This is a genomic window from Croceicoccus marinus (assembly GCF_001661675.2).
In the GTDB taxonomy this organism is placed as follows: domain Bacteria; phylum Pseudomonadota; class Alphaproteobacteria; order Sphingomonadales; family Sphingomonadaceae; genus Croceicoccus; species Croceicoccus marinus.
Window position 1 is genome coordinate 818,658 of the sequence record NZ_CP019602.1, and the last position, 110,837, is coordinate 929,494.

Annotated in this window: 117 protein-coding genes, 3 tRNA genes, 1 pseudogene and 1 riboswitch (1 of these 122 only partly in view); of the genes and pseudogenes, 75 read left to right on the forward strand and 46 right to left on the reverse strand. The window is 64.5% G+C overall.

All coding sequences use genetic code 11. The annotated features are described in order from the left end of the window. Positions 1-16: 16 nt before the first annotated feature. The 14 genes from A9D14_RS03930 to A9D14_RS03995 all read left to right on the forward strand — a co-directional run bounded on the left by A9D14_RS03930 (position 17) and on the right by A9D14_RS03995 (position 11,442). The gene (locus A9D14_RS03930; protein ID WP_087910454.1) at positions 17-202 is read left to right on the forward strand and encodes a hypothetical protein; all 186 of its coding nucleotides are present in this window, start codon (positions 17-19) and stop codon (positions 200-202) included. 195 nt (positions 203-397) lie between these two features. Then, complete coding sequence (locus A9D14_RS03935) at positions 398-925, forward strand: hypothetical protein (protein WP_066843102.1); 528 nt, start codon at positions 398-400, stop codon at positions 923-925. A gap of 23 nt (positions 926-948) precedes the next feature. Next, entirely contained in the window at positions 949-1,242 is a 294-nt protein-coding gene (locus A9D14_RS03940) for a PRC-barrel domain-containing protein (RefSeq protein WP_066843104.1), read from the forward strand. A gap of 268 nt (positions 1,243-1,510) precedes the next feature. Then, the gene (gene katG / locus A9D14_RS03945) at positions 1,511-3,745 is read left to right on the forward strand and encodes a catalase/peroxidase HPI (protein ID WP_066843107.1); all 2,235 of its coding nucleotides are present in this window, start codon (positions 1,511-1,513) and stop codon (positions 3,743-3,745) included. An 88-nt stretch (positions 3,746-3,833) separates the two neighbouring features. Next, positions 3,834-4,148 (forward strand): accessory factor UbiK family protein, encoded by a 315-nt coding sequence (locus A9D14_RS03950; protein WP_066843109.1) that lies wholly within the window; start codon positions 3,834-3,836, stop codon positions 4,146-4,148. Between the two features lie 112 nt (positions 4,149-4,260). Further along, entirely contained in the window at positions 4,261-4,566 is a 306-nt protein-coding gene (locus tag A9D14_RS19975; RefSeq protein WP_083987617.1) for a hypothetical protein, read from the forward strand. 107 nt (positions 4,567-4,673) lie between these two features. Beyond that, positions 4,674-5,288 carry a DNA repair protein RecO gene (gene recO, locus A9D14_RS03960; RefSeq protein ID WP_066843114.1) on the forward strand — a complete coding sequence of 205 codons (615 nt, stop codon included), beginning with the start codon at positions 4,674-4,676 and terminating at the stop codon, positions 5,286-5,288. A 27-nt stretch (positions 5,289-5,315) separates the two neighbouring features. Next, a complete protein-coding gene (gene leuB / locus A9D14_RS03965) occupies positions 5,316-6,371 on the forward strand; it encodes a 3-isopropylmalate dehydrogenase (protein WP_066843116.1) in 1,056 nt (351 codons plus the stop codon). An 11-nt stretch (positions 6,372-6,382) separates the two neighbouring features. Then, a complete protein-coding gene (locus A9D14_RS03970) occupies positions 6,383-6,769 on the forward strand; it encodes a hypothetical protein (RefSeq protein ID WP_066843118.1) in 387 nt (128 codons plus the stop codon). Positions 6,770-6,805: 36 nt separating this feature from the next. Continuing rightward, entirely contained in the window at positions 6,806-7,192 is a 387-nt protein-coding gene (locus A9D14_RS03975; RefSeq protein WP_066843120.1) for a hypothetical protein, read from the forward strand. Positions 7,193-7,261: 69 nt separating this feature from the next. Then, entirely contained in the window at positions 7,262-8,470 is a 1,209-nt protein-coding gene (locus A9D14_RS03980; RefSeq protein WP_066843123.1) for a trans-sulfuration enzyme family protein, read from the forward strand. Then, positions 8,467-10,014 (forward strand): PAS domain S-box protein, encoded by a 1,548-nt coding sequence (locus A9D14_RS03985; RefSeq protein ID WP_066843125.1) that lies wholly within the window; start codon positions 8,467-8,469, stop codon positions 10,012-10,014. The genes A9D14_RS03980 and A9D14_RS03985 overlap by 4 nt, the downstream gene beginning before the upstream one ends. Before the next feature lie 77 nt (positions 10,015-10,091). Further along, positions 10,092-10,493, forward strand: a complete 402-nt coding sequence (gene apaG, locus A9D14_RS03990) for a Co2+/Mg2+ efflux protein ApaG (RefSeq protein ID WP_066848207.1) — start codon at positions 10,092-10,094, stop codon at positions 10,491-10,493. A 130-nt stretch (positions 10,494-10,623) separates the two neighbouring features. Beyond that, complete coding sequence (locus tag A9D14_RS03995) at positions 10,624-11,442, forward strand: LysR family transcriptional regulator (protein WP_066848209.1); 819 nt, start codon at positions 10,624-10,626, stop codon at positions 11,440-11,442. Positions 11,443-11,518: 76 nt separating this feature from the next. Here the strand turns inward: A9D14_RS03995 and A9D14_RS04000 are convergent, their stop codons facing one another. After that, a complete protein-coding gene (locus A9D14_RS04000) occupies positions 11,519-12,568 on the reverse strand; it encodes a hypothetical protein (protein WP_157668128.1) in 1,050 nt (349 codons plus the stop codon). A 106-nt stretch (positions 12,569-12,674) separates the two neighbouring features. On the opposite strand from A9D14_RS04000, the gene A9D14_RS19320 reads away from it, so the two are divergent. The 39 genes and pseudogenes from A9D14_RS19320 to A9D14_RS04185 all read left to right on the forward strand — a co-directional run bounded on the left by A9D14_RS19320 (position 12,675) and on the right by A9D14_RS04185 (position 40,449). Continuing rightward, on the forward strand, positions 12,675-13,955 hold the full coding sequence (locus A9D14_RS19320; RefSeq protein ID WP_157668129.1) for a hypothetical protein: 1,281 nt from the start codon (positions 12,675-12,677) through the stop codon (positions 13,953-13,955). A gap of 81 nt (positions 13,956-14,036) precedes the next feature. After that, positions 14,037-14,794: pseudogene (locus A9D14_RS04005) on the forward strand (IS5 family transposase). 24 nt (positions 14,795-14,818) lie between these two features. Further along, the gene (locus A9D14_RS04010) at positions 14,819-15,070 is read left to right on the forward strand and encodes a hypothetical protein (RefSeq protein WP_066843133.1); all 252 of its coding nucleotides are present in this window, start codon (positions 14,819-14,821) and stop codon (positions 15,068-15,070) included. A gap of 72 nt (positions 15,071-15,142) precedes the next feature. Beyond that, the gene (locus A9D14_RS19325) at positions 15,143-15,355 is read left to right on the forward strand and encodes a hypothetical protein (protein ID WP_157668130.1); all 213 of its coding nucleotides are present in this window, start codon (positions 15,143-15,145) and stop codon (positions 15,353-15,355) included. 491 nt (positions 15,356-15,846) lie between these two features. Then, positions 15,847-16,218 carry a 30S ribosomal protein S12 gene (rpsL, locus tag A9D14_RS04015; protein ID WP_066775147.1) on the forward strand — a complete coding sequence of 124 codons (372 nt, stop codon included), beginning with the start codon at positions 15,847-15,849 and terminating at the stop codon, positions 16,216-16,218. Positions 16,219-16,353: 135 nt separating this feature from the next. After that, positions 16,354-16,824 (forward strand): 30S ribosomal protein S7, encoded by a 471-nt coding sequence (rpsG, locus tag A9D14_RS04020; protein WP_066843134.1) that lies wholly within the window; start codon positions 16,354-16,356, stop codon positions 16,822-16,824. A gap of 167 nt (positions 16,825-16,991) precedes the next feature. Beyond that, complete coding sequence (gene fusA, locus A9D14_RS04025) at positions 16,992-19,085, forward strand: elongation factor G (RefSeq protein WP_066843136.1); 2,094 nt, start codon at positions 16,992-16,994, stop codon at positions 19,083-19,085. A 108-nt stretch (positions 19,086-19,193) separates the two neighbouring features. Continuing rightward, on the forward strand, positions 19,194-20,384 hold the full coding sequence (gene tuf / locus A9D14_RS04030) for an elongation factor Tu (protein ID WP_066843138.1): 1,191 nt from the start codon (positions 19,194-19,196) through the stop codon (positions 20,382-20,384). Between the two features lie 153 nt (positions 20,385-20,537). After that, complete coding sequence (rpsJ, locus tag A9D14_RS04035) at positions 20,538-20,849, forward strand: 30S ribosomal protein S10 (RefSeq protein WP_066843139.1); 312 nt, start codon at positions 20,538-20,540, stop codon at positions 20,847-20,849. A gap of 294 nt (positions 20,850-21,143) precedes the next feature. Next, positions 21,144-22,031, forward strand: coding sequence for a 50S ribosomal protein L3 (rplC, locus tag A9D14_RS04040; protein WP_066843141.1), 888 nt, complete (start codon positions 21,144-21,146; stop codon positions 22,029-22,031). Between the two features lie 3 nt (positions 22,032-22,034). Further along, positions 22,035-22,661 (forward strand): 50S ribosomal protein L4, encoded by a 627-nt coding sequence (gene rplD, locus A9D14_RS04045; protein ID WP_066843142.1) that lies wholly within the window; start codon positions 22,035-22,037, stop codon positions 22,659-22,661. Then, positions 22,654-22,965 carry a 50S ribosomal protein L23 gene (locus A9D14_RS04050; protein ID WP_066843144.1) on the forward strand — a complete coding sequence of 104 codons (312 nt, stop codon included), beginning with the start codon at positions 22,654-22,656 and terminating at the stop codon, positions 22,963-22,965. Before rplD ends, A9D14_RS04050 begins: the two co-directional genes overlap by 8 nt. A 2-nt stretch (positions 22,966-22,967) precedes the next feature. Beyond that, on the forward strand, positions 22,968-23,804 hold the full coding sequence (rplB, locus tag A9D14_RS04055) for a 50S ribosomal protein L2 (protein WP_066843145.1): 837 nt from the start codon (positions 22,968-22,970) through the stop codon (positions 23,802-23,804). A 5-nt stretch (positions 23,805-23,809) separates the two neighbouring features. Continuing rightward, the gene (gene rpsS, locus A9D14_RS04060) at positions 23,810-24,085 is read left to right on the forward strand and encodes a 30S ribosomal protein S19 (protein ID WP_066843146.1); all 276 of its coding nucleotides are present in this window, start codon (positions 23,810-23,812) and stop codon (positions 24,083-24,085) included. Then, positions 24,085-24,462 carry a 50S ribosomal protein L22 gene (gene rplV / locus A9D14_RS04065; protein ID WP_066843147.1) on the forward strand — a complete coding sequence of 126 codons (378 nt, stop codon included), beginning with the start codon at positions 24,085-24,087 and terminating at the stop codon, positions 24,460-24,462. Before rpsS ends, rplV begins: the two co-directional genes overlap by 1 nt. Positions 24,463-24,464: 2 nt before the next feature. Beyond that, complete coding sequence (gene rpsC / locus A9D14_RS04070) at positions 24,465-25,160, forward strand: 30S ribosomal protein S3 (RefSeq protein WP_066843148.1); 696 nt, start codon at positions 24,465-24,467, stop codon at positions 25,158-25,160. A 21-nt stretch (positions 25,161-25,181) separates the two neighbouring features. Beyond that, the gene (gene rplP, locus A9D14_RS04075) at positions 25,182-25,616 is read left to right on the forward strand and encodes a 50S ribosomal protein L16 (RefSeq protein WP_066843149.1); all 435 of its coding nucleotides are present in this window, start codon (positions 25,182-25,184) and stop codon (positions 25,614-25,616) included. Beyond that, positions 25,616-25,819: a 50S ribosomal protein L29 gene (gene rpmC, locus A9D14_RS04080; protein WP_083987984.1), complete on the forward strand. Its 204-nt coding sequence runs from the start codon at positions 25,616-25,618 to the stop codon at positions 25,817-25,819. Before rplP ends, rpmC begins: the two co-directional genes overlap by 1 nt. 11 nt (positions 25,820-25,830) lie before the next feature. After that, positions 25,831-26,121 carry a 30S ribosomal protein S17 gene (rpsQ, locus tag A9D14_RS04085; protein ID WP_066843155.1) on the forward strand — a complete coding sequence of 97 codons (291 nt, stop codon included), beginning with the start codon at positions 25,831-25,833 and terminating at the stop codon, positions 26,119-26,121. A 68-nt stretch (positions 26,122-26,189) separates the two neighbouring features. Continuing rightward, a complete protein-coding gene (gene rplN, locus A9D14_RS04090; RefSeq protein WP_066843161.1) occupies positions 26,190-26,558 on the forward strand; it encodes a 50S ribosomal protein L14 in 369 nt (122 codons plus the stop codon). Further along, a complete protein-coding gene (gene rplX, locus A9D14_RS04095; protein WP_066843163.1) occupies positions 26,558-26,878 on the forward strand; it encodes a 50S ribosomal protein L24 in 321 nt (106 codons plus the stop codon). The genes rplN and rplX overlap by 1 nt, the downstream gene beginning before the upstream one ends. Beyond that, the gene (rplE, locus tag A9D14_RS04100; RefSeq protein ID WP_066843164.1) at positions 26,871-27,452 is read left to right on the forward strand and encodes a 50S ribosomal protein L5; all 582 of its coding nucleotides are present in this window, start codon (positions 26,871-26,873) and stop codon (positions 27,450-27,452) included. Before rplX ends, rplE begins: the two co-directional genes overlap by 8 nt. Before the next feature lie 27 nt (positions 27,453-27,479). After that, a complete protein-coding gene (gene rpsN, locus A9D14_RS04105) occupies positions 27,480-27,785 on the forward strand; it encodes a 30S ribosomal protein S14 (RefSeq protein ID WP_066843165.1) in 306 nt (101 codons plus the stop codon). An 11-nt stretch (positions 27,786-27,796) separates the two neighbouring features. Next, complete coding sequence (rpsH, locus tag A9D14_RS04110) at positions 27,797-28,192, forward strand: 30S ribosomal protein S8 (protein WP_066843170.1); 396 nt, start codon at positions 27,797-27,799, stop codon at positions 28,190-28,192. Further along, entirely contained in the window at positions 28,192-28,725 is a 534-nt protein-coding gene (gene rplF / locus A9D14_RS04115) for a 50S ribosomal protein L6 (protein ID WP_066843172.1), read from the forward strand. Before rpsH ends, rplF begins: the two co-directional genes overlap by 1 nt. Position 28,726: 1 nt before the next feature. Continuing rightward, positions 28,727-29,071 carry a 50S ribosomal protein L18 gene (gene rplR / locus A9D14_RS04120; protein WP_066843174.1) on the forward strand — a complete coding sequence of 115 codons (345 nt, stop codon included), beginning with the start codon at positions 28,727-28,729 and terminating at the stop codon, positions 29,069-29,071. 2 nt (positions 29,072-29,073) lie between these two features. After that, positions 29,074-29,844 carry a 30S ribosomal protein S5 gene (gene rpsE, locus A9D14_RS04125; RefSeq protein WP_083987985.1) on the forward strand — a complete coding sequence of 257 codons (771 nt, stop codon included), beginning with the start codon at positions 29,074-29,076 and terminating at the stop codon, positions 29,842-29,844. Positions 29,845-29,850: 6 nt separating this feature from the next. Further along, on the forward strand, positions 29,851-30,030 hold the full coding sequence (rpmD, locus tag A9D14_RS04130) for a 50S ribosomal protein L30 (protein WP_066843175.1): 180 nt from the start codon (positions 29,851-29,853) through the stop codon (positions 30,028-30,030). 131 nt (positions 30,031-30,161) lie between these two features. Beyond that, positions 30,162-30,641, forward strand: a complete 480-nt coding sequence (rplO, locus tag A9D14_RS04135) for a 50S ribosomal protein L15 (protein ID WP_066843176.1) — start codon at positions 30,162-30,164, stop codon at positions 30,639-30,641. A gap of 170 nt (positions 30,642-30,811) precedes the next feature. Further along, positions 30,812-32,176, forward strand: a complete 1,365-nt coding sequence (gene secY, locus A9D14_RS04140; RefSeq protein ID WP_066843177.1) for a preprotein translocase subunit SecY — start codon at positions 30,812-30,814, stop codon at positions 32,174-32,176. A 46-nt stretch (positions 32,177-32,222) separates the two neighbouring features. After that, the gene (locus A9D14_RS04145) at positions 32,223-32,867 is read left to right on the forward strand and encodes an adenylate kinase (RefSeq protein ID WP_066843178.1); all 645 of its coding nucleotides are present in this window, start codon (positions 32,223-32,225) and stop codon (positions 32,865-32,867) included. Positions 32,868-32,961: 94 nt separating this feature from the next. After that, positions 32,962-33,705: an SRPBCC family protein gene (locus A9D14_RS04150; protein WP_066843180.1), complete on the forward strand. Its 744-nt coding sequence runs from the start codon at positions 32,962-32,964 to the stop codon at positions 33,703-33,705. Between the two features lie 318 nt (positions 33,706-34,023). Next, a complete protein-coding gene (gene rpsM, locus A9D14_RS04155) occupies positions 34,024-34,392 on the forward strand; it encodes a 30S ribosomal protein S13 (protein WP_066843182.1) in 369 nt (122 codons plus the stop codon). Positions 34,393-34,442: 50 nt separating this feature from the next. Beyond that, positions 34,443-34,832 (forward strand): 30S ribosomal protein S11, encoded by a 390-nt coding sequence (gene rpsK / locus A9D14_RS04160; protein WP_057884041.1) that lies wholly within the window; start codon positions 34,443-34,445, stop codon positions 34,830-34,832. Between the two features lie 111 nt (positions 34,833-34,943). Continuing rightward, a complete protein-coding gene (locus A9D14_RS04165) occupies positions 34,944-36,002 on the forward strand; it encodes a DNA-directed RNA polymerase subunit alpha (RefSeq protein ID WP_066843184.1) in 1,059 nt (352 codons plus the stop codon). A 117-nt stretch (positions 36,003-36,119) separates the two neighbouring features. Then, positions 36,120-36,542, forward strand: coding sequence for a 50S ribosomal protein L17 (rplQ, locus tag A9D14_RS04170; protein ID WP_066843186.1), 423 nt, complete (start codon positions 36,120-36,122; stop codon positions 36,540-36,542). 142 nt (positions 36,543-36,684) lie between these two features. Then, entirely contained in the window at positions 36,685-38,859 is a 2,175-nt protein-coding gene (locus A9D14_RS04175) for a prolyl oligopeptidase family serine peptidase (RefSeq protein WP_083987619.1), read from the forward strand. A gap of 132 nt (positions 38,860-38,991) precedes the next feature. Beyond that, a complete protein-coding gene (locus A9D14_RS04180) occupies positions 38,992-39,549 on the forward strand; it encodes a hypothetical protein (protein WP_066843188.1) in 558 nt (185 codons plus the stop codon). Positions 39,550-39,639: 90 nt separating this feature from the next. Further along, positions 39,640-40,449, forward strand: coding sequence for a hypothetical protein (locus A9D14_RS04185; protein ID WP_198302044.1), 810 nt, complete (start codon positions 39,640-39,642; stop codon positions 40,447-40,449). On the opposite strand, the gene A9D14_RS04190 is transcribed toward A9D14_RS04185, so the two are convergent. From A9D14_RS04190 to mdh, 6 genes are all read right to left on the reverse strand, one after another. Then, on the reverse strand, positions 40,450-41,073 hold the full coding sequence (locus A9D14_RS04190) for a trimeric intracellular cation channel family protein (RefSeq protein WP_066843192.1): 624 nt from the start codon (positions 41,071-41,073) through the stop codon (positions 40,450-40,452). A gap of 155 nt (positions 41,074-41,228) precedes the next feature. Next, the gene (lpdA, locus tag A9D14_RS04195) at positions 41,229-42,632 is read right to left on the reverse strand and encodes a dihydrolipoyl dehydrogenase (RefSeq protein WP_066843194.1); all 1,404 of its coding nucleotides are present in this window, start codon (positions 42,630-42,632) and stop codon (positions 41,229-41,231) included. Between the two features lie 28 nt (positions 42,633-42,660). Then, positions 42,661-43,914 carry a 2-oxoglutarate dehydrogenase complex dihydrolipoyllysine-residue succinyltransferase gene (odhB, locus tag A9D14_RS04200; protein ID WP_066843196.1) on the reverse strand — a complete coding sequence of 418 codons (1,254 nt, stop codon included), beginning with the start codon at positions 43,912-43,914 and terminating at the stop codon, positions 42,661-42,663. A gap of 39 nt (positions 43,915-43,953) precedes the next feature. After that, positions 43,954-46,788: a 2-oxoglutarate dehydrogenase E1 component gene (locus A9D14_RS04205; protein WP_066843198.1), complete on the reverse strand. Its 2,835-nt coding sequence runs from the start codon at positions 46,786-46,788 to the stop codon at positions 43,954-43,956. A gap of 95 nt (positions 46,789-46,883) precedes the next feature. Continuing rightward, positions 46,884-47,774, reverse strand: coding sequence for a succinate--CoA ligase subunit alpha (gene sucD, locus A9D14_RS04210; RefSeq protein WP_066843200.1), 891 nt, complete (start codon positions 47,772-47,774; stop codon positions 46,884-46,886). A gap of 55 nt (positions 47,775-47,829) precedes the next feature. Then, positions 47,830-48,792 carry a malate dehydrogenase gene (gene mdh, locus A9D14_RS04215; protein WP_066843202.1) on the reverse strand — a complete coding sequence of 321 codons (963 nt, stop codon included), beginning with the start codon at positions 48,790-48,792 and terminating at the stop codon, positions 47,830-47,832. Positions 48,793-49,019: 227 nt separating this feature from the next. Further along, positions 49,020-49,257, forward strand: a riboswitch (cobalamin riboswitch). Positions 49,258-49,363: 106 nt separating this feature from the next. Between mdh and A9D14_RS04220 the strand changes: the two genes are divergently transcribed. From A9D14_RS04220 to A9D14_RS04235, 4 genes are read left to right on the forward strand one after another with little or no spacing between them, the layout of a single operon-like run. Further along, positions 49,364-51,181, forward strand: coding sequence for a TonB-dependent receptor plug domain-containing protein (locus A9D14_RS04220; RefSeq protein WP_232468759.1), 1,818 nt, complete (start codon positions 49,364-49,366; stop codon positions 51,179-51,181). Next, complete coding sequence (locus A9D14_RS04225) at positions 51,181-52,068, forward strand: ABC transporter substrate-binding protein (RefSeq protein WP_066843206.1); 888 nt, start codon at positions 51,181-51,183, stop codon at positions 52,066-52,068. Before A9D14_RS04220 ends, A9D14_RS04225 begins: the two co-directional genes overlap by 1 nt. Next, the gene (locus tag A9D14_RS04230; protein WP_066843207.1) at positions 52,065-53,024 is read left to right on the forward strand and encodes a FecCD family ABC transporter permease; all 960 of its coding nucleotides are present in this window, start codon (positions 52,065-52,067) and stop codon (positions 53,022-53,024) included. The genes A9D14_RS04225 and A9D14_RS04230 overlap by 4 nt, the downstream gene beginning before the upstream one ends. Beyond that, positions 53,024-53,791: an ABC transporter ATP-binding protein gene (locus A9D14_RS04235; RefSeq protein WP_083987621.1), complete on the forward strand. Its 768-nt coding sequence runs from the start codon at positions 53,024-53,026 to the stop codon at positions 53,789-53,791. Before A9D14_RS04230 ends, A9D14_RS04235 begins: the two co-directional genes overlap by 1 nt. On the opposite strand, the gene thpR is transcribed toward A9D14_RS04235, so the two are convergent. The 3 genes from thpR to panB all read right to left on the reverse strand — a co-directional run bounded on the left by thpR (position 53,788) and on the right by panB (position 56,023). Further along, on the reverse strand, positions 53,788-54,324 hold the full coding sequence (gene thpR, locus A9D14_RS04240) for an RNA 2',3'-cyclic phosphodiesterase (RefSeq protein WP_066843209.1): 537 nt from the start codon (positions 54,322-54,324) through the stop codon (positions 53,788-53,790). The two genes, A9D14_RS04235 and thpR, sit on opposite strands and share 4 nt — an antisense overlap. A 54-nt stretch (positions 54,325-54,378) precedes the next feature. Beyond that, positions 54,379-55,023, reverse strand: a complete 645-nt coding sequence (locus A9D14_RS04245; protein WP_066843211.1) for a hypothetical protein — start codon at positions 55,021-55,023, stop codon at positions 54,379-54,381. Positions 55,024-55,153: 130 nt separating this feature from the next. Further along, the gene (gene panB / locus A9D14_RS04250; RefSeq protein WP_066843212.1) at positions 55,154-56,023 is read right to left on the reverse strand and encodes a 3-methyl-2-oxobutanoate hydroxymethyltransferase; all 870 of its coding nucleotides are present in this window, start codon (positions 56,021-56,023) and stop codon (positions 55,154-55,156) included. Positions 56,024-56,161: 138 nt separating this feature from the next. On the opposite strand from panB, the gene A9D14_RS04255 reads away from it, so the two are divergent. Beyond that, complete coding sequence (locus A9D14_RS04255) at positions 56,162-57,598, forward strand: sodium-dependent transporter (protein WP_066843214.1); 1,437 nt, start codon at positions 56,162-56,164, stop codon at positions 57,596-57,598. A 53-nt stretch (positions 57,599-57,651) separates the two neighbouring features. Here the strand turns inward: A9D14_RS04255 and A9D14_RS04260 are convergent, their stop codons facing one another. Beyond that, a complete protein-coding gene (locus A9D14_RS04260) occupies positions 57,652-58,134 on the reverse strand; it encodes a pyridoxamine 5'-phosphate oxidase family protein (protein WP_066843216.1) in 483 nt (160 codons plus the stop codon). 282 nt (positions 58,135-58,416) lie between these two features. On the opposite strand from A9D14_RS04260, the gene A9D14_RS19775 reads away from it, so the two are divergent. The 6 genes from A9D14_RS19775 to A9D14_RS04290 all read left to right on the forward strand — a co-directional run bounded on the left by A9D14_RS19775 (position 58,417) and on the right by A9D14_RS04290 (position 68,127). Continuing rightward, positions 58,417-59,175, forward strand: a complete 759-nt coding sequence (locus A9D14_RS19775) for a hypothetical protein (RefSeq protein ID WP_083987623.1) — start codon at positions 58,417-58,419, stop codon at positions 59,173-59,175. After that, entirely contained in the window at positions 59,087-60,670 is a 1,584-nt protein-coding gene (locus A9D14_RS04270) for a Y-family DNA polymerase (RefSeq protein ID WP_066843218.1), read from the forward strand. Before A9D14_RS19775 ends, A9D14_RS04270 begins: the two co-directional genes overlap by 89 nt. 336 nt (positions 60,671-61,006) lie before the next feature. Further along, the gene (locus A9D14_RS04275; RefSeq protein ID WP_066843220.1) at positions 61,007-62,254 is read left to right on the forward strand and encodes a putative DNA modification/repair radical SAM protein; all 1,248 of its coding nucleotides are present in this window, start codon (positions 61,007-61,009) and stop codon (positions 62,252-62,254) included. Then, a complete protein-coding gene (locus A9D14_RS04280; protein WP_066843223.1) occupies positions 62,251-63,681 on the forward strand; it encodes a UdgX family uracil-DNA binding protein in 1,431 nt (476 codons plus the stop codon). The genes A9D14_RS04275 and A9D14_RS04280 overlap by 4 nt, the downstream gene beginning before the upstream one ends. A 137-nt stretch (positions 63,682-63,818) precedes the next feature. Next, complete coding sequence (locus A9D14_RS04285; RefSeq protein WP_066843225.1) at positions 63,819-67,373, forward strand: error-prone DNA polymerase; 3,555 nt, start codon at positions 63,819-63,821, stop codon at positions 67,371-67,373. A gap of 1 nt (position 67,374) precedes the next feature. After that, the gene (locus tag A9D14_RS04290) at positions 67,375-68,127 is read left to right on the forward strand and encodes an extensin-like domain-containing protein (RefSeq protein ID WP_232468761.1); all 753 of its coding nucleotides are present in this window, start codon (positions 67,375-67,377) and stop codon (positions 68,125-68,127) included. 45 nt (positions 68,128-68,172) lie between these two features. On the opposite strand, the gene A9D14_RS04295 is transcribed toward A9D14_RS04290, so the two are convergent. From A9D14_RS04295 to A9D14_RS19780, 13 genes are all read right to left on the reverse strand, one after another. Next, positions 68,173-68,625: a hypothetical protein gene (locus A9D14_RS04295; protein WP_066843227.1), complete on the reverse strand. Its 453-nt coding sequence runs from the start codon at positions 68,623-68,625 to the stop codon at positions 68,173-68,175. A gap of 149 nt (positions 68,626-68,774) precedes the next feature. Continuing rightward, on the reverse strand, positions 68,775-69,464 hold the full coding sequence (gene phoB / locus A9D14_RS04300) for a phosphate regulon transcriptional regulator PhoB (protein ID WP_066843228.1): 690 nt from the start codon (positions 69,462-69,464) through the stop codon (positions 68,775-68,777). A gap of 101 nt (positions 69,465-69,565) precedes the next feature. Beyond that, positions 69,566-70,246, reverse strand: coding sequence for a phosphate signaling complex protein PhoU (gene phoU / locus A9D14_RS04305; protein WP_066843233.1), 681 nt, complete (start codon positions 70,244-70,246; stop codon positions 69,566-69,568). Then, complete coding sequence (gene pstB, locus A9D14_RS04310; protein ID WP_198302045.1) at positions 70,243-71,049, reverse strand: phosphate ABC transporter ATP-binding protein PstB; 807 nt, start codon at positions 71,047-71,049, stop codon at positions 70,243-70,245. The genes phoU and pstB overlap by 4 nt, the downstream gene beginning before the upstream one ends. A gap of 28 nt (positions 71,050-71,077) precedes the next feature. Further along, positions 71,078-72,373: a phosphate ABC transporter permease PstA gene (gene pstA, locus A9D14_RS04315; RefSeq protein ID WP_066843237.1), complete on the reverse strand. Its 1,296-nt coding sequence runs from the start codon at positions 72,371-72,373 to the stop codon at positions 71,078-71,080. Beyond that, entirely contained in the window at positions 72,366-73,748 is a 1,383-nt protein-coding gene (gene pstC / locus A9D14_RS04320; protein ID WP_066843239.1) for a phosphate ABC transporter permease subunit PstC, read from the reverse strand. The genes pstA and pstC overlap by 8 nt, the downstream gene beginning before the upstream one ends. A 21-nt stretch (positions 73,749-73,769) precedes the next feature. Further along, complete coding sequence (locus A9D14_RS04325; protein WP_066843241.1) at positions 73,770-74,810, reverse strand: substrate-binding domain-containing protein; 1,041 nt, start codon at positions 74,808-74,810, stop codon at positions 73,770-73,772. Between the two features lie 122 nt (positions 74,811-74,932). Further along, positions 74,933-76,339 (reverse strand): OprO/OprP family phosphate-selective porin, encoded by a 1,407-nt coding sequence (locus A9D14_RS04330; protein ID WP_066843244.1) that lies wholly within the window; start codon positions 76,337-76,339, stop codon positions 74,933-74,935. Between the two features lie 167 nt (positions 76,340-76,506). Continuing rightward, positions 76,507-77,727: a sensor histidine kinase gene (locus A9D14_RS04335; RefSeq protein WP_066843246.1), complete on the reverse strand. Its 1,221-nt coding sequence runs from the start codon at positions 77,725-77,727 to the stop codon at positions 76,507-76,509. A gap of 120 nt (positions 77,728-77,847) precedes the next feature. Next, the gene (locus A9D14_RS04340) at positions 77,848-78,099 is read right to left on the reverse strand and encodes a hypothetical protein (RefSeq protein ID WP_157668131.1); all 252 of its coding nucleotides are present in this window, start codon (positions 78,097-78,099) and stop codon (positions 77,848-77,850) included. Positions 78,100-78,601: 502 nt separating this feature from the next. Further along, a tRNA-Glu gene (locus A9D14_RS04345) sits at positions 78,602-78,676 on the reverse strand. A gap of 24 nt (positions 78,677-78,700) precedes the next feature. Further along, positions 78,701-78,775 (reverse strand) — tRNA-Glu (locus A9D14_RS04350). An 84-nt stretch (positions 78,776-78,859) separates the two neighbouring features. Next, positions 78,860-79,123, reverse strand: a complete 264-nt coding sequence (locus A9D14_RS19780; RefSeq protein ID WP_198302088.1) for a hypothetical protein — start codon at positions 79,121-79,123, stop codon at positions 78,860-78,862. On the opposite strand from A9D14_RS19780, the gene paoA reads away from it, so the two are divergent. From paoA to paoC, 3 genes are read left to right on the forward strand one after another with little or no spacing between them, the layout of a single operon-like run. Then, complete coding sequence (gene paoA, locus A9D14_RS04355; protein ID WP_415877352.1) at positions 79,122-79,721, forward strand: aldehyde dehydrogenase iron-sulfur subunit PaoA; 600 nt, start codon at positions 79,122-79,124, stop codon at positions 79,719-79,721. The genes A9D14_RS19780 and paoA overlap by 2 nt on opposite strands. Then, positions 79,718-80,683 carry an FAD binding domain-containing protein gene (locus tag A9D14_RS04360; RefSeq protein ID WP_066843250.1) on the forward strand — a complete coding sequence of 322 codons (966 nt, stop codon included), beginning with the start codon at positions 79,718-79,720 and terminating at the stop codon, positions 80,681-80,683. The genes paoA and A9D14_RS04360 overlap by 4 nt, the downstream gene beginning before the upstream one ends. Continuing rightward, positions 80,680-82,881 carry an aldehyde oxidoreductase molybdenum-binding subunit PaoC gene (paoC, locus tag A9D14_RS04365; protein WP_066843252.1) on the forward strand — a complete coding sequence of 734 codons (2,202 nt, stop codon included), beginning with the start codon at positions 80,680-80,682 and terminating at the stop codon, positions 82,879-82,881. Before A9D14_RS04360 ends, paoC begins: the two co-directional genes overlap by 4 nt. A 12-nt stretch (positions 82,882-82,893) precedes the next feature. On the opposite strand, the gene A9D14_RS04370 is transcribed toward paoC, so the two are convergent. Beyond that, entirely contained in the window at positions 82,894-83,307 is a 414-nt protein-coding gene (locus A9D14_RS04370) for a hypothetical protein (RefSeq protein ID WP_066843253.1), read from the reverse strand. A gap of 612 nt (positions 83,308-83,919) precedes the next feature. Here A9D14_RS04370 and A9D14_RS04375 point away from each other — a divergent pair. After that, positions 83,920-84,198 (forward strand): hypothetical protein, encoded by a 279-nt coding sequence (locus A9D14_RS04375; RefSeq protein WP_066843255.1) that lies wholly within the window; start codon positions 83,920-83,922, stop codon positions 84,196-84,198. Here the strand turns inward: A9D14_RS04375 and A9D14_RS04380 are convergent. Together A9D14_RS04380 and A9D14_RS04385 are read right to left on the reverse strand one after the other, a co-directional pair. After that, positions 84,195-85,820: a bifunctional GNAT family N-acetyltransferase/carbon-nitrogen hydrolase family protein gene (locus A9D14_RS04380; protein WP_066843257.1), complete on the reverse strand. Its 1,626-nt coding sequence runs from the start codon at positions 85,818-85,820 to the stop codon at positions 84,195-84,197. The two genes, A9D14_RS04375 and A9D14_RS04380, sit on opposite strands and share 4 nt — an antisense overlap. A gap of 95 nt (positions 85,821-85,915) precedes the next feature. Then, on the reverse strand, positions 85,916-87,142 hold the full coding sequence (locus tag A9D14_RS04385) for an NADP-dependent isocitrate dehydrogenase (protein WP_066843258.1): 1,227 nt from the start codon (positions 87,140-87,142) through the stop codon (positions 85,916-85,918). A 194-nt stretch (positions 87,143-87,336) separates the two neighbouring features. Between A9D14_RS04385 and A9D14_RS04390 the strand changes: the two genes are divergently transcribed. After that, positions 87,337-88,314, forward strand: coding sequence for a quinone oxidoreductase family protein (locus A9D14_RS04390; protein ID WP_066843260.1), 978 nt, complete (start codon positions 87,337-87,339; stop codon positions 88,312-88,314). Between the two features lie 108 nt (positions 88,315-88,422). Here A9D14_RS04390 and A9D14_RS04395 read toward each other — a convergent pair. Together A9D14_RS04395 and cpdR are read right to left on the reverse strand one after the other, a co-directional pair. Next, positions 88,423-88,497 (reverse strand) — tRNA-Val (locus A9D14_RS04395). A 129-nt stretch (positions 88,498-88,626) separates the two neighbouring features. Then, a complete protein-coding gene (cpdR, locus tag A9D14_RS04400) occupies positions 88,627-89,004 on the reverse strand; it encodes a cell cycle two-component system response regulator CpdR (protein ID WP_066843267.1) in 378 nt (125 codons plus the stop codon). A 194-nt stretch (positions 89,005-89,198) separates the two neighbouring features. Here cpdR and A9D14_RS04405 point away from each other — a divergent pair, with 194 nt between their 5' ends. Then, positions 89,199-90,173, forward strand: a complete 975-nt coding sequence (locus tag A9D14_RS04405; RefSeq protein WP_066848234.1) for an N-formylglutamate amidohydrolase — start codon at positions 89,199-89,201, stop codon at positions 90,171-90,173. A gap of 250 nt (positions 90,174-90,423) precedes the next feature. Here the strand turns inward: A9D14_RS04405 and A9D14_RS04410 are convergent, their stop codons facing one another. Together A9D14_RS04410 and A9D14_RS04415 are read right to left on the reverse strand one after the other, a co-directional pair. After that, entirely contained in the window at positions 90,424-91,200 is a 777-nt protein-coding gene (locus A9D14_RS04410; protein WP_066843269.1) for a SapC family protein, read from the reverse strand. A 176-nt stretch (positions 91,201-91,376) separates the two neighbouring features. Then, positions 91,377-92,819: an FAD-binding oxidoreductase gene (locus A9D14_RS04415; protein WP_066843271.1), complete on the reverse strand. Its 1,443-nt coding sequence runs from the start codon at positions 92,817-92,819 to the stop codon at positions 91,377-91,379. A 143-nt stretch (positions 92,820-92,962) separates the two neighbouring features. On the opposite strand from A9D14_RS04415, the gene A9D14_RS04420 reads away from it, so the two are divergent. Beyond that, a complete protein-coding gene (locus A9D14_RS04420) occupies positions 92,963-93,490 on the forward strand; it encodes a hypothetical protein (protein ID WP_066843273.1) in 528 nt (175 codons plus the stop codon). 190 nt (positions 93,491-93,680) lie between these two features. Next, complete coding sequence (locus tag A9D14_RS04425; protein ID WP_066843275.1) at positions 93,681-95,102, forward strand: DEAD/DEAH box helicase; 1,422 nt, start codon at positions 93,681-93,683, stop codon at positions 95,100-95,102. Positions 95,103-95,125: 23 nt separating this feature from the next. On the opposite strand, the gene A9D14_RS04430 is transcribed toward A9D14_RS04425, so the two are convergent. Beyond that, positions 95,126-97,450, reverse strand: a complete 2,325-nt coding sequence (locus A9D14_RS04430; protein WP_066843276.1) for an ATP-dependent helicase — start codon at positions 97,448-97,450, stop codon at positions 95,126-95,128. Positions 97,451-97,585: 135 nt separating this feature from the next. Between A9D14_RS04430 and A9D14_RS04435 the strand changes: the two genes are divergently transcribed. Continuing rightward, a complete protein-coding gene (locus A9D14_RS04435; protein ID WP_157668132.1) occupies positions 97,586-98,158 on the forward strand; it encodes a hypothetical protein in 573 nt (190 codons plus the stop codon). 87 nt (positions 98,159-98,245) lie between these two features. Here the strand turns inward: A9D14_RS04435 and rsmD are convergent, their stop codons facing one another. Further along, on the reverse strand, positions 98,246-98,791 hold the full coding sequence (rsmD, locus tag A9D14_RS04440) for a 16S rRNA (guanine(966)-N(2))-methyltransferase RsmD (protein ID WP_066848236.1): 546 nt from the start codon (positions 98,789-98,791) through the stop codon (positions 98,246-98,248). A 20-nt stretch (positions 98,792-98,811) separates the two neighbouring features. Further along, positions 98,812-99,633: a pseudouridine synthase gene (locus A9D14_RS04445; protein WP_232468763.1), complete on the reverse strand. Its 822-nt coding sequence runs from the start codon at positions 99,631-99,633 to the stop codon at positions 98,812-98,814. A 126-nt stretch (positions 99,634-99,759) separates the two neighbouring features. Between A9D14_RS04445 and A9D14_RS20255 the strand changes: the two genes are divergently transcribed. Continuing rightward, a complete protein-coding gene (locus A9D14_RS20255; RefSeq protein ID WP_269769215.1) occupies positions 99,760-99,888 on the forward strand; it encodes a hypothetical protein in 129 nt (42 codons plus the stop codon). Then, the gene (locus A9D14_RS04450; RefSeq protein WP_083987629.1) at positions 99,885-101,639 is read left to right on the forward strand and encodes an AmpG family muropeptide MFS transporter; all 1,755 of its coding nucleotides are present in this window, start codon (positions 99,885-99,887) and stop codon (positions 101,637-101,639) included. Before A9D14_RS20255 ends, A9D14_RS04450 begins: the two co-directional genes overlap by 4 nt. Here A9D14_RS04450 and A9D14_RS04455 read toward each other — a convergent pair. From A9D14_RS04455 to A9D14_RS04510, 12 genes are all read right to left on the reverse strand, one after another. Next, positions 101,636-102,958, reverse strand: a complete 1,323-nt coding sequence (locus A9D14_RS04455) for a bifunctional folylpolyglutamate synthase/dihydrofolate synthase (RefSeq protein WP_066843280.1) — start codon at positions 102,956-102,958, stop codon at positions 101,636-101,638. The genes A9D14_RS04450 and A9D14_RS04455 overlap by 4 nt on opposite strands. Before the next feature lie 23 nt (positions 102,959-102,981). Continuing rightward, positions 102,982-103,833, reverse strand: a complete 852-nt coding sequence (accD, locus tag A9D14_RS04460) for an acetyl-CoA carboxylase, carboxyltransferase subunit beta (protein WP_066843282.1) — start codon at positions 103,831-103,833, stop codon at positions 102,982-102,984. Further along, on the reverse strand, positions 103,833-104,621 hold the full coding sequence (gene trpA, locus A9D14_RS04465) for a tryptophan synthase subunit alpha (RefSeq protein WP_066843284.1): 789 nt from the start codon (positions 104,619-104,621) through the stop codon (positions 103,833-103,835). Before trpA ends, accD begins: the two co-directional genes overlap by 1 nt. Next, positions 104,621-104,803 (reverse strand): hypothetical protein, encoded by a 183-nt coding sequence (locus A9D14_RS04470; RefSeq protein ID WP_066843286.1) that lies wholly within the window; start codon positions 104,801-104,803, stop codon positions 104,621-104,623. Before A9D14_RS04470 ends, trpA begins: the two co-directional genes overlap by 1 nt. Beyond that, positions 104,800-106,062, reverse strand: a complete 1,263-nt coding sequence (trpB, locus tag A9D14_RS04475; protein ID WP_066843288.1) for a tryptophan synthase subunit beta — start codon at positions 106,060-106,062, stop codon at positions 104,800-104,802. Before trpB ends, A9D14_RS04470 begins: the two co-directional genes overlap by 4 nt. A gap of 54 nt (positions 106,063-106,116) precedes the next feature. Beyond that, positions 106,117-106,758 (reverse strand): phosphoribosylanthranilate isomerase, encoded by a 642-nt coding sequence (locus A9D14_RS04480; protein WP_066843290.1) that lies wholly within the window; start codon positions 106,756-106,758, stop codon positions 106,117-106,119. A gap of 10 nt (positions 106,759-106,768) precedes the next feature. After that, positions 106,769-107,287 (reverse strand): GNAT family N-acetyltransferase, encoded by a 519-nt coding sequence (locus tag A9D14_RS04485; protein WP_066843292.1) that lies wholly within the window; start codon positions 107,285-107,287, stop codon positions 106,769-106,771. Continuing rightward, positions 107,284-107,772, reverse strand: a complete 489-nt coding sequence (locus A9D14_RS04490; RefSeq protein ID WP_066843294.1) for a hypothetical protein — start codon at positions 107,770-107,772, stop codon at positions 107,284-107,286. Before A9D14_RS04490 ends, A9D14_RS04485 begins: the two co-directional genes overlap by 4 nt. Before the next feature lie 17 nt (positions 107,773-107,789). Continuing rightward, positions 107,790-108,464: an orotidine-5'-phosphate decarboxylase gene (gene pyrF / locus A9D14_RS04495; protein ID WP_066843296.1), complete on the reverse strand. Its 675-nt coding sequence runs from the start codon at positions 108,462-108,464 to the stop codon at positions 107,790-107,792. Beyond that, positions 108,461-108,823 (reverse strand): LapA family protein, encoded by a 363-nt coding sequence (locus A9D14_RS04500; protein ID WP_066843298.1) that lies wholly within the window; start codon positions 108,821-108,823, stop codon positions 108,461-108,463. Before A9D14_RS04500 ends, pyrF begins: the two co-directional genes overlap by 4 nt. Before the next feature lie 109 nt (positions 108,824-108,932). Continuing rightward, positions 108,933-110,243, reverse strand: a complete 1,311-nt coding sequence (gene purB / locus A9D14_RS04505; protein ID WP_066843299.1) for an adenylosuccinate lyase — start codon at positions 110,241-110,243, stop codon at positions 108,933-108,935. A gap of 166 nt (positions 110,244-110,409) precedes the next feature. Next, positions 110,410-110,837, reverse strand: partial view of an Hsp20 family protein gene (locus A9D14_RS04510; protein WP_066843302.1) — the 3' portion only. 55 nt of this gene lie beyond the right edge of the window; only the last 428 of its 483 coding nucleotides appear in the window; the start codon falls outside the window, past its right edge; its stop codon occupies positions 110,410-110,412.

Here is a 110,837-nt window from a genome sequence, read left to right on the forward strand (position 1 = left end):
AGCGAAGGAGGAGATCATGCGTCTCCCTCATGCACCGTTCGGCCACCGGATCGGATCGACCATCCACGCTGCCGACAATTCCGCCGACCACCACGCCCACTGGCATGTCCCTGCACCCCATATAGATTGGGGCCATGTCGCCGCGGGCATGGCGGCATTGATGCTGGCCGCGGTGGTGATGTGGTTCTTCTACCAGCCCTGAGGGGCCACCCGGCATTGCAGGAGGCATTTCCCGCCCCGCCCCCTGGGGGGTTCCCTGACGCCGCGTCGAGCTTGCGGCGCCTGCAAGGGGGCGGGCGGGTCCGAAACAGTTTCCGGCGATAAGGCAGGAAGTTTGGAACAATAGTCTTTCCCGCGCGCTAATCGAATAATCATCGCGATCAGGAGGAGAGAAGGCATGGCCGAAATACCGGTAGAAAAGAAATCATCGTCGAAGACATGGCTATGGCTGCTGCTGGCAGCGCTGCTGGTCGTCCTGATCATCTGGTGGCTCTCTGCAGCCGACGATGATGTCGAACCGGTCGTCGTCGACACCGCTCCGGTCGAATCGGTCGAGGCTGTCGAACCCGCCCCGATGGCGGGCGAAATGACGCTTGCCGCGATCCTTGCGCAGCCGCAGGCCTATATCGGACAGGAATTCAGCGGCGAAGTTGGCGTCAGCGGTCCGCTGACCGACCGCGGCTTCTGGGTAGAGAATGACGGCGCCCGCATGTTCGCGATCATCATCGACGAACCGCGCGAAGTGCCGCTCGATATCAATGCGGGCCAGCGCCTGCAGATCAACGGCGGCATGATCCGTGAAGGCGGCGACGTCGGCGACGTGGAAGGCGTTCCGCTCGATGACGACACGCGTGCGGTCCTTCAGGACCAGGCCGCGTTCATCATGGTCGACGAAAGCAATATCGAAATACTCGAGAGCGCCTGAGCGCCTCAGGAAGGAACACAGACATGACCGACACCCACGATCGTTTCGACGAACTGGAAGACCTGGGTCACTGGCAGCTGGTGAATCACGAACAGGACATTCGGGGCTTCCCGGTGATGGACCAGACGGGCAAGTCCTATGGCACCATCAAGGACCTGCTGGTCGACAAGACCAAGGAGCACGTCGCCGCCGTCAGGCTCGACGACGGGCGCATGGTCGCTGCCAGCAACCTGGAAATACGCAACCGCGAAGTGATCTATCACAACGACGGCGCGGCGTCGCGGATGGACTACGCCCGCGTCAGGCGCCCGGACTGAACCTTGCGCAAGATCGCCTGAAGGCTTGACGAACGGCCGGGAACCGCATCGCGCGTTTCCCGGCCTTTTTCATGGCGATCGTTCGGTTTCGTCATACAGCTTCACCGATTGACAGCGCCCGCGAATAAGCGGTCAACCGCGTCAAGATGAACCTTATCATCGATTTAGTCGATCAATCCAAGCGAGGTTTCGCGCTTGGGCGCACCCCCCTCCGGTTGTATGCTCCTTTCCATTCAAGGACAGGACGATCCAGCAGGAGACGGATGAAATGGACGCCAAGACCACAGACCCCCTGAAGGGCGGCTGCCCGGTGCAGCACCAAGCGCGCAAGTCGCTGACCGGCAGGACGAACCGCGACTGGTGGCCCAACCACCTCTCGCTCGACATCCTGCACCAGGGCTACACCAATCCCAGCCCCTTCGACCCCGATTTCGACTATGCCGAGGCGTTCAACGCGCTCGATTACGACGCGGTGAAGCGCGACCTGCATGCGCTGATGACCGACAGCCAGCCGTGGTGGCCCGCCGACTATGGCCATTACGGTCCGTTCTTCATCCGCATGGCATGGCACAGCGCGGGCACCTATCGCATCCAGGACGGCCGCGGCGGCGCAGGCTCCGGCCAGCAGCGCTTTGCCCCGCTCAACTCGTGGCCCGACAACGCCAATCTCGACAAGGCGCGCCGCCTGTTGTGGCCGATCAAGCAGAAATACGGCAAGAACCTCAGCTGGGCCGACCTGATGATCATGGCGGGCAATGTCGCGTTCGAATCCATGGGCGCGCCCGTGTTCGGCTTTGGCGGAGGCCGCGCCGACACGTTCGAGCCCGAGACCGACGTCTATTGGGGGACCGAGGAATACTGGGTCGGGCACGAGAACAACGAGACCCGCATCCAGCCCGACAAGGAGCTGGATCTGGAAGACCCGCTCGCCGCGATCCAGATGGGGCTGATCTATGTGAACCCCGAAGGTCCCGGCGGCGATCCAGACCCGATGGGCAGCGCGCGCGACATCCGCAAGACCTTCGGCAACATGGGGATGAACGATGTTGAGACTGCGGCGCTGACCGTGGGCGGCCACACCTTCGGCAAGTGCCACGGCGCGGGCGATGCCAGCCTCGTGGGCGCAGAGCCTGAGGGCGCGGATATCGCGATGCAGGGCCTTGGCTGGACGTCGGGCCATGAAAGCGGCGTGGGCGACCACACCATCACCAGCGGTCTGGAAGGCGCATGGACCCCCACTCCGACGCAGTGGGACATGAGCTATTTCGACATGCTGCTCGACCATGAATACGAACTGGTCCGCAGCCCCGCCGGTGCCAAGCAATGGACCCCCGTGGGCGCTCCGCCCGAGACTTTGGCCCCGCAGGCGCATGATCCGTCGAAGAAGCAGCCCACGATCATGACCACCGCCGACATGGCGATGAAGGTCGACCCCGAATATCGCAGGATCATGGAGAAGTTCCGCGCCGATCCGGACTATTTCGCCGACCAGTTCGCCCGCGCCTGGTTCAAATTGTGCCACCGCGACATGGGCCCCCGGTCGCGCTATCACGGACCCGAGGTGCCCGAGGAAGACCTGATCTGGCAGGATCCCCTGCCCAGGCTGGACCACCCGCTCGTCGATGCAAGCGACATCGGCTCGCTGAAGGAAAAGATCCTCGATAGCGGCCTGTCGGTCAGCGAACTCGTCTCCACCGCATGGGCGGCGGCCAGCACCTATCGCGGGTCGGACCATCGCGGCGGTGCGAATGGCGGGCGCATCCGGCTCGCTCCGCAAAAGGACTGGGAAGTCAACGAACCGCAGAAGCTGGCCAGGGTGATCGAAAAGCTCGAGTCCATCCGGTCGGACTTCAACGGCTCGGCCAGCGGCGGGAAAAAGATCTCCTTCGCCGACCTCGTCGTCCTTGCGGGCGGCGCGGCCATCGAAAAGGCGGCGAAAGACGGCGGCCAGCAGGTCGAGGTGCCGTTCACCCCGGGCCGCGTCGATGCCACGCAGGACCAGACCGATGTGGAGAATTTCGGCTGGCTCGAACCGCGCGCCGACGGTTTCCGCAACTACCTCAAGACACGCCACAGCGTCCCGACCGAGGAATTGCTGGTCGACCGCGCGCAATTGCTGCGGCTGACCGGGCCGGAAATGACCGTGCTGGTCGGCGGGCTGCGCGTGCTGGGCGCCAATTATGGCGGCAGCAGGGAAGGCGTGCTCACCGACCGGCCGGGCGTGCTGTCGAACGACTTCTTCGTGAACCTGCTCGACATGCGTACCGCGTGGAAACAGGTCGAGGAGGACAGCGACGAGAAGTTCATCGGCACCGACCGCGACACGGATGAGGAGATGTGGTCCGCGACCCGTACCGACCTCGCCTTCGGCGCAAACTCGCAATTGCGCGCCCTGTCCGAGGTCTATGCCGAGAACGGGATGGAATCGAAATTCATCGCTGATTTCGTCAAGGCCTGGGTCAAGGTGATGGAACTCGACCGCTTCGACCTGAAGCGCAAGTAGGTCCCGACCCTATCGAGAGCCCCGCCGTGCCGCGCGCATGGCGGGGTTTTCTCTTGAACTGTGGCCGCGCGCATCGCATCTAATATCCATGCAAAGCGACAATCCCCGTATCTCGGACCTCACCCGCCTGTTCACCGCCGCTGCCGGCACCTTCGCCGGCATGGGCCGCGAAGCGAGCGAGGCCGCGCGCGAACGCTTCCGCGAAGCGCTGGGCGGGCTCGACTTCGTCAGCCGCGAGGAATTCGACGCGGTCAAGGCGATGGCCGCCAAGGCGCGCGAAGAGAACGAGGCGCTCTCGGCCCGCATCGCCGCGCTGGAAGCCAGGCACGCAGGTGCCGCCGCCGCTACCACCTCGCCCGAACCGCTCAAGAAGGGCCCGACCGAGAAGCCCGCCGACGGATAGAAAGGGCGGGGCGCTATTTGCCCGCCTTTCTTAACTTGCGGCAAGTCGCCGGGAACAGGTTCTTCGATCCGTTCATTGCCAGTGAAACCCCTTATTTCGGGATTTCACGCCAATGTTCACTCAGCTCAATCCGACGATTCCCGTCCATGTGCTCGGCAAGGGGCACGGTTATGCGTTTGGCATGATCGATTACGGCCAGGAACATAATCTCATCTGGGTCACCGCCATCGACGACACGGGCGAGATCTGGTGCGCCCCCAACCCCCAGGTCCGCATGGACAAGAACTGGACGATGGGCCGCGAGCGCAACCCGGCGATCGCCGCCGACAAGGCTGCCGCAAAGCCAAATTTCGCGCTGAAGAACCAGCCCGAACCCTGCGCCTGCGCCGAGGATCAGGTCGCAGCCGAACACAGCTAGGGACCGGTCCCGCCGCCGCTGCCCCAACCCCCAGCCCAGCCCCATGGGGCAGGCGGCGGCGCTGCCGCTTGCGCCGCGCCCCCGCGCGCGCCAATGCTTGCACCGCCATGCACATCCGCGCCCCCGCCATCGTCTGCTCCGCCCGCCCGCATGGCGAGAATGCCGCCATCGCGCGGCTGATGACGGCGGATCACGGCCTGGTCGCGGGCTATGTCGCGGGCGGGCGGGGCAGGCGGATGCGCCCCGTGCTGATCCCCGGCAACCGGGTAGAGGCAGACATCGCCTCTCGCTCGGCCAGCCAGCTGCCGTTCCTGAAAGCCGAACTCGTCACCAGCCGCGCGCCGTTCCTGTCCGAACCGCTGCCCGCCGCAGCGATCGTGTGGATCACCGCGCTCACCGCCGCCGTCCTGCCTGAACGCAGTCCCTTTCCCGCGCTCTACCAGGCGCTCGACGCGGTGCTCGACGCGATCTGCCACGCACCCTCGGCGCGGGGCTGGGTCCCGGCGCTGATCGCGTGCGAGGCGCTGTTCCTGCGCGAGCTGGGCTTCGGCGGCGCCCGCCCCGACCTGGCCGGGGCCGACTGGGCGCGCACCATGGAAGTTTTCGACATCAGCGGCCGCCATGTGGAAAAGCGCCTGCTTGCAGACCGCGCCGGTCCTGTTATGGGCGAGCTCGTTTCCGCGCGCGCAATATTGCGCGATCGGCTCTCTCGCATTGCATAGATTACAACAAGGTTCAGGGATTAGCACATGAAGATCGCGGTATTCGCCGGCGACGGCATCGGCATGGAAGTCACGCAGCAGGCGCTGCGCGTACTCGAACGCCTGCCGCTGCCGCTGTCCTTCTTGGCATCCGACGTGGGCGGCACCGCCTATAAGAACCACGGCCACCCGCTACCCCAGGAAACGCTGGTCTGCGCGCGCGAGGCGGATGCCATCCTGTTCGGCGCGGTCGGCGATCCCGCCTGCGACAATCTGGAACGCCATCTCCGCCCCGAACAGGCGATCCTGGGCCTGCGCCGCGAGCTTGGCCTGTTTGCCAACCTGCGCCCCGCCAAGGTCTTTCCCGGCCTCGAAACCGCATCCGCCCTCCGGCCCGAGGTTGCGTCCACCATCGACCTGCTCATCGTGCGCGAACTGAACGGCGACGTCTATTTCGGCGAGAAGGGCATGCGCACCACGCCGCAAGGCCTGCGCCAGGGCTATGACGTGATGAGCTATGACGAAAGCGAGGTTCGCCGCATCGCCGTCGCCGGGTTCGAAGCGGCCCGCAAGCGCCGCGGCCTGCTGTGCTCGGTCGACAAGGCGAACGTGCTCGAAACCTCGCAGCTGTGGCGCGACGTGGTGATCGAGGTCGCCGCCGACTATCCCGACGTCACCCTGTCGCACATGTATGTCGACAATGCGGCGATGCAGCTGGTGCGGGGTCCCGGACAGTTCGACGTGATCGTCACCGGCAACCTGTTCGGCGACATATTGTCGGACCAGGCCTCGATGTGCGTCGGCTCGATCGGCCTACTCGCATCCGCCTCGCTGGGCGAGCGCAGGACCGCGCATGGCACGTTCGGACTTTATGAACCTATCCATGGTAGTGCTCCCGACATCGCCGGCAAGGGCATCGCCAATCCGCTGGCCACGATCCTGTCCGCAGCCGAACTGCTTCGCCATTCGCTGGGTCAGGAAGAGCAGGCACGACGGGTCGAAACCGCCGTCGCCCGCACGCTGGCCGATGGGATCCTGGGCGCCGATCTTGGCGGCGATGCCGACACGAAGGCCATTGGCGACGCGGTGCTGGACCGCCTCTAGGATTTGCGCTGTTGCAGTTTCTGATCGAACGCCTGCGTTACCGCGCCCTGCCGTGGACCGTCCGCCTGTTCCTGTGCGCGGCGCTGCTGGTGGCCGCCTGCGCGCTGGCTGTCAGCCAGCAGCAATATCTGGTCCATGCGGCCCTGTTCGGCCTGGTCTATGTCGGCACCGCGCTGCTGTTCGCGCTCACCCACAACGACTGGATCCGCTTCGGCTTCAGCGCGGCCCATTTCATCGTATCGGGGCTGGTGGTCTATGGGCTGGTGTTCCTGCTGCCGGGGCGCACCACCGACGCGCTCTTCCCGCTGCGCGTGGTGCTGATCTTCGGTGCGACTTTGGTAACCACCGCCCTGTTATGGCACCCCGATACCGGGCGCTGGGTCCTGCGCCGCGATTGAGGCGGATCTTGCGATGGACGGGGGAACAGTCCGGTAATGGCCGTCTGCATCCACGCCCTGCGTGAACGCCCCGCGGCGCCGTGGACGGTTCAGGCGCATGCGCTGCTCGCGGTCGCCGCGGCCCTCGCGCTCTGGCTGCTCCACTTCCATCCTCCCAGCGCCAGGCTGGCGGTATTCCTCTTCTGCTATCTGGCGGTGACCGCCGCCTATGTGTTCATGCAAAGCGCCATGCTGCGCTTCCTGATGACCGGCTTCCACCTTGCCTGCGTCGGGGTCGGCATCGCCGCCCTGTTGCTGGTGCCCGGCGACCTGCGCGGCGATCCGTGGATTCCGGTGCGCGGCACGGTGGTCATCGCGGTCAGCACCGCGGCGACGGTGCTGCAATGGCTGCCCGCCACGCGGCGCTGGATCTACCGCCCCTGATCGCATGCCGCCCGCCCGCTGGCCGAACACGGATTGTCAGGCGCCCGCGCCGCCGCTAACCGCATCGGCATGAAACGCACTACCGGAACCGACCGCTCGATCACCCGCAACTGGCGCCCCGCGACGCAGGCCGTCCGCGCCGGCACCTGGCGCAGCGAGATGGGCGAGACGAGCGAGGCGATGTTCCTCAGCTCGGGCTACAGCTACGACGATGCCGCCACGCCCGCCGCGCGCTTCGCGGGGGATCAGGCGGGGATGACCTATTCGCGGCTGCAGAACCCCACGGTCGCGATGCTGGAAGAACGCATCGCGGTGATGGAAGGGGCAGAGGCCTGCCGCACTCAGGCATCGGGCATGGCGGCGATGACCGCGGCGCTATTGTGCCAGCTGTCGGCGGGCGATCATGTCGTCGCCGCGCGCGCCGCCTTCGGATCGTGCCGCTGGCTGGTCGACGAACTGCTGCCGCGCTTCGGGATCGAGGGGACGACCATCGATTCGACCGACAATGCCGCGTGGGAGGCCGCGATCCGGCCCAATACGAAGGTGTTCTTCTTCGAAACCCCCGCCAATCCCACGCTCGACATCGTCGACCTGGCTCATGTCTGCGGCCTGGCGCGCTCGCATGGCATCACCACCGTGGTCGACAATGCCTTCTGCACGCCTGTGATGCAGCGCCCGATGGAATTCGGCGCGGACGTCATCGCCTATTCGGCGACCAAGCTGATGGACGGGCAGGGCCGCGTGCTGGCGGGCGCGGTCTGCGGGACCGAGGAATTCATCAACGACAAGCTCCTGCCGTTCCAGCGCAACACCGGGCCGAACCTGTCGCCCTTCAACGCCTGGGTGGTGCTGAAAGGGCTGGAGACGCTGGAACTGCGCGCCCGCCGCCAGTGCGACAATGCGCTGAAGATCGGGCGGTTCATGGAAGGCCGCGTGCCGGTCATCAAGCATCCGGGGCTTGCCAGCCACCCGCGGCACGACATGGCGATGCGCCAGATGACAATGCCCGGCTGCATCTTTTCCTTCGTGCTCGACGGCGGGCGGCAGCAGGCGCACGCGCTGCTCGACCAGTTGCAGCTGATCGACATCTCGAACAATATCGGCGACGCGCGTTCCCTGATGTGCCACCCGGCATCGACCACCCACCATTCTGTCGGGGCCGAGAAACGCGCCGAGATGGGCGTCGACGAAGGCATGCTGCGCTTCAATGTCGGGCTGGAGGACGCGGACGACCTGATCGAGGATCTCGACCGCGCGCTGGCCGCCATCGGCCTGTGAGAGAGGGCGATCCCACGCCGGAGGAGGAACGCTCCCCCGCCGCCGGGCACGTCGGCCCGCTCAAGGGCACGCCCGCCGAGGGGCTGCTCGCCGCCATTTTCGAAAGCTGCGAGGATGCGATCGTCTCCAAGCGGCTCGACGGCGCGATCACCAGCTGGAACCCGGCGGCGGAGCGTCTGTTCGGCTATCCGGCCGAGGAGATCCTGGGCCGCTCGATCCGCGTGCTGATCCCGGACGACCGCCAGCACGAGGAGGATTCGATCATTTCCCGCATCCAGCGGGGCGAACGGGTGATGCCGTTCCACACCATGCGCCGCCGCAAGGACGGGCATGAGATCGAGGTGTCGGTCACGGTCTCGCCGGTGCATGACGCCAGCGGCAGGATCGTGGGCGCCAGCAAGATCGCTCGCGAACTGGGCGACCTCGACCTTGCCCGCAAGGCGCTGGCCGAAAGCGAAGCCCGCTTCGAGATGATGGCCGACAATATCTCGCAGCTCGCTTGGATCGCGGACGCGGACGGGTCGATCATCTGGTACAACAAGCGCTGGTTCGAATATACCGGCACCACGCTGGACGAGATGAAGGGCTGGGGCTGGCAAGCGGTTCACCACGAGGATCACCTCGAGCGCGTGACCGAGCGTTTCGTGTCCGCGATCAACAGCGGCGAGCCTTGGGAAGACACGTTTCCGCTGCGCGGCGCCGATGGCCGCTATCGCTGGTTCCTGTCGCGCGCCCGTCCGATCCGCGACGACACCGATCGGGTCGCGTTCTGGTTCGGCACCAATACCGATGTCACCGAACAGCGCGAGCAGAGCGAGGCGATCGAGAACCTGCTGCGCGAGGTGAACCATCGCGCCAAGAACATGCTGACGCTGATCATGGCGCTGGCGCGGCGTTCGGCACCCGGCAACGATGCGTTCCTCAAGCGCTTCACCCGCCGCATCCAGGCATTGGCCGCGAATCAGGACCTGCTGGTCAAGCGCGCCTGGGGCAGCGTCGAGATGGCCGACCTCGTCAAGGCGCAGCTGGCATTCGCCATCGACCTTGCCGGTTCGGGGCTGACCCACAGCGGCCCGCCGGTCGCGATCACCGCCCGCGCCGCCGAGACCCTGGGCCTCGCGCTGCACGAGCTGGCGACCAATGCGCTGAAATACGGCGCCCTGTCGCGCGGCGGCGACGACCGCGGGGAAGGCGGGGGGCCAGATGAGGGCGGGGATGAGGGCGAAGATGGGGGCGAAGATGGGGGCGAGGGCGGCATCGGCAGCGTGGCGATCGCCTGGACTGTCGAGGACGGCCGCTTCCGCCTCAGCTGGACCGAAAGCGGCGGCCCGCCCGTCACCCCGCCCGAGCGCGAGGGTTTCGGCAGCTCGGTCATCCGCGACATTCCCGCCGCCTCGCTGGGCGCGGACGTACAGCTCGACTACCGGGCCGAGGGGCTGCGCTGGTCGCTCGACGCGCCGGTCGAAAGCGTGGTCGCGGACGGCGTGGGAGCGGGCGCGGCCGAGGACGGGAACGAGGACGGGGACGGGGACGGGCACGCCTAGCTTTCCACCACGATTGTTCACATCCGCCGCGCCGGATTTGCAACTTGCGGTGCTTCCGTCCTAGAATGCTGCTTATGATAGAGCAGCTATTCGATCATGCCGCGATATCGCACGGCATCACTGTCCGGGTCAGCGCAAGCTTCCTGCCGGAACAGTCGCAGGTGTCGGAAGGACACTGGTTCTGGGCCTATCACATCCGGATCGAGAACGGCGGCGACCAGCCCGCCCGCCTGCTGACCCGCCACTGGCGCATCACCGATGCCGCTGGCCGCATCAGCCTGATCGACGGCGACGGCGTGGTGGGCGAACAGCCCCTGCTGCATCCCGGCGAAAGCCACGACTATGTCTCGGGCTGCCCGCTGGAAACGCCGCACGGCTCGATGGAAGGCTACTATGGCTTCCGCCGCGAGGACGGCACCGTGTTCGAAGCCGCGATCCCCTTCTTCCCGCTGTCGGCACCTGCCACCGCGCAGCGGTAAACCCGCGCCACCGCGCAGCGGTAAACCCGCGCCACCGCGCAGCGCTGGTCGTGCTGCCACCCACCTTCGGACCGCCCCCTACCGCAACGCGTTGCCCAATCGCCCGCCGCGCATTATCAGCGTGCGCACGATGAAGCGTACCCATCTCCCCCTGAACGGCCTGCGCGTGCTCGATGCCGCCGCCCGGCACCTGTCCTTCACCCGCGCCGCGGACGAGCTTGCGGTCACCCCCGCCGCCGTCGGCCAGCAGATCCGCGCGCTTGAGGATCTGCTGGGCGTCGTCCTGTTCCGCCGCACGCCCAAGGGCCTGGAACTGACGGACGAGGCCAGCGCCGGCCTCGATTCGCTGCGCAGCGGCTTCCTGCGGTTCGAGGAAGCGGTCCACGCGATTCAGGCCGGCCAGTCCAGCCAGAAATACACCTTCGCGGCCCCGCGCGACTTCTTCGGCGCCTGGTTCGCCCGCCGCCTCGCCGCCTTCCGCGACGCGCATCCCGACACGCGCTTCCACATGGCGGGCGGCCACGACACCGACTTTACCGAGGCGAACCTGGATTTCGCCGTCCGCCTCGTCGACAGCCCGGGCGAGCTCGAGGGCGTCCCCCTGTCCCCCGGCCGCAGCGTCGAGGTGGCCGCCCCCGGCGCGCCCGACAGCTGGATCAGCTGGCCCGGCGGCCCGCGCAGCGATCCGGCCCCCGACGATGCCGAACCGGGCCTGCGCGTCGGCGCGACGGGGCAGGCGCTTTCTGCGGTGCTGGGCGGCATGGGCCGCGCCGTGCTGCCGCTGCAACTGGTGGAGCACGAGATCGAGACCGGCCAGCTTGTCGCCCTGTCCGGGATCGAGGATACGCGCGCTACCTATTGGCTCGTCGCCCCGCGCCCGCAATGGCGGCAGAAGAAGGTGAAGGCGCTGGTCGATTTCCTCACCGCCGCGCAAAAGGCGCAGGACTGACCCTTCGCCCGCCAGCCCGCCAGCTTTCCCGCCCGCCGCACCCCGCCAAAACACCCCCTCGCGCCGCGAACCCGCCTCAATCCACGCGCCGGGCCTCGCGCAGCCGCATCTGGTCGCGCGCGCGGTCCAGCTTGGCATTGATGCTGTCGATGATCTCGCGCTCGCTGCGTTCGGGCGGAGCAGCGCGCTCGGCAGGCGGGCCGTATCGCGCGGCGCGGCGATGGCGCAGCAGGAACATCACCAGCGCCTCGTTGTGCACCCGGTATTCGCCGATGATCTCGCCGCGCGCGACGATCGGGCGCAGCTCGCCCTCGATCGCGCGGGCCAGCGCCGTGTCCTCCAGCCTCGCGATGCCCAGGTCGATGGCCTTCTCCCAAGCGGCGGCGAATTCCTCCGCCCCGCCGCGCGCGCGCAAATTGTACAGCGCCTCCATGCTGGCCCCGATGGCACGCGCCGCCTGCCGCACCGATCCGCTGGCGGCCAGCGCCGCGATGAACGCGCGCTGCCGGTCGGGCGTGATCGAGTTCCGCCGCGGGCAGGGGTGGAGGAACGGCCTGAACCCCAGCAGCGGATCGTCGGGCGAAGGCTCCGGCCCGGTAAAGGCGGCACGGCTGGTCCGCTGCGAAGGATTGGCGGAGCCGCACGACAGCCGGAACGCCCCCGGCCCAACATGCGAGGCCCCATGCGAGGTCCCATGCGCAGGCCCGCCAGAACCGGCACGCATATCGTCCCTTGAACCGGCCCGCTCATCCCCCGCCATCCGCCGCGCGGCATCTCGCCCCGCCAGCCCCAGCCCCGCCAGCCCGAGCCCCCCACGCCTGCGCTCCGCCCGGGCTTTCCGAGCCGCCTCGCACCCCCGCGCCGCATCCCACGCCGCGCGAAAGCTCAGCCCCCGCACCGCCCTCTGCCCGGCCTCGGAATAACGCAGCTTCTCCAGCGCCGCGACGCTGACCCCCACTTCCTCCGCCGCCTCCGAAACAAGCCCCGTCCGCGCCAGCGCCTCGATGAACTGCCGCTGCCGCCGCGCAGTCAGCTTCCGCCGCCGCGCGAGAGGCACGGGCGTAAAGCGGATTTCAGGCAGGGCCGATTGGGTGGGGGCTAAGGGGGTTGGTCGTGTGCCGGACATGGACGCGCTCCTGCTGGGTGAGGGGCGCTTGGGGATATTGGGGCGAGGGAGTGTAGGAAAATAAAAACATATCCTGCAAGCAGATCAAAACTTATCGGGGGCTTCGATGACTTCAGGACATGGTGCTTATGACAAGTGGCTTGCAAAGATAAATCTTGACGAGGCCAATTGGTCCCATCGCGCAAAGTGCCTAAGCAAGAATGGACAAATAGAAGAGGGTTGGTTTTGGCGTTTTCGAGGTATGCTGAGCGATAGCGAACTTATCGAGAAAAGCTTCCTACAAAATATCGAAGGAAAGGGTCTTTACCATATAGTACACATTCCTTGGATATTTCCCGATGGAACAGCCGGAAAGAGCGATTGGAGCCAGGATGAATGGGATTTCCTTAATGAAGCTCTCTCTGAGACATTCAATTATTCTGGAGGATTTTCTTCAGAATACGAATTTAAGTACTTATGTATTGATCGGCCGTCTCTATCGCATTTCCAAAGTAAAAATATTTCTCATAGTTATTTTAAAGATGGTTTGACGTCCCACGACCTAAATAATTCGCAAGTTTCGAAATGTTTTATCAATAACTATGCTACCGGATTTAAATTTATTTTAGACTGTGTTGTTGATGGCGATGCTAAGGTTGAAGATGCGGACGTTAGAATAGACGAATGCTACATCAGAAATTTCGTTTTTAGTGGTCACAAGGACGCAAGGAGGCCCCTGCTCGAAATTAGCGAAAGCGAAATCACGACCATTTACATATCAGGGAAATTTTCCGACTTATTTATTGACGACTTGATTTGCGAGAGTTTTGATATTTCAAACTCGTCTTTCAAGCATGGTACTTTCACGGGCGAAAAATCATCGATAATTTTGAACGCCGAAAACTGCTATTTCGAAAATAGGGTGATTTTTACCGATATCAGTCTTGGGATCGATATAACCAGAAACTCATCATTTCGGCATGCTGTATTTGCAGATAAACTGATATTTGATAACGTTGAAGTCTTCTTTTCCTGTCTATCTGACATCCAGCTCGGCGGACCGATTGATCTTGATCTACGTGACCGTTCGCTTGAGGCTGGCTTTGCAAGGGAGTTGTCCCAGCTCCAGAGCCTGAAGGAGCCAGCTTATTCAGAATCTCTTCGGAATTCGTTGGAAAGAGCCTGTCAAATAATATGCGAAAGAAATCGTCAAGATGGGCGAAAAGATTTAGAAAAGCGTTTTCGAAGAATGGAATTGATGGCGCGTACCGCTTCTGAACACACTGAGCCGTCTACAAAGTTTATTAATTGGTTTTATCGTGAATTTTCCGATTTTGGATTTAGCTGGTGGCGCCCGCTTCTTGGATTGGTTTTGAGCTGGTTTTTTTTGGAGCCCTCTATCTGTTAGGGCCAAAACCCAATCAGCCTCTTGAAAGAGCGCGTTTAGGTTGATTCAAGGGGGCTTTAAGCTGGATGGAGGCTCCGCTTGATGTCGCGCTCGTTGTTCTGGTTATCGGATGCTGCTTGGCAGGCGATCGAACCACACTTGCCAAAGAACCAGCCTGGTGCTCGGCGCGTCGATGATCGGCGGGTAATCTCGGGCATCCTGCATGTCCTGAAGTCCGGCTGCCGATGGTGCGACTGTCCTGCGGACTACGGGCCGTCCACGACGATCTACAACCGTTTCAATCGCTGGTCACGGCGGGGCTTCTGGACGAAGTTGCTCGATGCCTTGGCCGAGGCGGGTGCGGTCACGAAGAGCACCGCGATCGATAGCACCTACATCAAAGCCCAGCGCTCGGCGTTTGGCGGAAAAGGGGGCGCCAGAAGCAGGCCATCGGCCGTTCTCGTGGTGGCTGGACAACCAAGGTCCACGCCCTGACCGACGTGCTGGGCCGACCCTATGCCCTGATGCTGACCGCCGGCAATGTCAGCGACGTGAAGGCTGCGCCGGCGCTGCTCGAACGCGCCGGCCGTATGCGCTACCTGCTTGGCGACAAAGGATACGATGCCAATAGCCTGCGCAAGACACTGCGCGAGAACGGCACCAGTCCTGTCATCCCCGGAAGGCGCAATCGCAAGCACACCATTCGCTATGATCAGCGGCGTTACAGAGGGCGCCACCTCATCGAGAACGCCTTCTGTCGCATGAAGGACTTCCGCCGGATCGCCACTCGCTACGACAAGCTCGCCGCCAACTTCCTGTCTGCCATGGCGCTGGCTACTGCTGTCGCGTTCTGGTTATGACGGAATGAGAGGAAAGAGCAGTTCATGAACGACGACCAAAACACATCTGGCCCATACCTGCCACCCGGCACGGCGGTCCGTTACGACGGCCTTGAGGAAGGTGGCCCCGAGTTTGGGACCATCGTCCACTGCTGGTTCGACGACGAGATCGGCGCTCACGACTGCTATGTAGCCTTCTTCGGCGACAAGCAGCCGATAGGGAAACCAACCGAGAAACCGTATATCCTGCGTTATGCGTCCACATCGCTGACGGTCATCGATACAGCCGCTGATTGAGTCCGAACCCTAATAGCTGCCTTGAAGTTTGATGCTCTTGGCCCTGTGGGTGGATCCGTGAATTGGGTCATCTTGAACGACGTGGCGTTGCTTACAGTGGATAAGAGCTTTCCTGTTGGCGTCTCAATCGACGAAGCTAAGCTATTTGGTGGCGAATTGGTTGGTGAAAGAGGTGGATTGAGTGCTGTAGCCGTCGGAGTGGTCGGGGCTGCTCAAACCGTTTTATCAGGTATTTTATTTTTTTTGGCTGGCATGGCCATTCGGAACAAACTTCTAATAGGTTGATCCCCTTGACCCCACCCCCGAATCCCCTTAAGGGCCGCGCCAAGCGCCAGCAGGGCTAACCCTTTGCCGGTGGACAGAGCTGAACATTGCCGGTGAGTGGGGCCCGTCCGAACAGGGCAGCGCCGTTATCCGTCAAAGTAACCCGGCTGGATCCGGGTGGAGCGTTTCGGTTCGTGCGGCGATCGCCGGGGCAGGGCCTTACTTAAGGGCCGCATGCCCTTTTCGCGTTTCCCCGCACGGTCCTTCCTCCATCGCTGATCCGTCAGGCGGCTCGCAAGACGAGTTTTCGCCGCTTTACCTCATCCACACGGTGCGGGGCAGAGCGGAACCTCATCAGTAAAAGTGGGGACCACTTTTACGTGCCGATGAGGTGACCCCCGAACGGGACACTCTCCCGTCCGGAAAACAAGTTTCGGCCCGAACCCATCCGCATTTGCGCGGGGGAGGGCGCAACCCGGCGAGGACACTCTCCGGTCAAGAAGGGAAATACAATGCCTACGATCAACCAGCTGGTCCGCAAGGGTCGCGAGCCGCAGAAGGCCAAGTCCAAGGTTCCCGCGATGGAGCAGAACCCGCAGAAGCGCGGCGTCTGCACCCGCGTGTACACCACCACCCCGAAGAAGCCGAACTCGGCGCTTCGCAAGGTGGCCAAGGTTCGCCTGACCAACGGCCGCGAAGTCATCAGCTACATCCCCGGCGAAGGCCACAACCTTCAGGAGCACTCGGTCGTGCTGATCCGCGGCGGCCGTGTGCGCGACCTTCCCGGCGTGCGCTACCACGTGCTGCGCGGCGTTCTCGACACGCAGGGCGTGAAGGACCGCAAGCAGTCCCGTTCGAAGTACGGCGCCAAGCGTCCGAAGTAAGATCAACGCGGGGACGGCCCGCTCCCCCTCCCGACCACCCAACGGGGTAAACTCTGGGTGGTCGGGAGGGGGAGCGGGCCGGCACCGCAAGCCACGGACGGATGTCCGTGGCGCACTCCGAAGGAGTCTAGAAAAATGTCACGTCGTCGTCGTCCCGAAAAGCGGGTCATCCTTCCCGATCCCAAGTTTGGCGATCAGGTCCTGTCGAAGTTCATGAACAACCTCATGCTCGACGGCAAGAAGTCGACTGCCGAGCGTATCGTCTATGGCGCGCTGGAAACCGTCGAGACCAAGGCCAAGGCCGATCCGGTCCAGCTGTTCCACGACGCGCTGGCGAACATCATGCCGCAGATCGAGGTCCGCAGCCGCCGCGTCGGCGGTGCGACCTACCAGGTCCCCGTGGAAGTTCGCCCGGAACGTGCGCAGGCTCTGGCCATTCGCTGGCTGATCACCGCGGCGCGCAACCGTCCCGAAACGACGATGGCCGCGCGCCTGTCGGGCGAGCTGATGGATGCGTCGAACAACCGCGGCAACGCCGTGAAGAAGCGCGAAGACACCCACCGCATGGCCGACGCCAACCGCGCGTTCAGCCACTACCGCTGGTAAGACTGCTGCGAAGACGCCTCTTTCCCCGATTTCGGGAAGAGGCGTCTTTCGCCGGTCACAAATATCACTATATGGGGCCCATCCGGCTCCGAGAGAGTCGGCAGCAAAGCGCGTGAGCCAGATGGCCGCCGCCAGACTGCAAGCTTCATACTCCTGAGGAATTTTCCATGGCCCGCGAATATCCGCTGGAACGCTACCGCAATATCGGCATCATGGCGCATATCGACGCCGGCAAGACGACGACGACAGAGCGGATCCTGTACTACACCGGCAAATCCTACAAGATCGGCGAAGTCCACGACGGCGCCGCCACCATGGACTGGATGGAGCAGGAGCAGGAACGCGGGATCACCATCACGTCCGCGGCAACGACGACCTTCTGGGCCGCCGAAGACGGCAAGGGCCCGAAGCACCGCATCAACATCATCGACACCCCCGGCCACGTCGACTTCACCATCGAAGTCGAACGCTCGCTGCGCGTGCTCGACGGTGCGGTGGCGGTGTTCGACGGCGTGGCCGGCGTTGAACCGCAGTCCGAAACCGTGTGGCGCCAGGCCGACAAATACGGCGTGCCGCGCATGTGCTTCATCAACAAGCTGGATCGCACCGGCGCCGATTTCTACTACTGCGTGCAGTCGATCGTCGACCGCCTCGGCGCGAAGCCGCTGGTGCTGTATCTCCCGATCGGCGCGGAAAGCGACCTTCAGGGTGTCGTCGACCTCGTGAACAACCGCGGTATCGTCTGGGAGAACGACGGTCTCGGCGCGACGTTCAACTATGTCGATGTCCCGGCGGACATGGCCGACAAGGCTGCCGAATACCGTGAGAAGCTGATCGAAACTGCCGTGGAGCAGGACGACGACATCATGGAAGCCTATCTCGAAGGCGAGGTTCCTGATGCGGCGACGCTGAAGAAGCTGATCCGCAAGGGCACCATGGCGCGCGATTTCGTGCCTGTCCTGTGCGGCTCTGCATTCAAGAACAAGGGTGTCCAGCCCCTGCTCGACGCCGTGGTCGATTACATGCCTTCGCCACTCGACGTACCCGCCATCGAAGGCGTGCTGCCGGACAGCGACGAGAAGGATACGCGTCCTTCGGCGGACGAGGCTCCGTTCTCGGCGCTCGCGTTCAAGATCATGAACGATCCGTTCGTCGGCTCGCTGACCTTCACCCGCATCTATTCGGGTAAGCTCACCAAGGGTTCGGTTCTGAACTCGGTGAAGGACAAGAAGGAAAAGGTCGGCCGCATGCTGCTGATGCACTCGAACAACCGCGAGGACATCGAAGAGGCATTCGCGGGCGATATCGTCGCGCTGGCGGGCATGAAGGATACGACGACCGGCGATACGCTGTGCGACCCGTCGAAGCCGATCATCCTTGAGCGTATGGAATTCCCTGAGCCCGTTATCGAGCTGTCGGTGGAACCCAAGACCAAGGCCGACCAGGAAAAGATGGGTGTTGCGCTCAATCGCCTCGCTGCCGAGGATCCTTCGTTCCGCGTGTCGACCGACCACGAATCCGGTCAGACGATCATTAAGGGCATGGGCGAGCTTCACCTTGACATTCTCGTCGATCGCATGAAGCGCGAGTTCAAGGTTGAAGCCAATGTGGGTGCGCCGCAGGTGGCCTATCGCGAATATCTCGCGAAGCCGGTTGATGTCGACTACACCCACAAGAAGCAGTCGGGCGGTTCGGGCCAGTTCGGCCGCGTCAAGGTCAAGGTCGAACCGGGCGAGCGCGGACAGGGTTTCGTCTTCAAGGACGAGATCAAGGGTGGCAACATTCCCAAGGAATACATCCCCGCGATCGAAAAGGGTCTGCGCGAGCAGGCCGAGAGCGGTTACCTTGTCGGCTTCCCGATCATCGACTTTACGGTGACGCTGTATGACGGTGCCTACCACGACGTCGACTCGAGCGCGATCGCGTTTGAAATCGCGGGTCGCGGCGCCATGCGCGAAATCGCGCAGAAGTCGGGCATCAAGCTGCTCGAGCCGATCATGAAGGTCGAGGTCGTGACGCCCGAGGATTACCTCGGCGACGTGATCGGCGACATCAACTCGCGGCGCGGCCAGATCCAGGGCACCGACTCTCGCGGTAACGCCCAGGCTGTCGAAGCGAACGTGCCGCTTGCGAACATGTTCGGCTATGTCAACGAACTGCGCTCGTTCACACAGGGCCGCGCCCAGTACACGATGCAGTTCAGCCACTATGACGAGGTCCCGGCGAATGTCGCGGCCGAAGTGAAGGAGAAGCTTGCGTAAGCAGCTTCATCGGTCTAGGGGCGGGCGCCTGATTCACGGGTGCCGGCCTCAAGTCCGCCCAAGAATAACACCGGATCAGCAAATCCAGACGAATAGAGGTCTTTGAAAATGGCGAAAGCTAAGTTTGAGCGGAACAAGCCGCACTGCAACATCGGCACCATCGGTCACGTCGACCACGGCAAGACGACGCTGACCGCAGCGATCACCAAGGTGCTCGCTGAGGCATACGGCGGCACCGCCGTCGACTTCGCGAACATCGACAAGGCTCCTGAAGAGCGTGAGCGCGGCATCACGATTTCGACCGCGCACGTCGAATATGAAACCGACGCTCGCCACTATGCGCACGTCGACTGCCCCGGCCACGCCGACTATGTGAAGAACATGATCACCGGTGCGGCGCAGATGGACGGCGCGATCCTGGTGGTGAACGCTGCCGACGGCCCGATGCCCCAGACGCGCGAGCACATCCTGCTTGCCCGTCAGGTCGGCGTCCCCGCTCTGGTCGTGTTTATGAACAAGGTCGATCAGGTCGACGACGCGGAACTGCTTGAACTCGTCGAACTGGAAATCCGTGAACTGCTGTCGAGCTACGACTTCCCGGGCGACGATATTCCTATCGTTTCGGGTTCGGCTCTCGCCGCTCTGGAAGGCCGCGACGACGAAATCGGCAAGGACAAGATCCTCGAGCTGATGAAGGCTGTCGACGACTACATTCCGCAGCCCGCTCGTCCTGTCGACAAGCCCTTCCTGATGCCCGTCGAGGATGTGTTCTCGATCTCGGGTCGTGGTACGGTCGTGACCGGCCGCGTCGAGACCGGCATCGTCAAGGTTGGTGAGGAAGTCGAGATCGTCGGCCTCAAGGACACTCGCAAGACCACCGTCACCGGCGTCGAAATGTTCCGCAAGCTGCTCGATCAGGGTGAAGCTGGCGACAACATCGGTGCTCTGGTTCGCGGCGTTGCCCGTGAGGATGTCGAGCGTGGCCAGGTTCTCTGCAAGCCCGGTTCGGTCAACCCGCACACCGAGTTCAGCGCCGAAGTCTACGTGCTATCGAAGGACGAAGGTGGCCGTCACACGCCGTTCTTCGCCAACTATCGCCCGCAGTTCTACTTCCGCACGACCGACGTGACCGGCGAAGTGATCCTCCCCGAGGGCACCGAGATGGTCATGCCTGGTGACAACGTCACCATCGGCGTGAAGCTGATCGCTCCGATCGCGATGGACGAAGGTCTTCGCTTCGCAATTCGTGAAGGTGGCCGGACCGTCGGTTCGGGGGTTGTCAGCACCATCACGAAGTAATATAGGCCTGTTCGTCGGCAGGGATTGATTCTCTGCCGACCAGGTTTTTTAAGAGGGGGCCGCCCCTTCCCGGTCATCCGGTGAAGCAGGGCGGGCCTTTCTTTTTTGGAGCGAGCTGGTCTCGCTTTGGCTCTTTCGCATCGGTAGTTGGACATGGAAGCTCAGAATATCCGCATTCGCCTGAAGGCGTTTGATCATCGCGTTCTCGACACGGCAACGAGTGAGATCGCAGAGACTGCCCGTCGTACGGGCGCGCTTATTCGGGGGCCCATTCCGCTGCCGACGCGTATCGAGAAGTTCACCGTGAACCGCGGTCCGCACATCGACAAGAAGTCGCGGGAGCAGTTCGAGGTTCGTACCTACAAGCGGCTGCTCGACATCGTGCAGCCCAACGCCCAGACGGTCGATGCTCTGATGAAGCTCGATCTTGCTGCGGGCGTCAATGTCGAGATCAAGCTGGCCTGATCGGCCGGAGGTCTCGCGGGAAGCCGTATCGCGGCTTCTGCAAGACAAAGGGATACCGCCGGAGCGTCACTCTTGTAGTGACAATGTTCTCCGGGCCGCGTCCCCCGTCTCGCTTCCATCCTGGCGATGGCGGCATTCAGCCCGGACGGGGCGACGTTAACATAATTGGGCTGAAACCGGCCGTGGGGGCATAGGCTTCCACGGCTATTCACGCACCCGGAGATGGTCTCCGACGTGCCTCTGTCACCGGGCCTATGGCGATGGTCGCTATGCCCATGTTTAGGAGTTTTGATCATGCGCACTGGCGTGATCGCCAAGAAAGTCGGGATGACCCGCCTGTTCCAGGAGGACGGTCGGCACGTGCCTGTTACCGTTCTGGCGCTGGAAGATTGTCAGGTTGTCTCGCACCGTACGCTCGACCGCGATGGCTATGTTGCCGTCCAGCTGGGCGCTGGTGAGGCGAAGCAGAAGAACGTGGCCAAGCCGCAGCGCGAGCATTTCGCGAAGGCTGAAGTGTCGCTCAAGATGAAGGTCGCCGAATTCCGTCTTGAGGGCGAGGATGGCCTCCTCCCCGTTGGCGCATCGATCTCGGCCGAGCATTTCATTGCTGGCCAGAAGGTGGACATCACCGGCCATACGCAGGGCAAGGGCTTTGCCGGCGCCATGAAGCGCTGGGGCTTCGGTGGTCTGCGCGCAACGCACGGCGTGTCGCTTTCGCACCGTTCGCACGGTTCGACCGGTAACCGCCAGGACCCAGGCAAGGTCTTCAAGAACAAGAAGATGGCAGGCCACATGGGCGATCGTCAGCGCACCCAGCAGAACTTGGAAGTCGTGCGTACCGACGCCGACCGTGGCCTGATCTTCGTCAAAGGGTCCGTGCCCGGCGCGAAGAACGCCTGGCTGCTGGTTTCCGATGCCGTGAAGCTTCCGCTTCCCGAGGGCGCGCCGTTCCCAGGTGCCGTTCTCGACAAGAAGAATTCGGCTCCCGAGCATGACGAAGCGCCGGCCGGCATGGTCGAAAGCGCCGCTGAGCACGAAGTGCACCAGCAGGTCGATGCGGAACAGCAGGCCGAGTTGCTCAAGGAGCAGCAGGCGGGTGCAGACGATTCGGTGACCGAAGCGAACAAGAACGACGCCGCCGAGGGTGATGTGCCCGACGCCGGCGAGAACAAGGAGGGCTGATCCGTGAAGGTGAAGGTCCAGAAACTCGACGGCAACGCGTCGGGTGACATCGAGCTGAACGACGACGTCTTCGGTCTCGAGCCGCGCGAGGATATCCTCCACCGCGTCGTCACCTGGCAGTTGTGGAACCGTCGCGCCACCGCTCGTCCTACGCGTGAGCGTTCGGATGTGGCTCGCACCGGCAAGAAGTGGGGTCGCCAGAAGGGCGGCGGCACGGCTCGTCACGGTGACCGCGCCGCGCCCATCTTCATCGGTGGCGGTAAGGCTCACGGTGCGCGCAAGCGTGACTTCGATATGTCGCTAAACAAGAAGGTCCGTGCACTCGGTCTGCGCATGGCTCTTTCCAGCAAGGCCAAGAACGACAATCTGTTCGTTCTGGAGTCCCTGGAACTGGCCGATGCCAAGACTAAGCTGTTGGCGGCCGATCTTGCGAAGCTTGGCTTTGGCAAGAAGGTGCTGGTCATCGACGGCGAGCAGGTCGAGGACGGCTTCCGCAAGGCGGCCGGCAATTTGATCGGTATCGACGTGCTGCCTGCGATGGGCGCCAATGTCTACGACATCCTCAATCATGACACGCTGGTGCTGACCCGCGCCGCTGTCGAAAAGCTGGAGGCGCGTTTCAATGGCTAAGGCTGAAATCGACATCCGGCATTACGACGTGATCGTCGCGCCGCACATTACCGAGAAAGCGACGCTTCTCTCGGAGCATAATGCGGTCGTGTTCAAGGTCGCCAACGACGCCACCAAGCCGCAGATCAAGGCTGCGGTCGAGGCGCTGTTCGGTGTGAAGGTCGCGGGCGTGAACACCATTGTCCAGAAGGGCAAGAGCAAGCGCTGGAAGGGTGCTCCCTACAAGCGCAGCGACGTGAAAAAGGCGATTGTGACGCTGGCGGAAGGCCAGTCGATCGACGTCACCGAAGGCGTACGGGGCTAACCATGGCACTCAAGAACTACAAACCAACGAGCCCGGCCCGCCGTGGCCTCGTGCTGGTCGACAAGTCGGGACTCTACAAGGGTAAGCCCGTCAAGTCGCTGACCGAGGGCAAGCGCAAGACCGGTGGTCGTAACAACAAGGGCCATGTCACCTCGCGCGGCATTGGCGGCGGTCATAAGCAAAAGTACCGCTACATCGACTTCAAGCGTCGGAAGTGGGACATGCCCGCGACTGTCGAGCGCATGGAGTATGACCCGAACCGCACGGCTTTCATCGCACTGGTGAAGTACGAGGACGGCGAGCAGGCTTATATCCTGGCGCCGCAGCGCCTGGCCGTTGGCGACAGCGTAGTCGCCGGCGAGAAGACCGACACGAAGCCCGGCAACGCCATGTTGCTGAGCCAGATGCCGGTTGGCACCATCTGCCACAACCTGGAGATGAAGCCGGGCAAGGGCGGCCAGATCGCCCGTTCGGCCGGTGCGTATGCTCAGGTCGTCGGTCGTGACCGCGGTCTCGTCATCGTTCGTCTGAATTCGGGCGAACAGCGCTACCTGCGCGGCGATTGCATGGGTACGGTTGGCGCGGTTTCGAACCCCGACAACTCGAACCAGACGCTGGCGAAGGCCGGTCGTCGTCGCTGGATGGGCAAGCGTCCGCTGACTCGCGGTGTTGCGAAGAACCCGGTCGATCACCCGCACGGTGGTGGTGAAGGCCGCACCTCGGGTGGCCGTCATCCGGTTACGCCATGGGGCAAGCCGACCAAGGGTGCCCGCACGCGTCATAACAAGCAGACGGACAAGATGATCATCCGGTCCCGTCACGCGAAGAAGAAGAGGTAAGACCCATGGCACGTTCGCTTCGCAAGGGTCCGTTCGTCGAGCTTTCGCTGCTGAAGAAGGCAGAGGAAGCGCAGGACAAGAACAGCCACGCGCCGATCAAGACCTGGTCGCGCCGCTCGACGGTTCTCCCGCAGTTCGTAGGTCTGACGTTCAGCGTCTATAATGGCCAGAAGTTCATTCCCGTGTCGGTTAACGAGGACATGGTCGGCCACAAGCTTGGTGAGTTCGCACCCACGCGCAACTTCCCGGGTCACGCCGCAGACAAGAAGGGCAAGCGCTGATGAGCAAGCAGAAAGCTCCGCGTCGCGTCGCCGAGAATGAGGCGCTGGCCGTCGGGACCACGATCCGTGGCTCGGCCCAGAAGCTGAACCTCGTTGCGGGCCTGATCCGCGGCAAGAAGGCCGAGGAAGCGTTGAACATCCTCGCTTTCTCGAACAAGGCGATGGCTGTCGACGCTCGCAAGGTTCTTGCCAGCGCGATCGCTAATGCAGAGAACAACCATAACCTGGACGTCGATGCGCTGGTCGTTGCGGAAGCATCGGTCGGCAAGGCGATTACCATGAAGCGTTTCCACACGCGGGGTCGTGGCAAGTCCACGCGCATCCTCAAGCCGTTCAGCCGGCTGCGCATCGTGGTCCGCGAAGTCGAGGAGGCCTGATCATGGGTCACAAGAGCAATCCGATCGGCCTGCGTTTGCAGATCAACCGTACTTGGGAAAGCCGCTGGTACGCCGAAGGGCGTGATTACGCCGGTCTTCTCAAGGAAGACATCGAGATCCGCAAGTTCATCGTCGACTCGCTGCCGCAGGCGGCGATCTCGAAGATCGTGATCGAGCGTCCGGCTAAGCTGTGCCGCATCTCGATCTACGCGGCTCGTCCCGGTGTGATCATCGGCAAGAAGGGCGCAGACATCGAAAAGCTGCGCTCGAAGCTTGCCGCGATGACGGACAGCGAAGTGAAGCTGAACATCGTCGAAATCCGCAAGCCCGAGATCGACGCCAAGCTCGTCGCGCAGGGCATTGCCGACCAGCTCATCCGCCGCGTGGCTTTCCGCCGTGCGATGAAGCGGGCGATGCAGTCGGCCATGCGACTTGGTGCCGATGGCATCAAGATCATGTGCGGTGGCCGTCTCGGCGGCGCCGAGATCGCACGTGTCGAGCAGTACCGTGAAGGTCGTGTGCCGCTGCACACGCTTCGTGCCAACATCGACTATGCCGAAGCCGAGGCGCTGACCGCCTATGGGATCATCGGCATCAAGGTGTGGATCTTCAAGGGTGAGATTTTGGGTCATGATCCGATGGCGCAAGACCGCCTGATGATGGACGCCCAGACCTCCGGCGTGCGACCGGCGCGCTAAGGACAGGCTGAGGTAAGAGCAATGCTGCAACCGAAAAAAACCAAGTTCCGCAAGGCGTTCAAGGGCAAGATCCATGGCAATGCCAAGGGCGGCACCGATCTGAACTTCGGCTCGTACGGGCTGAAGGCAATGGAACCCGAGCGTATCACTGCGCGCCAGATCGAGGCGGCTCGCCGCGCGATCACGCGACACATCAAGCGCCAGGGCCGTCTGTGGATCCGCGTGTTCCCCGACGTGCCGGTTTCTAAGAAGCCCGCCGAAGTCCGTCAGGGCAAGGGCAAGGGTTCGGTGGAATACTGGGCCGCTCGCGTGAAGCCGGGTCGCATCCTGTTCGAGCTCGATGGCGTTGCCGGTCCCCTGGCCGCCGAAGCGTTCGAGCGCGCCGCGATGAAGCTGCCGATCAAGACTAAGGTTGTTGCCCGTCTTGGCGACACCTCTCACCTGGGAGGCGAATGATGGCCAACAAGATCGAAGACCTGCGCGCCAAGACCGACGATCAGCTGACGGCTGACCTGACGGATCTCAAGCGCGAGGCGTTCAACTTGCGCTTTCAGGCCGCGACCAACCAGATCGAGCGTCCCGCTCGCATCCAGGAAGTTCGTCGCCAGATCGCGCGCATCAAGACGCTGCAGGGCGAACGCGCCCGCGCGGCGAATTAAGGAGCCAACCGATGCCGAAGCGTATCCTGATCGGGACGGTTGTTTCCGACAAGACCGACAAGACGGTGGTCGTGAAGGTAGAGCGTAAGGTCAAGCACCCGCTCTACGGCAAGATCATCCGTCGTTCGAAGAAGTATCACGCGCACGACGAAGACAACGCCTATCGTCCCGGCGAATGGGTGCGGATCGAGGAAACGGCGCCTATGTCCAAGCTGAAGACGTGGAAGGTCATCGACCGCGTCGGCGGCAAGGCCGATAGCGCGCTCGAAGCCGATCTCGACGTCGAAGCCGCGGGTAACTGAGCCCGCATTAGAGTTTTGGAACTGCCGGGCAGAATGTCCCGGCAAGCCGAGAAGAAGGAACCGGATCGATGATCCAGATGCAGTCAAACTTGGATGTCGCTGACAACAGCGGCGCCAAGCGCGTCCAGTGCATCAAGGTGCTGGGCGGATCGAAGCGCCGCACCGCGAGCGTTGGCGATGTCATCGTCGTCTCCGTCAAGGAGGCGCAGCCCCGTGCCAAGGTCAAGAAGGGCGACGTTCACCGCGCCGTGATCGTCCGCACCCGGAAGGACGTTCGTCGTCCCGATGGTAGCGTGATCCGCTTTGACTCGAATGCCGCCGTCCTCGTGAACAAGTCCGAGGAACCGATCGGCACCCGTATCTTCGGCCCCGTCGTGCGCGAACTGCGCGGCAAGGGCTTCATGAAGATCATCTCGCTTGCTCCGGAGGTGCTGTAATGGCGTCCGCAAAGATCAAGAAGGGTGACAGCGTTGTCGTGCTGTCGGGCAAGGACAAGGGCAAGACCGGCACGGTCGCTCAGGTCATGCCCAAGGACGGCAAGGTCGTGGTGGAAGGCGTGAACGTCACCACCCGCCACCGCAAGCCCACCCAGACGAACCCGCAGGGCGGCATTGACCGCGCTCCTGCGCCGATGGCGATCAGCAAGGTCGCCGTTGCCGATCCGAAGGATGGCAAGCCCACCCGCGTCCGTTTCGAAACGAAGGACGGCAAGAAGGTGCGCGTTGCCGTCAAGTCCGGAGAGACGATCGATGGCTGAGAATTATACCCCGCGTCTTCGCACCAAGTATGACGAGGAAATCGTCAAGGCCATGACCGAGAAGTTCGGTTATGCGAACCGCTACGAAGTGCCGAAGCTGGAAAAGATCACGCTCAACATGGGCGTTGGCGAGGCGAGCCAGGACAAGAAGAAGGTCCAGACCGCTGCAGCCGAGATGGAACTGATCGCCGGCCAGAAGCCTGTGATCACCAAGGCGAAGAAGTCGATCGCGCAGTTCAAGCTGCGTGAAGGCATGCCGATCGGTTGCAAGGTCACCCTGCGCCGCGAACGCATGTTCGAATTCCTCGACCGCCTGGTCACCATCGCAATGCCCCGCATCCGCGACTTCCGTGGTCTCAACCCGAAGTCGTTCGATGGCCGCGGCAATTACGCGATGGGTCTGAAAGAGCAGATCATCTTCCCCGAGATCAGCTATGACCAGATCGAGAAGGTGCGTGGCATGGACATCATCGTGACCACCACCGCGAAGAGCGACGACGAAGCCCGCGAGCTTCTGCGTCTGTTCGGATTCCCGTTCCCGGCCGAAGCGTCGGAAGAAAAGGAAGCGGCGTGAGCCGCCCCGGAAAGAGAGCTTAAGTCCATGGCGAAACTGAGTTCCGTGAACAAGAACGAGCGTCGCAAGAAGCTTGTGAAGAAGTACGCGAACCGCATCGCGAAGCTGAAGGCGGTTGCCGACGACGAATCGCTTGATGATGGCGAGCGTTGGCTTGCCCGTCTGAAGCTGGCCGAGGTGCCCCGTAACGGCAACCCGACCCGCGTGCGCAACCGTTGCACCACGACCGGCCGTCCGCGCGGTTATTACCGCAAGTTCGGTCTCAACCGTATCGAGCTTCGCGATCTGGGCAACAAGGGCCTGATCCCGGGCCTGACCAAGTCGAGCTGGTGAGGAATTAACCTATGGCGATGACCGATCCCCTGGGTGATATGCTCACCCGTATCCGCAACGGCCAGCAGGCGAAGAAGGATTCCGTCCTTTCGCCGGCGTCGAAGCTGCGTGCGAATGTCCTCGAAGTGCTCCAGCGCGAAGGCTACATCCGTGGCTATAGCGAAGACGCTTCGGGCAAGCACCCCGCACTGCGGATTGAACTGAAGTATTTCGAAGGCGAGCCCGCGATCAAGTATCTCGCCCGTGTCTCCAAGCCCGGTCGCCGGGTCTATTCGGGCTCGAAGGAGCTTCCGAATGTCCGTGGCGGTCTTGGCATCACAATCGTCTCCACGCCCAAGGGTGTGCTCTCGGACGCCGAAGCGCGCACCGAGAACGTGGGCGGCGAAGTGCTTGCGGAGGTGTTCTGATGAGCCGCATCGGTAAGAAGCCGGTCGCGATCCCCGGTGGCGTTGAGGCGAAGATCGCCGATGGCGTCCTGAGCGTGAAGGGTCCGAAGGGCACCCTAACCATGGGGCTGACCGATCAGGTCACCTACGAAGTGCAGGACGGTCAGATCGCCGTCGAGCCGGTGAACGATAGCAAAAAGTCGCGCTCTTTCTGGGGCATGCAGCGTACGCTGGTGTCGAACTTGATCGATGGCGTGACCGAGGGCTACTCGAAGACGCTTGAGATCAAGGGCGTCGGCTATCGCGCGCAGTCGCAGGGCAGCAAGCTGAAGCTTCAGCTCGGCTTCAGCCATGACGTCGATCTTGATGTCCCTGAAGGTCTGGACGTGAAGACGCCCGATCAGACGACCATCATCATCTCGGGCATCGACAAGCAGGCCGTTGGCCAGTTCGCCGCAGAGATCCGCCGCTGGCGCAAGCCCGAGCCGTACAAGGGCAAGGGCATCAAGTACCAGGGCGAGTATATCTTCCGCAAGGAAGGGAAGAAGAAGTAAGATGGCCAAGCTTTCTCTTTTCGAACGCCGCCGCCGCCGGGTTCGTACCGCGCTGCGCGCTCGTGGCAACGGTCGTCCGCGCCTGTCGGTGCACCGCACCGGCAAGCACATCTACGCCCAGATCATCGACGACAGCGAAGGCCGCACTGTGGCTGCCGCTTCGACGTTGGGTGCGAAGGCCTCGGGCGCGAATGTCGATGCGGCTTCGCAGGTCGGCAAGGACATCGCAGCCGCCGCCAAGAAGGCGGGCGTGACGACTGTCGTGTTCGACCGTGGCGGCTTCCTGTTCCATGGCCGCGTCAAGGCGCTGGCCGACGCTGCGCGCGAAGGCGGGCTGGAGTTCTGATGATGGCAGAAGAAAACAACAACGAGACCCCGATCGACAGCGCGGGTCAGACGCCGACGCCGACCATGGCGAGCACCGAGGCGGCCGACAACCAGTCGACCGCAGGCGGCGATCCGTCCCAGCCGGCGGAGCGCGAAGGTCGCGGGCGCCGTGAACGCGGCGACCGTGGTGGTCGTGGTCGTGGTCGTGGTGGCCGGGACGATCGCCGCGGCGGACGCGGTCAGCGCGAGGATGAAGGCGAGGAGCTCATCGAGAAGCTCGTCCACATCAACCGCGTTTCCAAGACCGTCAAGGGTGGTAAGCGCTTTGGCTTCGCGGCACTGGTGGTCGTGGGCGACGGCAAGGGCCGCGTGGGTTTCGGCCACGGCAAGGCCCGTGAGGTTCCCGAGGCAATCAACAAGGCTACGGCAGCCGCGAAGAAGAAGATGGTTCGCGTTCCGCTGAAGGACGGCCGGACACTGCATCATGACGGCAAGGGCCGTTTCGGTGCGGGCAAGGTGAACGTCCGTACGGCGCCTCCGGGTACCGGCATCATCGCCGGCGGTCCGATGCGCGCCGTGTTCGAGAGCCTGGGCGTTGCCGACGTGGTGACCAAGTCGGTCGGTACGTCGAACCCCTACAACATGATCCGCGCCACTTTCGATGCGCTGACCAACCAGACTTCGCCGAAGTCGGTGGCGCAGCGTCGTGGCAAGAAGGTTGCGGATCTGCTTGGCCGCGGCGGCGCAAGCGAGGCCGAGGCGGAAGCCGACGCTGCGGCTCTGGTGGAGTAAGCAATCATGGCAGACACGATCAAGATCAAGCAGATCGGTTCGCCGATCCGGCGCCCCGAAAGCCAGAAGAAGATTCTGGTCGGCCTTGGCCTCGGCAAGATGCATCGCATCGTCGAGGTGCAGGACACTCCGGAAGTGCGCGGCGCGATTGCCAAGCTTCCGCACATGGTGGCCGTGGTCGACTGATTACGGGCTGCCGGAAGGCGACCATTACTTGACATGAGGCGGCCCGGGCGCGTACCGGGCCGCTTTCATTTGAGGGCCGTATTCGCGGCCCGACATGTTCAGCGCGAAGAAAAGCGAAAGCGAGTGCAATTATGAAACTGACTGATATCCGTGATAACGAAGGTGCACGCCATCGCCGTATGCGCATTGGCCGGGGCATCGGCTCGGGCAAGGGCAAGACCGGTGGACGCGGCCAGAAGGGTGCCAAGGCACGCTCGGGCGTTTCGATCGCCGGGTTCGAAGGTGGCCAGATGCCGCTGCACATGCGTCTTCCCAAGCGCGGCTTCAACAATCCGTTCGGCAAGGATTATGCCGAGGTGAACCTGGGCATGATCCAGAAGTTCATTGATGCAGGCAAGCTTGAAACGAGCGGCGTCGTCGATCATGACGCGCTGCAGGCCGCTGGCCTTGCCCGCGGCGGCAAGGACGGCGTGCGTCTGCTCGCAAAGGGTGAGCTGACGAGCAAGGTCAGCTTCAAGGTTGCCGGCGCTTCGAAGGGCGCCGTGGAGCAGGTCGAGAAGCTGGGCGGAACGGTTGAAACCACTGCTCCGGCCAAGGCCGCTGCCGAATAATTCGCAAGACATTGTGAGGGCGGGGGTGTTCGTATCCCCGCCCGCACTCTATATGCGCGGGCGCAAGGCCCAGTGGTCTTGCAGTATGGGCGCGTCAGTTGATAGCGCGTTCCGGCACATCGACCTTTTCGAGTCGAACAGCCCGTCACCTGCATAGGCATTGATCACCCATGGCATCACGCGCCGACAATATTGCGAGCTCTCTCAGCCTCTCCAATTTCTCGAAGGCGACCGAACTCAAGCAACGCATCTGGTTCACGCTGGGTGCCCTGGTCGTCTTTCGCTTTCTAAGCTTCGTTCCACTGCCGGGCGTCAATCCGCTGATCCTGCAGGACCTGTACGAGCAGACCCGCGGCGGCGTGCTGGATCTCTTCAACACCTTCTCGGGCGGCAGCCTTGAGCGCATGAGCCTCATCGCGCTTGGCGTCATGCCGTATATCACGGCGTCGATCGTGGTTCAGCTTGGCGCCGCGCTTCACCCCGCGCTGGCCGCGCTGAAGAAAGAGGGTGAGAGCGGGCGCAAGAAGCTTAATCAATACACGCGCTATGGAACCGTCGGTCTGACCGCGGTGCAGGGCTATTTCCTGGCGGTGGGTCTCGAAACCTATGCGGCGTCCAGCGGGCTGAACGCGGTCGTCGATCCTGGCCTGCTGTTCCGCATCGGTGCGGTCATCTCGCTGGTCGGCGGTACCATGTTCCTGCTGTGGCTTGGTGAGCAGATCACGTCGCGCGGCATCGGCAATGGCGTCTCGCTTATCATCATGGCGGGTATCGTTGCTCAGTTCCCGACCGTCGGCGCGCAGCTGATGGAGGGTGGGCGCTCTGGCTCGATTCCTTCTTATCTGATCGTCATGCTATTCGTGGTGATCATCGGGTTGATCCTCTTTATCTCGTTCATGGAACGGGCGCAGCGCCGCCTGCTGATCCAGTACCCCAAGCGCGCACAGCAGCGCGGCGGCATGCAGGCGGATCGCTCTCACCTGCCTCTCAAGCTGAACACGTCGGGCGTGATCCCGCCGATTTTCGCCAGCTCGCTGTTGCTGCTGCCTCTGACGATCACGCAATTTGCCGGTAATTCTGTGACGCCGGACAGCACGATGGGCGGCATTCTGGTGACGCTGAACCAGTATCTCCAGCACGGTCAGCCGCTGTACATGCTGCTTTACGCTGTCGGCATCATCTTCTTCTGCTTCTTCTACACTGCGGTCGTCTTCAATCCTGAAGAGACAGCCGAGAACCTGAAGCGGGGCGGGGGGTTCATTCCGGGCATCCGGCCGGGGCGCAATACGGCGAACTATCTCGATTACGTACTGACCCGTATCACCGTGATCGGCGCTGCCTATCTGACCTTGGTCTGCGTGCTGCCCGAATATGTCATCGCCCAGACCGGGCTGCCGTTCTTTCTTGGTGGCACCAGCCTGCTCATCGTGGTGAACGTCACGGTCGACACGATCGCGCAGATCCAGAGCCATCTGCTTGCACATCAATACGGCGATCTTATCAAGAAGGCCAAGTTCAAGGGTCGGTTGCGCTGACATCCTGTCTGGGGATGTCGGTTCGACCAGGTGGGAGGAAGCGCAAGTGAATATAATCCTTCTCGGCCCTCCGGGGGCAGGCAAGGGCACGCAGTCGCTAAGGCTGGTGAACAAATACGGCATGCGGCAGCTGTCGACCGGTGACATGTTGCGCGCTGCGGTAAAGGCGCAGACGCCGGTCGGGCTTCAGGCCAAGGCGGTCATGGATGCAGGCGAACTGGTGTCGGACGAGATCGTCTCGGCGCTCATCTCGGCTGAACTTGCAGCGATGGGCGATGAGACGGGCGCGATCTTCGACGGTTATCCGCGGACGGCCGAACAGGCGCATTCCCTTGACGACATCCTGAAGGAACACGGGCGCACGCTCGATTACGTCATTGAGCTCGAGGTCAACGAAGACGCCCTGGTCGAGCGGATTACCGGCCGATACACCTGCGCAAATTGCGGCAAGGGCTATCACGACATATTCGAGCAGCCCAAACAGGTTGGGGTGTGTGATCGCTGCGGATCGACCGAGTTCAAGCGGCGTCCGGACGATAATGAGGCGACCGTGCGGACGCGCATGGCCGAGTATCGCGCCAAGACTGCGCCGATCCTTCCGATCTACGAAGCGCGCGGTATTGTCAGCCGCGTCGATGGCATGGCCGATATCGACGAGGTTACGGAGGCGATTACCGGCATCGTCTCTTGACCGGATCCGGGCGTGCAGGCGGATTGCTTCTTGTACGCGCCGCGGTGTTCGACTTACCCATATCCACTAACAATCATGGCGTTTGGGAAATCGAATGAAGGGCTACCTCGCGACAGGCGCGATCATTGCGGCAGCGCTTGCGTCGGCTGCGCCGGCACATGCGGAGATCGTCGAACTGGAGGATGACTTCTTCGTCGTCCGTCACGCTGCGACAGTTTCCGTCAGCCGCGACGAGGCCTGGGATGCGCTGCTCTCTCCATCCGGTTGGTGGAACGCGGAGCACAGCTTTTCCGGTAGCGCCGAGAATTTCTCGCTCGAACCCGAGGCAGGCGGATGCTTCTGCGAGGTACTTCCGGCGAGTGACGAGCGACCGGCAACCGGCAGCGTTCGCCACCTCGAGGTTGTGCTTGTCGATCCCGGACGGTTGCTGCGACTGAGCGGCGCGCTTGGTCCGTTGCAAAGGGAGCCGCTGAGCGGGGTTCTAACGATCACGGTCGAGCCTGTCGCCGAGGGAACGCGCATGCAGTTCGAATATGCGGTGGGCGGTCCCTCCCGCCTGGAACTGCCAGTGATCGCGCCTGCGGTCGACGCGGTGATCGGCGACCAGTTGTCGCGCCTGGCCGCAACCCTGGGTGATGAACCTACCGGCGGGACCAAACTACCGGAACAGCCCGCCGAACGATCCGCGCAGGTAGGAAGCACAAGATCCGCTTCGTCGATCCAGACCATCGAACCCGATGACCTGATGCCGGAAGCATCCGATCAGAACGGCGATCAGTCTGACGACGCCGCATCCCGGGGCATCGGAGAAGACTTCCTTGCGGACGGGACCGGTTAGCCGATTGAAGCGCGACCGAGAGATTCAATTTGGTCTGCTTTATTACCAAACATTTTACAGGTTTGCGCGATACGCTATTGTGACAGCGCGCCTGCAGCCCCGACAGGCATTGACAGCTATGTCGAATCTGCGTAAGCGCGCCCCTCGCTCGTCCTTAATTGACAGTGGTCCGGCCGGATCGCGTGATCACGCGTTCCTTTCCGGGCTTTTGCCGTTTGGGCAAATTGCCATTCTGGCGCGGGCGATACGCGATGAGATAGGGGCCGCGTTCTGCACTGGTGCAGGATCCGCGCAACCCCTGTGGAGCAGGAGATTTTTGTGGCTCGTATTGCCGGGGTGAACATCCCCACCAACAAGCGCGTGATCGTGGCGCTTACCTATATTCACGGTATCGGTCCGAAGTCGGCCGTCGACATTGCCGACAAGCTTGGCATTGATCATGCGCGCCGTGTGCAGGACCTGACTGACGCCGAAGTCCTTCAGATCCGTGAAGCCATCGACGCCGAATATACGGTCGAAGGTGACCTTCGCCGCGAAACCGCGATGAACATCAAGCGCCTGATGGACCTGGCCTGCTATCGCGGTCTGCGTCATCGTAAGGGTCTGCCCGTTCGCGGCCAGCGCACCCACACCAACGCCCGTACCCGCAAGGGCAAGGCCAAGCCGATCGCCGGCAAGAAGAAGTAATTCACTGCCTTCGGTAGCGAATTTCTTCCACTAGATCAGGATACGAGACAATGGCACGCGAACCTCAGCGCATCAAACGGCGCGAGCGCAAGAATATCTCCAGCGGCGTCGCGCATGTGAACGCCAGCTTCAACAACACTATGATCACCATCACCGATGCGCAGGGCAATGCGATCAGCTGGTCCTCGGCCGGCATGATGGGCTTCAAGGGTAGCCGCAAGTCGACTCCCTATGCGGCCCAGGTTGCTGCCGACGATGCTGGCAAGAAGGCCGCCGAACACGGCGTTCGCACCCTCGAGGTCGAGGTGAAGGGTCCCGGTTCGGGCCGCGAGAGCGCGCTGCGTGCTCTGCAGGCGGTGGGCTTCACGATCACCTCGATCCGCGACGTGACCCCGATCCCGCACAACGGCGTTCGTCCGTCGAAGCGTCGTCGCGTCTGATTCTGGCCAGCGGGGCGAAGGATCCACGCCCCGCTTGTCCGACCTGCCCTTGGCCAATGCCGCGCCCTCACGCAGCGGATGGCCACCCAAGAACAAACCCAGGGGAAGCCCATGTCCGTCAATATGAAGAACTGGCAGGAACTGAAGAAACCCAACAATCTCGAGATCAAGGGGCAGGGCGATGCCAAGCGCCGTGCGACCTTCGTGGCCGAGCCTCTGGAGCGTGGCTTCGGCCTGACGCTCGGCAACGCGCTGCGCCGGGTGCTGCTGTCCTCGCTGCAGGGCGCGGCCGTCACCTCGATCAAGATCGACAACGTCCTCCACGAGTTTTCGTCGCTTGCCGGCGTTCGCGAGGACATCACCGACATCGTGCTGAACATCAAGCAGGTCGCGCTGAAGATGGAAGGCGAGGGCGCCAAGCGTCTGAACCTTTCGGTGACCGGTCCTGCTGAAGTGACTGCCGGCGACATCCAGGTGACGGGCGATATCGAGGTTTTGAATAAGAACCTCGTCATCTGCCACCTCGACGAAGGCGCGACGCTGAACATGGAGCTGACCGCGGACACGGGTAAGGGCTACAGCCCCGCCGTGGCCAATCGACCGGCGGATGCGCCGATCGGTCTGATCCCGATCGACTCGCTGTATTCGCCGGTGCGTCAGGTCAGCTACAAGGTCGAGAATGCGCGCGTCGGCCAGGAACTCGACTACGACAAGCTGTCGCTGACCGTCGAAACCGACGGCACGGTGACGCCTGAAGATGCGGTGGCCTATGCTGCGCGCATCCTGCAGGATCAGCTCGCGCTGTTCGTGCATTTCGAGGAAGGCATTCCGCAGGGCGCTCCGCAGACTGCCGGTACGGCAGCCGTTGCTCCCGAGGAATCGGACGCCAACCAGCTCAACCGCTACCTTCTCAAGAAGGTCGACGAGCTGGAGCTTTCGGTGCGCTCGGCCAACTGCCTCAAGAACGACAACATCATCTATATTGGCGATCTGGTGCAGAAGACGGAGGCGGAAATGCTCCGTACCCCGAACTTCGGCCGCAAGTCGCTGAACGAGATCAAGGAAGTTCTTTCTTCGATGGGTCTGCGCCTTGGCATGGACATCCCGGGCTGGCCGCCCGAGAACATCGAGGAAATGGCCAAGAAGCTCGAACAAGAGCTTCTGGGCTGACACCAGATTCCCGCCTCGGCGACGGTCGGGGCGGGAAACCGGGTTTCGGGCTGACCGGATACTGCAGCCAGGATCGGGGTACCTTGCACGGCCCCCCTACGAACGAAGGAATGATTTATGCGTCACAAAATGTCGGGGCGTAAGCTCCAGCGCAAGACCGGCCACCGCAACGCGCTTCTGCGCAATATGGCCGCGGCTCTGATCAAGCACGAGCAGATCAAGACCACCACGCCCAAGGCGCGCGAACTGCGTCCCTATGTCGAAAAGCTGATTACGCTGGCGAAGCGTGGCGGTCTGTCGAACCGCCGTCTGGCGCACAGCCGCCTGCTCGACGATGCGCAGCTGGCCAAGCTGTTCGACGTTCTGGCAGAGCGTTATGCCGACCGCGACGGTGGCTATACGCGCATCATCAAGGCAGGCATCCGCGCTTCGGACGCCGCGCCCATCGCGATCATCGAACTCGTCGACCGCGATGTCGAGGCCAAGGGCCAGGACAGCGGTCCGGTGATGAATGACGAGGAGGAGTACGAGGAGGCCTGAGCCACTTCGTTTCCCATTCGGAAATTCGCCAAAGGGCGCCGGCAGCACGACTGCCGGCGCCCTTTTCAATTTCCATCCGGGCCCGGCCATACGGTTGCATCGGTAACTTGATCGCGTCGCAAATGGTCCTAACATCATGGGGATGAGCAAACTCACTTCACGCAGCCTGGGCTGGCTGCTCGCCACTGCCTTGTCGACGACCATGCCGGTACACGCGCAGGAGCCGGTGCCGATCACGAACGCAAAGGAAGCCAGCTTGCCATCCTACCCCGAGACCCGGCGCGACGATGTCGTGGAGACGATCTTCGGTACAAACGTCGCTGACCCTTATCGCTGGCTGGAAGCCGACGTGCGCAACAGCGCCGATGTCGCAGACTGGGTCGCGCGGCAGAGCGCCTTCACCGATGCCTATCTCGCGACGCTGAATGAACGGGAATGGTTTGCTGCCAAGCTTGGCGAGATGCTCGATTACGAGCGCTTCGGCATTCCCGAGAAGAAGGGTGGCTTGCTGTTCTACACCTACAACCCCGGCCTTGCCGATCAGGATGTCCTGCTGATGAAGCCCATGTCCGGCGATGTGCTGGATGGCAACGGTCAGGTTCTACTGGACCCGAACGAATGGTCGGATGACGGAACGGTAGCGCTCGCCGGCTGGAATCCCTCTGCGCAAGCAAAGATATTGTCGTACCAGGTGCAGGAAGCCGGTAGCGACTGGAACACGATCGAATTCCTCGACCTTGCGACAGGTCAGAAGCTTGCCGACAGGATAGAGTGGGTCAAGACGGGCGGCGCCCAATGGATCGACGACAGGCGCTTCGTCTATTCGCGCTTCCCCGAGCCTGCGGAGGGCGACGACTTCCAGGTCGCCAATCGCAATCAGCAAATCTGGATGCACGTGCTGGGACAGCCTCAATCGGCCGACAGGTTGATCTATGCTACGCCGGATCGGCCTTCGATGCTGCACGGCGCATCGGTCAGTGCCGATGGCCGCTGGCTTTTCATCTACAGCCAGGACGGATCCGTGCCGGGCAACGAATTGCGTATCCTTCCAGTCGAAGATCTCGCCGCAGAGCCGATCGTTGTCGCGGATACGATGGACCATCAGTGGGAAGTGATTGAGGCAGTGGGCGACACTGTCATCCTGCGCACCGACAAGGACGCGCCGCTCTACAGGCTGATGTCGCTCGACCTCTCCGCCGGGCAGCCGCAGGTTGAGGAACTGATCGCGCAAGGCCAGCACAACATGGATGCCGCGCGGGTAATGGGTGACCGCATCGTCATTGACTACCTCGAGGATGTGAAATCGCGGCTGCGCTTGTTCACGCTTGACGGGAAGCCAGCCGGCGAAGTTGGCTTGCCCGGCATCGGCTCGGTCGCAGGCCTTTCGGGCGAACCGGGCGAAAGCGAGGCCTGGTTCGGCTTCAGCTCCTTCAATCGCCCGCCCGAGGTCTATCGCCTGGATTTGGCTACGGGAGATAGCCGATCGATCGTCGACCGCACCCTGGGCTTCGATCCCGAGCAATTCGTCGTCGAGCAGGTGTTCTACCCCTCTGCGGACGATACCCGGATCCCGATGTTCATCGTGAAGCGGGCGGACGTGACCGGGCCGGCGCCGACGCTGCTCTACGCCTATGGCGGTTTCAACGTGTCGCTTCCGCCCAGTTTTTCGTCCACGCGGATGGCTTGGCTACAGGCGGGGGGCGTTTTTGCCCTGGCGAATATCAGGGGCGGCGGCGAATATGGCAGCGCGTGGCACGATGCCGCACGCGGCCCGAAACGAGAGAACGCCTTCGCCGATTTCATCGCGGCAGGCGAATGGCTGAAAGCCAATGGCGTCACCGGCGGCAACCAGCTGGCGATTCAGGGCGGATCCAACGGCGGGCTCTTGATGGGCGTGGTGACCAATCGCCGGCCCGACCTGTTCGATGTCGTGAACGCCGACGTGGGCGTGATGGACATGCTTCGCTTCGACCGTTGGGGTTATGGCCGGGCCTGGGCAGCCGATTACGGCTTCCCCGATGTCGAGGAGGATTTCCACGTCCTTCGCAGCTATTCGCCCTATCACAATGTTCCGGCGTCAGGCGATTACCCGGCGATCCTGGTGACGACGGCGGATACCGACGACCGGGTGATCCCAGGCCACAGCTTCAAATATGCCGCCGCGTTGCAGCATGCAGAACTAGGAAACTCCCCGCATCTCATCCGGATCGAAACCCGCGCCGGACACGGAGCGGGCATGCCGGTCTCGAAAATAATCGGGAAGAATGCCGACGTACTGGGTTTCCTGGCGCATTGGACCGATCTGCAACCGGACTGATTTCCTACGTTCAGAAAATGCGATATGAATATTAACAGTTTCTGACAACGGGGTTCAGCGGCCCCCAACGCGTGATGCTCTATCATCTTCGTCGAACTCTTAAATTCGACCGAAGCGAAAGGAGCACACGCGATGAACCGACTGGCAAAGGCCATGGTGGCCACGACATCGGCGGGAGCAATGATACTGGCGGGGGTAAGCCCTGCCTTGGCGGGTCCCTATGACCGGGACGACGGCATCGATGCCGGCGATATCATCGCGGGTGCGCTCATCATCGGGGGTATCGCGGCAGTCGCGGGTGCGTTCGACGGGAACGACGACTACCGCTATCGGGACCGCCGCTATGACGACCGCCGATACCGCGATCGCGACTACCGGCGGTTGAATTCACGCGCAGCGGTGGAACGCTGCGTGCGTGTTGCGGAGCAACAGGCCTATCGGGCGGGCTACCGCCAAGTCAAGGTCACCGATATTCGCGATGTCGATCGCAAGAGCTATGGCTACAAGATTAAGGGCCGGATCGCCGTCGATGAAGGGTATCGCGGTGGCCGCTATGGTCGCGGCTGGGGCGGGGATTACCGTGGCTGGAACAATTCGATGCGTGGCTGGGACAGCGGCAAGTTCTCGTGCAAGGTCGACGGGCGCGGTGTTCGCGATCTTGACTACAGCGGCGTGCGCGGGCTTCGATGATTGTCCGCGGGGCAGCGCTGGTATTGGTTCAGCATTGGTCAAGCGGCAAAGGTGGAACCTTCACGGCAACGCAAGACAGGGGTTTGAATGATGGCAAGACATGTCCGGCTTCTGGCGCTGCCGCCCTTGATGGCTATCCTCGGACTGGCGCTGCCCGCTCAGGCCGCGCCGCTTGATCGGCAGAGCCTCCCGCCGACCAGCCATCTGTCCGTTCTTCGCGATGGGGGCGTCGCGAACGGATGGGACCGTGATCGCTATCACCGCAGATACCGGCACGGTCGTTATGACAACGGCTTCGGCCTTGGCGACGTGCTCACCGGCATCGTGCTGATCGGAGGGGCCGTGGCCATCGCAAACGCCATATCGAACGACGACGACGATCGAGAGCGCTACCCCGATCGTTATCCCTATCCTCGCGATGCCGATGCCTATCCCGACGATCGGTACGCGCCCGATCGCGCCTATGACAGCCAGGCAGAGATGCAAGGCGCGATTGACCGCTGCGTCTCCAGTGTCGAACGCGACGACAGGGTAGCCACCGTCGATGTGGCTTCGCGGGTACTGAATGGCTGGACCATTGAGGGTTCATTGCGCGACGGCGGTCTGTACCGCTGCGAGATCGATTCCTTCGGCGACATTCGCGACATCAGCATCGACGGGCAGGATTTCTCCTCGTGGGAGCAGGGCGCTCGCCAGCCTTCGTCCTATGGCCGGGAGGGAGACGATTACTACGCACGGGCGCGGGCGAGGCAAGGCATGGGAACGCCGGACGCACGGCCCGGCAATATGGCGCCGGTAGACGACTGGTCCAGAGATAGCGACACGCAGGACTGGCAGCGCGGCGAGGCAGACGACCGTTATGAAACGACCGGCGATCCGGTGATCGCGTCCGCGCGCTGATCACTCGGCCTTTGCGGGCCGGTCGCGGGCATAGGCGGGCAGTTCGATCCGCCAGATCATGGCAGCGCCCCTCAACCCGAAGCCGGCTGCGCTGGCTAGCAAAAGCGCAAGCAGGCGCTGCATGCCCATTTCCAGAGCAATGAGGCTGACGGACGCCGACAGGGCCGCTGCGGTGACGTAAAGCTCCGGTCGCATCAGGATCGACGGAACCCCGGCCAGCACGTCGCGGATGATTCCTCCCACGCAGCCAGAGATCACGCCCAGGACGATCGCAGGCAGCGGCTGCACGCCATATTCCACGGCCTTGGCAGTGCCCAGCGCGGCGAAGGCGGCCAGACCTGCGGCATCGGCCCATTCCAGGACCTTTTCGCGCCACCAGCGGCCGGGGGTGAACCAGACGGCAAGCGCGGACATCATGATCACCAGCGCGACCAACCTGTCCTCCAGCCACTCGGCACGCACGCCCAGAAGCAAATCGCGCAGCGATCCGCCGCCGACCCCGGTGATCAGCGCGAAGAAGCAGGCGGTGACGAATGTCTGGCACAGGCGCGTGGCCGCCAGCGCGCCTGAGACCGCGAACACGGCCACGCCCGCCAGTTCAAGCACGGTTACGGGGGTCACCATCCTTCAGCTCCCTGAAAAGGTTCTATCGCGGGGACGATCCGATATCGTCCTGCCGCCCTGAACGAAAAACCTCCGCCGCTGATACCAGCGTGCGGAGGTCTTTTCCTTACAGCAAACCGATCGCCTTTTCGGGATCGGCCAGCTCTTTGCCGCGATCAGATGTGGATCGGCAGGCCCTTCACACCCATGGCCGCTTCCTTGACGGCTTCCGAGTGAGTGGGGTGTGCGTGGCAGGTATACGCGATGTCCTCGCTCGTCGCGCCGAATTCCATCGCCTGCGCGACCTGGGCGATCATGGTGCCGGCCAGGCTGGCGATGATCCAGGCGCCCAGCACGCGATCGGTCTCTGCGTCGGCGATGATCTTCACGAAGCCATCGGGTTCGCGATTGGTCTTGGCCCGGCTGTTGGCCATCATCGGGAACTTGAAAGACTTGACCGTATGGCCCGCTTCCTTCGCAGCGGCCTCGGTCATGCCCACGCCGGCGAACTCGGGCATGGTGTAGACCACAGTCGGAATGACGGCATGGTTCACGATGCCGACTTCACCCGCAATGTTCTCGGCAACGGCCAGACCCTCGTCCTCGGCCTTGTGCGCAAGCATCAGGCCGGGCACGCAATCGCCGATCGCCCAGACGCCTTCGACCTTGGTGGCGAAGTCGTGGTCGATCTCGATCTGGCCGCGCTGGTTGGTTTCCAGCCCGATAGCCTCAAGGTTCAGGCCGTCAGTGTTGGGCCTGCGTCCGATCGCCACCAGGACGGCATCGGCCTCCATCGTCTCGGCATCGCCGCCGGCAGACGGTTCGATGGTCAGCGTCGCCTTGCCATCCTTGACCGTAGCGCCGGTGACCTTGGTCGAAAGCTTCAGCTCCAGGCCCTGCTTCTTGAAGACCTTGGCGGCCTCCTTGCGGACATCGTCGTCCATGCCGGGCAGCAGCTTGTCGAGGAATTCGACAACCGTGACCCTTGCGCCCAGCCTGCGCCACACGCTGCCAAGCTCAAGCCCGATCACGCCGCCGCCGATCACCACCATGTGTTCGGGGACCTTGGGCAGCTTCAGCGCGCCGGTGCTGTCGACGATCACACCGCCGTCATTGTCGACCTCGACGCCGGGAAGCGGCGTTACCGACGATCCGGTCGCGATTACGATGTCCTTGGCGGTGTAATCCTTGCCATCCACCTTGATCGTGCTGGCATCGACGAAACTGCCCTTGCCCTTGATCCAGGTGACCTTGTTCTTCTTGAACAGGAACTCGATGCCGCCGGTCAGCTCCTTAACGGCCGTCATCTTCTCGCCCATCATGGCGTCGAGATCGAGCGACACGTCCTTGGCGATCACGCCGAACTTGGCCATCGTGCCATGTGCAGCCTCGTCGAACAGTTCCGATCCGTGCAGCAGCGCCTTGGAAGGGATGCAGCCGACATTGAGGCAGGTGCCGCCCAGCGTCTCGCGGCTTTCGACGCAAGCGGTCTTCAGCCCCAGCTGCGCGGCGCGGATAGCCGCCACATAACCGCCGGGACCGGCACCGATCACGATAACGTCGAAGTCTGTTTCAGCCATGATTTCAGTCTCTTTTATCGTCTGGCTATCAAAGGTCGATCAGAAGGCGGGTCGGATCCTCGATCGCCTCCTTGATGATCTTGAGAGCGGTCACTGCCTCGCGCCCGTCGATCAGGCGGTGGTCGTAGGACAGGGCGATGTACATCATCGGACGGATCTCGACCTTGCCATTGATGGCGACGGGCCGTTCCTCGATCCGGTGCAGGCCGAGAACCGCGCTCTGCGGCGGGTTGATGATGGGGGTCGACATCAGCGAACCGAACACGCCGCCGTTGGAGATCGTGAAGGTGCCGCCCTTCATGTCTTCCATCGTCAGCGTGCCGTCCTTGGCGCGCGAGCCGAAGTCGGCGATGTCCTGTTCGATCTGCGCGAAGCTTTTCTTGTCGGCATCGCGCAGGACCGGAACGACCAGGCCGTTCGGGGCCGAAACCGCAACCGAGACATCGACGTAATCGTGATACAGGATCTCGTCGCCCTCAAGCTGGGCATTGACGCTGGGCACGTCCTTCAGCGCAAGGCAGGCCGCCTTGGTGAAGAAGCCCATGAAGCCAAGGCGCACATCGTGCTTCTTCGCGAACATATCCTTGTACTTCGCGCGCGTTTCCATGACCGCGGTCATATCGACGTCGTTGAACGTGGTTAGCAGCGCCGCGGTATCCTGCGCGCTCTTCAGCCGCTTGGCGATGGTCTGGCGCAGGCGGGTCATCTTCACCCGCTCGACATTGCGGCCCGGCGCAGATGCGGCCGCGGGGGCAGGGGCGCTGGTCGACGAAGCCGATGCGTCCTTCTTGGCCTTTGCGGCTGCGAGCACGTCTTCCTTGGTCAGGCGCCCGTCCTTGCCGGTGCCCTTGACCTTGGCCGGATCGATACCGTGTTCAAGAACCGCACGCCGAACCGCTGGGGACAGCACGACGGCATCGCCGCCTTCTTCGCCAGCTTCGACGGTCGGCTCCGGTGCAGAGGCCGGTGCCGGTGACGGGGAAGGAGCGGGCGAGGGGGCAGGGGCGGACTGGGACTTCGCCGCAGGCTTCGGCGAAGAACCGGAGCCTTCCTCGATCGTCGCGATCAGCGCGCCAACTTCCACGTTGTCACCCTCGGCAACCAGATGCTCGCCCATCACGCCCGCGGACGGTGCGTTGACGTCGATCGCGACCTTGTCGGTTTCCAGGCTGCAAATGGGTTCGTCGGCGGCCACGGCTTCGCCGGGCTGCTTCAACCACTCGCCCACCGTCGCTTCGGTGATCGATTCGCCCAATACGGGGACCTTGACTTCGGTGCTCATTTCAATGCCGTCCTTTTACGGAATTCTCTGGGCTGCGGATCACTTCTTGTCCGCGGCGATCATGTCTTCGATCGACAGGCCGAGCGCGTCGGCAACCAGCGCCTGCTGCTGCGCCACATGGCGCGATGCAAGGCCGGTCGCGGGCGACGCCGCGGGTTCGCGCCCGGCATAGCGGGGCCGCGAGACCGGTGCTTCCGCCTCGGCCAGCGCCTGCTCGATCTGGCTCTCGACAAAGAACCATGCGCCGTTGTTGCGCGGTTCCTCCTGGCACCAGACGACCTTCTTCAGGTTCTTCATCCGGCTCATCCGCAACGCCAGCGGTTCGCCGGGGAACGGATAGATCTGCTCGATCCGCACGATGCTGGTATTGTCGAGCCCCGCCTTGTCGCGAGCCTCGATCAGGTCATACGCGACCTTGCCCGAACACAGGACCAGGCGTTCCACCTTGTCGTCGGCGATGTCGGTGGTATCCGACACGATCCGGTGGAAGTGGGCGTCGCCCAGGAAGTCTTCCTTTGCCGACTTCGCCATCGGATGGCGCAGCAGCGACTTGGGCGTCATGATGATCAGCGGCTTGCGGAAGCTGCGCAGCATCTGGCGGCGCATCACGTGGAAATAGTTCGCAGGCGTGGTGATGTTGCACACCTGAATATTGTCGCCCGCGCACAGTTGCAGGAACCGCTCCAGCCGGGCCGAGGAGTGCTCCGGCCCCTGGCCTTCGTAGCCATGCGGCAGCAACATCACCAGGCCGTTGGCACGAAGCCACTTGGCTTCGCCCGCCGCGATGAACTGGTCGATCATGATCTGCGCGCCATTGGCGAAATCGCCGAACTGCGCTTCCCACAGGACAAGCGATTTCGGGTCGGCAAGGGCATAGCCATACTCGAAACCAAGCACGCCATATTCGGACAGCGGGCTGTCATACACCTCGAAATGACCATGCGGGACATGGCACAGCGGTATGTACTTTTCCTCGGTCTCCTGATCGACCCAGACGGCGTGGCGCTGCGAGAACGTGCCGCGACCCGAATCCTGCCCCGACAGACGAACCGAGAACCCTTCGGCCAGCAGCGATCCGAAGCTCAGCGCTTCGGCGGTGGCCCAGTCGAAGCCGGCACCTTCTTCAAACATCTGGCGCTTGGCATCCAGCACGCGGTTCAGCGTCTTGTGGATCTTCACATTCTCGGGAACGCTGGTCAGCGTGCGGCCCAGGCTGTCGAACAGCTTGGCCTCGATCCCGGTGGCGTGGCTGCGCCGCGCGGTTTCCGGATCGGCAGGCTTGTTGAGGCCGGTCCAGCGTCCGCCGAACCAGTCGGCCTGGTTCGCCTTATAGCTCTTCCCTGCCTCGAACTCTCCTTCAAGCTCGTGATGGAACGCGTCTTCCTGGCCCTTCAGATAGCCGGGCTCGATCACGCCTTCCTGCTCCAGCCGCTCGGCATAGAGCGCGCTGACGCCGGGATGGCCGCGGATCTGCTTGTACATCAGCGGCTGGGTGAAGCTGGGCTCGTCGCCTTCGTTGTGGCCAAAGCGGCGATAGCACCACATGTCGATCACGATGTCGCGGCCAAAGCGCTGGCGGTACTCGATCGCCAGCTTGCAGCAGAAGGTAACGGCCTCGGGGTCGTCGCCGTTCACATGCAGGATCGGCGCCTGCACGCCCTTCGCCACGTCGGACGGATAGGGCGACGAACGGGCGAACTGCGGGCTGGTGGTAAAGCCGATCTGGTTGTTGATCACGAAATGGATGCAGCCGCCGGTGTTGTAGCCGCGAATGCCGCTGAAGCCGAGGCACTCCCACACGATGCCCTGGCCCGCGAAGGCCGCGTCGCCGTGGATCAGCACGGGCAGGACCTGCTGGTGCTTGCCGTCGCCGATGTCATCGCGGAACTGCTGCTGCGCGCGCACCTTGCCAAGCACGACCGGGTCGACCGCTTCCAGGTGCGAGGGGTTGGGCACAAGGCTCATGTGCACCTTCACCCCGTCGAATTCGCGGTCGGTGCTGGTGCCCAGATGGTACTTCACGTCGCCCGATCCGCCCACGTCCTCGGGATTCGCAGAACCGCCCGAAAATTCGTGGAATATCACCTTGTACGGCTTGCCCATGACGTTCGCCAGAACATTGAGGCGGCCGCGGTGCGCCATGCCATAGACGATCTCGCGCACGCCCATGGCGCCGCCGTACTTGATGACCGATTCCAGCGCCGGGATCATTGCCTCGCCGCCGTCCAGACCGAAACGCTTGGTACCGACATATTTCTTGGCGAGGAACTTCTCGTACTGCTCGCCGCGGATCACCGCGCCCAGGATCGCCTTCTTGCCCATGATGGTGAAGTCGATCGACTTGTCGGCGCCTTCCATCTTTTCCTGCAGGAAGCGGCGTTCCTCGACATCGGCGATGTGCATGTATTCAAGGCCGACCTTGCCGCAATAGTTCGCGCGTAGGATCTCGACCAGCTCGCGCACGGTCGTCCATTCAAGGCCCAAATTACCGCCCACATAGATCTTGCGGTCAAGGTCGCCCGGCTTGAAGCCGTGATACTCGGGCGTCAGATCCTTGGGCAGTTCTCGATTGGACAGACCCAGCGGATCGAGGTCCGCCGCCATGTGGCCCCGCACGCGATAGGTGCGGATCAGCATCATCGCGCGGACGGAATCGTCTGCCGCCGCCTCGATCGCCTTGTCGTCGACCGGCACGCCCTTCTTCTTCGCCGCTTCCTTCAGCGCCGCCTTCATCCGCGTCGGATCCAGCGCCATCGTCAGGTCGTCGAAGCCGTCCTCGCCGGTCAGCGGCCAGCTCTTGCGCTGCCACGACGGACCGGGCTGGGCCTCGCTCGGCTCCATCTCGGGGAGGAAGGTCTGATGCTCTTTACCCATGGTGTCTTCCAATGGTTGCCCGCAGTCGCAGGCCTGGTGTTTCAGGCCGCGGTCCGCCTCCTCCTCCCCAAGGAAGGCGGGCCGCGGCGAATAGCTTAGGCGAGTTCCTTGAGGAGCCCGTCCAGGGTTTCGCCAAGCAGCGAGGGCGAGGGCGAGACGCGGACGCCAGCCTCTTCCATTGCCGCGATCTTGTCTTCGGCGCCGCCCTGGCCGCCCGATACGATGGCGCCGGCATGGCCCATGCGGCGGCCCGGAGGCGCCGTGCGGCCCGCGATGAAGCCGACCATGGGCTTCTTGCGCCCACGCTTGGCTTCGTCCTTCAGGAACTGTGCCGCTTCTTCCTCGGCGCTGCCGCCGATCTCGCCGATCATGATGATCGACTTCGTCTCGTCATCGGCCAGGAACAGTTCCAGCACGTCGATGAAATTGGTGCCGTTGACCGGGTCGCCGCCGATGCCGACCGCGGTGGTCTGGCCAAGCCCGATATTGGTGGTCTGGAACACCGCCTCATAGGTCAGCGTGCCCGAACGCGAGACGACGCCGACCGAGCCCTTCTTGAAGATCGAACCGGGCATGATGCCGATCTTGCATTCGCCGGGGGTCAGCACGCCGGGGCAGTTCGGACCGATCAGGCGCGCCTTCGAACCCTGCAGCGCACGCTTCACGCGCACCATGTCGAGCACCGGAATGCCCTCGGTAATGGCGACGATCAGCTCCATCTCGGCGTCGATCGCTTCCAGGATCGAGTCCGCTGCGAACGGCGGCGGCACATAGATGCACGAAGCGGTCGCGCCGGTCGCGGCCTTCGCCTCGGCCACCGTGTCATAGTTCGGCAGGCCGATGTGGGTCGTGCCGCCCTTGCCGGGGGTTACGCCCGCAACCATGTGCGTGCCATAGGCCAGCGCCTGTTCGGTGTGGAACGTGCCGGTCGATCCGGTCATGCCCTGGGTGATGACCTTGGTATTCTTGTCGACGAGAATGGACATTTAACGCTCTCCTTGTCGGGAGGGGCGGGCGGCCGTCAGGCCGCCCGGAAGAAATTCAGGCTAGGTCGCCGTCGATGCCCTTGCAGGCTTCCAGCAGTTCCTTGACCGCGTCGACCGACACCTGGAGGTTGCCCTTCTCCTCGTCGCTCAACTCGATCTCGACCACCTTCTCGATGCCGTCGGCACCGATCACGGCAGGAACGCCGACATACAGGCCGTCAACGCCGTATTCGCCGGAAAGATGCGCGGCACAGGGCAGGATGCGCTTCTGGTCGCCCAGATAGGCCTCTGCCATGGCGATCGCGCTGGTGGCGGGGGCGTAATAGGCCGAACCGGTCTTGAGCAGGCCGACGATCTCGCCGCCGCCCGAACGGGTGCGCTGCACGATCTCGTCCAGTCGGCCCGCGTCCACGCCCTTGATCTTGGCCATGTCACCCACGGGAATGCCGCTGATGGTGGAATAGGACAGCACCGGCACCATGGTGTCGCCGTGGCCGCCCAGAACGAAGGCGTTCACGTCCTTAACCGAAACCTCGAACTCCCACGCAAGGAACGTCGCGAAGCGCGCCGAATCCAGCACGCCCGCCATGCCCACGACCTTGTTGTGCGGCAGGCCCGAAAACTCGCGCAGCGCCCAGACCATCGCATCGAGCGGGTTGGTGATGCAGATCACGAAGGCGTCCGGCGCATGCGCCTTGATGCCTTCGCCGACCGACTTCATCACCTTGAGGTTGATGCCGAGAAGATCGTCGCGGCTCATGCCCGGCTTGCGGGGAACGCCCGCCGTCACGATGATCACGTCGGCGCCGGCAATATCGGCATAGTCGTTCGTGCCGGTGATATTCGCGTCGAAGCCCTCGATCGGACCGCACTGCGACAGGTCCAGCGCCTTGCCCTGGGGCATGCCCTCGGCGATGTCGAAAAGGACGATGTCGCCCATTTCCTTCTTCGCGGCCAGATGGGCGAGCGTGCCGCCGATCATGCCCGATCCGATGAGGGCGATCTTCTTGCGTGCCATCGACTCTCTTCCTCTTCTTCTTTCCCGTGGGTGCGCCCTTTTGTGCTGCGAAGATGGGCGCTGTTTCGGGCATGTGCCGTAGGCCCCGAGATAGGCGATTGCAACCGGCAAAAAAGAGGGCTTCTGGATTATCTTTGATAAGAGTTCGCAATAGCAACAATCGATTTCCATCTCGTCAGATGGACAAGTTCAGCTTGCCAACCGATTGTTCTCATGGCTATGCGCCGCGCCATCGTTATGGGTTGGCCGGTTGGGCATGTTGTCGCGCAGCCGGCCCTAAGAGGGAAGATCGGTGCGTCATGCCGTGCGTCAAACGCGTGCGGTCCGGCAATTCCGGCGCTGCCCCCGCAACTGTAACCGGTGAGCGTTCGTCATTTCGTGTCACTGGTCCCGCAAGGGGCCGGGAAGGCCGGCGAAACGCGTCGATCCGGAAGTCAGGAGACCTGCCCGTATCGGTCGTTCGAGCCAGCGGGCGGGGTGTACCGAAGGCATCGGAAAGGCGCGATCCCGCGTCTTCCGACAGGAACGGCAATCGTTCTTGTCCGGAGGATACATGCGTCTTGATTTCTGTTTGGCCACATCGGCCCTCGTCACATCCTGTTTCGCCTTCATCGCCCCCGCCGCCGCGCAGGAAGCGGGCGATCCGATCACCGTCACCGCGACCGGGCTGGAGCTTTCGGTCGACAATACCGGCCAGGCGATCTCCATCATCGATCTGCCCGAGATCGAGACCGTGCAGGGCCCCGACCTGTCCCGCGTCCTGCGGCGCCTGCCCGGCGTCGCGATCAGCCGGAACGGGCCGGCCGGCTCGTTCACCGGCGTGCGCGTGCGCGGTGCGTTTTCGGAACAACTGCTTGTCCTGATCGACGGGGTAAAGGTGAACGACGTCGCCGCGCCCGGCGGCGGGTTCGACTTCGCCAATGTGCTGGCAGGCAGTGTCGAACGGATCGAGCTGCTGCGCGGTCCCAACTCGGTCATCTGGGGGTCCGACGCGATGGGCGGGGTGATGAACCTCACCACCCGGCAAGTCGACGGGATTTCCGCCAGCGCGGAATATGGCGCGTTCGATACCGCCTATGCAACGCTGGCGGGCGGGGTCGTCACCGATCGTGTCGAGGCGGGGCTGACCGGCAGCTGGTACGATTCCGACGGGTTCAGCGCGGCCAGCACGGGCGGCGAAGCCGACGGCTTCCGCCAGTGGCAGCTTGCGGGGCGCGGCCGCTTCCACGTAAGCGACGCGTTTTCGCTAACCGCCAATGGCCGCTATGCCGATGGCCGGCTCGAGCAGGACGGCTATCCCGCGCCCCTGTACGCCTTTGCCGACACCGACGACCTGCAGGATACCGAGGAATATTCGGGCCGCATCGGCGCCGACTATCAGGGCGACAGGCTGACCCTGCGCGGCGGCTATGCCCTGTCCGACACGACGCGGCTCTATACGGGGGAAAGCTATGGCGATTTCCCCTACGAGACCAAGGGCAGGCTCGAGCGGGCCGAACTGTTCGGCCGTTTCGGCCTTACCGACAGCCTGGGCATCGATTTCGGGGCCGACCGCGAATGGTACGGCTTCGAGGATTCGGGCAGCGACCGCTCGACCACGCTCACCAGCGGACATGGCCAGCTGTCCTGGGGCGGCCCGGCCGTGACCCTCGCCGCGGGCGCGCGCTATGACGATCACGAACTGTTCGGCGACGAATGGACGTTCGGCGCGAATGGCGCGCTGGAACTGGGTGCGCAGCTGCGGCTGCGCGCATCCTATGGCGAGGGCTTCAAGGCGCCCACGCTCTACCAGCTCTATTCCTTCTACGGCGACGAGGGGCTGAACCCAGAGCGGAGCAAGGGCTATGATGTCGGTATCGAGAAGGGGCGCCGCGACGGCATGTTCTTCGCCGCCGCCACCCTGTTCCGCCGCGACAGCACCGACCTGATCGACTTCGATCTGGCGAATTCGGTCTATTACAACATCGGCAGGGCCCGCGCGCAGGGCGCGGAACTCGAACTGGCGGCACGCCCGTCCCAGAACCTGCGGCTTGGCCTCGTCTACACATACCTGGAGACCGAGGACCGGACGGCGGGCGGCACCTATCAGGGCAATAACCTCAACCGCAGGCCGGATCACGCGGTCACCGCCATGGTGGACTGGGCCACCCCCACCGGGCTGATGCTGGGCACAGACGTGCGGCTGGTCGGCGACAGCTATGACGATCGCGGCAATTTCACGCGGCTCGACGGCTTCGTGACGGTGGATCTTCGCGCCTCGATGCCGCTGGGCGACAGGCTGGAACTGTTCGGGCGGGTCGAGAACCTGTTCGATGCGGGCTACCAGACGGTCGCGGGCTACAATTCGTCCGGCGCCGCTGCCTATGGCGGAGCGCGGGTGAAAATCTGATGGCGGCGCGGTCGGCAGTCGTGGCGGCGGCGGCAGCAATGCTGGCCGCCTGCACGCCTGCCGCCGCCCCGGCCCCGGAAGGCTCGCGCGTTCGCCAGGATGTGCCGGTTCCCGAAGGCTCGCCTTTGTCCGAAGCCGAGCCCGTCATCGTGTCTCTGAACCCGTGCACCGACGCGATCCTGGCCGAGATCGCACCGGGGCGGCTGGCCGCAATCTCGCACTACAGCCACGATCCGGCGGGATCGTCGATGCCGCCCGAACTCGCGGCGCGCTTTCCCGCCGTGTCGGGCAATGCCGAGGAAGTCGCCGCGCTCCGGCCCGACCTGGTGGTGGCCAGCACCTTCCTGCCGCCCGCCACCGAACAGGCCTTCGCGCGCATGGGCCTGCGCGTGGTCAAGACCGGCACCATCACCACGGTCGCCGATTCCATCGCCCAGATCCGCGAACTCGCGGCGCTGGCGGGCGAAGTCGAGGCTGGCGAGAGGCTGGTCGCCAGGATCGAGGACAGCCTCCGCGCCGCCCGGCCTGCCGAGGGCGCCCGCCCGCTTCCCGCGCTGGTCTGGCAATCGGGCGGGCTGGTGCCGGGCGAGCAGACTTTGATCAGCGATCTGCTTGTCCGCAGCGGCTTCGCGAACTGGAGCGCGGGGCGCGGGCTGGGGCAGGGCGCGCTGCTGCCGCTGGAACAGGTGCTGGCCGACCCGCCCCCGCTGATCCTAATCGCGGGCGCGGGCGGCGAGGAAAACCGCAAGCTTGGGCACCCCGCGCTGACGGCGCTGGACGGCACCGCGCAGGCGCATTTCGATCCGCAGCTGCTCTATTGCGGCGGTCCGACCATCCCGCGCGCGCTGGAGCGGCTGACGCAGATCCGCGCCGAGGTGGCGGGGTGAACCGCCTCAACGCGGTCCTGCTCGCCGCCATCGGCGTGGCACTGCCGCTCTCGCTGCTGGCGGGACGGGCATGGATCGCGCCCTGGGCTGAACCTGTGCCCAATGCTGCCATCATACTGGCCGAACTGCGTCTTCCGCGCGGCTTGCTGGCGCTGATCATCGGCGCCGGTCTGGGCGGAGCGGGCGCGGCGATGCAGGGCTATCTGCGCAATCCGCTGGCCGATCCTGGCCTGTTCGGGATCGCACCGGGCGCGGCGTTCGGCGCGGTCATGGCGCTGTTCCTGGGCGTGGCCGCCATTCCGCTGATCCTGCCCTTGTTCGCACTGGCAGGCGCCGCGGGGGCGATGGCGCTGCTGGCGCTGATCGCGGGGCGGACGGGGGGAATCGCGCTGTTCACCCTGGCCGGACTGATGATCGCAAGCCTTGCGGGCACGCTTACCAGCCTGGCCATCAGCCTCTCGCCCAATCCCTTCGCCATGTCAGAAATCGTGACCTGGCTGATGGGGGCGCTGACCGATCGCAGCTGGGCGGACGTATGGATCGCAGCGCCGCTGACATTGGCGGGACTGATCGTGCTGGCGCTTTGCGGACGCTCACTGGATGCGATGATGCTGGGCGAGCAGGCAGCCCTGTCGCTGGGGGTGCAGGCCCGGCGGCTGCAATGGGGAATCGTGGCAGGCGTGGGCCTGACCATCGGCGCGGGCGTGGCGGTGGCGGGGATCATCGGCTTCGTCGGGCTGATGGTGCCGCATCTTGTCCGCCCGTTCACCGACCGGCGTCCCTCCAGCCTGTTGGTGCCGAGCGCGCTGGCAGGGGCGCTGCTGGTGCTGGTCGCCGATACGGCATGTCGGCTGGCGCCGATGGCCAGCGAGCTGCGCCTGGGCATCGCGCTGTCGCTGCTGGGCGCGCCCTTCTTCCTGGCGCTGCTGCTGCGTCTTCGGCGGGAGCTTGCCTGATGATCGCGGCCCGGGCCCTGACCGTGCAGAAAAGCGGCACGAACGTGCTGGAACGTGTCGATTGCGTGATCCGTCCGGGTCAGATGACGGCCATCTGCGGTCCCAACGGTGCCGGCAAATCCACCCTTCTGACCGCGCTGGCCGGCCTGATCGCACCCGCGGGGGGAGAGGTCGGGCTGGACGGAACCCCGCTAGCCGGATTGCCGCCGCGCCAGCGGGCGCGGGCGATCGGCTTCCTGCCGCAGCAGGCGGAAACCGCCTGGGACGTCAATGTCCGTACACTGGTCGGGCTGGGGCGCTTGCCCTGGCGCGCCGTTCCGGGCCGTCCGGTCAGGGCAGGGCAGGAAGCGGATGATGGCGCGATATCCAGCGCGGTCCGCGACATGCAGCTGGATGCCCTGATCGACCGGCCGATCTCGACATTGTCGGGCGGCGAGAAGGCGCGGGCGATGATGGCGCGTGTCCTCGCCGGGGAACCGCGCTTCATCCTTGCGGACGAGCCTTTCGCCAGCCTCGACATCGGGCATGCGCGCGACCTGGCGCATCTGCTTCGCTGCCAGGCAGCCTATGGACGCGGATTGGCCATCGTCATGCATGACCTGGCGCTGGCGATGAACCATGCGGACCGCGTCATCGTCCTCGATCGAGGGACGCTGGTCGCGGACGGCAGGCCCGAGGATGCGCTGGACGAGGCGGTGATCGGCAAGGTCTGGGGGACTAAGGTTCGCTGGCTGGGCGAAGCGGGCGCCCGCGCGCTTGCCATCTAGGACAGCCCATAGGCCACGACCGGATCGTAATGCGCGCCCTTGGCTGACAGCGTGCTTTCGACAAGGAAAAAGCGTTCCACCGTAAAGGGTTCGCTTCGCAATGCGCCATGCTGCGCCAGGAACGGGGCAATGTCGCCCGCTCTGCCCGAAAGCCTTGCCAGGGTGACGTGGGGCGCGAATACGCGCGTTTCCGGCGCGATCCCGGCGGACCGGCAAGCGCTTTCGACACTCTGCTGCAACTGGATGAGCGCGCGAGAGGGCGCGACGCCCGCCCACAGCGTATGGGGCCTGCCCTTCTTTTCGAAATGCCCGGCGCCGCGGATCGCCAGATCGAATTTCCCGGCCCGCACACTGCCCAGCGCATCGGCGATGTCGTTGGCCTGCGGCGTATCCACCTCGCCAATGAAGCGCAGGGTCAGGTGGAGCTGATCCTCGCCCTGCCAGCGGACATTGTCGACGCCTTCCATCGTGTCGATCAGCATGTCGATCACGTCGGGCGGCGGCTTGATGGCAACGAACAGGCGATGGCTCATGACCCCACGGGATCGGCGAGCCGTCCGTTCAGGTCAAGGGCTGGACCCCGAAGTTCAGCGGCATGCGGGATGCGTCTCGATGTCCCGAATGTCGACGATCCGGCCATCCGCGGACGCGGTCTGGATGCACAGACCCGACGCAGGAAGGTAATAGACGCCGTACAATGTGTCGCCCGAGGAGCAGGAGTCCACGTTCCTGAAACCGCGCGCGGTCAGTTCGTCGAATGCGGCGACGCCGTCCATCCCCTCTATGCCCGTGATGCCGCCCCGGTGCGACGCTGGCGAGCCGTGACCGGCATGCGCATGCCCCGTGACGGAAATCGCCAGTTCGTACGATCCGCTTTCGCCGCGCCTTGCGCTGGAGCGCATCTGATAGACGCGAATCTCGTAGGGGCCGGACTGAGACAGCGCGCCGGAAAAGCTGTCGCCCTCGGTACTGCCGATGAAAATCGCTTCCGCGTCGCTGCCCGGTGGAAGCACATTGAAGAAGACGATGTTCGATCCGGTCATCCTGATCGACATCACCTGTCCGGCCCGTGCCCTGACCACATAGTCGCGTATCTGATCGCCGCTGATGGTGCCGCTGACATGGGTGCCCGCGCTGCCCCTTGGAAAAGCGATGTCGCTGGTGGCGATCTGCGCCATGGCCTGCCAGCCCAGCGGCGCGGCGGCCAGCGCGCAGACAGCGACGGCAAGCACCAGCGTTTCATCCCGGCACTCTTCCCATCGCAATCCGACTCGGCAAGAAGGCCATGCTATGTCTGGACCCATGATCGGGCCAGAAGAATAGTTCGAATTCAAATCTTCCGCAGCACAATCGCCGCGCGGTTCACTTCGCCTTGTAGACCTGCGCGTCGCCGGGAAAGCTGCGCGAGCGGACTTCCGCCGCAAATTCGCCGGCAGTGTCGGAAATGATCCTGGCCAGGTCGTTGTAGCGTTTGACGAAGCGCGGCGTGCGCTCGAACATGCCCAGCATGTCCTCGGCCACCAGCACCTGGCCGTCGCATTGAGCCGATCCGCCGATGCCGATGGTCGGCACCGCAAGCTCGCGCGTCAGCGTGATGGCGATATCCTCCACCACGCCCTCGACCACTACGGCAAAGGCGCCCGCATCGGCTACAGCCTTGCCGTCTTCCACGATCCTGGCTTCCTCGACCTCGCTCCGCCCGCGGGCCATGTAGCCGCCCAGCGCGTTCACCGCCTGCGGGGTCAGCCCGACATGGCCCATCACCGGAATACCGCGCTGCGACAGGAAGCGCACCGTCTCGGCCATGGCGACGCCGCCTTCCAGCTTCACCGCCGCCGCGCCGGTTTCGGCCATGATGCGGCTGGCGCTGGCAAAGGCCTGCTGCGGCGAGGCTTCGTAGCTGCCGAAGGGCATGTCGATCACGACCAGCGAGTGATAGGACCCGCGCACCACCGCCGCACCGTGGGCGACCATCATGTCCAGCGTGACGGGCAGGGTCGAAGGCAGGCCATAGATCACCTGTCCCAGCGAATCCCCGACCAGCAATATGTCGCAGTGCGCATCCAGCAATTGCGCCATGCGGGCGGTATAGGCGGTCAGCATGACCAGCGGCTCTTCGGTCGTGCCGTCATTCTTGCGCTGCATGACCTTGGGCACCGTCAGCCGCTTCATCGGGGCGGGCGTGGGATTGGCGCGGCTGGTCGCGGTGTCGAGCTGGAAGGTCGTTGACATGGCCGCTTTCTAGCCGCGCGCCGGCTTGCTGGAAAGGCCCGTGGACGACCGGCAATGTGGACGCGCGGACGCCGCGGGTTCCCAGCAGGCATTTCGTCTCTATAAGTCGGGTCGGTTACATGTGAAACGGAGGGATAGATGGCTGGTGCGACTGGACAGGCCGGTGAACAGGGCTGGTCCTCGCGGACGGCGTTCCTGCTGGCCGCGATCGGAGCGGCTGTCGGGCTGGGCAATATCTGGCGGTTCCCGACACTGGCCGGAGAGAACGGGGGCGGCGCCTTCGTGCTGGTCTATATCGCCTGCGTCTTCCTGATCGGCCTGCCGCTGGTCCTGTCGGAAGTGATGATCGGACGCACCGGGCGCGAGGATGCCGCCGGCTCCATCGCGCGGGTGGCGGAACGATCGGGCGTATCCACCAAATGGAGCGTGTTCGGCGGGATCGAGATCCTTGCAGCCTTCCTGATCCTGTCGTTCTATTCGGTCGTGGCCGGCTGGGCGATCTATTACGTGTTCGTGATGATCGGCGATGTCGCTTCCTCGATCGGGTCGGGGGCTCCGTTCGGTCCCGCGTTCCAGGGCGAGGCGCAGGACGTGATCACCGGCCGCATGGGCACTCTGTTCGGCAGCCTTGGCACGATGATCGGGATGCACACGATCTTTATGGTCGTCACGGTGCTGATCGTCGCCAACGGCGTCCACGACGGGATCGAGAAGGCGGCGGGCACTCTGATGCCGGCGTTCTTCGTCCTGCTGGTCGCGATCACGATCTATGGCGCCTTCACCGGCGAATTCGCGCAGGCCGTGAAGTTCCTGTTCACGCCCGATTTCTCGCAGCTGACCCCCACCGCCGTGAACGAGGCGCTGGGTCAGGCGCTGTTCTCGCTTTCGCTGGGGTCGGCGGCGCTGATCACCTATGGCGCCTATGTCGGAGACGACGTTAAGCTGGCGCCGACCGCGGGCATGATCGCGGCGGCCGATACGGGCGTGGCCATCCTGTCGGGCCTGATGATTTTCCCCATCGTCTTTGCGGTCGGGCTGGATCCCGCGGCGGGTCCGGTGCTGGTGTTCCAGTCGCTGCCAGTCGCATTCTCGCAGATGCCGGCGGGTTCGCTGATCGGGTTGGCGTTTTTCGTGCTGATCTTCTTTGCCGCGTTGACCAGCTCGATCTCGCTGCTGGAAGGGCCGGTGGCGTGGGTGATCGACCGTTTCGGGCTCAAGCGGCTTCATGCCGCGCTCGTGGTGGGCGGCGGCGCCTATCTGATCGGGCTGCTGTGCGCGATGGGCTATAACGTGCTGTCTGATGTTCGCCCGCTCTGGTTCTGGGACATCTTCGCCAGCAACGACATCCTGGATACGATCGACGGAGTGACGGGCAAGATCATGCTGCCGCTGGCCGCATTGGGCGTGTCGCTGTTCATCGGGTGGCGGGCCGATCGCAGGCTTGTCGCTGCGGAAACCGGATTGTCGGCGGGAATGCTGACCCTTTACCGGTTCGTGATGGCATGGCTGGCACCGCTGGCGGTTTTCCTGATCCTGCTGTTCGGCCTGTTCCCCGGCCTCCTGGGATCCGCATAGCAAAAGGGCCGCCCTTTTGGGGGCGGCCCGCTGATCGTCACGGACGCTGTTTCCTACAGGGTCGTTTCGGTATGGTTCTTGCCGACATCGTCGGTGACATCCATGCCCAGCATCATCTTGGCCACGTTGGTCAGGCCCAGATCGCCGTCCCAGATGGTGGCATCGCCAAGATCCATGCGGATCATCAGCAGCTTGGGATCCGACTTGCCCTCGGGGAACCATGCCTCGACGGTGTTGTCCCACTGCTTTTCCAGGCGTTCGCGGCTGTTTTCCTCGACCAGATTGCCGTGGAAGCGGGCGAAGATCTTGTGGTCCTTGGATGCAAAGCTGACATTTGCCGGGCCCATCCTGGCGAAGCGGTTGTCCTTGTAGGTGAAGAACCAGATCGCGTGATTGGCATCCTTGTCGAGCTGCGCGGTCATGGGGGCGCTGCTGTCCGGATCGTCGTCCAGCTGCAGCATCACGAACGGGGAGGAAGCCATGGCCTTCCAGAATTTGTGCTTCAGCTCGTCGGGGTTGCCTTCTTCGTATTTCATGGGGTTGTCCTTCGGTTCCGTTGGTCCTTGCCCTTGCAACGGACAGAGCGGGCGGCCGTTCCGTTTTCCTCTTCGGACAATGGACGCGAGGGTAGGAACATAATAAGAACATAAACCGTTCCCATTCCCGATTCGCCTTGCTGCACGGAGCCTGTCATCACCCATTCCCCCGCCTTCGATGCCGATGCCGGCCAGCTTCCGGAAGGGGTTTTTCCCGCTGCGGAACTGTCCGCCGCGCACTGGCTGGAAGGCGGGCCGGGAGAGGGTCTTTCCCGCGAAAGCATGGCCCAGGGGCAGGGCTGGAATCCAGCCATCGCCTTTCGCGGGGCGGGAGAGATATTCGCCCCCGCTGACGAAGGGGCGGGGGCGGCGCTGGCGCTGGAACTGGCGCGCGCCGCGCCGCGGCCTTTGCACGAACATGCCCTGAAAGAGGTGAAGGACGAGCGCGCGTTTCTGTGGGTGCAGGATGCCTCGGCCATTCGCGCAGGGGGCAGGCCTTTTCTGCCCGGACTGCCGCGCGACCTGGCGCACCGGCTGATCCATGTGACGGCCCGGACGGCAGAGGATGCGCTGTTCGCCCTGGAAGAAGGCGTGCGTTGCCGCGACCTGGCCTTCGTGATCGGAGAGATCGCGGGCAATCCCCGCGCGCTGGACTTCACCGCTTCGCGCCGGCTGGTGCTGGCGGCGGAACGGCACCGCGTGCCGCTGTGGCTGGTGCGCGTGGATGCAAGGCGCGACCTTGGCGCGGCGCGCATGCGGTGGGACGTGCGTTCCGCCGCATCGCAGCCATCGCGCTGGAACCCGCAGGCGCCGGGCCTGCCCGGCTGGCGGGGTGAATTGTTCCGGGCGCGCGGCCTGCGTCCGGGCGCATGGTGGATCAGGCCCGAACCGGCCCATGCTGACGGAGGGGGCGATGGGGAAGCAATCCTCTCCGCCCGCCCGGTCGATCGCGATGCCGCCGACCAGCGATCGCACGCCCAATCGGCGCGTGCTGGCGATCTGGTGCGCGCGGCTGTCGATCGATCGCTGGCGGCAGGCTGAGACAAGCGGCGGGGAGGAACCCGATACCCCGCTCGCCCTGATCATCGAGACTGCCCACGGCCCCCGCATCACCGCCACGACCCGCGCGGCGGAAGCGGCGGGCGTGCGTACCGGCACCATGCTGGCCGACGCGCGCGCCATCTGTCCCGCGCTGGAAGTGCGCCCCGCCGATCCGGCGGGCGATCTTGCCTTCCTGGAACGTCTGGCCGTCTGGGCGCAGCGCTGGGGCCCGTGGAGCGCGCTGGACCCGCCCGACGGGGTGATCGTCGACATCACCGGGGCGGCCCATCTCTTCGGCGGCGAGCAGCGCCTGCTGGACGATGCGGCGCGCGTGTCCCGGGCGCGCGGGCTCAGCGTGCGGCTGGCCATCGCTCCCACGGCGGGCGCGGCCTGGGCGCTCGCGCATTTCGGCGCGGTGCGCGCTGGCACAGGTGGGCTGGTGCTGGCCGAGGGTGAGGATATCGAGGCCAGCCTGGCGCAATTGCCGATCGCGGCCTTGCGGCTGGACGACGATGTGCTGCTGGTGCTCCGCCGCCTGGGGCTGAAGCGGCTGGGCGATCTGGACGGGATCGGCCGGGATGCGCTGTCGCGCCGTTTCCGCAACCGCCGGTCGGCGATGGCCAATCCGCTGATGCGGCGCGACCAGATGATCGGCCTGGTGCCCGAACCGATGCTGCCGGTGGTCGAGACGCCGCCCGCCATGGTGCAATTGCGCCTGATGGAGCCGATCCGCCACCTGCCTTTGCTCGAAACGGTGCTTTCCGACCTGGCGGCGGCCATGATGCGCAAGCTGGAAGGGCGGGGCGAAGGTGCGCGCCGGCTTGAACTGGCCTGCTGGCGCGTGGATGGAGAAGTGGTGATCCGCACGCTGGAACTGGCCGCATCCACGCGCGATGCGGCCCATGTCTGCCGCCTGTTTGCCGAGCGCATCGCCACCATCGATGCCGGGCTGGGCATCGAGATGGCACGGCTTGTCACGCGCTGGGCCGAGCCATTGCAACTGGCGCAGGCCGATCTCGATGCTTCGGCGCAGGTGCATGGCACCAGCCTTGCGGCCTGTGTCGACAGGCTGACGTCGCGGCTGGGGGCGCAGGCCGTGCGGCGGCCCGTCGCCCATGCCAGCCATGTGCCCGAACGCGCCCAGCGCTGGCAGGCGCCGCTGGCCCCCTTGCCGGCAGGGCAGGAAAGCTTCGCCTTCCACGCTCGCCCGCTCAAGCTGCTGGACAGGGCGGAGATGATCGCGGTGCTCTATGCCACGCCCGATGGCCTGCCCCAGCGCTTTCGCTGGCGCGACAAGGTGCATGACGTGATGCGCGCCGAGGGGCCCGAACGGATCGCCCCGGAATGGTGGCGCGAAAAGGGCTCTGCGCGGCTGCGCGACTATTACCGGATCGAGGACCGCGAGGGGCGGCGCTTCTGGATCTATCGGCTGGGCCTGATCGGCGACGGGCGGGGCAATGCGCCCGACTGGTACATGCAGGGACTGTTCGCATGAGCGGCGCGATTGACAGGAAGCTCCACTCCAAAAACGAAAATGGACGACGAGGCCGAAACCTCGCCGTCCACACACGGAGGCCTTCCGTGCTATCGATCCGATCCAAGAAGGCGCAGAGAATACCGCATCCTTCGAGAGCGGCGTTTGACCCATTATCCGCCCGTTCGCCGCGAAAAGCCAGAAAATAGTTAACAAGTGCTGATAGCTTTTTCGAGGCATGAAGCTCGGCATCGGTGATGGCTTTGTCTATCCCATTGATCTGACTGGACTTTCAGAAATCCATATTTGTCTGGCCATGCATCCGGTGAGAACGTATAGTGAACACCGGAGTCGCACATGATACAGAAAACGATAATCGAAAGACTGAAGGTGCTGGCGGATGCCGCCAAATATGATGCGTCCTGCGCATCGTCGGGCACGAACAAACGTGACAGCCGCGGGGGCAAGGGCATCGGGTCCACCGAAGGCATGGGCATCTGCCATGCCTATGCACCCGACGGGCGGTGTATCTCGCTGCTCAAGCTGCTGCTGACCAATCATTGCATCTTCGATTGCCACTACTGCGTGAACCGCAAGAGCTCGAACGTGGAGCGGGCGCGCTTCACGCCGCAGGAAGTGGCCGATCTGACGATCTCGTTCTACAAGCGCAATTATATCGAGGGGCTGTTCCTGTCCTCGGGCATCATCCGCAATTCCGACCACACGATGGAGCAGCTGGTCGAAACCGCGCGCATCCTGCGCGAGGAGCATGATTTCCGCGGCTACATCCACCTCAAGACCATTCCCGAGGCCGATGCAGAAATCGTGCGCCGCGCCGGGCTCTATGCCGACCGGGTGTCGATCAATGTCGAACTGCCCACCGTGGCCGGGCTGGTGCGGCTGGCGCCCGACAAGAATGCGCAGACCATCGATGGCGCGATGGGCACGATGAACGATGCCATCACCGAGGCGCGCGACGCGAAGAAGCGCTTTCGCCATGCGCCCCGCTATGCACCCGCGGGCCAGTCGACCCAGATGATCGTCGGGGCCGACGGAGCCAGCGATGCCGATATCGTCAATCGGGCCAGCGCGCTTTACGGCCAGCACCGGCTGCGGCGCGTCTATTACTCGGCCTTCAGCCCCATTCCCGATGCCAGCGCGGTGCTGCCGCTGAGGCGCCCGCCGCTGATCCGCGAGCATCGGCTGTACCAGTCGGACTGGCTGATGCGCTTCTACGGCTATTCGCCGGGCGAGGTGGCGCAGGCCGCCGGTGCGGATGGCATGCTGCCGCTGGACATCGATCCCAAGCTGGCCTGGGCGCTGAAGTTTCGCGAAAGCTTTCCGGTCGATGTGAACCGCGCGCCAAAGGAAGCGCTGCTGCGGGTGCCGGGGCTGGGTACGCGCGGGGTGGGGCAGATCCTCAGCGCGCGGCGGCATCGCACCCTGCGGCTGGACGATATCGCGAAGCTGACCGTGTCGGTGGCCAAGCTGCGGCCCTTCATCGTCACGGCCGACTGGCGGCCCGTGACGCTGACCGACCGGGCCGATCTGAAGGCGCTGGTCGCCCCCGATGCGGGGCGGCAACTGGACCTGTTCGCGGCATGACGGCGCTTCAGCATGTCAGGCTGGGTGCCTATCACGTGGTGCCGATGGCCGCGCCGGACGATTTCGGCGAATGGCGCGATCATGCGCGGCGCATGGTCATGGCCGACGTTCCGCCCGACCGCATCGCATGGACCGAACCGGGCGGCCCGGCGGGCAATCTGTTCACCCATGGCGACCGCCGCCTGCCCGTGCCCGACAGGGACGCCGCGCAGCCGCGCGTATCGCGCCGCTTCATGGAAATCGCGAAGACGGTCATCATGCATTCCGATCCGGAACGCTTTGGCCTGCTCTACCGCGTGCTGTGGCGGCTGCAGTCGAAACCGCGGCTGATCGAGGATGCGGCCGATGGCGACATCCGCGCCATGGCCGACATGGCGCGCGCGGTCCGGCGCGACATTCACAAAATGCGCGCCTTCCTGCGCTTCCGCGAGGTCGAGCATGAGGAGGGCGAGTATTTCGTCGCCTGGTTCGAACCGTTCCACCACATCCTGCGCCACAACGCGGGGTTCTTCACGCGCCGCTTCGCCAACATGCGCTGGTCGATCCTGACCCCGCGCGGCAGCCTGCACTGGGACGGCGAGACGCTGCGCGAAGGCCCCGCCGCCACGCGCGCCGATGCGCCCACCGGCGATCCGGTGGAGGAGATGTGGCGCGGCTATTACGCATCCATTTTCAATCCGGCGCGTTTGAAGATCGGGGCCATGCTAAAGGAAATGCCCCGCAAGTACTGGAAGAACATGCCCGAGGCGCAGCTCATTCCCGAACTCGTCGCGGGCGCGCAGGCGCGAGAGGCGGCGATGGTATCGGCAGGTGCGATGGATGAGGAAGAGCGGCCTGAAACGCTGGACGCGGTGGACAAGGCAATCCACGCCTGCAGCCGCTGCCCGATCGGCGAACTGCACAACACGGCGGTAATGGGCGAGGGGCCTGCAGGCGCGCCGCTGATGATCGTGGGCGAACAGCCCGGCGATAACGAGGATCTGCAGGGCCGCCCCTTCGTCGGTCCGGCCGGGCAATTGCTGGACGTGCATCTCGAACAGGTGGGGATCGACCGCAAGGCTGCCTATGTCACCAATGCGGTCAAGCATTTCAAATATGTGCAGCGCGGCAAGCGCCGCCTGCACCAGTCGCCCGCCGCCAAGGAAATCGACATCTGCCGCTGGTGGGTGGAGGCCGAGCGGTCGATCGTGAAGCCGGGGCTCGTGCTGGCGATGGGGGCCAGCGCGGCACGCGCCATGCTGGGCAAGACGGTCTCGATCACCAAGGCGCGGGGCAAGCCGATCGAGCTGGAGGATGGCAGCGAGCTGTGGGTGACCGCGCACCCATCCTACCTGCTCCGCCTGGAAGGGGCCGCGCGCGAGGAACAGACGCGCCTGTTCGACCAGGATCTGGCTGCCGTCGCAGCGCGGCTGAAGGCGCTGGCATGACGCGTGTGCACGCGGCCCGCTGTGGAGAGCCTGTGGACAAGCCTGTGCGCAGACCTGCGGAAATCCATGTGGACAGGCCGGGACAGCATGGGGAAACCTGTGCATGCCCGCGCGGCTAGGGCCGTCATCGTGCCGCCATGCCCGACGCCCCGCTTACGCCCGACCGCCGCCGGATCGATGTCGATCCCGATGCGATAGACACGCCCGAAAGAGCCCCTTTCGTCGAGCTGGGGCTGGTGTCGTGCTTTACCTTCCTGCGCGGCGCGTCGGATGCGGTCGATCTGATCACGACGGCGCGTGCACTTCGCTATGACGCGATCGGGATAGCCGATGCCAATTCGCTGGCAGGCGTGGTGCGCATCCATACCGAGGCGGAAACCCTGCGTCTGCGCCCCGTCATCGGCGCGCGGATCGAGACCGTGGAGGGCCTGGCGTTCCTCGCCTATCCCGAAACCCGCGCGGCCTATGGCCGGCTGGCGCGCCTTATCAGCCAGGGGCGCATGCAGACCTTGTCCGGCGACTGGCAGGACAAGGGCGTGTGCGAGATCGACCTGGCCATGCTGGCAGACCATGCCGCCGATGACGGGGGCGGGGCACTTCACCTGATCGCCATGCCACCGCCCGATCTGGATGGGAACATTGCGGTCAGCCTGCCCGGCAATGTCGTTCCGATGGATGGCAGCGTGCCCGAACCGGCCCAGCGGGGGCTTAGCTTTGCCCGGCTTGTGCCGCATCTGGGCGCAATGTTGCCATCCTTGCGCCATATCGCGGTCAGCCACTTGTACTGCGGGGACGATGTCGCGCGGATCGAACGGCTGGATATTCTCGCCCGGGACAACGGGCTGTCGATCCTGGCGACCAATGACGTGCATTACCATGCGCCGGACCGGCGTCCGCTGCAGGACGTGATGACCGCGATCCGTCACAAGACGACGGTGGCCAAGGCGGGCCACCTGCTGCACGCCAATGCCGAACGGCATCTGAAATCGCCGCGCGAGATGCAGCGATTGTTCGCCCGCTGGCCGCATGCGATCGCCGCCGCGCGCGATCTTGCGGATCGCTGCCGCTTCAGCCTGAACGAACTGCGCTACGAATATCCAGACGAGATATATCCCGGCGATCGCACCCCGCAGCAGCATCTGGAAGTGCTGACCTGGGAAGGGGCCGAACGCCGCTATCCGGACGGTCTGCCCGAGGCGATCCGCGCGGTGGTGGTGCGCGAACTGGCATTGATCGAGAAGCTGGACCTGGCCCGCTATTTCCTGACCATCAAGGACATCGTCGATTTCGCGCGCAACGTCGATCCGCCGATCCTGTGCCAGGGGCGTGGGTCCGCGGCCAATTCGGCGGTGTGCTATTGCCTTGAAATCACCGCCGTCGATCCAGCGCGCCACGCCCTGCTATTCGACCGCTTCATTTCCGAGGAGCGCAAGGAACCGCCCGACATCGACGTTGATTTCGAGCATGAGCGGCGCGAGGAAGTGATCCAGCACATCTACGAAAAATACGGGCGCCACCGCGCGGGGCTGTGCGCCACCGTCATCCATTACCGCCCGCGCATGGCTATCCGCGAAGTGGGCAAGGCGATGGGCCTGTCCGAGGATGTGACCGCGAAGCTCGCCGGCACCGTCTGGGGCGGCTGGGGGCGCGAGATCGGCGAGGCGCATGTGGCCGAGACCGGCATGGACATCAGCGATCCGCATCTGCGGCGGGTGCTGGCGCTTACCCAGCAGATGATCGGCATGCCGCGCCATCTGTCGCAGCATGTCGGCGGCTTCATCCTGACCCAGGGCGCGCTGACCGAGACGGTGCCGATCGGCAATGGCGCGATGCCCGATCGCAGCTTCATCGAATGGGACAAGGACGATATCGAGGCGCTGGGCATATTGAAGGTCGACGTACTGGCGCTGGGCATGCTGACCTGCATCCGCAAATGCCTCGACGAAGTGGCCGATCACCATGGCCGTGCGCTGACGCTGGCCACTGTCCCGCGCGAGGATCCCGAGACCTATGCGATGCTGCGGCGGGGGGATTCGCTGGGCGTGTTCCAGGTGGAGAGCCGGGCCCAGATGAACATGCTGCCCCGCCTGCGCCCGCGCGAGTTCTATGACCTTGTCATCCAGGTCGCCATCGTGCGCCCCGGCCCGATCCAGGGCGACATGGTGCATCCCTATCTCAAGCGCCGGCGCGGAGAGGAGCGGGTGGAAATCCCCGCTCCGGGCCCCGCGCACGGGCCGCCCGACGAGCTGTCCAGCATCCTGGGCAGAACGCTGGGCGTGCCGATCTTCCAGGAACAGGCGATGAAGATCGCGCTGGATGCCGCCAAGTTCTCGTCGGCCGAGGCGAACCGGCTGCGCAAGGCGATGGCGACCTTCCGCTCGCGCGGCATGGTGGACGAACTGCAGGACATGATGGTCGAGCGCATGGTGGAGCGCGGCTATGACCTCGAATTCGCGCAGCGCTGCTTCAACCAGATCCGCGGCTTCGGCGAATATGGCTTTCCCGAAAGCCATGCCGCCAGCTTCGCGCATCTGGTCTATGTGTCCAGCTGGCTGAAATGCCATTACCCGGCGGCCTTCGCCTGCGCGCTGCTCAATTCTCAGCCGATGGGTTTCTACGCCCCCGCACAGATCGTGCGCGACGCGGCGGAGCATGGGGTGGAGGTGAGGCCTGCAGACGTGAACCTGTCGCAATGGGATTGCACGCTTGAACCGGCGGCGAACGGGCGCGTGGCGCTGCGGCTGGGGATGCGGCAGGTGGACGGGCTGCCCGAACATGTCGCCGCCCGGTTGATCGCTGCACGCGAGGATCACGGGAATTTCCAGGACGTCGCCGCCCTGCGCGAGCGGTCCGGCATTCCTGCCGCCCACGTCGAGCGGCTGGCCAGCGCCGATGCCTTCACCTCTCTGCGGCTGACCCGCAGGCAGGCCTTGTGGGATGCGCGCTCCATCGTTTCGGCCCCGCCGCTTCCCCTGTTCGAGGCCGCGCGCGCCCGCGACGAGGGTGCGGAGGCCGTTCCGGCCATCCTGCCCGCCATGCCATTGTCCGAGGAAGTGGTCGCCGATTACCAGACGATGCGCCTGTCGCTGAAGGCGCATCCCATGGCCTTCCTGCGCGCGGGCCTTGCCGAACGCGGCTTCATCCGTGCCTGCGACCTGCGCGAGCGCAAATACCGGTCGAACGTGCAGGTGGCGGGCGTCGTGCTGATCCGCCAGCGCCCCGGCAGCGCCAAGGGCGTGTGCTTCATCACGCTGGAGGACGAGACCGGGGTGATCAACCTGGTCGTCTGGCCGCATCTGAAGGAGAAATATCGCAAGGTGGTGATGGGCGCGCGGCTGATGGAAGTGCGCGGGCGCGTCGAGTATGACGACGATGTCGTCCATGTGATCGTGCAGCACATGGTGGACGCCAACCACACGCTGCATGCGCTGTCGGACGACATGATGCCGACCGCCATGGCGCGGGCCGATCACGTGGCCAGCCCGCTGCCCGACAAGGCCGGCCCGCGCGACAATCTGCGCGACGATTTCCCCCGCCCGGCGCCCGATACCGCCCCCGATGGCGCGGCGCTGCCGATCGATCCGTGGGAGCCGCCGCCTGCAGGCAACCGCGAATGCGGCTTCCAGGGGCGCCATCCGCGCGATGTGCGGATCATTCCGCGGATACTTCCGCCTTCCCGGGACTTTCACTGAAGTGAAGATCCAGAAGCGCCTGCCCGCCCGCCCGTTTCGCATCGACCGGATCGCCATGATCCTGCTTGGCCTGCTGGCTCTGCTGGCGGGCGCGCATGGCTGGTTCAAGGCACATCCCGAACATGACCCGCGCGCTCCGCTCGACCTGGATGGTCCGGAAGGCTGGGCGACATCGACCAAGCTGGCCGCGCTGCGCGGCGATGCAGCGATGTGCCGCAAAGCGCTGGAAAGGGTCGGGGTGGAATTCACCTCGCTGGCCCCCGCGGGCGAGGGCGCATGTCGGCGCGAGGACAGGCTGCGTATCGCAGGCAGCGAGGAGCGCGGGCTGGTGCTGACCCCAGCGATCAACGAGGCAAGCTGCCCGGTCAATGCGGCGATGGTCTGGTGGATGCGCCACCGCGTGCAACCGGCGGCAGAGGAATCGCTGGGCAGCCGCGTGGCCAGCCTGCAGCAGCTTGGCACCTATAGCTGCCGCCGCGTCAATGGCGCTTCGACCGGCGGGTGGAGTGAACATGCGACCGCCAATGCGATCGATATCTCGGGCTTCACGCTGGAGGATGGGCGGGTGCTGACCCTGACCGAAGACTGGTCGAGCGACGAGCCGCAGGATCCGGAAGCTGCCTTTCTGCGCGCGGCGCGGAACGGCGCATGCGATGTGTTCGGAACCGTGCTGTCGCCGGAGTATAACGCGCTTCATGCCGATCATCTTCATCTGGACCAGGCGGCGCGCGGTTATGGCAGTTACTGCCGTTGAAAGGAGGAAGCGGGTGCGACCCATACCCGCCCTCGTTGGTCGTAATCAGTCGCGGAACTTCATGGACCGCAACAGCATCGAGCCGACCAGTTCGCGGTAATCTGCGCGCTGGCCGGATGCTTGCTCCATCTGCGTCGTGGTCATCGCCAGGTGCTGGCGATAGGCGGCGGCGCGCGCTTCCTCCTGTTCCGGCGTTTCCCATTCGGTCCAGCGCGTGAGCAGATAGACGTCGGGCTCGCCCTTGCGCGGGAAGGAATTGATCAGCACTTCGTATCCGGTGATCCAGCCCTGCTCCAGCGCGAATTCCTGGCCCTTGCGCCACATGCCGGCAAGATGGTTGGCATAGTCCAGGCTATGGCCGTCATCGATCTCGATACCAGACACCTCGACATATTCGCCGCTCGTGAATGGCCACTCATCCTGAGCCATGGCAAGTTGCGGGCAGGCAAACGCCATCGTCGCCGCAATCAGCGGCGTGAGTAACTTGACAGTTCTCATCTGTTTTCCCCTTGATGGAACCTGTGCGAAAGGCACAAGTCTCCCTCGGGCAATCCCGATATACTAGCGGTTTTACGGTAATGTGCCCGAGAAAGGGGAGGCTGCTCTTCGGTTAATCTTATGTCAATCTTGCAACGCAGCAAAAACGACTAGGCCGCTTCGAAGGCGTAACCTGCGGAGCGGACGGTGCGGACTGGATCCTTGCTACCCTCGACGGTCAAGCCCTTGCGAAGGCGGCGAATATGCACGTCGACCGTTCGCAGTTCGATGTCGCTGCCGGTGCCCCAGACCGCGTCGAGCAATTGTCCGCGGCTGAAGACGCGGCCGGGATGTTCCATGAAAAAGCGCAGCAGACGAAATTCGGTCGGCCCCAGCTGCAGCGAATGACCGCGGCGGGTGGCCTTGTGGCTGGTGGCGTCGAGCTTGATGTCGCCGACTTCCAGCATTTCGCCGGCAAGGGCGGGGCGCACCCGGCGCAGGACCGCACCGACGCGCGCGATCAGCTCGCGCGGAGAGAAGGGTTTGGTCACGTAATCGTCGGCGCCCGTTTCCAGGCCGCGGATGCGGTCGTCCTCGCTGCCGCGCGCGGTCAGCATGACGATGGGGACATGCGCCGTTTCCTTGTCGCGGCGCAGGCGGCGGCAGATTTCGATACCGCTGGTGCCTTCGACCATCCAGTCCAGAATGACGAGGTCGGGGGCCTGCTCGTCGGCCAGGATCAGCGCTTCGTCACCGTCGCCGGTGACATGCACTTCGTAACCCTCGGCCTCGAACCGGTATTGCAGCAGTTCGGCAAGCGAGAGATCGTCTTCGACGAGAAGCAGGCGCGGTGCGGGCACGTCTTCGGATCCTTGTTAGTGGCAGTCAGTCACTCCCTCACACGCTATTTATTACCAGCATATGACAGGGAGTTGAAACTTGTGCGACTGGGATCCGACGATCAGCCCTCGTGATCCTCGCGGTCGGGCGGATAGATGCCCGTGGCGGAGAAATGCACCATTTCAGCGACATTGGTCGCATGATCGCCCACCCGCTCGATATTGCGGGCGACGAACAGCAATTGCGCGGCGCTGCCGATGGTGGCGGGATTCTCGACCATGTGGGTCACGACATTGCGGAAGATGCTGTCATAGAACGCATCGACGCGCGCATCGCGGGCGATCACTTCCTTGGCCAGCATCGGATCGCGCGCGGCATAGGCAGTCAGCACGTCATGCACCATCTCGACCGCGATCTCGCCCATGGCGGGGATCAGCGCCAGCGGCTCGAATCGGCGGCGCCCCTCGATCCGGTTGACGCGCTTCGCGATGTTCTTGGCGTAATCGCCGATCCGTTCCACCACGCCGGCGATCTTCAGCGCTGCGATCACCTCGCGCAGGTCGTCAGCCATGGGTGCGCGCAGGGCGATGGTGCGAACCGCCAGCCGGTCGATTTCCATCTCCAGCGTGTCGATTTCCTTGTCGCGGGCGATGACCCGGTTGCCCAGTTCCTCGTCGCCATTCACGATGGCATCGAGCGATTCCTGGACCGACAGCTCGGCAAGGCCGCCCATCTCGGCAACCAGCCCGCGCAGGCGAGTGATGTCTTCCTCGAACGCTTTGACCGTGTGTTCCATAATCAGCCGTAGCGCCCCGTGATATAGTCCTTCGTCCGTTCCTCGCGCGGATTGGTGAAGATGTCACTTGTCTTGCCGTATTCGACCATCTTTCCCATGTGGAAAAACGCGGTCCGCTGCGACACGCGCGCGGCCTGCTGCATCGAATGGGTGACGATCACGATGGCATAGCGTCCGCGCAATTCGTCGATCAATTCCTCGATACGCGCGGTCGCGATGGGGTCGAGCGCGGAACACGGTTCGTCCATCAGGATCACTTCGGGATCGACCGCGATGGCGCGCGCGATGCACAGGCGCTGCTGCTGCCCGCCCGAAAGCGCGGTGCCCGAATCGGCAAGCCGGTCCTTCACCTCTTCCCACAGGCCGGCGCGCTGCAGCGATTCCTCGACGATGCGGTCCATTTCGGCCTTGCTGGAGGCCAGGCCGTGGATGCGCGGGCCGTAGGCGATGTTCTCGTAGATCGACTTGGGGAACGGGTTCGGCTTCTGGAACACCATTCCGACGCGTGCACGCAGCTGCACTACGTCCATGCGCGAGCGGTAGATATCCTCGCCGTCCAGCAGTATCTCACCCTCGACCCGGGCGCTGGCGATCGTGTCGTTCATGCGGTTGAGAGAGCGCAGGAACGTCGACTTGCCGCAACCCGACGGGCCGATGAACGCGGTCACATAGCGCGTGTGAACATCGATCGACACATCGTCGATCGCCTTCTTGTCCCCGTAGAAAACCGAGACGCCATGCGCCGAGATCTTCGGCTTGGCGGCGGCGGCGGTCTGCGTGGTGGCTTCGGCCGTGTTCTGTTCTGGCATGGTCATCTTCATTTGACGGTCTCAAGAATTACCAGCGGCGTTCAAACTTGTTCCGCAGGTAGATGGCGAGGCCGTTCATGGCCAGCAGGAACAGCAATAGCACGATGATGGCGGCAGAGGTACGCTCGACGAAGCCGCGATCGATCTCGTCAGACCACAGGAAGATCTGGACGGGCAGGACACTGGACGGAGAGGTGAAGCCATCGGGCGGCGTGGCGACGAAGGCGCGCATGCCGATCATCAGCAGCGGGGCGGTTTCGCCGAGGGCGCGCGCCATGCCGATGATCGTGCCGGTCAGGATCCCGGGCAGGGCCAGCGGCAGGACATGGTGGAACACGACCTGCACCGGCGACGCGCCGATCGCCAGTGCACCGTCGCGGATCGACGGCGGCACCGACTTGATGGCATTGCGGCCGCTGATCACGATAACCGGCATCGTCATCAGCGCCAGCGTCATGCCGCCGATGATCGGCGCGGACCGCAGGTTGGGGAAGATCCACAGGAAGACCGCAAGACCCAGCAGGCCGAAGATGATCGAGGGCACGGCGGCAAGGTTGTTGATCGACACCTCGATGATGTCGGTCCACTTGTTCTTGGGGGCGTATTCCTCGAGATAGACGGCCGCCAGCACGCCGATGGGAAAGGCCAGAACCAGCGTGACGATCATCGTCAGCAGCGATCCTTTAAGCGCGCCCCAGATGCCGGCCTCTTGCGGATCGGTGGCGTCGGCGCGAGCAAGGAAACCCCAGTCGAAGGCGCGGGTCAGCACGCCTTCATCCTTCAGGCGTGCAGCCATCGCCTGCAGTTCGGCAGGACCTTCGCCGCGATAGGCAGCCGCCAGATCCTCGTCCACCGGCAGGGACACCGTAGCCTGGCCGTCCAGCATGTCGGGATCGGACGCGATCTTCGCGGCCAGATCGCGCGCTGCGCCGCCGCCCAGCTCGTCCGCCACATCCGCGCCATAGGCCTGCGTCGCCGCGTATTGCAGCGCATCGCCAAGCCCGGCCGAGCGCAGCACGTTCTCGGCACCCGGCTGGTCGAGCTGGCTGCGGTCGATGGCAAGGCCCAGCTCGGCGAAGTCGATCGGCACCTTCATTTCGGCGCGCGTGAAACCGGCGATGCCGTTCGACGTCATCGCCACCAGCAGCACTGCCAGCACCGCGACCGAGATCAGCACCGAGAACATCGCCGCCAGCTTGAAGCGCCGCTCTGCCGCATAGCGGTTCTTCAGCCGTTTCTCGAGCCGTGCGTTGCGCTGGGCGCGCTGCCGGTCGATATCGGCGACGTCCGAGGGAGAGGCGGTGTTCATCGCATCCTTACTCATAGGCTTCGCGGTAGCGCTTCACCACGCGCAGCGCGATGAAGTTCAGCGCCAGCGTCACGGCGAACAGCACCATGCCAAGTGCGAAGGCCGACAGCGTGGCCGGGTGGTCGAAGCTGCCTTCGCCCGTCAGCATGGCGACGATCTGGTACGTCACCGTGGTCATGCTCTCCAGCGGATTGCCGGTAAGATTGGCCGATGCGCCCGCGGCCATGACCACGATCATGGTTTCGCCGATGGCGCGCGACACCGCCAGCATGACGCCGGCCACGATTCCGGGAAGCGCGGCGGGGACCAGCACCTTGCGGATCGTTTCCGATTGCGTCGCGCCCATGGCCAGGCTGCCGTCGCGCATCGCGGCGGGGACGGCGGCAATCGAATCGTCGGCCATCGATGACACGAAGGGAATGATCATCACCCCCATGATCAGGCCGGCGGCCAGCGCGCTTTCGCTGCTGGCGCTGGAAATGCCGATGCCTTGCGCGACATCGCGGATGAAGGGCGCCACGGTCAGCGCGGCGAAATAGCCATAGACCACCGTCGGCACGCCAGCCAGAATCTCGAGGATGGGCTTCAGCCACCGGCGCAGCGTGGGCGAGGCATATTGCGTCAGATAGATCGCGCTGCCCATGCCGAGCGGGATGGCGACGATCATCGCGATGATGGCGCCGATATAGATCGTCCCCCAGAACAGGGGCAGGGCGCCGTAATCCTCTCCCGCGGCATAGGCGGGATCGCGCATCGGGTCGGGCGACCAGTGCGTGCCGAACAGGAAGTCGATCGGATTGACCATGCCGAAGAAGCGCGCGGTCTCGAAGATCAGCGATGCCAGGATGCCGAAAGTCGTCAGGATGGCCACCAGCGATGCCAGCAGCAGCAGGCCCATGATCATCCGCTCTACCCGGGTGCGGGCGGTGAAGTCGGGCCGCAGCTTGAGGAAGGCGAACGCGCCTCCGGCAAATCCGGCCACGAGGGTAACGACCAGTCCGATGATCCCATAGCGCGAGAGCGCCGCGCGGGCGGGTTCGACCAGCGGCTGTGCGCGCGGATCGAAGACCGCCTGCATGTCGCCCCTGGCAACTGCGATCGCCTCGCCCAAGACCGTGTTTCGCGCCAGGCCGAACGGCGGCAGCGCGTCGGCGGCAGGGTGGGACAGCATCGCCTGCAGCACCAGCTGCGGGCTGACCGCGCTCCAGATCAGGGCCAGTAGGATGGCGGGGACGAACGCCCACAGCGCAACGTACCAGGCATGATAGCTGGGCAGGGAATGCAGGCGCTGCGCACCCTTCGCGCCGAACGCATAAGCCCGCGAGCGAGCCGCCAGCCACCCGGCCAAGCCAAGGCCGAGTGCGAGAAGGACGAGAATTGCTGGCGACATCGCTAGGGTATTAGGCTCGCTTTATTGCAGATCCGTGGCTTGAATCGTCGGAAGATTCGAAGCCACCTCGGCGTTGCGGGCTGCCACCTCGGGCGTGGAGGCGATCATGCCCTTGCTCGTAAGCAGGCCGTCCTTGCCCCAGTTCTCGGCCCAAGTCGAGAGATACTCCTTGAGACCGGGCACGGCTTCCACATGCTGCTTCTTGACGTAGATATACAGCGGGCGGGCGCCGGGATAATCGCCGCTGGCGATATTTTCATAGGTCGGCTCGAAGCCGCCCAGGCTAAGGCCGCGCAGCTTGTCGTTGTTTTCCTCGAGGAAGGAATAGCCGAACACGCCGATCGCCTTGGGGTTCGTCGCCAGCTTCTGCACGATCAGATTGTCGTTCTCGCCCTGCTCTACAAAAGCGCCGTCGTCGCGGACCTCGGTGCAGATCTGCTCATAGCGGTCCTCGTCCGATTCCTTCATCGCGGCGACGGACGGATCGGTGTTGCAGCCCTCGGTCAGGATCAGCTCGGCCAGCGCGTCGCGCGTGCCCGACGTCGGCGGGGGGCCATAGACCAGGATCGGCTCGTTGGGGAACGAGGGGTCGATGTCCGACCAGTTCTTCGCGGTCTGCGGCTTGCCATAGGGCTCCGCTGCCAGTGCCTCGTAAACCTGGGCCGGGGTCAGCGAGAAATTCTGACCTTCCATCGATTCGGCGATCGCGATGCCGTCAAGGCCGACCTGAAGCTCGACCACTTCGGTCACGCCATTGGCCATGCAGGTCTCCATTTCCGAAGGCTTCATGCGGCGCGATGCATTGGCGATGTCGGGATACTGCGTGCCCACGCCGCCGCAGAACAGCTTGAAGCCGCCGCCGGTCCCGGTCGATTCGACGATCGGGGACGAGAACTGCGGATAGGTGCGGCTGAATTCCTCGGCCGCGGCCTTGGCGAACGGATAGACGGTGGAGGAGCCCACCGCCTTGATCTGGTCGCGGCCGGCGGACTGCGGGCCGCCGCACGCTGCAAGGGTGGCGGCCGAAAGCGCGGCCAGCAGGAGGGGCTTCGTCATGCGCATGAAAAAATTTCCTTTCGAATCGCACGCGCCAATATGGACTGCATATGACAGTTATGTGACACCGGCGCGGTGCAACGGATCCAAATCGTTGATTGTTCAGGCTTTAGGGCCGCAAGTTTTCGCTAGAAATCCAGCTGCGCCCGGGCGCTTAGGCTGTGCACGCCGTAATCATTATCGCCGCTTGCGGTCGGGATGACGGCACTGTCGTAATCGATATATGCATAGTTCATCAAAAAGCGCGTGTAGTCGGTCGGCGTCCACACCAGGGAGGCACCGTACAGGTTCTGCTCCCCGCCCGCGATATCGGCTTCCTGAAGGTCGAGGTAGTCGTAGCGGAGGTTGAACTGCAGCGCGCCGAAGCCGCCTTCGTTAAGCGGGTTGGTGGGCCTGATGCGGTCGAACACGCCCTTCCTGTACCCGCGCCGATCGCCCGGGGTCAGGAAGTAGCCGATCTCGGCATAGCCGCCAAAGAAAGTCGGATCGGCGAAGTCGGCCCGCTCGACATGCTGCCAGAAGGCTTCGCCCGCGACGTGGAACCGGCCCATGATGGCGGCGGCTTCGGCCCCGATTCCGGTCTCGCTGTCCGCCGAAAAGTCGCCGGTGTCGACAAAGCGGGTGCGCGGCGGCCGCGCGAGGGGCCGCTGGCTGTAGCGCAGGCTGTCGGTCAGCCCGTCGAGGTCGGTGTAGTGCACCGATCCGCCGACATGAAGCTGCGTGCTGCCAATTCTGGGTGTGTAGGCGATCCGCAGGTCGCCGCCCTCGTTTCGGTTGTCCGGCGCTTCGATATTGTCGGTGAACAGCCCGCCCTGGACCAGGAAGTCGTCCTGGAAATATTGCGCCGACACGCCGATCCGGCGCTCGAACACGAATGCGTCGGTGAAGGCCGCCCGTTCGATGAACGAAGTGTGCAGGCTGCTGCTGAGCTCTTCCATCGACTGGAAAGTGTTGTGCTGGCCGACCATGAAGGTGACGGGGCCGCTGCGATGGCTGATCGTCGCGTCCATCACGACCGCTTCGCCGCTGCCGACCTCTATGCCCAGGTCATAGCCGAAATTGCCGGGGACCTCGCCCTCGAACTCGACGCGAAGCCGGCGGGCGCCGCTGGAAAATCCTTCGTCGCGGCCCGTGCTTTCGGGAGCATCGATATAGGCCGCGTCATAGTTCAGGCGGCCGCTGACGCCAAAGCTCCAGCCATCGGGGTGCGACAGTTCGGGGCCGCCGTTCCATGCGATGGTGGTCTGCGGCGCTTCCTCGGCGGGCAAGGGCTCAGCCTGTGCGGCGGCGAGGGCGGCCTGTTCTGCCGCGACGGCATCGGCCGGAATCGCCCCGTTCGCTTTTGCCGAACGGGTTCTGGCCAGCTCGCCCTCCAGCTCCTCGATCCGCGTGTTCATGGCATCCATGGCGGCGCGCATTGCCGAAAGTTCGGATTGCATGGCCTGGATCGCGCGATCGTCCTGCTGCGCATGGGCTGCGGGAGAGGCGGCGATCATGGCCAGGCCGGCGACGGAAACGGTGAGTGCACGTTGCATGGGATTACACTTTGATGACAGTTGGATGACCACTTGCCGACGCCCCTATGACCGACCGGTGACAGTTTTGTTACATCACTCGTAACAGGCAGCGCTTACCGTGCCGAACCGGCGGAACTCTGCGGGATCGCAGTGAAAAATTTTCCGCGGCGGAAACCGGGTTGCGGTCAGGCGACCGTTTTTTTCGGCCGCTTCGATTCGTCTTCCACGTGCCGCGGCAATCTTACCGTGATCGTGGTGCCTACGCCGAGTTCGCTCGCGATATCCAGCCGTCCGCGATGACGCTCGACGATATGCTTCACGATGGCGAGGCCCAGGCCCGTTCCGCCCGCCGCGCGGCTGCGCCCGGGATCGGTTCGATAGAAACGCCGGGTAAGGTGGGGCAGATGCTCGGGCGCGATACCCTCGCCGCGGTCGGCCACTTTCATCTCGAAACTGGCGTCGCCGGGCTTGACCGTCACCCGGACTGGCTCGGTCTTCGAGCCGTATTTCATCGCATTGTCGATCAGGTTGCGGGTCAGCTGGTCCAGCTGCTGCGTATCGCCCCTGACAGGCATCGGACGCGGATCGACGTCGAGAATCACCCGGTCCTTGCCATGCAGCGAGGTCACGGTCGACACGACATGTTCGGTCAGTTCGCGCAGGTCCAGCACGGTCGGGGGCAGGTCGTGCTTGCCCGCCTCGACCCGCGACAGGCTCATCAGATCCTCGACCAGCGCCTGCAGCCGTTTCGCTTCCTTGGCCACGATTTCCAGGAATCGATGCCGGGTCGCAGGCTTCATCGCGTGCCCGTCGTCCGCGTCGGCCTCCAGCATCGTCTCGACATAGCCGATGATGGAGGACAGGGGCGTGCGCAGTTCATGGCTGGCATTGGCGACGAAATCGGTGTGCGCGCGGCTGATGTCGGCCTCTGCCGTACGGTTGACCAGTTCGATCGTGGTGCGCGCATTGTCGACGGGGCGAACCGATACGTTCCAGATCGATCGCGGACCGGACAATCCCTTGATCGTCGCGCTGCCGCCTTCGGCGCTGTCGATCAGGCGGATCGCTTCGGGATGGCGGATCGCGACGCGCGAATCCTGGCCCAGGATATGCGGGCCCAGAACCTCGCGCGCGGCGCGGTTGGCGATGCTGATGCGCCCCTTTTCCATCATCAGATAGGGCTGGGACAAGGGCTCGATCAGTTCGCGCGTCTGCTCGGGATCCAGCGTGCCGCGGGCGGGCGGCTCGGGCGCGGGCGGGGGATCGCGGCGACGCAGGAACAGCGAGCAGACCCAGACCAGCAGGATCGCGCCGACCAGCGCGCCATCATAGGTCGTGACCCAGATGCCGATCGCCCCCATCAGCGCGAGCAATATTCCGCCCCACGGCAGTCCCGCCATGCTCATCGTCCGGCTCGATCGGGGGTGGTCGGGAATCGGGGCGGTGCACGCAACATCCGTCGCTCGATAGTCAGCGGCGGCGCAATGCGCCAGTCCGAAGCAGGCCTCTGTCGCCCGGTTGTCAGCCTATCGCAGCAATGCGACGGCGTCGTGCGAACCCAGCACCAGAACCGCCATGACGAACAGCGCCGTGCAGATCGTCAATCGGCCGGGGCGCGAATTGGCAAATCCCGCGGCAACCCCGATCGCATCGGCGGCGAAGGCCCAGATCGCGGCGAATGCGACGATCATCGTGCCCAGCGAGGTAAGCGCCCATTCGCCGCCTGCCTGGCCCAGCAGCGCCAGCAGCGCGCCAAAGGCCGCCAGCAGCGCGGCCATCGTCCGGCGCCTGGCGCGGCTTATCCCGCCGCGCCGCACGACCAATCCCGACCGCCGAAGCGAATCGTACAGATCGTCCGCCGTTTCGGCGTTTCCACATGTCGGACAGCCAGCGACGGTGCCTCTGGCTTGTCGGCATGTCGCGCAAACCGCTCGCCTGAATCGCATCTCGGCCCCCTCCGCTGAAGACGGGAAGAATAGACAGCACGAAACCGAATTCGTTAACAACCTCGAAAGAATGAGGGCCTTCGGGCAATCTGGAGCCAGGCCGCAAGCTGGCCGCGAGTCGATCCGGACAACGCCGATGCGCAAGCGACTGAATCCCGGCGAGTCCGCGAACACCGACGGTCTGGCACCCAGCACCGCCTGGCCAGCCCGCGCAGATGCTCATAAAGGATTACCCACCATGGCTGAGCAGGCGCTTTACGAGCAATGCGCGCGATAAGGCGCTGCCCAAGGGCAGGCATGCAGACCGTGAATCTGGTGGAAGTGGTGCCGGTCATGGTGACCCCTACGGGAATCGAACCCGTGTTTCAGCCGTGAGAGGGCCGCGTCCTGACCGCTAGACGAAGGGGCCATGCTGTGAAGCAAGGCCGCACCTTGGTGACCCCTACGGGAATCGAACCCGTGTTTCAGCCGTGAAAGGGCCGCGTCCTAACCGCTAGACGAAGGGGCCTCCGTGGTGCGGAATGGCCCTCTAGATAGGTGGCGCACGGGGGTCAAGCCAAGATTGCAGAGTTTTTGCGCCGACCATCCGATTTCACACCGGCCCTAGCGGCAGATCGCGCGTTTTTCGCCTGCGCCCAGGCTTCGCCCCGCGGACCAAAGTACAGCTATCTTCGGGCGCGGCTTGCGTTATGAGGACACAACGGGCGACAATGGCGATGCCCTTCGCGGAACCCACCCATGATTTTTCGGGCCATGATTTTTCGGGGACGACTTCATCGATGCGAAACGAACAAGGCGCGATCCTGCCGATTTCCCGGCGCGGATTGCTTGCAAGCAGCGCGGCCACCGTGGCCATGACGGCAACCCCGCCGCTATCGTCCACTGCCGCCGCGGCCCAGGCGGATGACGTGCCGACCGAATCGCTCCGCTTCAACGTCAATGGAGAGGATCGCTCGCTCCAGCTCGACACGCGGGTCACGTTGCTGGATGCGCTGCGCGAACATCTGAAGCTGACCGGCACGAAGAAGGGTTGCGATCACGGCCAGTGCGGCGCCTGCACGGTTATGGTGAATGGCGAGCGGATCAACAGCTGCCTGTCCTTCGCGGTCATGCACCAGGACGACCAGATCGTGACGATCGAGGGGCTGGGAACACCCGGCGACCTCCACCCGATGCAGGCCGCCTTCGTCGAGCATGACGGCTATCAGTGCGGCTATTGCACGCCGGGCCAGATCTGCTCCGCCGTGGCCGTGCTCGACGAGATCCGCAAGGGCATCCCCAGCCATGTCAGCGACGACCTGACCGGCGATTTCGCCCCCACCGAAATGGAAATGCGCGAGCGGATGAGCGGCAATATCTGCCGCTGCGGCGCCTATTCCAACATTGCCGAGGCGATGGCCCAAGTCGCGGGAGAGCAGGTCGCGGGAGAGCAGGTCCCGGGAGAGAGCGCATGAAGGCTTTCACTTACGAGCGCGCCAAAAGCCCGGCGGAAGCTGCGCGCGCCGTGAACGAGCGCACCGGCGCCAAGTTCATCGCCGGCGGCACCAATCTGATCGATTTGATGAAGATCGAGGTGGAGACACCGACCCACCTGGTCGACATCAACGGGCTGGGTCTCGACACGGTCGAGCGTACCGAGGACGGCGGCCTGCGGATCGGCGCGCTGGTGTCGAACACCGATCTAGCAGCGCACGAAACGGTTCGCCGCGATTACGGCGTGCTGACCCGCGCCATCGTGGCCGGCGCTTCGGGACAGCTTCGCAACAAGGCGACTACGGCAGGCAATCTGCTGCAGCGCACGCGCTGTTCCTATTTCTACGACACCAACCAGCCCTGCAACAAGCGCGTCCCCGGATCGGGCTGCGCCGCGCTTGAAGGCTATTCGCGGCCACTGGGCATGCTGGGCGTCAGCGAGCTGTGCATCGCGACCTATCCCGGCGACATGGCGGTGGCCATGCGCGTGCTCGACGCCGGGGTGGAGACCGTGAAGCCGGATGGCACCACGCGGACCATCCCCATCGCCGATTTCCACCGCACCTGGGACACCGCGCCGGAACGGGACAATGTGCTCGAAAAGGGTGAGCTGATCACTGCCGTCACGCTGCCGAAACCTTTGGGCGGGACGCATATCTATCGCAAGGTGCGCGACCGCGCATCCTATGCGTTCGCGCTGGTATCGGTCGCGGCGGTGATGCAGCCGGACGGCACCGGGCGCTTCGCCGTTGGTGGCGTGGGATCGAAACCATGGCGCAGCGCCGCTGCCGACGCGCAATTGCGCAACGGCGCGTCTGCGGCGGCACGGGTTCTGACGCAGGGCGCGGTCACGACCGAGGAGAACGCCTTCAAGGTTCCGCTGGTGGAACGCACGCTGGCCGCAGTTCTTGCGGAAGCGCGGGCAAAAGGAAACGCGGCATGAAGTTCGACCAGCCCGCGGGCACCAATCCGATCGACCGCATGAAGCTGGTCGGCAAGGCGACCAACCGGATCGACGGGCCGGTCAAGACGACCGGTCTCGCCCCCTATGCCTATGAACGGCACGATGTCGCGGACGGGCAGCTTTACGGCTATGTCCTGGGCTCAGCCATCGCCAAGGGGCGCATCGCATCGATGGACCTGTCCCAGGCGAAAGCCGCGCCCGGCGTGGTGGGCATCGTCTCGACGCTGGACCACGAACCTGTGCCGCTGCTGGGGTTCAACGCGGCGAACCTGTTCGGTGGCCCTGTTATCCAGCACTATCACCAGGCCATCGCGCTGGTGGTGGCGGACAGTTTCGAACAGGCCCGCGCCGCCACATCGCTGATCCGCGTCAAATACGACCGCGAGGACGGGCAGTTCGACCTTTCCGCCATCGCGCCGACGGCTCCGCTGAAGGAGGACAGCGAGGTTCGCCATGGCGACTTCGATGCGGCCTTCGGGCAGGCGGCGGTAACCCTCGACCAGACCTATACCACGCCCGATGAAAGCCATGCGATGATGGAATGCCATTCCAGCATCGCCGACTGGTCGGGCGACAAGGTCACGATCTGGACGTCGAACCAGATGATCCAGTGGAACAAGCGCTCGCTGGCCGCCGCGCTGCAGGTTCCGGAAGAGAACGTGCGCGTCGATTCGCCTTACCTGGGCGGCGGCTTCGGTTCGAAACTGTTCCTGCGCAGCGATGCCGTGCTGGCCGCGCTGGCGGCCAGGCAGGTCGGCAAGCCGGTCAAGGTGATGCTGCCGCGCCCCTTCGTGTTCAACAATACAACGCATCGCCCCGCCACCATCCAGCACATCAAGCTGGGCGCGGGCAGGGACGGCAGGCTGACCGCGATCTCGCACGTCTCGATCAACGGCAATCTGCCGAACGGCGATATCGAGACCGCGACCGCGCAGACCGAACTGCTCTATGCGGGCGAGAACCGGCTGACGCAGGTGCGGCTGGGCGTGCTGAACCTGCCCGAAGGCAATGCCATGCGCGCGCCGGGCGAGGCTCCCGGCCTGATGGCGCTGGAAATCGCGATGGACGAGCTTGCGGAAAAGCTCGACATGAACCCGGTGGATTTGCGCATCGTGAACGATACGCAGGTCGATCCGGTCAATCCCGACCGGCCCTTCAGCCAGCGGCAGATGATCGAATGCCTGCAGCGCGGCGCAGCCGAATTCGGCTGGAACGAGGGCAAGGCCTATCCCCGGCCGGGCCAGCGGCGCGAGGGCGAGTGGCTGATCGGCACCGGCATGGCGGTGGGTTTCCGCAACCATATACTGATGAAATCGGGCGCGCGGGTCCGCCTGTCCCCCGAAGGGCGCGTCATCGTCGAGACCGACATGACCGACATCGGCACCGGCACCTATACGATCATCGCGCAGACCGCGGCCGAGATGATGGGCGTGCCGCTGGATGCCGTGACCGTCAGGCTGGGCGATTCGAGCTATCCCGCTTCGGCTGGGTCGGGCGGCCAATGGGGCGCGGCCAATTCGACTGCGGGCGTCTATGCCGCCTGCGTCAAGCTGCGCGAGCAGGCAGCGGCGGCAGCCGGCTTCAGCGCGGCGGACGATGTCGATTTCGCCGATGGAGAGATCCGAGCGTCAGGACGCGCGGTGCCGCTGCGGCAGGCAGCCTCTGGCGGAGAGCTGGTAGCCGAGGATGCCATCGAATACGGCGATCTTAACAAGCGTTTCCAGCAATCGACCTTCGCCGGTCATTTCGTCGAGATGGCGGTCAACGCCTTTACCGGAGAGCCGCGGATTCGCCGCATGCTGGCGGTCTGTGCCGCAGGGCGGATCCTGAACCCCAAGGCGGCGCGCAGCCAGGTGATCGGCGCGATGACCATGGGCGCAGGCGCCGCCTTGATGGAGGAACTGGCCGTCGACACCCGCTTCGGCTTCTTCGTCAATCACGATCTGGCGGGATACGAGGTGCCGGTCCATGCCGACATCCCGCACCAGCAGGTGATCTTCCTGGAGGAGGCCGACGAAACGACGTCGCCGATGAAGGCGAAGGGCGTGGGCGAACTGGGCCTGTGCGGCGTGGGCGCGGCGATCGCCAATGCGATCTATAACGCGACCGGTGTGCGCGTGCGCGATTATCCGATCACGCTCGACAAGCACCTGTCGCGTCTGCCGGCCATCGCCTGACGGCTGCATGGTTCAGCGTCCGGCGCTGCCGGGGGCAAGCCCTGCGACCTGCATCGCGGCTTCCAGTTCCATGACGGCCTGCTGCAGCGCCTCGACATAGGGTTCGTTCACGGCGGCCAGGCAGGTGCGCCTGCGATCGCTCGTGCGGTCGAGCAGGGACAGCAGCAATGCCTCTCCCTCTGCGACCACGGGGCAGCATTCGCGCGCAAAGCCAAGCTGCATCCGCCCATGCACCGCCAGCAGCGTCAGAGCCCGGTGGAACGGAGCCATCGCGCCGATCAACCGCCGGTCGAGGAACAATGGCGCCACGGCGTCGGCCGGGCATTTGCGTTCGGCCACTGCGGTCACCCATTTGCGAACGGCATCGACCGTAATCCGCGCACCTTCGTCGAGATCGGCCAGATGCCGGTCGAGAAATCGATACATGCTGATTCCCTTTTCTGATCGACCGGCAGGATTTCACGTCCGCCGACATAATGCAATAGACTCGCAATAGCATTTTCCGCATAAGCGGATCGCGCTACAAATGTCCGGGACGACAGCCTGTATTTCGGGTATCTCCGCAAGCGGGTCGTGCACATTCTGTCGGGGGAATAAGCATGCGTCCCGTCATGACCACGGGTATCGTCACCGCGGCGGCCATGCTGTCGGCATGCGGCCTATCGTCCGCCGGATCGGAATCCGGCGCGGCCGGCGCCCTCCGGTTTCCCGCCAGCCTGTCCCCGTTCGGCGACGGCTATCAAGCACTAGGCGATCCCTGCCGCAGGCTTGGCGAGAGCGAGGCCGTGGCCGGTCTGCTGGACAACAGCGCGTTGCTGGTCGGCTGTCCGGCGGAAGAACAAGCCGCCGCCCTTCCGGGCGAGATCGTGGCGGCCATCGACGGGCTGACGATCGCCTCCATCCCGACGGGCGACGCCAACACCGGCATGGGCGAATACCCGGCCGCAACCGCTTCGAAGCCCGGCGGTCAGGCGACGAAACGACCATCATCTATGGTCCCGAAAGCCATGTCATCCCCGACGCGCTGGTCGTCGGAGGATGAGGATCGTCTGCGGCCTGTTCGCGGCGCTCTATCTGTGCGCGCTGGGCATACTGGCGATCGGAACCTTCGGCCTGTTCGGGCAGGAGCAGGATCCGCTCGTGGGCGCATTCCTCCTGACCATCGGCATGCCATGGATCGCGATTGCCGACCGCATCGGGATGCAGGGGGCGCTTGTCGTCATCCTTGCGCCGCTGGTCAATCTGGCGCTGCTGATGGCGACCTGCCGCCTGCTGGGCAGGGCAAGGCGCTCCCTCCCTTCCAGCGACTGGCCCTAGCCGCCGCCCGCATGCTTGGGGCCCAGCGGTCTGCCGCCCTGCGCCTCGGCGACATGTTCCGGATCGGGGGCGACCTTGCCCACCTTGCCGTCCCATTCGATGTGATACAAATCGAAGCGCCGGTCGGCGAGGTTCTTCACCGTGCCTTCCGCGCGCGCCCATGACAGGTCGGCCAGGTTCACGTCGCTCATCGTCAGCGTCTCGACATTCTCGCTCGCCTCGGCGGCGATGCCGTCGCGCGCGAAGGGGAAGTCGCACGGCGTCAGGATGCAGGACTGGGCATACTGGATGTCCATGTTGCCGACATTGGGCAGGTTCCCGACATTGCCCGCCATCACGACATAGCACTGGTTCTCGATCGCGCGGGCCTGTGCGCAATAGCGTACCCGCAGATAGCCCTGCCGGCTATCGGTGCAGAACGGCACGAAGATGATGCGCGCACCCTCGTCGACAAGGCGGCGAGCCAGTTCGGGAAACTCGCTGTCATAGCAGATCAGCACGCCGATCGGGCCGCAGTCGGTCTGGATGGCGTCGATCGAATCGCCGCCCTTGATGTTCCACCAGTAATCCTCGTTCGGAGTGGGGTGGATCTTCTCCTGCTCGTGGATCGAACCGTCGCGCAGGCAGACATAGGCGACATTGTGGATGTCGCCGTCCTCCATGCGCGTGGGATGCGACCCGCCGATGATGTTGATGTTGTATTCCAGCGCCATCTTGGACAGCGCCTTGCGGATCTTGGGTGTGTACCAGCTCAACGCCTCGATCGCTTCCTGCGGGCTCAGTTCCTTTTCCGCGAAAGAGAGCAGCGGCAGGGTGAACAGCTCGGGAAAGAGGATGAAGTCGGCTTCGTAATCGGCGGCGACATCGACGAAATATTCGATGCCGCGCATGAACTCGTCGTAATCCTTTACCGCGCGGGCCTGCAGCTGGCAGGTCGCGATACGCACCTGCTCGACCCCGCGGGGCAGGCGGAACTTGGTCGGCTGGTCGCGGTCGACGAAGGGGTTCTTCCAGACCATGCGCACCGCATAGGCCTTGGATTTCTTGTCCTCCGGCAGATAGTTCTCCATCACGCCGTCGGGCTCGAACCCGTTGGCCATCTGGAAGCGCAGCACCGGATCGTGGAGCTTGGCCTCGATCACCTTCTCCAGGTAATCCTCCGGCCCCTCGACGCGGCGCCAGAAGCGGCTGAGATTGGGCATCCGCCCCGCGAACACGATGCCGGTCAGTTCAAGCTGCTCGGCCAGCGCGCGCCGTTCCTCGTACAGTCGGCGCCCGATCCGCGTGCCGCGAACCTTGGGATCGACGCACATCTCGTAGCCGTAGAGCCAGTCGCCCGTGGGATCGTGGCGCGACCCGAAGCCGTTGCCCGTAATCTCGTCCCAGTCGTGCGGAGAAAACGCCAGCCCCTGCGCCACCCGCATCGATGCGCAATAGCCCACGATCTTGCCATCCAGCTTGGCAACGAAGCAGCCCTCGGCGAAATTGTTCATCTGGCCGCGGATCTCGCCATAGGTATAGGCGGGCATGTCGTCATAGACGCGGCGGACGAGGGCGGCGATGCCCGATACGTCGGTGGCTCGTGCCTGACGGACTTCAAGGCGGGCGCGGGTGTTGGCCATAGGGTAATCTCTGGAATTTGGCGGGTCTGGAAATGCGAAGGCACCGGCCCCGCGCGCAGCGGGACCGGTGCCATCCTAACGCACGAAACGGAAGATCAGGACCAGTTGGCCATCTTCGCTTCAAGGTTGTTGACGATCGCCTCGAAGAACTGCTCGGTCGTCATCCAGTTCTGGTCGGGGCCGATCAGCAGGGCAAGATCCTTGGTCATCGATCCGCTCTCGACGGTCTCGATGCAGACCTGCTCCAGCGTCTCGGCGAACTTCACCAGTTCGGGCGTGTCGTCGAACTTGCCGCGATACATCAGGCCGCGGGTCCATGCGAAGATCGACGCGATCGGGTTGGTGCTGGTCGCCTTGCCCTGCTGGTGCTGGCGATAGTGGCGCGTGACGGTGCCGTGCGCCGCTTCGGCTTCCACGGTCTTGCCGTCAGGCGCCATCAGCACCGACGTCATCAGGCCCAGCGAGCCATAGCCCTGCGCCACCGTGTCGGACTGCACGTCCCCGTCATAGTTCTTGCAGGCCCAGACGAACTTGCCGCTCCACTTCAGGGCCGATGCGACCATGTCGTCGATCAGGCGGTGTTCGTAGGTGATGCCCTTTTCCTCGAACTTTTCCTTGAAGCCCTCGGTGTCGAACACTTCCTGGAACAGGTCCTTGAAACGCCCGTCATAGGCCTTGAGGATCGTGTTCTTGGTCGACAGATAGACCGGCCAGCCAAGGCCCAGGCCATAGTTGAACGACGCACGCGCGAAGTCGCGGATCGAATCGTCCAAATTGTACATCGCCATGGCAACGCCGGGCGAGGGGAAGTCGAACACTTCCAGGTCCATGTCGTTCTTGCCGTCTTCGGAATCGAAGACCAGCCGCAGCTTGCCCTTGCCGGGGATCAGCGTGTCGGTGGCGCGGTACTGGTCGCCGAACGCGTGGCGGCCGACGACGATCGGATCGGTCCAGCCGGGCACAAGCCGCGGCACGTTCGAGATCACGATCGGCTCGCGGAAGACGACGCCGCCCAGGATGTTGCGGATCGTGCCGTTGGGCGAACGCCACATTTTCTTGAGGTCGAATTCCTCGACGCGCTGTTCGTCGGGGGTGATCGTGGCGCATTTCACGCCGACGCCATGTTCCTTGATGGCATTGGCGGCATCGATGGTGATCTGGTCGTCAGTCTCGTCACGCTTGGTGACGGACAGGTCGTAATATTTCAGGTCGATGTCGAGATAGGGGAGGATCAGGCGCTCGCGGATCCATTCCCAGATGATCCGCGTCATCTCGTCGCCGTCGATCTCGACGACGGGGTTCTTTACCTTGATCTTCTCCATGGGGCTTTCATCTCTCTTCGTCTGATTGGGAGGAGCACGGCGCCTGGGGCCCCGCGCACGAATGAGTCGAGCGGGTCTTAGCAAAGCGCGGCGCAGGCGCAAGGGCGCTTGCCGAATGCGCCGCCCTCGGTGGCATTGCGCGAGGGGGACGCCTACATCGCGCAGCAGCACACAAGCGACGAGGTAATGGCGACATGCAGGCATTTCAGGCAGTGATCCGGCAAACCGGCGGTCCGGATGCGATCGGTTTCGATCAGGTGGAACTGGGCAAGCCCGGCCCGGGCCAGGTCCTGATGCGGCACGAGGCGGTGGGGGTGAACTTCATCGATACCTATCACCGGTCCGGCCTCTACGAAGTGCCGCTGCCCAGCGGCCTGGGGCTCGAGGCGTCGGGCGTGGTCGAGGAGGTCGGCGAGGGCGTCGGCAATGTGCGGCCGGGCGACCGCGTGGCGACCTTCAAGTCGGGGCTGGGCGCCTATGCCAGCGCGCGTATCGTGGATGCCAAGTGGCTGGTCCCGCTGCCCGAGGCGGTCGATTTCGGACAGGCCGCGGCGCTGATGCTTAAGGGCTGCACGGCCGAGGCGCTGATCGAACGCTGCGCCGGGGTGAAGCGCGGCGATGTCGTGCTGGTCCATGCCGGGGCGGGCGCGACGGGGCAGATCATGGTCCGCTGGCTGGCCCATATCGGCGCAAGGGTCGTCGCCACGGCAAGCACCGAGGAAAAACGGGCCATCGCCAGGGCGGCAGGCGCATCTCTGGTCTGCGGCTATGGGGAGGAAGAGCTTCTCGATACCGTCCGGCAGGCGAGCGACGGCAAGGGTGCCGACGTCATATTCGACGGTGTCGGGGCCGATACGTGGGAAATGTCGCTGAAGGCGGCGAAATGCCGCGGCCTGGTCGTCAGCTTCGGCAATGCGAGCGGTCCCGTCACCGGCGTCAGCCTGGGCGCATTGTCCGCGCACGGAAGCCTGTTCACGACGCGCCCGACCATGATGCACTATTACGCCAAGGACGACGAATTTCGTGCCGGGACCAGCCGCCTGATGCAGATGATCGCCGACGGGATCGTGCATGCCGACATCGGCATCCGCCTGCCGCTGCAGGACGCCGCGAAGGCGCACCGGATGCTGGAAGACCGCAAGACGGTGGGCGCGACGATCCTGAAGCCCTGACGACGGCTGCCGGGCCGGTTCGCGCGATGCGCCGACCGGTCCCGGTCATGAGGCCGCGCAGCCGGACAAAGAGCCGGACGGCCTGCGTCGATTATCGGGGAGCCGCGATGGTGGGCGTAGGAAGGATTGAACTTCCGACCCCTGCGATGTCAACACAGTGCTCTACCACTGAGCTATACGCCCACTCTGTCGCGGTGTGCCAGCCGGTTCGTCCCGGAAGGCAGGCGCGTCCCCTAGCGATGGTTTTCGCGCTGTTCAAGCCTAAACGTCAGCGGGGCCGAAAATTCCTGCCGGTCGCCTGGGGAAAGGGGCCTAACGCTCGAGGCTGGCGACATTCTCGTCGAACAGGCGCTCGACTTCGAGCACCAGGTCGCGCAGGTGGAACGGCTTGGACAGCACGCGCGCCTGCGGCGCCTCGCGGCTGGCCTTCATGGTCACGGCCGCGAACCCGGTGATGAACATTACCTTGGTCGACGGCGAAATCTTGGCGCAGCGCTGCGCCAGTTCAATGCCGTCCATCTCGGGCATCACGATATCGGACAGCAGCAGGTCGAAATGCTCGTTCGTCAGCAAGGGCAGCGCATGGGTGCCGCGATCGACCGCCACCACGTCATACCCCGCATTCTCCAGCGCGCGGGCGAGGTAGGTGCGCATCGATTCCTCGTCTTCGGCAAGTAGAATGCGAATCATGGAAGTCACAAAGGCCCCTCTTGTCCTGATGTCATGACGGCCATCCCCCTCCCCAAGGCGGCCACCGAACTGCGAACCCCTATATACCATCCTCTCGATAAGGGGAGGTTTTGACGCACTCTGTGTAGCTTTGAAACAGGCAGCCATTGACCCGTGCCGTTCCTCGTCGCAGCCTGCCGCCGATGAATGACAACATGCCGCAGCGAAACAAGGGCGAATCGTGGCCGGGAGAGCGCCAGAAGGCGGCTTTCGGCGGTATCGAAAGCGGCGGATCCGTGCCGGGAACGTCCCGGCCCGCGTTCACCATGCACCGCGGCGGGCCGTCCGCACTGCCGGTGCTGATCGCGGTGCCGCATGCGGGAAGGGCCTATGCGCCCGGCGTGCTCGAGGCGATGCGACACGGCGCACCGGCCGCCCACCGGCTCGAGGATCGCTTCGTCGACCTTGTCGGCCGCGCCGCGGCAAGCGACTGCGGGGCAAGCCTGTTGCTGGCCCATGTACCGCGGGCCATCATCGATCTGAACCGCGATCTCGGCGACATCGACCGCGGAATGTTCTCCGGCGACCCGCCCGTGCCGCGACCCGAAACGACGGGCATGCCGTACCAGCAGCCCCGCTCGGCCCGCGGGCTTGGGCTGTTTCCCAGGCGGCTGCCGGGCATGGGCGAATTGTGGCGCCAGCCGATGACCAGCGAAGAGGCGGACCGGCGCATCGCGGGGGTTCACGTGCCCTATCACCTCGCGCTGGACGCGGAGCTCGACCGCCTGCGCGAGATGCACGGCCATGCCATACTGATAGACCTGCATTCGATGCCCAGCCTTCCGAAACAGGGCAGGGCGCCTGCCGCGACCCATGTGCTGGGCGACCGTTTCGGAGCAAGCTGCGCTTCGGCCTTGTCGGGGGCGGCGATGGAATTGCTGGCCCGCTCGTTCGGCTCTCCCGCCTATAACCGCCCATATGCCGGCGGCTATGTCCTAGACCGGCATGGGCGGCCCAGGCGGGACATTCATGCCGTGCAGCTTGAGATCGACCGCGCGCGCTATCTGGACGATCAAGGGCAGCCCATGGAAGGCGGCGTCGCTGGCGAGACGCGGCTTGTCGCCCGACTGGCCGAAGTGCTGACCGCCGTGCTACGTGGCAGCAGCAGATATTCCGAAGCCGCCGAATAAAGGCGGGCCATTCGCTACGGGCCATAAAAAACCACCTCGCGCACATGGCACGAGGTGGTCAAGGTTCAGGGAGGTGGTGCAATCGCTCGCACCAGTCCGCGGGGCCATGAGGGAAGCCCGCAACGGACAATTCGAGATATATGCGATCGGCCTGGCTGTTGCAAGAAGGCATCAATCAACAAAAAACATTATTCGGGAAAATCTGTCGCATTTCCGGTCAGAAATGCGACAGACCGAAGTTCAGCGCCGTTCAGACGTTCGCCTGTACCTTCACCGGGCCTTTGCCCTGACCGATCTGGCGCGCGAAGATATCGCGGGTCAGGTCCAGCGAGAAAAGATGCGCGAAGATCAGGGCGATCAACCCGTTCTGGTTCCAGCCGCGCAGGACATCGCCGCGCAGTTCGCGCAGCTTGGCCTGGTCCACCATCTGGAAGCCGCGATACACGAACGGCTGCTCGCTGTCGTCGCGTCGGATAGAGACTTCGCCGTCCATCAGCAGATCGTGCTTCTTCAGCTCGTCCATGAAGTTCTGCGTCTTCATGCCCGCCTGTTCGAACTGCTCGTTGAACTTCAGGATGTTCTGCGTTGCGGTGCTGGGCTGCCCGTCGGTGAACAGCGCCTCGCCCTCGTCGAATTCGCCGACCAGGCCGCTATCGGGATCGACGCACAGCGAAAGCTGGTCGCTCTGCGCATCCAGCTTGGCCAGCAGGAACGGATAGCGGCGCACATAGGCGGGCACGTAGACCGTGTCGATCATCGTGCCTTCGTCGTCGAAATAGGTGTTCACACCCTCGTTCAGACCCATAAGCGCGATGGGGACGGGGTTGTTGCCGGCGGTGAACACGATCGGGAAATGGCGCTGCGCCTGGGGGAATTCCTCGACCGTCAGCGGAATGGCGTGGTTCCCGGCAAGCCAGGGGGCCTTGTCCGTGCTCCTCGCGCGCCAGTTGGCATGCGCGCTTGAGTTGAGCGGGATAAGGTTGTTGTAGAACAGCGGAAGATTAGCCTTTTGCGGCGCGCTCGCCATGGGAAGTCTCCAGAAATCTGAATGGATCGAAACCGGGTGCGTGGGAACGCTGGCTCTGGCCCGGCGCTTTAGGCGCTGGACCGCACGGGTGCAAGGCAAGGAACGCGGTTCGGCGGGCGTTTCGGGGAAAAACTGCCGTAAGTCCGCCGCACGGCGACAGGCCCCTGCCGCGGCGATCAGCCTTTCGGGGCGACGAGCTTGCCCGGATTCAGCAGCCCATGGGGATCGAGAGCCTGCTTCACCGCGCGCATGACGTCCATCGCCACCGGATCGCGCGTTTCCTGCAGGGCCTTCAGCTTGTCCTGCCCGATCCCGTGTTCAGCGCTGATCGATCCGCCGTGATCGGTGACCATGCGATAGACGAGCTCGCTGATGCGCGCTCCATCGCCGCGCTCCCACTCATCGACATCGACGCCTTGCGGAGCGATCGTATGCAGATGGATATTGCCGTCGCCCAGATGGCCGAAGCCGACCACTTCGACGCCGGGGAACTGCTCGGGTATCTCGCGTTCGGCCCGGTCCAGCAGGTCGGGCATCAGTTCGACCGGGACCGAGATGTCGTGCTGGCGGGCGGGGCCGCGCTGCCGTTCGGCAGAGGCGACATTTTCGCGCAGTTCCCAGAACGCCTCGGCCTGCGTCTCGTTCGCGGCGATCACCGCATCATCGATCAGTCCGCTTTCGAACGCATTCGCCAGCACATTCTCGACCGCTTCGCCCAGCGACGCGGCCGCATCCCTGTCAGCGTCGAATTCCATCAGCACGTTCCAGCCATGACGCTGCGCCAGCGGCGGCTGCGCATCGGGCATATAGACCAGCACATGGTCGAGGCAGTCGCGCGGTATCACCTCGAACCCTTCCAGCGCCTGTGGAAGCGCCTGCTGGCAATGCAGCAAAAGGCGCCGCGCATCGTGGATGGTGTCGACCCCTGCCCACGCGACGCGCCGCTCGGCAATCGCGGGGATCAGCCGGACGACCGCCCGGGTGACGATGCCCAGCGTCCCTTCCGAACCGATCCACAATTGCTTCAGGTCGAAGCCGCGATTGTCCTTTTTAAGCGCGGAAGTCAGGTCCAGGATCGACCCGTCGGCCAGTACCACTTCCAGCCCCTCCACCAGCGCACGCATGGTGCCGTGGCGCAGGACCTGGGTGCCGCCCGCATTGGTCGAAATCAGCCCGCCGACGGTCGCCGAACCCTTGCCGCCCAGTGAAAGGGGAAAGCGCAGATCCTGTGCCGCCGCCGCTTCGTGCAAGGTCTGCAGTATCACGCCCGCGCCGCAGTCCGCCGTCGATGTCGCCGCATCGATGCGCAGGGCGTTCATGCGGCGCAGCGACAGCAGGATCGCCTGCCCGCTTTCGTCCGGGGTCGCTCCGCCCACCATGCCACTATTGCCGCCCTGGGGCACCAGCGGGACGTTCATGCGCGCACACAGCCTGACCAGCGCCGACAGTTCAGCGGCAGTTTCGGGCTGGGCAAGGGCGCGCGCCTTGCCGTGATAGCGGCCCCGCCAGTCGGTTAGCCACGGCTCGATCATTTCGGGGTCCACGAGAAGGCCGCGTGTGCCGAGAATGTCCTGTGCCCCGCTGACGACGGGATCGGGTCTGGTGATCGTTTCGCTCATGCCGTGCCTCATGCCACAGCTATGAACGATCCCGCAATCGGCGGCGGTTCAGCGGACGTTAAATGCCGGCCCTGCAAGGCACCGCCCGGGACGCGCCGCGATCGCTTTTGCGCGGCTGGGCTGACAAGGGACGGACACTGCCTATGGCGAGCGGGCTTGCCTTTCTTGCAGCGATCATGCTTGGCCATGCTGCCGTACCGGTCGAAATGCGCGGCGATCCGGCCGGCCCCCGTTCCGACCAGATCTTTAGCGAATCGTTCGAGCCCGTTCAGCACCAGCTGCGGGTCGAGCGCAGGGTCATCGTCCGCATCACGCCATTTAGCGCAAGGCGGTCTCGATCGGACATGCCGGTCCCCTCGGCGACCGAACTGGCGCGCGCGGAATCGAGCGCCAGCGACGTGAAGGGCGGCTGCATCCCGCTGGGGGATGTCGCCGGCGTGCGGCTAGCCGAAGGGCGGCGCATCCTGCTGTTCATGCGCGACCGCAGCATCGTTTCCGCCAGTTTCGAGCGGTCCTGCCCGGTTCAGGCGTTCTATTCGGGCTTCTATGTCGAACGCCCGAAAGACGGAATGCTGTGCGCCGGGCGAGAGAGGCTGCATGCCCGGTCGGGCGCGGATTGCACGCTGGGCGGTTTTTCGCGTTTGCCGCCCGAGGAGAAGGACAAGGATTAGGCGCCAGACGCCGCCTGACCGACTCGCGCTTTCCCTTGACTTTTGGCCTGCTGCGCGCATAGGCGGCTGGCCGGTACGCCGGTGGTCGCCCTGTTGACGCAATTCGCGCATCAGGTGTCGCCGATTTCGCGGGACGGGTCATGGCCCGCTTTCCGCCATATCCGTTTAACACGTCCTGCAGGATCACTGAATGAAGTTTGCCGATCTCGGCCTATCCGACGAATTGCTGAAATCGGTCTCCACGGCCGGTTACGATGAGCCGACTGCCATTCAGGCGCAGGCGATCCCGTCGGTCCTGATGATGCGCGACCTGATCGGGATCGCGCAGACCGGCACCGGCAAGACCGCCAGCTTCGTTCTGCCCATGATCGACATCCTGGCCCACGGCCGCCGGCGCGCGCGCATGCCGCGTTCGCTGATCCTGGAACCGACGCGCGAACTGGCCGCCCAGGTGGCTGAGAATTTCGAGAATTACGGATCGAACCACGATCTGAAGATGGCGCTGCTGATCGGCGGCGTGCAGATGGGCGACCAGGTCAAGGCGCTGGACGAAGGTGTCGACGTGCTGATCGCCACACCGGGCCGCCTGATGGATCTGTTCGAGCGGGGCAAGATCCTGCTGACCGGCTGCGACTTGCTGGTGATCGACGAGGCGGACCGCATGCTGGACATGGGGTTCATCCCGGATATTGAGCATATCTGCACCAAGCTGCCGACCAATCGCCAGACGCTGCTGTTTTCCGCGACCATGCCGCCGCCGATCAAGAAGCTGGCCGACAAGTTCCTCTCGAACCCCAAGACGATCGAGGTCAGCCGCGCGGCCAGCACGAACAAGGATATCGAGCAGTTCAAGATCCGCACCTCTGCCAGGGCGAAGCGCGACGTGCTGCGCAAGTTGCTGGTCGAGGACAATGTCAGCACCGCCATCGTCTTTGCCAATCGCAAGACCACGGTGCGCGATCTGAACAAGAGCCTGCAGCGCGACGGTTTCAAGACCGGCGAGATCCATGGCGACATGGACCAGTCCTCGCGCCTGGCCGAGCTGGCGCTGTTCAAGGAAGGCAAGATCAACATCCTGTGCGCCAGCGACGTCGCCGCGCGCGGGCTGGACGTGAAGGGCGTCAGCCACGTCTTCAACTATGACACGCCGTGGCATCCCGACGACTATGTCCACCGCGTCGGCCGCACGGGCCGGGCGGGGGCCAAGGGGCGTGCCTTCACCTTCGTCACCGCCGAGGACGCCGAGGCGATTTCGAACGTCGAGAAGCTGACGGGCAACGAGATTCCGGTGTTCGACCTGGCCGAAAGCGAAGGGCAGGGCGAGGAGCGCGAGGAAAAGCGCGAGCGCAAGCCGCGCGCCGAGAAGCCCAAGCGCGAGGCGAAGCCCCGCCGGGAACGCGAACCCAGGCCCGAAAGCCGCGAGCGCGAGCCCAAGCCCGACGAAAGCCGCGAAAGCGAGCCGAAGCGCGAAGTTCGCGAGCGCGCACCCAGAAGCGAGAGCCGTAAGGAACCCGCACCGCGCCGCGACCGCCGCGATCACCGCGAAGAGCCGAGCAAGCCCGGCGAGTGGAATGGTCCGATCCCCGAATTCCTGGGATTCTCCGCGGGCTGAAGGGCCGGATCCGGGGCCCGCTGCTAGTCGGCGGGCCTTACGAAGCTGTCTAGCAGGCGCTTGTTGCCGGCTTGCTCGAACTCGATCTCGAGCTTGTTGCCTTCCTGCCCCATCACCTGGCCATAGCCGAACTTGTCGTGGAAGACGCGCTGTCCAATGGCGATGTCGGTCCGCGGTTTGGCGGCAAAGCTGGCGGCGCTGCGCCCCGCCTCGACAATGCGCTTGGGCGCGGGATCGTATTGCCCCTGCGAAGCCCGGCGGAAGCCAGGCCCGCGTGTCATGGTGCGTGACGGCTGCGTGGCCGCGACATGCGCGAACGGGTCGTCCCGCTCGCTGAAGCTGGCGCGCCATAGCGATGCGCCGCCGGTCATGGTCGTTTCCATCTCGATCATGTCCTCGGGCAGCTCCTCGACGAAGCGGGACGGGATCGCGCTGGTCCACTGGCCATAGATGCGGCGATTGGCGGCATGCAGGATGGTGCACCGCTTGCGGGCCCGCGTGATCGCCACATAGGCAAGCCTGCGCTCTTCCTCCAGCGACTTCAATCCGCCCTCGTCTAGCGAACGCTGCGACGGGAACACGCCTTCTTCCCAGCCGGGGAGGAAGACATGGTCGAACTCCAGGCCCTTGGCGGCATGCATCGTCATGATCGTGATGGTGTCGGCGTCGTCCGCCGAATCGTTGTCCATCACCAGGCTGACATGCTCCAAAAACGCGCCCAGCGTTTCGTATTCCTCCATCGCCCGCGCAAGTTCGGACAGGTTTTCTAGCCGCCCGGCGGCCTCGGCGCTCTTTTCCGCCTGCAGCGCCTCGGTGTAGCCGCTTTCGTCCAGCACCATGCGCGCGAGTTCGGCGGGGGCCAGCGTCTTCGCTTCCTCGCGCCAGCGCGCGAAACTGCGCATCAGGTCGACGACCGTATTGCGCGCGCGCGGCGGCAATTCGTCGGTATCGCAAATGTCGAGCGCGGCTGCGGCCAGCGGCATGTTCGCCTGCCGCGCATGGCGGTGCAGCTTTTCCAGCGTCTTCTGGCCCAGCCCGCGCTTGGGCGTATTGTAGATCCGCTCGAAGGCGAGGTCGTCCGACGGCTGCGCGATGACCCGCAGATAGGCCAGCGCATCGCGGATCTCCGCACGTTCGTAGAAGCGGAAGCCGCCCACGATGCGATAGTTCAGCCCGATCTGGATGAACCGGTCCTCGAACTCGCGGGTCTGGAACTGCGCGCGAACCAGGATCGCGGCATTGGCCAGCTTTATGCCGTCGCGCATCAGCGTCTCGGCATCTTCGCCCACGCGGCGCGCTTCTTCCGGACCGTCCCAGACGCCGATCACGCGCAGCTTCTCGCCCTCGGGCTTCTCGGTCCACAGCGTCTTGCCAAGCCGCTCGCTGTTTGCGCCGATCAGGGTCGATGCGGCGGCCAGGATCTGCGGCGTGGAGCGATAGTTCTGTTCCAGCTTGATGATCGTCGCGCCGGGAAAATCGCGTTCGAAGCGAAGGATATTGGCGACCTCCGCCCCGCGCCAGGAATAGATCGACTGGTCGTCGTCGCCCACCACGCAGATATTGTGGCCTGCATCGCCCTTCACCTCGGCCAGCAGCCGCAGCCAGAGGTACTGGACGGTGTTGGTGTCTTGGTATTCGTCCACCATGATATATTTGAAGCGGCGGCGATATTCGGCCTGCACGTCGCCATGCGCCTTGAGGATCGTCACCATGTGCAGCAGCAGATCGCCGAAGTCGCAGGCGTTCAGCGCCTTCAGCCGGTCCTGGTAGAGCCGGTACATCTGCTCGCCCCGGCCATTGGCATAGGCCTCGTTCTCGGCTGCATCCAGCTCGCCGGGAAGCAGGCCGCGGTTCTTCCAGCGATCGATCAGCCCGGCCAGCTGCCGGGCTGGCCAGCGCTTTTCATCCAGGTCGTTGGCCACGATCAGCTGCTTCAGCAGGCGGATCTGGTCGTCGGTATCGATGATCGTGTAATTGGACTGCAGGCCGACTAGTTCGGCATGCTTGCGCAGCATCCGGGCTGCGATGGCGTGGAACGTGCCAAGCCACGGCATGCCTTCGACCGCGGGGCCGATCAGCCCGCCGACCCTCTCGCGCATCTCGCGCGCGGCCTTGTTGGTGAAGGTGACGCACAGGATCTCGCTCGGCCATGCGCGCCGGCTGGCGACCAGATGCGCCAGACGGGCGGTCAGCGCCGCCGTCTTGCCGGTGCCCGCGCCCGCGAGCATCAGCACCGGTCCCTCGGTCGTCAGCACCGCCTCGCGCTGGGGGGCGTTGAGAGACTCCAGCCAAGGCTCCCGGGCATGGGTGAGGGCGGAGCGGGGCGGAGTAAGTGCGCTGTCGGACATTGCGAACAGTTAGGGAACGCAGCCGCCCGGCGCAAGCCGCCCGGCGGGGCATATCTGGCCGGCCCCGGAACGTTTTGCCCCGCGCAATCGTAGACAAGGCGAGGAAAGAGGAATTCCAACCAAAGGAGAAACCTCATGCGACGACTACTTATTACCGGCGCAGCCCTGATGCTGGGCGCCGCACCGGTCGCCATCCACGCACAGGACATGGCCCCGCAGATGACGGCCATGCAGCAATCCCAGTACGATAGCTGGCCCGCCGAGCGGCAGGCCGAATTCATGGGCTGGCCGACCGAATACCAGACCTATTACTGGACCCTGACGCCGACGCAGCAAGAAGCGTACTGGATGCTCAGCGTCGATCAGCGTTCGCAGATCGCAACGATGACGCCGATGCAGCAGCAGCAGACCTGGACTGCGATCGAGTCGCAACTTTCGTCGAGCCCGCCGGCGACCACGAGCGGGATGACCGGCACGACGCAGTCATCGAACTCCAACATGGTTATGCGTAGCAATCCTGTCGTCCAAGACGCTCCGCCCCCGCATCAGGGCGAATATCCGCTATGCACCGATGGCCGAACGAATAATTGCATCAACCCGCGCGAAGCCGGCAAGAATTACGGCAATGTTCCGTTGGACCACTGGCCGGGTCAGCCCGCCAGCCAGATGAGCGCGCAGGAAAAGATGCAGTCCGATTCGAATATGTAAGAATTTGTTCGTCCGCTCGCTTTACGGCGAAAGTGCGAACCAAAGGAAGGGATGGCCCGCTTTTCGCGCGGCCATCCCTTCTGCTTTTCAAGCCGTCTTGCGAAGCAGGTGCAGCCGCGCCTTGCCGCTGTCGCGCACGGCTTCGGCGATGAAGCCCTTTACCGCGACATCCTCATCCCTCGATGTCTCGATGCTGATCCAGGTGGCCGGTTCGATCCAGCCCAGCCGGTCCAGCCGGTCCAGAGCAACCGCGCCTGCGCCCGTGCCATAGGGCGGATCCATCAGGATCAAGTCGGGCGCATTTTCGGTCCGCGCAAGCGACAAGACCGATCCAGCCCGCACATCGCAGCGCTGCTGCGCGCCGAGCGACGCGATATTCGCGCGCAAGACCCGGATCGCCGCGGGATCCTGTTCGACGAACAGCGCCCGCGCAGCGCCGCGCGACAATGCCTCCAGCCCCGGCGCCCCCGAACCGGCAAAGAGATCGGCGACGAAAAGACCCTCGAAACTGCCGAGGCGGCTGACAAGCATCGAGAACAGCGCCTCGCGCGTGCGGTCGGCGGTCGGGCGCGTCGCATCGCCTTCGGGAGCGACGAGGCGGCGACCACGCCACTCGCCCGCGATGATGCGCAGGCCGGTCGGCTTGCCGGGCTTCACGCGCTCTTGTCCGCCTTCAGCGACTTGCGCAGCCGCTCGACGTCCTTTTGCGGCACTTCCGCCGCCTGGCCGCGCGGCAGGTCGCCCAGCACGAACGGTCCATAGGCAAGCCGCAGCAGGCGCGATACCTTCAGCCCAAGATGCTCCAGCACGCGGCGCACCTCGCGGTTCTTGCCCTCGGTCAGCGTCAGCTCTATCCATTGGTTGCGGCCGGTCCGCCGCTCCATGTTGGCGTCGATCTGGCCATAGCGGACGCCGTCTATCTCGATCCCGTCCATCAGATCTTCCAGCTGCGCCTGCGTGATGTCGCCGAAGGTCCGCGCGCGATAGGTGCGCGGCACGCCGGTCGCGGGCAGTTCCAGCGCGCGCTTCAGCTCGCCATCATTGGTCAGCAGCAACAGCCCCTCGGTATTGAGGTCGAGCCGGCCCACCGGCATCAGCCGCGGCACGCCCGGCGGCACCGCATTGCGCAAGGCGGTATAAATCGTGGGACGACCGGCGGGATCGCGCTCTGCAGTCAGCAGGCCTTGCGGCTTATGGAAGCAGAACAGGCGCGCCTGCTCGGGGGCGGCGACGAGCTTGCCGTCGACCGTCACGCCCTTGAGGCTGGTCAGCACGGTCGCGGGCGTGTCCAGCACCTCTCCGTCGATCGCGACACGCCCCTCGGCGATCATGCGCTCCACCTCGCGGCGCGAGGCGATGCCTGCTCGGGCGAGCAGCTTGGCGATACGGTCGCTGTCGCGCCTTGGCAGGTCGGGCGATGGCTCCGTCGGGCCCTTGGTCCGCGCACTTGCAGGCTTGCCCGACGGACGGCGCACGCCGGTCCTGCCGCCTACTCGATCGCGGGCGGGTCGGTTATTGCGGGAAGGGGGGCGCTTGTCGCCGGTCAAATCGCTTCGCCTGTCATTGGTACGCGGGACATCATGTCCGTTCAGGGGCGCGCCATGCGCCATCGCGCAGCTTCGCGCAAGTCGGGTGACACGCTCGCCAAGTCGGGTGACAAGCAGGCAGCGGTGATTGCGCGCGGGTCGCAATGGGCCTTACACCCGGCCCGATTGAAGGAGAGCGGATGAGCAGCACACCCGTAACCGGCGACGCCACTGGCGCGGCACCCAGCGAGAGCGAGACTGCCCCGGCAAGGAAGAAGCCCGGCTGGCGGGCGCTGGCTGCCGCTCTGAAGAACCGCAAGACCGTCTATATGCTGCTGTTCGGCTTCGCCTCGGGCCTGCCCTATACGCTGCTGCTCTCGACGCTGTATGCGTGGATGAGCGATACGGCGATCGACCTTGAAACGATGGGCGTGTTCTCGCTGATCGGCCTTACCTATGCCTTCAAGTTCCTGTGGTCGCCGCTGCTGGACCAGGTCGATCTGCCCGGCCTCAAGCGGCTCGGGCACCGCAAGCAGTGGATCGTGACCGCGCAGTTCCTGCTGGGCGGCGTGCTGCTGGTCGTCTCCCGGCTCGATCCGGCGGGGGCCATCGGCGTGCTGTCGCTGATGGCGGCCGTGGGGGCATTCGCGGGCGCGACGCAGGACGTGGTGATGGATGCCTGGCGCGTCGATGTCGCCGACCACGAGGCGACCATCGATATCCTGTCAACCGTGTACCAGCTGGGCTGGCGCACCGCGGTGCTGGTCGGCGGCGCGCTGGCGCTGGTGATCGCGGACCGTACCGACTGGCCCACGGTCTATGCGATCATGGGCGTGCTGATGCTCGCCATCGCCGCCGCAGCCATCTTCGCGCCCGAGGCGGAGCAGTCCGTCGCCTCGATCGCGGCGGACGACGAGGCGCTGCGCGAATTGCGCGACGCCGGGCAATTGCACCCCCGCGTGCGCGGCTGGGCATTGTCCATCGTGGGCGTGCTTTGGGGCTGGGCGCTGATCACGGTCGGCGTATTCATGTTCCGCTCGCTCAGCTCGAACCCCGATGCGCGGCCCGATTCGGTAGAATTCATCACCGGCATGGGACCGATCATCGTGATCGCGACGGTGGTCGTGCCGGTCATCATCGCGGCAGTTCTGGAAAACTGGCGGCGCAAGGGTCGCTATACCCTTAGCACCCAAGCGGCGAAGCAGGGCGTGTGGGACGGTTTCGTCGACCATGGCTATCGCGCGCTGATCCTGCCGCTGACCGAATTCGTGGGCCGGCTCGGCTGGGCGGTGATCATCGTGCTGACGCTTGTGCTGTCCTATCGCTTTACCGACACGGTATGGGGCAGCTTCGCCTATCCGTTCTACCTGGGCGAACTGCAGTACACCAAGGACGAGGTCGCGATCGCGTCCAAGGGTTTCGGCGTCGGCGCGCTGATGTTCGGCATCATGCTGGGCGGCGCGCTGTTCAGCTTCATCGGACGGATGGCGGTGCTGTTCATCGGGGCGCTGACCGCAGCGCTGTCGAACCTGCTTTATGCCGATCTGGCGCTGGGCGGCACCTATATGGAGCTGGTGTCGACCTACACCGGCTTCACCACGCTGGTCGAATGGCTGGGCGGCGATTTGCGGCTGGCCAAGCTGATGATGGCCATCGCGGGCGAGAATGTGGCCGGCGGCCTCGCAGGCGCGGCGCTGGTGGCCTATCTGTCGTCGATCACGGCCAAGGGATATTCGGCGGTGCAATATGCGCTGCTGTCTTCGCTTACCTTCCTGATCGGCACGCTGGGACGCGGCGCGCTGGGCCAGATGATCGACGAGGATGGCTATTACCCGGTATTCATCCTGACCACTGCGCTGGGCATGATCGCGGTGGCGGCCTGCATCGTCGAATGGATCCGCCAGGCGCGTCTTGGCCGCCGCGCAGGCGTGGTCGCACCGGAAGCGGGCGGCTAGTCCGGCAGTTCCCGATTGGCGCGCAACACCATGCCCGCAAGATAGAGCGAGCCGCAGATCAGGATCGGCCCGTCGGTCCCGCGAAGCCGCTCCAGCGCATCCACGACCGATGGGGCGGTGCCGGACGCGGCGCCGAGCTCGCCCGCGACCCCGGCGAGCAGTTCCGGCGGATGGCAGGCATGGCCCGCGATCGGCACGGCTGTCAGGCTGGCGAGAAAAGGAGCGATCGGGCCCAGGAACCCGCGCGCGTCCTTGTTGTCCAGCATAGCGCAGATCGCATGCACCGGGCCGTCAAGCCCCGCCAGATAGGCAGCCAGAACCCGCGCCGCATCGGGATTGTGCCCGCCATCGAGCAGCAGCGGGGAGGGCGCCGCAAGCGCTGAAAGCGGACCTTCCGACAGCCATTGCAGCCGCGCGGGCCAGCGCGCTTCCCTGATGCCCCGGGCCATTGCCGCATCGCTGACCGAAATCCTGTCCTGATGGCGCAGCATGGCGACGGCCAGCGCCGCATTGTATGCCTGGTGCGCGCCCGGAAGGGCGGGCAGGGGCAGGATCAGCTCGCCATGCCGGTCGCGGTACTGGATCGCATCGCCTGCAGCCGCATGCCAGTCATGGCCGCGCCGGTGCAGCGGACAGCCCCTGCTGGCGGCGATGGCGGCAATCGCGTCCTCTGCTTCCGGTGCATAGGCCTGCGTGACAAGCGGCACTCCGGGCTTTGCGATCCCCGCTTTCTCGAACGCGATGCGGGCGAGGGGATGGACAGGTGCGCTGTCGTCGGGGGCCAGCAGGAAACGTTCGTGATCCATGCCCAGGGTCGCGATGCCGCAGACCGCGGGGTGCTCCAGCACGTTCGAGGCATCGAACCGTCCGCCCAGACCGACCTCTATCACGCAGGCGTCGGCGGGGGTGCGGCTGAACGCCAGGAACGCCGCGGCGGTGGTGACCTCGAAAAAGCTGGCGCCGACATCCTCACCCGCGTCCAGCACTTCGGCGAGCAGTCCGGCGAGTTCCGCGTCGGAAATCAGCTCGCCCGCCAACCGGATCCGCTCGTTATACCGGACAAGATGCGGGCTGGTGAACTGGTGGACCCGCTTGCCATCTGCTTCCAGCATGAAGCGCAGGAACGCGCTGGTCGAACCTTTGCCGTTGGTGCCCGCGATGTGGAACACGGGCGGCATCGATTGGTGCGGATTGCCCAGACGGTCCAGCAGGGCGCGAATAGCGTCCAGCCCAAGCCGCCCCTGCGGCAGCGACAGCGCCTCAAGCCGGTCGAGCTGCGCCTGCACGCGCGGATCGTCTGACACGGCGAAATCACGCATGCTGGGCGCCGCTACAGCCGGCGTCAGGCCGCTTGCCGGGCGGTGGTCAGATAGTCGATGGTCCGCGCCAGCGTTTCCTTCATCTCGCCGCGCGGGACCACCATGTCGAGCATCCCATGCTCGTGCAGATATTCCGACCGCTGGAACCCTTCGGGCAGCTGCTCGCGGATGGTGTCCTGGATGACTCGTTGGCCCGCAAAACCGATCAGCGCATTGGGTTCGGCAATCTGCACGTCGCCCAGCATCGCATAGCTGGCAGTGACGCCGCCCGTGGTCGGATCGGTCAGTACGACGATATAGGGCAGGCCCGCATCATGCAGCCGCCGGATCGCCACGGTGGTGCGCGGCATCTGCATCAGAGAGAGAATGCCTTCCTGCATCCGCGCGCCGCCCGCAGCGGTGAAGATGACATAGGGGCTGCCCGTCTCGACCGCGCGCTGCACACCGGCCACGAAGGCATCGCCCACGGCCATGCCCATCGAACCGCCCATGAAGCCGAAATCCTGGACCCCGACGACCGCCTTGCGGCCATCGATCCGGCCTTCCGCCGTCGTCAGCGCATCGGGATGCGGCGCGCCCGACCGTGCCGCGCGCAACCGGTCGGCGTATTTCTTGGTGTCCCTGAACTTCAGCGGGTCTTCCTTGACCCGCGGCGCGGGCAGGATCGTATAGCCTTCGTCCATCACCTGCCCCAGGCGGGTGTCGGCACCGATGCGGCCGTGATGCTCGCATCGCGGACATACCCAGAGGTTGTCCTCATACTCCTTGGTGAACAGCATCTCGCCGCAGCCGGGGCACTTGCGCCACAGATTGTCGGGCGTGTCGCGCTTGGGCGCGAACGGCAGGCGCTTGCGGACTTCACTCAGCCAGCTCATCAGACGGTCTCCCTCGCCGCATGCACGGCATCGGCCAGCGCGGCGGTCACTTCACGAATATGATCGGGCGCGTCGTGGCCATGTTTCGCCACAAGATCAACCAGCGCCGATCCGACCACCACGCCATCGGCCACGCGCGCGATGGCGCCCGCCTGTTCGGGCGTGCGCACGCCGAAGCCGACGCAGACCGGCAGGTCGGTCGCGGCCTTGAGCCGGGCGACCGCGTCGTCGATGCTGTCCTGCGCGGCCTGCTGCGATCCGGTGATGCCCGCGACCGACACATAATACAGAAAGCCGCCCGACCCTTCCAGTATCGCGGGCAGGCGCTTCGCATCGCTGGTCGGCGTCGCCAGGCGGATCGCGGCCAGCCCCTCGGCGCGCAGGGCAGTGCCCAGCGAATCGTCTTCCTCGGGCGGGATGTCAACGCAGATCACGCCGTCCACGCCCGCGTCCCTGGCAGCTTGCGCGAACCAGCCCGCTCCGCGCCGCACCATCGGATTGGCATAGCCCATCAGCACCAGCGGAACGTCGGGATGCCGCGCGCGAAAGTCGGCGGCGATCCGCAGCACGTCGGCGGTTCTGGTGCCTGCACCCAGAGCGCGCAGGTTCGCCAGCTGGATCGCCGGACCGTCGGCCATCGGATCGGTGAAGGGCATGCCCAGCTCGATCACGTCGGCCCCGCCCGCGACCAGCGCGTCGAGATTGGCCGCCGTATCGCCGTCGCCCGCCGTCAAGAAGCAGACGAGCGCCGGATGGGGCCTGGCAAAGGTTTGTTCGAAACGGGTCATCAGTTCTTCCCGAGCAGCGTGCGGCCTAGCGCGATGATCAGCGCCGCGATCGCGGCCTCTATCAGGTCGGTCAGCGACACGGCGATCACGCGGTCCAGAATATAGCGCGTCAGCAATATCGCCCCGATCAGCGAGGTGAAGAACAGCGCGAAATCGGTGCCGACCCTCGCGACGAGGTTCATATCTCCACCCCCAGCGCCTTGGCGACGGTGAAGATGTCCTTGTCGCCGCGCCCGCACAGATTGCACAGCACGATCCGGTCGCGGTCCATCTCGCGCGCGCGCTCCACCACGGCGGCGATGGCGTGGCTGGGTTCCAGCGCGGGGATGATCCCCTCGGTCCGGCACAAGAGCTGGAACGCGTCGAGCGCATCCCGATCGGTCGCGCTGGTATATTCGACGCGGCCGATATCGCGCAGCCAAGCGTGTTCGGGACCGATGCCCGGATAGTCGAGGCCTGCGCTGATCGAGTGGCCCTCGGTGATCTGGCCGTCCTCGTCCTGCAGCAGATAGGTCTTGTTGCCATGCAGAATGCCGGGGGCACCCCCCGCCAGCGACGCGGCATGCTCCTTGTCCAGCCCGTGGCCCGCGGCTTCCACTCCCAGCAACGCGACATCCTTGTCGTCGAGGAACGGGTGGAACAGCCCAATGGCGTTCGATCCGCCGCCGATCGCCGCGACGCAGACGTCGGGCAGCCGGCCGACGCGGTCCAGCAATTGCGCGCGTGCCTCGCGCCCGATCACCGACTGGAAATCGCGCACCAGCTCAGGATAGGGATGCGGGCCGGCAGCGGTGCCGATGATGTAAAAGGTGTCGTGCACATTCGCGACCCAGTCGCGCAGCGCCTCGTTCATGGCGTCCTTCAGTGTGGCCGCGCCTGCCTTCACCGGCACGACTTCGGCGCCCAGCAGCTTCATGCGGAACACGTTGGGCTGCTGCCGTTCGACATCGGTGGCGCCCATGTAGATCACGCAGGGCAGGCCAAACCGCGCGCACACGGTTGCAGTCGCAACGCCGTGCTGGCCCGCGCCGGTTTCCGCGATGATGCGGGTCTTGCCCATGCGGATCGCCAGCAGGATCTGGCCGATGCAATTGTTGATCTTGTGCGCGCCGGTATGGTTCAGCTCGTCTCGCTTGAACCAGATCTGCGCGCCCCTCTTCTCACCATTGGGTCCATCAGGCGCGTTCCTGCGCACTTCATCGGTCAGCCGCTCGGCGTAATAGAGCGGGCTGGGGCGGCCGACATAATGCTCCAGCAGATCCTCGAACTGTTCGCGGAAGGCGGGGTCTTCCTTGGCCGCGCGATATTCGCGTTCCAGGTCGAGGATCAGCGGCATCAGCGTTTCGGAAACATAGCGCCCGCCGAACTGGCCGAAATGGCCACGCTCGTCCGGCTGGGTCCTGTAGCTGTTGGGCAGATCGCTGGTGATGGTGTCGGTCATGGCTCGCGATTGGCAGAGCGAGCGGGCCTTGTCCAGCGGGACGGCAGCAGGAATTCAGCCCTTTCGGACAGCTGACACGAAGGCCTTGATCCGGGCCGGGTCCTTGAGCCCCGGCGCGCTTTCCACCCCCGAGGATACATCGACCAGCGGCGCACCGGTCTGCGCGATGGCATGGGCGACATTGGCGGGCGTGATCCCGCCGGCCAGCCCCCAGGGCAGTGATCCGCGATAATGGCGCAGCAGCGACCAGTCGAACGACAGCCCCATCCCGCCGGGCAAGGTGCCCTTGGGCGTCCTGGCATCGAACAGGACCAGGTCGGCGGCGCCTGCATATTGCTCGGCACGCTTGACATCGCTTGCGCTGGATACCGCGATGGCCTTCCACACCGGCAGGCCGAACCGCGCGCGCAGGTCTGCGGCGCGCGCCGGCGCTTCCGATCCGTGCAGTTGCAAGGCATCCAGCCGGCCCGCCGCGACGGCATCGCCGATCTGCGCATCGTCCGCATCGACGAACAGCCCGACGCGCGCAATGCGCGGGCCCGAGCGTTCGGCCAGAAGCGCCGCGTCATTGCTGCCAATATGGCGGGGCGAGGGGGGATAGAACACCAGGCCCGCATAGTCGGCACCCGCGTCGATCGCCCCATCCATCGCGGCGCCATCGCTGATGCCGCAGATCTTGATCTTCACATTGCCCATTCCGCTGCCGTTAGCCGTGGAGGCGCTTTTCGAAAAGGCGGAAGTGCAGCGGGCGGGGCTGCGGCGCCGGAAACGGATCGCGCCGGCCGGTGTCCCGATAGCCCTTGCGCTCGTACATCGCGATCAACTCCTGACGGTCCTCGATCACCGAGATTTCCATGATCCGGGCGCCCAGCCCGCGGGCCAGCTCCTCCGCCTCGCGGATCAGGCGCGATCCCAGGCCGCCGCTCTGCATCGGCGGATCGACGCACAGCAGGCCGAAATAGGCGCGTGCCTCTGCCTTGTCGGTCACCGCGATGCAGCCCACGGGCTGGCCGTTCTTTTCCGCGATCAGGAAATGGATCGCGGGATCGGCCAGCATCGCGGCCAGTTCGCCTGCGCCAATGCGCTCGTTCTCGACGATATCGGCTTCATGGGTCCAGCCGCGCCGCGCCGAAGAGCCGCGATAGCCACCCTCGATCAGCGGCTTCAGCGCGTTCCCGTCGGCAGGACCGGCGCGGCGAATGGAAACGCTGTCGGCAATGCTCATGGCGTATAGGCGGGCCAGAACGGGCCGCCCAGCGCGCCATTGAAGGCGATATGGCTGATCCGCCCCGCGGCGACGTCGTACTCCACCCCGAAGAAGGCCGGGCCGCCGTCGCAGACATTGGTCGGCAAATGCCGCTGGTCGGGCATGATGTCGGCGGGCACGAAATTGGCATAGAGGATGCGCCTGCCGCCGCGCGTGATGCCGAAGATCTCGCGCTGCCATCGCGGATCGTTCATGCGATAGGTCAGCGGATCGGGATTTTCGGTGCCGATGCCATAGCCGTCCCGCTCGGCTAGCGCGGGCAGTACCTGCGCCAGCGCGGCCTCCATCGCGGTCACGTCGCTGTCCTCAGCCTCCCAGCCTCCATCGACCGGGCCTGCCGTGGCGCGCGAGCAGGCGGGCAACTGGAAACCGGCAGAAGGCCCCGCCAGCACCGTGGTCTTGGGCGGCAGGTCGGGCTGGGCCGCCGCGCCCGCCAGGGCCACAAGGATCGCCGCGAAGATCAGAGCGTCGCCTCTATCATGCGGGCAGCGGCCAGCGGATCCTCCGCCCTCGAGATCTCGCGACCGATGACGAGGACGCTGGCCCCGTCGTCACGCGCCTGCCGCGGCGTTACCACGCGCTTCTGGTCGCCGACCGAATTGCCCGCAAGCCGCAGGCCGGGGACGACGAAATAGCCGTGCTTCCACTGCTTGTGCACCGCGCCCACCTCGTGCCCCGAACAGACGATGCCGTCCAGGCCCGACCTTTCGGCCAGTTCGGCAAGGCGCATGACCTGATCATGCGCGCTACCCTGGACCCCCGTCGCGGACAGGTCCCGGTCGTCGAGGCTGGTCAGCATGGTGACGGCCACAACCTTGGTATTCTCTCCCGCAGCGGCCTTGGCATCCTCCATCATCGCGCGCCCGCCGCCCGCGTGAATGGTGACGATCGCCGGTTCCAGCACGTGGATCGCCTGCATCGCGCCTGCCACCGTGTTCGGAATGTCATGCAGCTTGAGGTCGAGAAAGATCGGCATGCCAAGCTGCGCAATCTCGTGCACGCCGTGGTGCCCATGCGCGCAGAAGAATTCGAGGCCCAGCTTCAGCCCGCCGACATGTCCCTTGACCTTGCCGGCCAGTTCCTTGGCCGCTTCGATCTGCGGTACGTCCAATGCAAGAAAGATCGGGTTGCTCACAGGCGGTCGTCCTCGCGTCCCAGCGTGTCGATTCCGGTGCCGCCGGTGACGGGTTCATGCCTGCCCGGTGCATTAGGGGCCGTTGCATTCGGGGTCGGCGCATTCTGGCTGGCGATCAGCGACCTTTGCGATGCCTCGAGCGAGCCGATCCGCCGCTTCAGACGCCATACCGTCGTGCGATGGGTGAGCCACATCGGGCCAAAGCCCAGCAGGAACGCGACCAGAATCAGCACCGGAAGCTTCGTCTCGAGAACAAGGCTTTCCCAGATGCGGATATCGACCGAGGTCCAGTTGAACGCCGTAAACAGCGCAAGCGCCACGATGATGACGACCCACAGGACGGAGCGTATGATCTTCATGTTGTCTCCCGTCAGGCGCGGTGTTGCGGACCCGGCAAGTCCCCGACCCTAAGCGTGAAATCGGGGCTTGGCCAGTCCGCCCCGACATGGCCGCCGACCCTTTAGAACGTCAGGAAAATACGCGCGCGAAGATCGTGTCGACATGCTTGAAGTGATAGTCGAGGTCGAATTTCTCCTCGATCTGCTGCGGGGTCAGCGCGGCCGTCACCTCATTGTCGGCCTTCAGCAGTTCGAGCAGCGACAGCGCGCCGTCGCTGTCCCACACCTTCATCGCATTGCGCTGGACGAGGCGATAGGCGTCCTCGCGGCTCACACCCGCCTGCGTCAGTGCCAGCAGCACGCGCTGCGAATGGACGAGGCCGCCCATGCGGTCGAGGTTCTTCTGCATCCGCTCGGGATAGACCAGCAGCTTTTCGACCACGCCCGTCAGGCGGGAGAGGGCGAAGTCCAGCGTGATCGTCGCATCCGGCCCGATGAACCGCTCGACCGAGGAGTGCGAGATGTCGCGTTCGTGCCAGAGCGCGACGTTCTCCATCGCCGGAACGACCGCGCCGCGGACGACACGGGCAAGGCCGGTCAGGTTCTCGGTCAAAACCGGGTTGCGCTTGTGCGGCATGGCCGACGAACCCTTCTGGCCGGGCGAGAAATATTCCTCGGCCTCCAGCACCTCGGTCCGCTGCAGATGGCGCACTTCGACCGACAGCCGCTCGATCGACGAGGCGATGACGCCCAGCACGGCGAAGAACATAGCGTGGCGGTCGCGCGGGATGACCTGCGTGGACACCGGCTCGACGGCAAGGCCCATCTTCTCGGCCACATAGGCTTCGACGCTGGGATCGATATTGGCGAATGTGCCGACCGCCCCCGAAATCGCGCAGGTGGCAATTTCCTTGCGCGCGAATTCAAGGCGCTCCTTGCAGCGGCTGAATTCGGCATAGGCCTCCGCCATCTTGAGGCCAAAGGTCACCGGCTCGGCGTGGATGCCGTGGCTGCGGCCGATGGTGGGGGTGTACTTGTGCTCTTCCGCGCGCGTCCTGATCGCGCCGAGCAGCCTGTCGAGATCCTCAAGCAGAATAGCGGAAGCACGGTCGAGCTGCACCGCGAGCGTCGTGTCCAGCACGTCGGAGCTGGTCATGCCCTGATGCATGAAGCGCGCCTCGTCGCCGACGTTCTCGGCCACCCAGGTCAGGAAGGCGATAACGTCATGCTTGGTCACCGCTTCGATCGCGTCGATCGCCTCGACGTCGATCTTCGGGTCGGTCGCCCACCAGTCCCAAAGCGCCTTGGCCGCCGCCGGAGGCACCACGCCCAGTTCGCCCAGCTTCTCGGTCGCATGCGCTTCCAGTTCGAACCATATGCGATATTTCGCCTCCGGCTCCCAGATGGCGGTCATGGCGGGGCGGGCGTAACGTGGGACCATGGGTCGGAAGCTCCGGTCTGCGATTGCGGCGGGATGATCTGACCCGCGCGGCTAGGCCCGAGAGGCACCGATGGCAAGAGGCAGCGGGGTTCCGCCTTTATCCCGCCCACAAAAAAGGGCGCGGCCGATTGCCCGGCCGCGCCCCCGTCATTCCAAGCGGAAAGGCCTACGCAGCCTTTTCCTCGCTCTCGCCGCCCTTGTCGGAGCCATCGATCACGCTCAGCTTCTTGGCGCCGTTGATCGCGATCTTCTTGGGCTTCATCGCCTCGGGCACCTCACGCTCAAGATCGATCACGAGCAGGCCGTCGGCCAGCTGCGCGTTCCTGACCAGCACGAAATCGGCCAGCTCGAACCGGCGCTCGAACCCGCGCTGGGCGATGCCGACATGCAGATACTCGCGCTCTTCAGTATCTTCCGCCTTGCGGCCCTGCACGGTCAGCATGTTCTGCTGGGCCGTGATGTCGATATCCTCGGGCTTGAAGCCGGCAACGGCCAGCGTGATGCGATAGGCATCGTCGCCGCTACGCTCGATATTGAAGGGCGGGTAATTGTCGCCCTGGGCCGCCCGTGCGTTGTTTTCAAGCAGGTCGAACA

Excerpts from the sequence above, each read along its gene's own strand:
- A9D14_RS04430 (WP_066843276.1), bottom strand. The coding sequence starts at position 97,450 with ATGTCCGACAGCGCACTTACTCCGCCCCGCTCCGCCCTCACCCATGCC.
- A9D14_RS04165 (WP_066843184.1), top strand. The coding sequence starts at position 34,944 with ATGTCCGTCAATATGAAGAACTGGCAGGAACTGAAGAAACCCAACAAT.
- purB (WP_066843299.1), bottom strand. The coding sequence starts at position 110,243 with ATGGTCCCACGTTACGCCCGCCCCGCCATGACCGCCATCTGGGAGCCG.
- mdh (WP_066843202.1), bottom strand. The coding sequence starts at position 48,792 with ATGGCACGCAAGAAGATCGCCCTCATCGGATCGGGCATGATCGGCGGC.
- A9D14_RS04330 (WP_066843244.1), bottom strand. The coding sequence starts at position 76,339 with ATGCAACGTGCACTCACCGTTTCCGTCGCCGGCCTGGCCATGATCGCC.
- secY (WP_066843177.1), top strand. The coding sequence starts at position 30,812 with ATGGCATCACGCGCCGACAATATTGCGAGCTCTCTCAGCCTCTCCAAT.
- A9D14_RS04175 (WP_083987619.1), top strand. The coding sequence starts at position 36,685 with ATGAGCAAACTCACTTCACGCAGCCTGGGCTGGCTGCTCGCCACTGCC.
- rplQ (WP_066843186.1), top strand. The coding sequence starts at position 36,120 with ATGCGTCACAAAATGTCGGGGCGTAAGCTCCAGCGCAAGACCGGCCAC.
- thpR (WP_066843209.1), bottom strand. The coding sequence starts at position 54,324 with ATGAGCCATCGCCTGTTCGTTGCCATCAAGCCGCCGCCCGACGTGATC.
- odhB (WP_066843196.1), bottom strand. The coding sequence starts at position 43,914 with ATGAGCACCGAAGTCAAGGTCCCCGTATTGGGCGAATCGATCACCGAA.
- A9D14_RS03935 (WP_066843102.1), top strand. The coding sequence starts at position 398 with ATGGCCGAAATACCGGTAGAAAAGAAATCATCGTCGAAGACATGGCTA.
- A9D14_RS19775 (WP_083987623.1), top strand. The coding sequence starts at position 58,417 with ATGGCCCAGGGGCAGGGCTGGAATCCAGCCATCGCCTTTCGCGGGGCG.
- A9D14_RS04335 (WP_066843246.1), bottom strand. The coding sequence starts at position 77,727 with ATGAGCATGGCGGGACTGCCGTGGGGCGGAATATTGCTCGCGCTGATG.
- A9D14_RS04485 (WP_066843292.1), bottom strand. The coding sequence starts at position 107,287 with ATGAGCATTGCCGACAGCGTTTCCATTCGCCGCGCCGGTCCTGCCGAC.
- A9D14_RS04450 (WP_083987629.1), top strand. The coding sequence starts at position 99,885 with ATGAGCAGCACACCCGTAACCGGCGACGCCACTGGCGCGGCACCCAGC.
- A9D14_RS03950 (WP_066843109.1), top strand. The coding sequence starts at position 3,834 with ATGCAAAGCGACAATCCCCGTATCTCGGACCTCACCCGCCTGTTCACC.
- A9D14_RS04360 (WP_066843250.1), top strand. The coding sequence starts at position 79,718 with ATGAAGGCTTTCACTTACGAGCGCGCCAAAAGCCCGGCGGAAGCTGCG.
- A9D14_RS03975 (WP_066843120.1), top strand. The coding sequence starts at position 6,806 with ATGGCCGTCTGCATCCACGCCCTGCGTGAACGCCCCGCGGCGCCGTGG.
- A9D14_RS03940 (WP_066843104.1), top strand. The coding sequence starts at position 949 with ATGACCGACACCCACGATCGTTTCGACGAACTGGAAGACCTGGGTCAC.
- rplC (WP_066843141.1), top strand. The coding sequence starts at position 21,144 with ATGCGCACTGGCGTGATCGCCAAGAAAGTCGGGATGACCCGCCTGTTC.
- pstA (WP_066843237.1), bottom strand. The coding sequence starts at position 72,373 with ATGAGTAAGGATGCGATGAACACCGCCTCTCCCTCGGACGTCGCCGAT.
- A9D14_RS04410 (WP_066843269.1), bottom strand. The coding sequence starts at position 91,200 with ATGGCGAGCGCGCCGCAAAAGGCTAATCTTCCGCTGTTCTACAACAAC.
- rpsH (WP_066843170.1), top strand. The coding sequence starts at position 27,797 with ATGGCGATGACCGATCCCCTGGGTGATATGCTCACCCGTATCCGCAAC.
- A9D14_RS04420 (WP_066843273.1), top strand. The coding sequence starts at position 92,963 with ATGGCGAGCGGGCTTGCCTTTCTTGCAGCGATCATGCTTGGCCATGCT.
- A9D14_RS04190 (WP_066843192.1), bottom strand. The coding sequence starts at position 41,073 with ATGGTGACCCCCGTAACCGTGCTTGAACTGGCGGGCGTGGCCGTGTTC.
- rplO (WP_066843176.1), top strand. The coding sequence starts at position 30,162 with ATGAAACTGACTGATATCCGTGATAACGAAGGTGCACGCCATCGCCGT.
- trpA (WP_066843284.1), bottom strand. The coding sequence starts at position 104,621 with ATGACCCGTTTCGAACAAACCTTTGCCAGGCCCCATCCGGCGCTCGTC.
- pstB (WP_198302045.1), bottom strand. The coding sequence starts at position 71,049 with ATGCCAGAACAGAACACGGCCGAAGCCACCACGCAGACCGCCGCCGCC.
- fusA (WP_066843136.1), top strand. The coding sequence starts at position 16,992 with ATGGCCCGCGAATATCCGCTGGAACGCTACCGCAATATCGGCATCATG.
- A9D14_RS04225 (WP_066843206.1), top strand. The coding sequence starts at position 51,181 with ATGGCGGCGCGGTCGGCAGTCGTGGCGGCGGCGGCAGCAATGCTGGCC.
- rplP (WP_066843149.1), top strand. The coding sequence starts at position 25,182 with ATGCTGCAACCGAAAAAAACCAAGTTCCGCAAGGCGTTCAAGGGCAAG.
- recO (WP_066843114.1), top strand. The coding sequence starts at position 4,674 with ATGCACATCCGCGCCCCCGCCATCGTCTGCTCCGCCCGCCCGCATGGC.
- rplF (WP_066843172.1), top strand. The coding sequence starts at position 28,192 with ATGAGCCGCATCGGTAAGAAGCCGGTCGCGATCCCCGGTGGCGTTGAG.
- A9D14_RS03995 (WP_066848209.1), top strand. The coding sequence starts at position 10,624 with ATGAAGCGTACCCATCTCCCCCTGAACGGCCTGCGCGTGCTCGATGCC.
- A9D14_RS04270 (WP_066843218.1), top strand. The coding sequence starts at position 59,087 with ATGCCGCCGACCAGCGATCGCACGCCCAATCGGCGCGTGCTGGCGATC.
- A9D14_RS04050 (WP_066843144.1), top strand. The coding sequence starts at position 22,654 with ATGGCTAAGGCTGAAATCGACATCCGGCATTACGACGTGATCGTCGCG.
- pstC (WP_066843239.1), bottom strand. The coding sequence starts at position 73,748 with ATGTCGCCAGCAATTCTCGTCCTTCTCGCACTCGGCCTTGGCTTGGCC.
- A9D14_RS04435 (WP_157668132.1), top strand. The coding sequence starts at position 97,586 with ATGCGACGACTACTTATTACCGGCGCAGCCCTGATGCTGGGCGCCGCA.
- rpsQ (WP_066843155.1), top strand. The coding sequence starts at position 25,831 with ATGCCGAAGCGTATCCTGATCGGGACGGTTGTTTCCGACAAGACCGAC.
- rpsS (WP_066843146.1), top strand. The coding sequence starts at position 23,810 with ATGGCACGTTCGCTTCGCAAGGGTCCGTTCGTCGAGCTTTCGCTGCTG.
- rpmC (WP_083987984.1), top strand. The coding sequence starts at position 25,616 with ATGGCCAACAAGATCGAAGACCTGCGCGCCAAGACCGACGATCAGCTG.
- katG (WP_066843107.1), top strand. The coding sequence starts at position 1,511 with ATGGACGCCAAGACCACAGACCCCCTGAAGGGCGGCTGCCCGGTGCAG.
- A9D14_RS19780 (WP_198302088.1), bottom strand. The coding sequence starts at position 79,123 with ATGGCCACGGTGGCCGCGCTGCTTGCAAGCAATCCGCGCCGGGAAATC.
- rplE (WP_066843164.1), top strand. The coding sequence starts at position 26,871 with ATGGCTGAGAATTATACCCCGCGTCTTCGCACCAAGTATGACGAGGAA.
- A9D14_RS04405 (WP_066848234.1), top strand. The coding sequence starts at position 89,199 with ATGCCGCAGCGAAACAAGGGCGAATCGTGGCCGGGAGAGCGCCAGAAG.
- A9D14_RS04260 (WP_066843216.1), bottom strand. The coding sequence starts at position 58,134 with ATGAAATACGAAGAAGGCAACCCCGACGAGCTGAAGCACAAATTCTGG.
- A9D14_RS04275 (WP_066843220.1), top strand. The coding sequence starts at position 61,007 with ATGATACAGAAAACGATAATCGAAAGACTGAAGGTGCTGGCGGATGCC.
- A9D14_RS04010 (WP_066843133.1), top strand. The coding sequence starts at position 14,819 with ATGAACGACGACCAAAACACATCTGGCCCATACCTGCCACCCGGCACG.
- A9D14_RS04295 (WP_066843227.1), bottom strand. The coding sequence starts at position 68,625 with ATGAGAACTGTCAAGTTACTCACGCCGCTGATTGCGGCGACGATGGCG.
- A9D14_RS04285 (WP_066843225.1), top strand. The coding sequence starts at position 63,819 with ATGCCCGACGCCCCGCTTACGCCCGACCGCCGCCGGATCGATGTCGAT.
- A9D14_RS19975 (WP_083987617.1), top strand. The coding sequence starts at position 4,261 with ATGTTCACTCAGCTCAATCCGACGATTCCCGTCCATGTGCTCGGCAAG.
- A9D14_RS03930 (WP_087910454.1), top strand. The coding sequence starts at position 17 with ATGCGTCTCCCTCATGCACCGTTCGGCCACCGGATCGGATCGACCATC.
- panB (WP_066843212.1), bottom strand. The coding sequence starts at position 56,023 with ATGTCAACGACCTTCCAGCTCGACACCGCGACCAGCCGCGCCAATCCC.
- rpsL (WP_066775147.1), top strand. The coding sequence starts at position 15,847 with ATGCCTACGATCAACCAGCTGGTCCGCAAGGGTCGCGAGCCGCAGAAG.
- A9D14_RS04425 (WP_066843275.1), top strand. The coding sequence starts at position 93,681 with ATGAAGTTTGCCGATCTCGGCCTATCCGACGAATTGCTGAAATCGGTC.
- rpsN (WP_066843165.1), top strand. The coding sequence starts at position 27,480 with ATGGCGAAACTGAGTTCCGTGAACAAGAACGAGCGTCGCAAGAAGCTT.
- A9D14_RS04415 (WP_066843271.1), bottom strand. The coding sequence starts at position 92,819 with ATGAGCGAAACGATCACCAGACCCGATCCCGTCGTCAGCGGGGCACAG.
- A9D14_RS03980 (WP_066843123.1), top strand. The coding sequence starts at position 7,262 with ATGAAACGCACTACCGGAACCGACCGCTCGATCACCCGCAACTGGCGC.
- rplV (WP_066843147.1), top strand. The coding sequence starts at position 24,085 with ATGAGCAAGCAGAAAGCTCCGCGTCGCGTCGCCGAGAATGAGGCGCTG.
- A9D14_RS04000 (WP_157668128.1), bottom strand. The coding sequence starts at position 12,568 with ATGTCCGGCACACGACCAACCCCCTTAGCCCCCACCCAATCGGCCCTG.
- rpsE (WP_083987985.1), top strand. The coding sequence starts at position 29,074 with ATGGCAGAAGAAAACAACAACGAGACCCCGATCGACAGCGCGGGTCAG.
- rplB (WP_066843145.1), top strand. The coding sequence starts at position 22,968 with ATGGCACTCAAGAACTACAAACCAACGAGCCCGGCCCGCCGTGGCCTC.
- A9D14_RS04340 (WP_157668131.1), bottom strand. The coding sequence starts at position 78,099 with ATGGCCGCGCTGCTGGCGGCCTTTGGCGCGCTGCTGGCGCTGCTGGGC.
- rplR (WP_066843174.1), top strand. The coding sequence starts at position 28,727 with ATGGCCAAGCTTTCTCTTTTCGAACGCCGCCGCCGCCGGGTTCGTACC.
- A9D14_RS04280 (WP_066843223.1), top strand. The coding sequence starts at position 62,251 with ATGACGGCGCTTCAGCATGTCAGGCTGGGTGCCTATCACGTGGTGCCG.
- rplN (WP_066843161.1), top strand. The coding sequence starts at position 26,190 with ATGATCCAGATGCAGTCAAACTTGGATGTCGCTGACAACAGCGGCGCC.
- A9D14_RS04185 (WP_198302044.1), top strand. The coding sequence starts at position 39,640 with ATGGCAAGACATGTCCGGCTTCTGGCGCTGCCGCCCTTGATGGCTATC.
- A9D14_RS04375 (WP_066843255.1), top strand. The coding sequence starts at position 83,920 with ATGAGGATCGTCTGCGGCCTGTTCGCGGCGCTCTATCTGTGCGCGCTG.
- paoA (WP_415877352.1), top strand. The coding sequence starts at position 79,122 with ATGACGGCAACCCCGCCGCTATCGTCCACTGCCGCCGCGGCCCAGGCG.
- paoC (WP_066843252.1), top strand. The coding sequence starts at position 80,680 with ATGAAGTTCGACCAGCCCGCGGGCACCAATCCGATCGACCGCATGAAG.
- A9D14_RS20255 (WP_269769215.1), top strand. The coding sequence starts at position 99,760 with ATGCGCCATCGCGCAGCTTCGCGCAAGTCGGGTGACACGCTCGCCAAG.
- trpB (WP_066843288.1), bottom strand. The coding sequence starts at position 106,062 with ATGACCGACACCATCACCAGCGATCTGCCCAACAGCTACAGGACCCAG.
- A9D14_RS04380 (WP_066843257.1), bottom strand. The coding sequence starts at position 85,820 with ATGGCCAACACCCGCGCCCGCCTTGAAGTCCGTCAGGCACGAGCCACC.
- rpmD (WP_066843175.1), top strand. The coding sequence starts at position 29,851 with ATGGCAGACACGATCAAGATCAAGCAGATCGGTTCGCCGATCCGGCGC.
- A9D14_RS04480 (WP_066843290.1), bottom strand. The coding sequence starts at position 106,758 with ATGGGCAATGTGAAGATCAAGATCTGCGGCATCAGCGATGGCGCCGCG.
- A9D14_RS04500 (WP_066843298.1), bottom strand. The coding sequence starts at position 108,823 with ATGAAGATCATACGCTCCGTCCTGTGGGTCGTCATCATCGTGGCGCTT.
- A9D14_RS04325 (WP_066843241.1), bottom strand. The coding sequence starts at position 74,810 with ATGCGCATGACGAAGCCCCTCCTGCTGGCCGCGCTTTCGGCCGCCACC.
- rpsC (WP_066843148.1), top strand. The coding sequence starts at position 24,465 with ATGGGTCACAAGAGCAATCCGATCGGCCTGCGTTTGCAGATCAACCGT.
- rplX (WP_066843163.1), top strand. The coding sequence starts at position 26,558 with ATGGCGTCCGCAAAGATCAAGAAGGGTGACAGCGTTGTCGTGCTGTCG.
- A9D14_RS04385 (WP_066843258.1), bottom strand. The coding sequence starts at position 87,142 with ATGGAGAAGATCAAGGTAAAGAACCCCGTCGTCGAGATCGACGGCGAC.
- rpsG (WP_066843134.1), top strand. The coding sequence starts at position 16,354 with ATGTCACGTCGTCGTCGTCCCGAAAAGCGGGTCATCCTTCCCGATCCC.
- A9D14_RS04205 (WP_066843198.1), bottom strand. The coding sequence starts at position 46,788 with ATGGGTAAAGAGCATCAGACCTTCCTCCCCGAGATGGAGCCGAGCGAG.
- A9D14_RS19320 (WP_157668129.1), top strand. The coding sequence starts at position 12,675 with ATGACTTCAGGACATGGTGCTTATGACAAGTGGCTTGCAAAGATAAAT.
- A9D14_RS04180 (WP_066843188.1), top strand. The coding sequence starts at position 38,992 with ATGAACCGACTGGCAAAGGCCATGGTGGCCACGACATCGGCGGGAGCA.
- rpsJ (WP_066843139.1), top strand. The coding sequence starts at position 20,538 with ATGGAAGCTCAGAATATCCGCATTCGCCTGAAGGCGTTTGATCATCGC.
- A9D14_RS04455 (WP_066843280.1), bottom strand. The coding sequence starts at position 102,958 with ATGCGTGATTTCGCCGTGTCAGACGATCCGCGCGTGCAGGCGCAGCTC.
- A9D14_RS04470 (WP_066843286.1), bottom strand. The coding sequence starts at position 104,803 with ATGAACCTCGTCGCGAGGGTCGGCACCGATTTCGCGCTGTTCTTCACC.
- A9D14_RS04235 (WP_083987621.1), top strand. The coding sequence starts at position 53,024 with ATGATCGCGGCCCGGGCCCTGACCGTGCAGAAAAGCGGCACGAACGTG.
- cpdR (WP_066843267.1), bottom strand. The coding sequence starts at position 89,004 with ATGATTCGCATTCTACTTGCCGAAGACGAGGAATCGATGCGCACCTAC.
- A9D14_RS04370 (WP_066843253.1), bottom strand. The coding sequence starts at position 83,307 with ATGTATCGATTTCTCGACCGGCATCTGGCCGATCTCGACGAAGGTGCG.
- leuB (WP_066843116.1), top strand. The coding sequence starts at position 5,316 with ATGAAGATCGCGGTATTCGCCGGCGACGGCATCGGCATGGAAGTCACG.
- accD (WP_066843282.1), bottom strand. The coding sequence starts at position 103,833 with ATGAGCTGGCTGAGTGAAGTCCGCAAGCGCCTGCCGTTCGCGCCCAAG.
- A9D14_RS04390 (WP_066843260.1), top strand. The coding sequence starts at position 87,337 with ATGCAGGCATTTCAGGCAGTGATCCGGCAAACCGGCGGTCCGGATGCG.
- A9D14_RS04150 (WP_066843180.1), top strand. The coding sequence starts at position 32,962 with ATGAAGGGCTACCTCGCGACAGGCGCGATCATTGCGGCAGCGCTTGCG.
- tuf (WP_066843138.1), top strand. The coding sequence starts at position 19,194 with ATGGCGAAAGCTAAGTTTGAGCGGAACAAGCCGCACTGCAACATCGGC.
- rpsK (WP_057884041.1), top strand. The coding sequence starts at position 34,443 with ATGGCACGCGAACCTCAGCGCATCAAACGGCGCGAGCGCAAGAATATC.
- sucD (WP_066843200.1), bottom strand. The coding sequence starts at position 47,774 with ATGTCCATTCTCGTCGACAAGAATACCAAGGTCATCACCCAGGGCATG.
- lpdA (WP_066843194.1), bottom strand. The coding sequence starts at position 42,632 with ATGGCTGAAACAGACTTCGACGTTATCGTGATCGGTGCCGGTCCCGGC.
- A9D14_RS04255 (WP_066843214.1), top strand. The coding sequence starts at position 56,162 with ATGGCTGGTGCGACTGGACAGGCCGGTGAACAGGGCTGGTCCTCGCGG.